Source organism: Chitinophagales bacterium, assembly GCA_020635995.1.
Classification (GTDB): Bacteria; Bacteroidota; Bacteroidia; order Chitinophagales; family UBA8649; genus JAFMKE01.
Window position 1 is genome coordinate 230,686 of the sequence record JACJYS010000002.1, and the last position, 115,343, is coordinate 346,028.

At 33.9% G+C, this 115,343-nt stretch carries 83 protein-coding genes and 1 pseudogene (2 of these 84 only partly in view); 46 read left to right on the forward strand and 38 right to left on the reverse strand.

Annotated features, from left to right (window positions below):
* On the reverse strand, positions 1–1,138 hold the 5' portion of the coding sequence (gene htpG, locus H6578_05090) for a molecular chaperone HtpG (GenBank protein ID MCB9226525.1). 746 nt of this gene lie to the left of the window's left edge; only the first 1,138 of its 1,884 coding nucleotides appear in the window; the start codon lies at positions 1,136–1,138; its stop codon lies off the left edge, out of view.
* 188 nt (positions 1,139–1,326) lie between these two features.
* Here htpG and H6578_05095 point away from each other — a divergent pair, with 188 nt between their 5' ends.
* From H6578_05095 to H6578_05120, 6 genes are all read left to right on the forward strand, one after another.
* A complete protein-coding gene (locus H6578_05095; protein MCB9226526.1) occupies positions 1,327–3,072 on the forward strand; it encodes a T9SS type A sorting domain-containing protein in 1,746 nt (581 codons plus the stop codon).
* Between the two features lie 72 nt (positions 3,073–3,144).
* The gene (locus H6578_05100) at positions 3,145–4,791 is read left to right on the forward strand and encodes a hypothetical protein (protein ID MCB9226527.1); all 1,647 of its coding nucleotides are present in this window, start codon (positions 3,145–3,147) and stop codon (positions 4,789–4,791) included.
* Positions 4,792–4,807: 16 nt separating this feature from the next.
* A complete protein-coding gene (locus H6578_05105) occupies positions 4,808–6,307 on the forward strand; it encodes a hypothetical protein (protein MCB9226528.1) in 1,500 nt (499 codons plus the stop codon).
* 30 nt (positions 6,308–6,337) lie between these two features.
* Positions 6,338–7,957 carry a hypothetical protein gene (locus H6578_05110; GenBank protein ID MCB9226529.1) on the forward strand — a complete coding sequence of 540 codons (1,620 nt, stop codon included), beginning with the start codon at positions 6,338–6,340 and terminating at the stop codon, positions 7,955–7,957.
* 5 nt (positions 7,958–7,962) lie between these two features.
* Positions 7,963–9,354, forward strand: coding sequence for a hypothetical protein (locus tag H6578_05115; GenBank protein ID MCB9226530.1), 1,392 nt, complete (start codon positions 7,963–7,965; stop codon positions 9,352–9,354).
* A gap of 74 nt (positions 9,355–9,428) precedes the next feature.
* The gene (locus H6578_05120; GenBank protein MCB9226531.1) at positions 9,429–11,561 is read left to right on the forward strand and encodes a hypothetical protein; all 2,133 of its coding nucleotides are present in this window, start codon (positions 9,429–9,431) and stop codon (positions 11,559–11,561) included.
* A 10-nt stretch (positions 11,562–11,571) separates the two neighbouring features.
* Here the strand turns inward: H6578_05120 and H6578_05125 are convergent, their stop codons facing one another.
* Positions 11,572–12,372: a DUF2797 domain-containing protein gene (locus H6578_05125; GenBank protein MCB9226532.1), complete on the reverse strand. Its 801-nt coding sequence runs from the start codon at positions 12,370–12,372 to the stop codon at positions 11,572–11,574.
* A gap of 193 nt (positions 12,373–12,565) precedes the next feature.
* Between H6578_05125 and H6578_05130 the strand changes: the two genes are divergently transcribed.
* Genes H6578_05130 through H6578_05140 form a run of 3 tightly spaced genes read left to right on the forward strand, consistent with a single transcriptional unit; the run spans position 12,566 to position 14,031 of the window.
* Positions 12,566–12,781: a helix-turn-helix transcriptional regulator gene (locus tag H6578_05130; GenBank protein MCB9226533.1), complete on the forward strand. Its 216-nt coding sequence runs from the start codon at positions 12,566–12,568 to the stop codon at positions 12,779–12,781.
* Positions 12,762–13,097, forward strand: a complete 336-nt coding sequence (locus H6578_05135) for a HipA N-terminal domain-containing protein (protein ID MCB9226534.1) — start codon at positions 12,762–12,764, stop codon at positions 13,095–13,097. The genes H6578_05130 and H6578_05135 overlap by 20 nt, the downstream gene beginning before the upstream one ends.
* Entirely contained in the window at positions 13,090–14,031 is a 942-nt protein-coding gene (locus H6578_05140) for a HipA domain-containing protein (protein MCB9226535.1), read from the forward strand. Before H6578_05135 ends, H6578_05140 begins: the two co-directional genes overlap by 8 nt.
* On the opposite strand, the gene H6578_05145 is transcribed toward H6578_05140, so the two are convergent.
* The 3 genes from H6578_05145 to H6578_05155 are packed head-to-tail and all read right to left on the reverse strand — an operon-like array spanning position 14,028 to position 16,909.
* Positions 14,028–14,861: a GntR family transcriptional regulator gene (locus H6578_05145; GenBank protein MCB9226536.1), complete on the reverse strand. Its 834-nt coding sequence runs from the start codon at positions 14,859–14,861 to the stop codon at positions 14,028–14,030. The two genes, H6578_05140 and H6578_05145, sit on opposite strands and share 4 nt — an antisense overlap.
* A 39-nt stretch (positions 14,862–14,900) precedes the next feature.
* Positions 14,901–15,896, reverse strand: coding sequence for a 3-deoxy-7-phosphoheptulonate synthase (gene aroF / locus H6578_05150; GenBank protein ID MCB9226537.1), 996 nt, complete (start codon positions 15,894–15,896; stop codon positions 14,901–14,903).
* 2 nt (positions 15,897–15,898) lie between these two features.
* Positions 15,899–16,909: a CBS domain-containing protein gene (locus H6578_05155; GenBank protein MCB9226538.1), complete on the reverse strand. Its 1,011-nt coding sequence runs from the start codon at positions 16,907–16,909 to the stop codon at positions 15,899–15,901.
* Positions 16,910–17,052: 143 nt separating this feature from the next.
* Between H6578_05155 and H6578_05160 the strand changes: the two genes are divergently transcribed.
* A complete protein-coding gene (locus tag H6578_05160; GenBank protein ID MCB9226539.1) occupies positions 17,053–17,709 on the forward strand; it encodes a hypothetical protein in 657 nt (218 codons plus the stop codon).
* 6 nt (positions 17,710–17,715) lie between these two features.
* Here the strand turns inward: H6578_05160 and H6578_05165 are convergent, their stop codons facing one another.
* From H6578_05165 to H6578_05235, 15 genes are read right to left on the reverse strand one after another with little or no spacing between them, the layout of a single operon-like run.
* Positions 17,716–17,937: a hypothetical protein gene (locus H6578_05165; protein ID MCB9226540.1), complete on the reverse strand. Its 222-nt coding sequence runs from the start codon at positions 17,935–17,937 to the stop codon at positions 17,716–17,718.
* Positions 17,938–17,957: 20 nt separating this feature from the next.
* Positions 17,958–18,497, reverse strand: a complete 540-nt coding sequence (locus H6578_05170) for a DUF420 domain-containing protein (GenBank protein MCB9226541.1) — start codon at positions 18,495–18,497, stop codon at positions 17,958–17,960.
* Between the two features lie 5 nt (positions 18,498–18,502).
* A complete protein-coding gene (locus H6578_05175; protein MCB9226542.1) occupies positions 18,503–19,207 on the reverse strand; it encodes an SCO family protein in 705 nt (234 codons plus the stop codon).
* Positions 19,207–19,563 carry a cytochrome C oxidase subunit IV family protein gene (locus tag H6578_05180; protein ID MCB9226543.1) on the reverse strand — a complete coding sequence of 119 codons (357 nt, stop codon included), beginning with the start codon at positions 19,561–19,563 and terminating at the stop codon, positions 19,207–19,209. The genes H6578_05175 and H6578_05180 overlap by 1 nt, the downstream gene beginning before the upstream one ends.
* Positions 19,564–19,591: 28 nt before the next feature.
* Positions 19,592–20,281 carry a cytochrome c oxidase subunit 3 gene (locus H6578_05185; GenBank protein ID MCB9226544.1) on the reverse strand — a complete coding sequence of 230 codons (690 nt, stop codon included), beginning with the start codon at positions 20,279–20,281 and terminating at the stop codon, positions 19,592–19,594.
* A gap of 9 nt (positions 20,282–20,290) precedes the next feature.
* Entirely contained in the window at positions 20,291–20,917 is a 627-nt protein-coding gene (locus H6578_05190) for a cytochrome c oxidase subunit 3 (protein ID MCB9226545.1), read from the reverse strand.
* A 3-nt stretch (positions 20,918–20,920) separates the two neighbouring features.
* Positions 20,921–21,820 (reverse strand): protoheme IX farnesyltransferase, encoded by a 900-nt coding sequence (gene cyoE / locus H6578_05195; protein ID MCB9226546.1) that lies wholly within the window; start codon positions 21,818–21,820, stop codon positions 20,921–20,923.
* A 7-nt stretch (positions 21,821–21,827) separates the two neighbouring features.
* Positions 21,828–23,630 carry a cbb3-type cytochrome c oxidase subunit I gene (locus tag H6578_05200; GenBank protein MCB9226547.1) on the reverse strand — a complete coding sequence of 601 codons (1,803 nt, stop codon included), beginning with the start codon at positions 23,628–23,630 and terminating at the stop codon, positions 21,828–21,830.
* Between the two features lie 43 nt (positions 23,631–23,673).
* Entirely contained in the window at positions 23,674–24,723 is a 1,050-nt protein-coding gene (locus H6578_05205) for a cytochrome c oxidase subunit II (protein ID MCB9226548.1), read from the reverse strand.
* 12 nt (positions 24,724–24,735) lie between these two features.
* Complete coding sequence (locus tag H6578_05210) at positions 24,736–26,145, reverse strand: quinol:cytochrome C oxidoreductase (protein ID MCB9226549.1); 1,410 nt, start codon at positions 26,143–26,145, stop codon at positions 24,736–24,738.
* Between the two features lie 20 nt (positions 26,146–26,165).
* Positions 26,166–27,233 carry an OmpA family protein gene (locus H6578_05215; GenBank protein MCB9226550.1) on the reverse strand — a complete coding sequence of 356 codons (1,068 nt, stop codon included), beginning with the start codon at positions 27,231–27,233 and terminating at the stop codon, positions 26,166–26,168.
* A 43-nt stretch (positions 27,234–27,276) separates the two neighbouring features.
* On the reverse strand, positions 27,277–28,179 hold the full coding sequence (locus H6578_05220) for a DUF3341 domain-containing protein (GenBank protein MCB9226551.1): 903 nt from the start codon (positions 28,177–28,179) through the stop codon (positions 27,277–27,279).
* A 21-nt stretch (positions 28,180–28,200) separates the two neighbouring features.
* Positions 28,201–29,664 carry a polysulfide reductase NrfD gene (nrfD, locus tag H6578_05225; protein ID MCB9226552.1) on the reverse strand — a complete coding sequence of 488 codons (1,464 nt, stop codon included), beginning with the start codon at positions 29,662–29,664 and terminating at the stop codon, positions 28,201–28,203.
* A gap of 31 nt (positions 29,665–29,695) precedes the next feature.
* On the reverse strand, positions 29,696–32,869 hold the full coding sequence (locus H6578_05230; protein MCB9226553.1) for a 4Fe-4S dicluster domain-containing protein: 3,174 nt from the start codon (positions 32,867–32,869) through the stop codon (positions 29,696–29,698).
* A gap of 27 nt (positions 32,870–32,896) precedes the next feature.
* The gene (locus H6578_05235; GenBank protein MCB9226554.1) at positions 32,897–34,303 is read right to left on the reverse strand and encodes a cytochrome c class I; all 1,407 of its coding nucleotides are present in this window, start codon (positions 34,301–34,303) and stop codon (positions 32,897–32,899) included.
* Positions 34,304–34,425: 122 nt separating this feature from the next.
* Between H6578_05235 and H6578_05240 the strand changes: the two genes are divergently transcribed.
* Positions 34,426–35,019, forward strand: coding sequence for a hypothetical protein (locus tag H6578_05240; protein ID MCB9226555.1), 594 nt, complete (start codon positions 34,426–34,428; stop codon positions 35,017–35,019).
* A 381-nt stretch (positions 35,020–35,400) separates the two neighbouring features.
* On the opposite strand, the gene H6578_05245 is transcribed toward H6578_05240, so the two are convergent.
* The 3 genes from H6578_05245 to H6578_05255 form a co-directional block, all read right to left on the reverse strand.
* Positions 35,401–37,689: a PKD domain-containing protein gene (locus H6578_05245; protein MCB9226556.1), complete on the reverse strand. Its 2,289-nt coding sequence runs from the start codon at positions 37,687–37,689 to the stop codon at positions 35,401–35,403.
* Positions 37,690–38,110: 421 nt separating this feature from the next.
* Positions 38,111–39,196, reverse strand: coding sequence for a PKD domain-containing protein (locus tag H6578_05250; protein MCB9226557.1), 1,086 nt, complete (start codon positions 39,194–39,196; stop codon positions 38,111–38,113).
* A gap of 286 nt (positions 39,197–39,482) precedes the next feature.
* Positions 39,483–39,785 carry a GIY-YIG nuclease family protein gene (locus H6578_05255; GenBank protein ID MCB9226558.1) on the reverse strand — a complete coding sequence of 101 codons (303 nt, stop codon included), beginning with the start codon at positions 39,783–39,785 and terminating at the stop codon, positions 39,483–39,485.
* Positions 39,786–40,074: 289 nt separating this feature from the next.
* On the opposite strand from H6578_05255, the gene H6578_05260 reads away from it, so the two are divergent.
* The 5 genes from H6578_05260 (at position 40,075) to H6578_05280 (ending at position 50,268) form a co-directional block, all read left to right on the forward strand.
* On the forward strand, positions 40,075–43,734 hold the full coding sequence (locus tag H6578_05260) for a HAMP domain-containing histidine kinase (protein ID MCB9226559.1): 3,660 nt from the start codon (positions 40,075–40,077) through the stop codon (positions 43,732–43,734).
* Between the two features lie 4 nt (positions 43,735–43,738).
* Positions 43,739–44,731: a HAMP domain-containing histidine kinase gene (locus H6578_05265; protein MCB9226560.1), complete on the forward strand. Its 993-nt coding sequence runs from the start codon at positions 43,739–43,741 to the stop codon at positions 44,729–44,731.
* 82 nt (positions 44,732–44,813) lie between these two features.
* Entirely contained in the window at positions 44,814–45,512 is a 699-nt protein-coding gene (locus H6578_05270; protein MCB9226561.1) for a response regulator transcription factor, read from the forward strand.
* A gap of 103 nt (positions 45,513–45,615) precedes the next feature.
* Positions 45,616–47,799, forward strand: a complete 2,184-nt coding sequence (locus tag H6578_05275) for a metallophosphoesterase (protein ID MCB9226562.1) — start codon at positions 45,616–45,618, stop codon at positions 47,797–47,799.
* Between the two features lie 105 nt (positions 47,800–47,904).
* Positions 47,905–50,268: a hypothetical protein gene (locus H6578_05280; GenBank protein MCB9226563.1), complete on the forward strand. Its 2,364-nt coding sequence runs from the start codon at positions 47,905–47,907 to the stop codon at positions 50,266–50,268.
* 203 nt (positions 50,269–50,471) lie between these two features.
* Here the strand turns inward: H6578_05280 and meaB are convergent, their stop codons facing one another.
* The 3 genes from meaB to H6578_05295 form a co-directional block, all read right to left on the reverse strand.
* Positions 50,472–51,467, reverse strand: a complete 996-nt coding sequence (gene meaB, locus H6578_05285) for a methylmalonyl Co-A mutase-associated GTPase MeaB (protein ID MCB9226564.1) — start codon at positions 51,465–51,467, stop codon at positions 50,472–50,474.
* A gap of 122 nt (positions 51,468–51,589) precedes the next feature.
* Positions 51,590–54,382: a T9SS type A sorting domain-containing protein gene (locus H6578_05290; GenBank protein MCB9226565.1), complete on the reverse strand. Its 2,793-nt coding sequence runs from the start codon at positions 54,380–54,382 to the stop codon at positions 51,590–51,592.
* 72 nt (positions 54,383–54,454) lie between these two features.
* Positions 54,455–55,888, reverse strand: coding sequence for an endonuclease (locus H6578_05295; protein MCB9226566.1), 1,434 nt, complete (start codon positions 55,886–55,888; stop codon positions 54,455–54,457).
* 412 nt (positions 55,889–56,300) lie between these two features.
* Here H6578_05295 and H6578_05300 point away from each other — a divergent pair, with 412 nt between their 5' ends.
* From H6578_05300 to H6578_05335, 8 genes are all read left to right on the forward strand, one after another.
* Positions 56,301–57,362, forward strand: a complete 1,062-nt coding sequence (locus tag H6578_05300) for a class I fructose-bisphosphate aldolase (protein ID MCB9226567.1) — start codon at positions 56,301–56,303, stop codon at positions 57,360–57,362.
* 30 nt (positions 57,363–57,392) lie between these two features.
* Positions 57,393–58,247: an acetyl-CoA carboxylase, carboxyltransferase subunit beta gene (accD, locus tag H6578_05305; GenBank protein MCB9226568.1), complete on the forward strand. Its 855-nt coding sequence runs from the start codon at positions 57,393–57,395 to the stop codon at positions 58,245–58,247.
* A gap of 120 nt (positions 58,248–58,367) precedes the next feature.
* Positions 58,368–59,600, forward strand: coding sequence for a thermonuclease family protein (locus H6578_05310; GenBank protein MCB9226569.1), 1,233 nt, complete (start codon positions 58,368–58,370; stop codon positions 59,598–59,600).
* On the forward strand, positions 59,600–60,232 hold the full coding sequence (locus tag H6578_05315; GenBank protein MCB9226570.1) for an MjaI family restriction endonuclease: 633 nt from the start codon (positions 59,600–59,602) through the stop codon (positions 60,230–60,232). Before H6578_05310 ends, H6578_05315 begins: the two co-directional genes overlap by 1 nt.
* 120 nt (positions 60,233–60,352) lie before the next feature.
* Entirely contained in the window at positions 60,353–60,625 is a 273-nt protein-coding gene (gene rpsO, locus H6578_05320) for a 30S ribosomal protein S15 (protein MCB9226571.1), read from the forward strand.
* A gap of 69 nt (positions 60,626–60,694) precedes the next feature.
* Positions 60,695–62,809, forward strand: coding sequence for a polyribonucleotide nucleotidyltransferase (locus tag H6578_05325; GenBank protein ID MCB9226572.1), 2,115 nt, complete (start codon positions 60,695–60,697; stop codon positions 62,807–62,809).
* A 519-nt stretch (positions 62,810–63,328) separates the two neighbouring features.
* Positions 63,329–63,991, forward strand: coding sequence for a ribulose-phosphate 3-epimerase (gene rpe, locus H6578_05330; GenBank protein MCB9226573.1), 663 nt, complete (start codon positions 63,329–63,331; stop codon positions 63,989–63,991).
* Between the two features lie 28 nt (positions 63,992–64,019).
* Positions 64,020–66,551: a TonB-dependent receptor gene (locus tag H6578_05335; protein MCB9226574.1), complete on the forward strand. Its 2,532-nt coding sequence runs from the start codon at positions 64,020–64,022 to the stop codon at positions 66,549–66,551.
* Positions 66,552–66,886: 335 nt separating this feature from the next.
* Here H6578_05335 and H6578_05340 read toward each other — a convergent pair whose 3' ends face one another.
* The gene (locus H6578_05340; GenBank protein ID MCB9226575.1) at positions 66,887–67,495 is read right to left on the reverse strand and encodes a polysaccharide deacetylase family protein; all 609 of its coding nucleotides are present in this window, start codon (positions 67,493–67,495) and stop codon (positions 66,887–66,889) included.
* A gap of 69 nt (positions 67,496–67,564) precedes the next feature.
* On the opposite strand from H6578_05340, the gene H6578_05345 reads away from it, so the two are divergent.
* The 3 genes from H6578_05345 to H6578_05355 all read left to right on the forward strand — a co-directional run bounded on the left by H6578_05345 (position 67,565) and on the right by H6578_05355 (position 70,139).
* Entirely contained in the window at positions 67,565–69,100 is a 1,536-nt protein-coding gene (locus tag H6578_05345) for a glutamate--tRNA ligase (protein MCB9226576.1), read from the forward strand.
* Entirely contained in the window at positions 69,101–69,286 is a 186-nt protein-coding gene (locus H6578_05350; protein ID MCB9226577.1) for a hypothetical protein, read from the forward strand.
* 157 nt (positions 69,287–69,443) lie between these two features.
* Positions 69,444–70,139 carry a hypothetical protein gene (locus H6578_05355; protein MCB9226578.1) on the forward strand — a complete coding sequence of 232 codons (696 nt, stop codon included), beginning with the start codon at positions 69,444–69,446 and terminating at the stop codon, positions 70,137–70,139.
* Between the two features lie 57 nt (positions 70,140–70,196).
* Here the strand turns inward: H6578_05355 and H6578_05360 are convergent, their stop codons facing one another.
* Together H6578_05360 and H6578_05365 are read right to left on the reverse strand one after the other, a co-directional pair.
* Positions 70,197–70,619, reverse strand: a complete 423-nt coding sequence (locus H6578_05360; GenBank protein ID MCB9226579.1) for a hypothetical protein — start codon at positions 70,617–70,619, stop codon at positions 70,197–70,199.
* Between the two features lie 59 nt (positions 70,620–70,678).
* Positions 70,679–71,803, reverse strand: a complete 1,125-nt coding sequence (locus H6578_05365; protein MCB9226580.1) for a T9SS type A sorting domain-containing protein — start codon at positions 71,801–71,803, stop codon at positions 70,679–70,681.
* Positions 71,804–71,950: 147 nt separating this feature from the next.
* Here H6578_05365 and H6578_05370 point away from each other — a divergent pair, with 147 nt between their 5' ends.
* From H6578_05370 to H6578_05385, 4 genes and pseudogenes are all read left to right on the forward strand, one after another.
* Positions 71,951–73,456, forward strand: coding sequence for a F0F1 ATP synthase subunit beta (locus H6578_05370; GenBank protein MCB9226581.1), 1,506 nt, complete (start codon positions 71,951–71,953; stop codon positions 73,454–73,456).
* Between the two features lie 74 nt (positions 73,457–73,530).
* A complete protein-coding gene (atpC, locus tag H6578_05375; GenBank protein ID MCB9226582.1) occupies positions 73,531–73,782 on the forward strand; it encodes an ATP synthase F1 subunit epsilon in 252 nt (83 codons plus the stop codon).
* 142 nt (positions 73,783–73,924) lie between these two features.
* Positions 73,925–79,507: a gliding motility-associated C-terminal domain-containing protein gene (locus tag H6578_05380; GenBank protein MCB9226583.1), complete on the forward strand. Its 5,583-nt coding sequence runs from the start codon at positions 73,925–73,927 to the stop codon at positions 79,505–79,507.
* A gap of 115 nt (positions 79,508–79,622) precedes the next feature.
* Positions 79,623–79,739: pseudogene (locus H6578_05385) on the forward strand (bifunctional oligoribonuclease/PAP phosphatase NrnA).
* A gap of 40 nt (positions 79,740–79,779) precedes the next feature.
* Here H6578_05385 and H6578_05390 read toward each other — a convergent pair.
* The 3 genes from H6578_05390 to H6578_05400 all read right to left on the reverse strand — a co-directional run bounded on the left by H6578_05390 (position 79,780) and on the right by H6578_05400 (position 83,112).
* A complete protein-coding gene (locus H6578_05390) occupies positions 79,780–80,502 on the reverse strand; it encodes a hypothetical protein (GenBank protein ID MCB9226584.1) in 723 nt (240 codons plus the stop codon).
* A gap of 61 nt (positions 80,503–80,563) precedes the next feature.
* Positions 80,564–82,285, reverse strand: coding sequence for a hypothetical protein (locus H6578_05395; protein ID MCB9226585.1), 1,722 nt, complete (start codon positions 82,283–82,285; stop codon positions 80,564–80,566).
* 86 nt (positions 82,286–82,371) lie between these two features.
* A complete protein-coding gene (locus H6578_05400; protein MCB9226586.1) occupies positions 82,372–83,112 on the reverse strand; it encodes a PAS domain-containing protein in 741 nt (246 codons plus the stop codon).
* A 390-nt stretch (positions 83,113–83,502) separates the two neighbouring features.
* On the opposite strand from H6578_05400, the gene H6578_05405 reads away from it, so the two are divergent.
* The 3 genes from H6578_05405 (at position 83,503) to H6578_05415 (ending at position 86,391) form a co-directional block, all read left to right on the forward strand.
* A complete protein-coding gene (locus tag H6578_05405) occupies positions 83,503–84,486 on the forward strand; it encodes a bifunctional oligoribonuclease/PAP phosphatase NrnA (GenBank protein MCB9226587.1) in 984 nt (327 codons plus the stop codon).
* 81 nt (positions 84,487–84,567) lie between these two features.
* Entirely contained in the window at positions 84,568–85,269 is a 702-nt protein-coding gene (locus tag H6578_05410; protein ID MCB9226588.1) for an FKBP-type peptidyl-prolyl cis-trans isomerase, read from the forward strand.
* Positions 85,270–85,356: 87 nt separating this feature from the next.
* Positions 85,357–86,391: a peptidylprolyl isomerase gene (locus H6578_05415; GenBank protein MCB9226589.1), complete on the forward strand. Its 1,035-nt coding sequence runs from the start codon at positions 85,357–85,359 to the stop codon at positions 86,389–86,391.
* 92 nt (positions 86,392–86,483) lie between these two features.
* Here the strand turns inward: H6578_05415 and H6578_05420 are convergent, their stop codons facing one another.
* Positions 86,484–87,437, reverse strand: coding sequence for an NAD-dependent epimerase/dehydratase family protein (locus H6578_05420; GenBank protein ID MCB9226590.1), 954 nt, complete (start codon positions 87,435–87,437; stop codon positions 86,484–86,486).
* 195 nt (positions 87,438–87,632) lie between these two features.
* On the opposite strand from H6578_05420, the gene H6578_05425 reads away from it, so the two are divergent.
* Both H6578_05425 and H6578_05430 read left to right on the forward strand, forming a co-directional pair.
* The gene (locus H6578_05425) at positions 87,633–88,052 is read left to right on the forward strand and encodes a hypothetical protein (protein MCB9226591.1); all 420 of its coding nucleotides are present in this window, start codon (positions 87,633–87,635) and stop codon (positions 88,050–88,052) included.
* A gap of 72 nt (positions 88,053–88,124) precedes the next feature.
* Positions 88,125–88,844, forward strand: a complete 720-nt coding sequence (locus tag H6578_05430) for a DUF4919 domain-containing protein (GenBank protein ID MCB9226592.1) — start codon at positions 88,125–88,127, stop codon at positions 88,842–88,844.
* 25 nt (positions 88,845–88,869) lie between these two features.
* On the opposite strand, the gene H6578_05435 is transcribed toward H6578_05430, so the two are convergent.
* A complete protein-coding gene (locus H6578_05435; GenBank protein MCB9226593.1) occupies positions 88,870–89,628 on the reverse strand; it encodes a sulfite exporter TauE/SafE family protein in 759 nt (252 codons plus the stop codon).
* 543 nt (positions 89,629–90,171) lie between these two features.
* Between H6578_05435 and H6578_05440 the strand changes: the two genes are divergently transcribed.
* The 8 genes from H6578_05440 to H6578_05475 all read left to right on the forward strand — a co-directional run bounded on the left by H6578_05440 (position 90,172) and on the right by H6578_05475 (position 99,470).
* Positions 90,172–90,834: an oxidoreductase gene (locus H6578_05440; GenBank protein ID MCB9226594.1), complete on the forward strand. Its 663-nt coding sequence runs from the start codon at positions 90,172–90,174 to the stop codon at positions 90,832–90,834.
* On the forward strand, positions 90,794–92,320 hold the full coding sequence (locus H6578_05445) for a CapA family protein (GenBank protein MCB9226595.1): 1,527 nt from the start codon (positions 90,794–90,796) through the stop codon (positions 92,318–92,320). The genes H6578_05440 and H6578_05445 overlap by 41 nt, the downstream gene beginning before the upstream one ends.
* Positions 92,321–92,341: 21 nt before the next feature.
* Complete coding sequence (locus tag H6578_05450) at positions 92,342–93,061, forward strand: type III pantothenate kinase (GenBank protein MCB9226596.1); 720 nt, start codon at positions 92,342–92,344, stop codon at positions 93,059–93,061.
* A complete protein-coding gene (locus H6578_05455; GenBank protein ID MCB9226597.1) occupies positions 93,051–94,364 on the forward strand; it encodes a hypothetical protein in 1,314 nt (437 codons plus the stop codon). Before H6578_05450 ends, H6578_05455 begins: the two co-directional genes overlap by 11 nt.
* Positions 94,365–94,374: 10 nt before the next feature.
* Positions 94,375–95,796 carry a tetratricopeptide repeat protein gene (locus H6578_05460; protein ID MCB9226598.1) on the forward strand — a complete coding sequence of 474 codons (1,422 nt, stop codon included), beginning with the start codon at positions 94,375–94,377 and terminating at the stop codon, positions 95,794–95,796.
* A 13-nt stretch (positions 95,797–95,809) separates the two neighbouring features.
* Positions 95,810–96,394, forward strand: coding sequence for an LPS export ABC transporter periplasmic protein LptC (gene lptC / locus H6578_05465; GenBank protein ID MCB9226599.1), 585 nt, complete (start codon positions 95,810–95,812; stop codon positions 96,392–96,394).
* Positions 96,395–96,675: 281 nt separating this feature from the next.
* Positions 96,676–98,067: a dihydrolipoyl dehydrogenase gene (lpdA, locus tag H6578_05470; GenBank protein ID MCB9226600.1), complete on the forward strand. Its 1,392-nt coding sequence runs from the start codon at positions 96,676–96,678 to the stop codon at positions 98,065–98,067.
* A 203-nt stretch (positions 98,068–98,270) separates the two neighbouring features.
* On the forward strand, positions 98,271–99,470 hold the full coding sequence (locus tag H6578_05475) for an RsmB/NOP family class I SAM-dependent RNA methyltransferase (protein ID MCB9226601.1): 1,200 nt from the start codon (positions 98,271–98,273) through the stop codon (positions 99,468–99,470).
* 147 nt (positions 99,471–99,617) lie between these two features.
* On the opposite strand, the gene H6578_05480 is transcribed toward H6578_05475, so the two are convergent.
* A complete protein-coding gene (locus tag H6578_05480) occupies positions 99,618–100,049 on the reverse strand; it encodes a TlpA family protein disulfide reductase (GenBank protein MCB9226602.1) in 432 nt (143 codons plus the stop codon).
* Positions 100,050–100,225: 176 nt separating this feature from the next.
* On the opposite strand from H6578_05480, the gene H6578_05485 reads away from it, so the two are divergent.
* A complete protein-coding gene (locus H6578_05485; protein MCB9226603.1) occupies positions 100,226–101,458 on the forward strand; it encodes an aspartate aminotransferase family protein in 1,233 nt (410 codons plus the stop codon).
* Here the strand turns inward: H6578_05485 and H6578_05490 are convergent, their stop codons facing one another.
* The 3 genes from H6578_05490 to H6578_05500 form a co-directional block, all read right to left on the reverse strand.
* On the reverse strand, positions 101,459–103,960 hold the full coding sequence (locus H6578_05490; GenBank protein ID MCB9226604.1) for a bifunctional UDP-N-acetylmuramoyl-tripeptide:D-alanyl-D-alanine ligase/alanine racemase: 2,502 nt from the start codon (positions 103,958–103,960) through the stop codon (positions 101,459–101,461).
* Positions 103,961–104,118: 158 nt separating this feature from the next.
* Entirely contained in the window at positions 104,119–106,680 is a 2,562-nt protein-coding gene (locus H6578_05495) for a lamin tail domain-containing protein (GenBank protein MCB9226605.1), read from the reverse strand.
* A 346-nt stretch (positions 106,681–107,026) separates the two neighbouring features.
* The gene (locus H6578_05500; GenBank protein MCB9226606.1) at positions 107,027–112,669 is read right to left on the reverse strand and encodes a gliding motility-associated C-terminal domain-containing protein; all 5,643 of its coding nucleotides are present in this window, start codon (positions 112,667–112,669) and stop codon (positions 107,027–107,029) included.
* 151 nt (positions 112,670–112,820) lie between these two features.
* Here H6578_05500 and H6578_05505 point away from each other — a divergent pair, with 151 nt between their 5' ends.
* A protein-coding gene (locus tag H6578_05505; protein ID MCB9226607.1) for a DUF559 domain-containing protein crosses the window boundary here: on the forward strand, positions 112,821–115,343 show its 5' portion. 1,341 nt of this gene lie beyond the right edge of the window; the window shows 2,523 of its 3,864 coding nt (coding positions 1–2,523); it begins with the start codon at positions 112,821–112,823; its stop codon lies off the right edge, out of view.

The window sequence follows — 115,343 nt, forward strand, 5'->3', positions numbered from 1 at the left end:
TTTCCCATTTTTCTTCGTAAGATTTTCGGTCGGTTTTAAATAATTCTACTAATTTATCACTTACTTTTTTACTAATGTGCCCTGTTATTTTTTTCACATTTTTATCGCTCTGCAAATAACTACGTGATACGTTTAAAGGAATATCGGGAGAATCAATAACTCCATGTAAAAGTGTCAAAAATTCAGGAACAATATTTTCTACATTATCTGTTACAAAAACTTGATTGCTATATAAACTGATTTTGTTTTTTTGTACTTCATACGTTTTTTTCAACTTAGGGAAATATAAAATTCCTGTAAGTTTAAAAGGGAAATCTACATTTAAGTGAATCCAAAACATAGGGTCTTCACTCATTGGATACAGCTCTCTGTAAAACTTTAAATAGTCTTCATCGGTAAGTTCGCTAGGCTGTTTTGTCCATGCCGGGTGGGTATTGTTTATAATAGAATCTTTGGTTTTAGTTTCCATTATTTCGTTGCCGTCTTTATCTTTTTTACCTGTGGCTACTTCGTAGTCTTCTGTTCCAAATTTAATAGGAACAGGTAAAAACTTACAGTATTTAGTAAGTAACTCTCTTATTTTAAACGTTTCTAAAAACTCTGTAGATTCTTCGTTTATGTGCAGTATTATGTCCGTACCTCTTTCTGCCTTTTCGGTTTCTTCAATAGTATATTCCGGGCTGCCATCGCAACTCCACTTACTGGCAGGCTCATCTTTGTATGATTTTGTGATAATATCTACTCTATCGGCTACCATAAAAGCGGAGTAAAAACCTAAGCCAAAATGACCAATAATTTGTGCTTTATCGTCAGTTCCCTTAAATTTTTCTAAAAATTCTTCGGCACTTGAAAATGCAATTTGATTGATGTATTTATCTATTTCTTCGGCAGTCATACCTATACCATTATCGCTAACAGTTAAAGTTTTTGCTTCTTTATCAATTTTTACTTCTATTTGAAGATTTGAAACATCTCCTTGCACCTCTCCTTTTTTAGCTAATACTTCCACTTTTTTAGTGGCATCTACTGCATTAGAAACCAACTCACGCAGAAAAATATCGTGGTCGGAGTATAAAAACTTTTTAATGATAGGAAAGATATTTTCGGTTTGTACGTTTATATTTCCTTTTTGCATAATTATATTGATTTTAAATGTTAAAGTAATATGCCTTTGTTTCAATCAAAGTTTATGCCCTTAATATTAAAGTGACAACTTGGCATAAATATTGAGAAAAGAAAGAATTAAATAAACCATTTTTTAACAAAAATCAAATTAGTTTTATTATATTTGGTGTACATATCTTGCTAATTTAAAACGCTAACAATATGAAAAAAAATATACTTACAATTTCTATTTTTCTGTTTATCAATATCTTATCTGCTCAAAATGAGTTTTATATAAACGGAGATAATACGGCTTCTGCCACCAATCCTGAGGTATATATAAATGGAAAAGATGGAACAAATCCTACGTTATTTGTTGCCGGAGAAATAAATAACAACCAAGGAGAAATGTTAAATGTTGCTGGAGAAATAGAATTAACAGGCAATTTTACTAATACTGCTAACGGCACTTCTGCTAAATACCAAAGTACAGGAATAGAACGATTTAGTGGAGATGCTAATTCTACTGTTTATGGCACTATGGATGATACAACATTAGTGAACAATTTTTATGATTTAAAACTAAAGAAAGATGCCGCTTCAGATTATTTGAATTTATCTGTAAACAGCAATGTAAGAAATACGCTTGAATTTGAAAGCAATGGAATTATAAGAACAGATGTTAGTTCTCATAGTGATGACGGTGGGGCTTACGCTAATGAGTTATACATTTTAAACTGTGAAGGTACTGGTACAACTATTACGGGAGGAGCTACCGCTGCAAATGTAGGAAACAACTATGTTGAGGGTAAGTTACGCCATAAAATTCAGGGAGCAAACACCTATTTGTTTCCAATAGGCATAACTCCGGGTGTTGTGGATGCAGGAACACAACCTGTAAGTTTAGCTTTTACTGCTGCAGATACTGCGGATATTCTTGCTTTTTTTCAACCTGCTGACCAAGCATTAAATAATGGTGGACGGGTTTATTATGATGTAGGGGAAGACCCAATGGCTAACCAAGTGGATAATTTAGATGACTGTGCCGGTACTGCCGATGGTATTTTAGATCAATTAATATTGAATGTTGATCAAGATTATCAATGGCAAGTAAACAAAGGAATTAAAGGATCTTCTTTTAATTATGCCATAACAGTTATGCCGAGTAATACAGCAGATATTACAGCTACTAATGGCTCTACTTATGGTTGCAATAATATAGATTTAAGATATTTGGCAAAAAATGGAGATGTGGGAGGTGATGGCGTTACAATTTCTAATGCACCACCTAGTTTTTATGATAATGGTTATGTAATAGCACCTACGGGATATACTATTTCCGGGCAGTCAAGTTTTTCAAAATTTAGATTACACTCTGTTACTCCTGCAAATGTTACTTTACCGGTAGAGCTTTTAAGTTTAGTTGCTTACGGAGTAGAAAATAAATATATCAACGTAGATTGGGCAACTGCAACAGAGATTAATAATGAAGGATTTGATATAGAAAGAAGTACCAATGGTGTTGATTTCTATAAAGTAGGTTATATGCAGGGAAATGGAAATTCAAGCTCAACTATTGATTACAGATTTGAAGACTATGAAGTACAAAAAGATATAGTGTATTATTATAGACTTAAGCAAGTTGATTATAATGGAGAATATGAATACTCTCCTATTGTTAATGCAAGTTTAAAAGGAAATAATGACGGTGTTTATGTTTCAATATACCCTAACCCAAGCAATGTAAGAGAAGAAGTAATTGTAGAAATAAATAGTAATATGGATACTGACGCAGAAATTGTAGTTAGCGATATAATAGGCAAGCTTATATTAAGTGATGGCGTTTCATTAAACAAAGGAATAAATAAATATACTATAAATAATGGATTTTTAGCTGTGGGACAATATTTTGTAACTGTAAAAATGCCTCAGCAGCAACTTACAAAAAACGTTATTGTAACTGAGTAGATTTTTCTCTTAGTTCCTTTTCTTTCTTTACAGATTTTATCATTTTTTTTAAATTCAACTAATTACTAAGTCATGGGCAAATTTAACATATTATTATTTTTTATATTGATTTCATTCGGGCTAAATGCCCAAAACGTAGGAATAGGTACTGCCTCTCCCGATGCAAGTGCAAAATTAGATATAGTATCTACCAGCGGTGGAATATTAATACCAAGAGTAAATATACAAAGTGCTACAGATGCCACAACTATTCCTTCTCCTGCTACAGGATTAATGGTGTGGAATACAGGAGCAACGTTTGGCACAGCAGGCTTTTATTTCAATTCCGGTACTACGGTTTCCCCTACATGGGTAAGAGTATTAGATTCTTCAAGTTCATTAAATGATGCTGATGCCGACCCAAGTAATGAACTACAAGACTTAGGAAACTCAGTAAGTGGAACGGATAGAACCATAACCATAACAGGAGGAAGTAGTACTACTATATCTGTAGCAGATAATGATAACGATAGTTCAAATGAAATACAAACATTGTCATATACGAAACCAAACCTTACGCTCTCACTTGGTGGTGGCAGTATAAATTTAGCAGATTTAGATAATGGTGATGTAACAGAAATTGTAGCTGGAGATGGAATGACAGGGGGCGGAACGAATGGAAGTATAACTGTAAATGCAATTGGAGATAATGGACTAACTACTAACGCAAACGACATTGATTTAGGAGGTGCATTAAATCAAAATACTACAATAACACAGGGTAGTTATGGTATGATTTATAATCTTGACGGAGCAGGTGATTTTGTTGTGCAAGATGCGGGAGTTAATCATTTTGAGGTAAGGGATAATGGAATTACTTATTTTGGAGATGATACAAGATGGCATGATGGAAGTACTTCGGGAACTATTATTGCTCAAATGATAGATGACGGAGATGACGGACGTTTGATAATTTATGAAAATGGTGCCACTCAAATTAGTTTAGATGCCAACGGAACATCTGTTTTTAATGAACAGGGTTTAGATAGAGATTTTCGTGTAGAAAGCAATGACAATGCAAATATGATAAGAGTAGATGCTCTATCTAATGAAGTTGGAATAGGTACAGGTTCTCCCGATGCAATGCTTGATGTAGAGGGCAATTTTAAAGTAACAGGTGTTAACTCAAAAGTTCAATTTAATACTAAAGAAGTAAATAATGGCTGGACACTAATATATAGAGATGATTTTCAAGCCGGATTAGATGGGTGGAATATGTATGAAAATATTACTTCAGGTACAGTTAGTACTGAAAGAACACGGACCAATGTTAGTGCAGTTGGTGTAAGTACAATATTACATAATTATAATACAGGTAGCGATAATGATAATGTTTTAAAGAAAATGTATGACATGAGTGGCGTTACTTGGACAGAAGCAAGAATTCATTTTACTTATTATTTTATTGATTCTTGGGATAATGAAGAAGGCTGGGTTGGAGTATCCACTAGCTTAACCGGAAATCCAGCAATTTTATGGCAAATGGAATATGAAGAAGGAGATGGTCCTCAATACACATTTATAGGATCAGGCAGCTATTCTGATAAAGCATACTCGGGACACATAAGTGTTAATAATGACATGGGAGGAAACATCTATTTATATATTGGCTCTACATTAGGTTCAAATACAAATGATGAATCTTATGGAATAGATAATATAGAAGTTTGGGTTAGATAAATTTAAAAATAACAACATGAAAAAAATATACTTAACATTAATAGCATTAATAGGATTATTATCTGCCCAAAACGTAGGGATAGGTACTGCCTCTCCCGATGCAAGTGCTAAACTGGATATAGTATCTACCAGTGGTGGAATATTAATACCACGAGTAAATATACAAAGTGCTACAGATGCTACAACAATTCCTACACCAGCCACAGGCTTAATGGTGTGGAATACAGGAGCAACGTTTGGCACAGCAGGCTTTTATTTCAATTCCGGTACTACGGTTTCCCCTACATGGGTAAGAGTATTAGATTCTTCAAGTTCATTAAATGATGCCGATGCCGACCCTAATAATGAAATACAAGATTTATCATTGAGTGGAAATACTTTGAGTTTAAGTGGAGATGCTACCACCGTTAATTTAGCACCATACTTAGATAATACAGACGACCAAAAAATTGATATTTTTAGTTTAAGTGGCAATACACTTCAACTTTCATTAGAAAGTGATGGAGAAGCTACCAAAACAGTGGATTTAAGTGGATTTAAAGACCATAATTTCTATGAAATAGGACAAACAAGAGGTGCTGATAATATTGCAGATAATATTTTTACCAATGGAAGAGTGCAGTTAAATGGAACTGCTGATGCTTCCGGCACAGCAGGGACAGGCGTTTTAGAAATAGCAAATAGTTTAAGACTAGATGGAAATGAAATTATTACGAATAGCAATACAATATTATATCTTCAAAATGATAATAATGGAGATTTAAGAGTGGACGGTTCAACACTTGTGGTGGATGCAAGTACCAATAGAGTGGGCATAGGCACAACAGCACCTGCCCAAAAACTATCTGTATTTCCCGACCAAAATGAAAGTGCAGAAATAGGCAGAGCACATATTGGATATATGGGGCATAATGATTGGGCTGGTTTTTCACATATTGATATGAATGGAACAGGAACTTATGCCTTGTTGCAAAATAGTACTGGTAATACTTTATTAAATTCGGCATCAGGACAAACAATTGGATTTAGAAATAATAATTCAACACAATTTGAAATGCAGACAGACGGAGATTTATCTATGTTGGGAGATAATACTATACACATGAAAAATAATGTAGTATATGTAAAAAACACAGGTACTTACAGCCCTAACAGCACTAGCAATTCGTACTTTGATGTAACTGGATACACAGGGTATTTACAAGTAGAAACCGGAGATATTATTAAAGTAGAAGCCAATTGGAATGCAAGGTTAGAGGGTGGTAGTGGAAATGATGATTTTTACATTAGAGTATTTGGAGATGGAGTAACCTGTGCAGATAGAAATTTTATAACAAGTGGATGGATAAGACCTGATGAAAGCGGTGGTAATCACGATAATATGAAGAGTATGTCATATATGGATTATTGGGTAGCTAATTGTACAGGGACTATGCGTTTTAGGCTACAAATTTCAAATACAGGAGACGATGATTGGGAGGCTCAAGATATTGTTTTATTCGTAACAAAATATTAACTTTAATATTTTATTCTAACTATTTAACCTATGAAAAAATTTTTATTCTCTCTATTCATTTTAACCCTCTGTTTCAAGGCATCCGCCCAAAACGTAGGTATAGGCACAGCTACTCCCGATGCAAGTGCAAAACTTGACGTAACTGCTACTGACAAAGGTTTTTTACCTCCAAGGGTAAATTTAACAGCCACTAATGTAGCTACGCCAATAACATCTCCTGCTACAGGATTATTGGTTTATAATCAAGCTACGGCAGGTACTGCTCCTAATAATGTAACTCCCGGGTATTATTACTGGGATGGTAGCAAATGGACAAGATTAAATTTAAACAGCAAAGTTGCTCCACTATATATAAGAGGTACGGGGCTTAATAATAACTCTGCTAGAGTTTTAAGAATAGGCGATACCCAGATTTATAGTACTGCTAGTGGTCGTGGGTTGCGATTAACTATTATCAGTAAATCTACTCACGCTGTATTAACGGATGCTACTTATGACAGCTATGGCAATGTTATAGATGCAAATAATTTAGCAACAGCATTAAACGGAATTAATAATGGACAAATAGGTATATTAACAAGTTACGATGCTTGGGAAGGTGCAGTTACATCTACTCTTGAAGCTGCTTTTAAACGCTTAGGGTTATACAAAGCATTATTAACACCAACAGGGTCAAGAAGACCTTATGCCGCCATATTTGAAGGTTCATCAAATAGTAGTGTCCCTTCAGCATCTGCTGTAGAGGTAGAACATAGTGGAGATGCAAACCAACCCTATGCAGAAATAAGAGGGTGGCTAATAGACGGTAGCTTTGTAGCTACCACTCAAGTACCTTCCGGTTTGGCTACACCTGTAGGCGAATATGCTGTGGGAGTAGATGAAGCAGGTAATGTGGGGATAGGGACAGATTCCCCTAATGCTAGTGCAATACTTGATATAAGTTCTACAGATAAAGGAGTTTTATTGCCTAAAGTGAGCCTAAGCAATACTAATACTTTTGGATTATCCGGTACATCAAATACGGAAGGAATTATGTTATATAATACAAACACCACAACAACAAATGGTTTGGGGAAAGGATACTATTATTGGAATGGCACAGCATGGTCAAAAATGGATGTTGCTGGTATTGTTGGAGATATAAAGCTAGGAGTTCAGCCAGCAGACCATAATGGTTGGATAAAATTAGATGGACGTTTAATAAGTTCATTATCTACAACTCAACAAGCTGCTTGGTCTTCACTTGGTATTTCCGGTTCTAATTTACCAAACGCAACTGATAAAGTGTTAAAACAAAAATCTGGATCATTATTCTCATCAGGAGGAAATAATTCAGTTACTATAGCACAGACTAATTTACCAAATGTAAATTTTTCTGGTTCAACTTCCACAGCAGGAAATCACAACCATAGTTTTTATACTGCAAATCATGATACTAATTCTTCTTCTTCTCAAGGATATCCTGCGGGCAACAATCATGATGCATTCAGAACAACAGATAGAAGACAGAGAACAGAAAATAATGGCACTATTCAAAATGCAGGCAATCACTCTCATACTGTTACTGTAAATAGTGGTGGATCAGGTTCAGCATTAAATATTGAGAATAACTACTTAAACGTAAATACATTTATATACTTAGGAAACTAATCACTATGAAAAAACTACTACTTACTATAACAATATTTACCTTAATCTATGGTTTACAAGCCCAAAACGTAGGTATAGGCACTAACACACCTAACGCCAGTGCCAAACTTGACGTAACCGCTACTGATAAGGGTTTTTTACCGCCAAGGGTAAATTTAACAGCCACTAATGCTACTACTCCTATAACATCTCCTGCTACAGGATTATTAGTTTATAATCAAGCTACGGCAGGTACTGTTCCTAATAATGTAACCCCGGGATATTACTATTGGGATGGTAGTAAATGGACAAGATTAAATTTAAACAGCAAAGTCGCTCCACTATATATAAGAGGTACGGGGCTTAATAATAACTCTGCTAGAGTTTTAAGAATAGGCGATACCCAAATTTATAGTACTGCTAGTGGTCGTGGGTTGCGATTAACTATTATCAGTAAATCTACTCACGCTGTATTAACGGATGCTACTTATGACAGCTATGGCAATGTTATAGATGCAAATAATTTAGCAACAGCATTAAACGGAATTAATAATGGACAAATAGGTATATTAACAAGTTACGATGCTTGGGAAGGTGCAGTTACATCTACTCTTGAAGCTGCTTTTAAACGCTTAGGATTATACAAAGCATTATTAACACCAACAGGGTCAAGAAGACCTTATGCCGCCATATTTGAAGGTTCATCAAATAGTAGTGTCCCTTCAGCATCTGCTGTAGAGGTAGAACATAGTGGAGATGCAAACCAACCCTATGCAGAAATAAGAGGGTGGCTAATAGACGGTAGCTTTGTAGCTACCACTCAAATACCTTCCGGTTTGGCTACACCTGTAGGCGAATATGCTGTGGGAGTAGATGAAGCAGGTAATGTTGGAATAGGAACAACCAATCCTACGGAAAAACTTCAAGTAGAAGGCAATGTACTAACACAAACTATAAGGTCTGTATGGAACGCAAGTAATACTGAAACCGTTTCAATTAATACAGATCTTACCACCAAACGCTACCACGTTTCTACTCAATATCAAGGTAGTAGCCGTACCAGCGTACCTTTAGATATGACTATTATGAACGAGCTTTGTGGCGATGAGGATGGTTGCGAAATCCGTTTTTTAATGAAAAAATGGGATAGTGATTTAAAAACAACTGCAGCCGCACGTTCCGGACTTTTCTTTTATGACACCAGCAGTGGAAGATGGCGTTTAAGTACTGATAGTGAAGGAATTGATGGAGATAACAATGAAACACATATCTATAATTATTGGGGTTGCTATTTTACCGATCACCAACATATTAACAGTGTGGCACAAAATGACGGTACGAAACAACTTTATCTCCTTACTTGGGATCAAAGTGGTACAAATGCTAACAAAACTTGTGAAATGGTAATTGACGACTAATTTTTTTTCTTAGTTACTAATAAAAAACTAATATTAAAGGATATCATTTATATCTTTACATAAAACTAATTATTATGAAAAAATTACTACTTACTATAACAATATTTACCTTAGTTTATGGTTTACAAGCCCAAAACGTAGGTATAGGCACTAACACACCTAACGCCAGTGCCAAACTTGACGTAACCGCTACTGATAAGGGGTTTTTGCCACCAAGGGTTAATTTAACAGCCACTAATGCTACTACTCCTATAAGTTCTCCTGCCACAGGATTATTGGTTTATAACCAAGCTACGGCAGGTATAGTTCCTAATAATGTAACTCCCGGGTATTATTACTGGGATGGCAGTAAATGGGTAAGAGTAGATAATCAACCCGACCATGATTGGCATAAAACAAATGGCACTGCCGACCAAGGACAATCAACAACTATTGGAGATAATATATATACCAATGGAAATGTGGGAATTGGTACAGTTAATCCAACTACCGACTTAGACATAAATGGCTCAATAAAAATTAGTGGTGGTAGTCCGGAAAATGGCAAAGTTTTAACCGCTATAGATACTGACGGAAATGCTGTTTGGGAAAAACCGGATAAAGGATTATTTAATTCGGGAAGCGTTACAATGGGTAATTGGTACAGAATAGCTCAAAATGATGGCTCAGGAAAAAGAGCAAATGCTGAATTTACTTTAAGAGATTATATTTCGGGCGGAGGTCATTCCACATTACGTTTTATTGCAGGAATTTCTTATAATAATGCATCGGATGCATCTTTTACACTGTTAAACCATTCCATATATTCTACTGCTACTTTTACTAAAGTTAGAATTTTAGAAGGGAGTACTTACGATATTCAATATTTAGAAGTCTATGTTGAAAGAACCGGAAATGTAGATTATTCAATAAAAGATAATTTACAAAGTAATGATTGGCAACCTGTAGATTGGGTATTATCAACAGGAATACCCGGTGGATATAATGCTATTGAATATGAAGTAAATAAACTAATGACTGTAGGAGATAGTGATGATAGATTTACCATAAATAGAGGGGGCAATGTGGGTATAGGCACTTCCTCCCCAACAACTAATTTAGATGTAAATGGTACAGTAAGAATAAGAGGTGGTTCTCCAGCCTCAGGAAATGTACTTACCGCTACAGATGCTAATGGTAATGCTCAATGGATGAAAGCAGGACAAACTATTTATCAATTACCAAATACAGCAGGAACTGCTCAATGGGTTAAATTGGGTACGCTAACTATTGGTCAAGGCGGTCAAAGTGCTTATTTTAAAATTATAAGCAATTCAGGATATAATGCCGCCACCTCGCAAAACAATGAAGTATTTATACGGTTTAAAACAAGTAATGCAATTAGTGTAGATGCCAATGGTTTTGCCGGTGATGCCACATACTGGTACACAGGAGCACAGGATCGTTTTTATAATTCAGATGGAATTAAATTTGTAGCAAATACGGGAGGCACAGGTGCTACAAGCTACGATTTATATATGAATTTTAAAACATACACAGGTGCCGGTTCTTTTTATACGGTAGAAACTACCTCTGGAACGTGGACTCACATAGGGGCTTTAGGACAAACAGACCCGGGAGCAGGAAGTTCCTCTGTTTTAGTTGTTCCACATGTTTATAATTCTGATGACATATATACAAGTGGGAAAGTAGGTATAGGTACTAATAATCCTGTAGATAAATTAGAAGTAGTGGGCGGAAACATTAAAATCAATGGCACTACAAATACCAATAATATAACTGGAGGAAAACTAATTTATAATAATACAAGTGGTCTTGGAGGCGGTGTAGCTCAAAAAGTTGAAAGAAATACAAAAGTACAGCTTACCAATAATACTACAAACTATGAAGTATATAGCGACCCTTATGTTTCTATTGCCGTGTATAGAAGTAGTAGTAATTATTACTTAACAATGAGTCCCAAAACCGGACATACCGGTTGGTGGGATTACACTTATGATAGCGGAGGTAGTGATGTAAATTGTGCTACCGCAGGTACTTATTATATAATGGGACCCAACATAGGTGTTTCATATACAGGAGGCGTTGAAGTGGTAATAAACAAAGAGGGCAGTTTAACCTATCCAACTTATAGAGTATGGCCACACCTTCACAGTAGTACGGGTACAGCAATAATGACAGTTATAGTAGAAGCTTGGTATCCATAATATTATTATTCTACCACCTCAAACTAACCAAATAACCACTGTGGTTGCGTACATTAAAAACTTGTCCGCTACCAAAATATAGGTATTGCCCTTTTATACCTCTTAAAGTACTTTCTATTATTGGTACAGTATCTAAACGTACACTTTTAATTTTAGCAGGATAATTTTCTACAGGATAATTTAAACTGATTATTGTGTCGTTATCTGAGATAAATTCATGATAAGCTGCATCTAAATAATAGTTTAAAACTTCCTCTTTTACTTGTAGCAAATCATCTGTAGCAACAATATTTTTAAGCATCTGCTGCCAGTTGGTTTTATCCGTAAAATGATTTTTTAATTGCACTTCTATTTCTCCTGCCAATCTTCTATAAGGCACTTCTGCTAAAATAATGGCTTCACTTGCCCCTTGGTCTATCCAGCGTGTAGGTACTTGAGTAGCTCTTGTTACCCCCACTTTTATAGCACTTGATTTTGCTAAATAAACTACATGAGGTTGGTTGTGGTGTTTTTGTTCCCATTCTATATCTCTACCTTTGCCTAAATGTGCTTCACACAGCTCCGGATTAATAATACATGGCGAAGATTCCGGTGCACTCATAAAACAAGAATAGCATGCCCCATTACCAAAAGATTTTTTGGTTTTTTTACCACAAATAATGCAGTTTATTTGCCCTTCAAACTCTAATATTATAGGTTTGCCTATTAATTCATTCATGGGCAACCACTCATTATCTACAGCTAAAAAATATTGAATTTCATTTTCTAACTTAGTTGCCATTTTACTTAAATTGGTAGTAATATTAGACATTTTCTATTTTTTGTAAAAGTAAGAGGATTGACTTTAAATGCAAAATCTGATTTTTGAAGAAACCTACGTGCAAGTATTACTATCACTTATAATTATATGCTTTTACATATAATTTTACTAAAATAAATTTATTTATACGCAAATGCATATAATTTTTATTTTTTTATTATTTTTGTATGTAAATACATATAAAATGACTGAAATTTCAGACTTTGTAAAAAGAAGAAGAAAGCAATTGAACCTAACACAAGAAGAATTTGCAGAGAAATCGGGTGTAGCACTGACTGTTATTAGAAAGATAGAGCAAGGGAAAGATAACCTTAGTTTGTCAAAGGTTAATCGGGTTTTACACATGTTTGGTCATATTTTGGGTCCTATAAAAATACATGATGAGGCAAGGAATTATTAAATATAACAATATAAAAGCAGGAATATTAACAGAACAAGATAATGGAGAATATTGCTTTGAATATGATAAGGATTACATTAAAAACTATCCAAATCAATTTATTACCTTTAATATGCCCATTAGAATAAGCCCTTACTTTAGTAAAAGACTTTTCCCTTTTTTTGATGGATTAATTCCCGAAGGTTGGCTGTTAAATATCGCTTCGGAAAGTTGGAAAATTAACAAAAATGACCGTATGGGACTTTTGCTCGCTTGCTGTCAAAACGCTATTGGGGCAGTAAGTGTGCACACTGTAAATTCTAATAAAGATGTCTAAATGCTTGTATTGTTATAAAAAACTTGAAGAAAATCAAGTAGATTTTCATCCAAAATGTTCTAAATCTTTTTTTGGCACAAGTAAAGCTCCAGTTTTGCCTTATCATTTAAGGGAAATGGAAAAACTAGCTAAGGAGGCTGTAGAACAATCGGTAACTGTTCCCGGTGTTCAGCCCAAACTGTCTTTGGGTTGGATAAAGGATGAATTAGATAAAGGTCAATCTGGTAGATTAACTATAATGAATGCTTTAGATGGGAGGTACATTTTAAAACCTCAAAATGCTAACTTCCCTCAAATGCCCGAAAATGAGCATCTTTCTATGAAATTAGCAGCCTTGTTTAATATTGATATTGTACCCATTAGTTTGATTCGCTTAAAATCGGGAGAACTTTGCTTTATTACTAAACGAATAGATAGAAATTTGAATGGCACAAAAAATCACATGATTGATTTTCTGCAAATTCTTGAATTGGAAGATAAGTATAAGGGAACAATGGAAATGTTGGGGAAAGAAATTGGAGAGCTATCGGTAAACACTTTATACGATAAGTTGCGATTTTTTGAATCTACTGTTTTTAATTTCATTATTGGCAACAATGACATGCATTTAAAAAATTATTCTATGTTTTTATCTGAAATGGGGTGGGTTCTTTCTCCTTCCTATGATTTACTAAATGTTAAAATGATACTACCTAAAGATAAGGAAGACATAGCTCTACTGCTTGGAGGTAAAAAGAGTAACTTTAAAAGGGGATATTTTGATAGGCTTGGGTTCGCTTTAGCATTAAACGAAAAACAAATTGACGGAGTTTATAAGCGACTTAAAAAATGGTTACCAAAGGCAATTGAGCTTATTGACAACTCTTTTTTAAATGAAAAAAGAAAAATGGCATACAAAATACTAATAACAGAAAGAGTTAAGATTTTTAGTTAATCTACCAATTTCACTCCATTTTTCTCTATGGTAATGAATTTGTTTTTATATAAATTCCCTATTGCTTTTTTGTAGGCTTTTTTACTCATTTGCAGATTTTGCCTTACCTCTTCCGCATCACTTTTATCGTGATAAGGCAAAAAACCACCATTTTTTCTTAATATTTTAAGTATAGTTTCGGCATGTTTTTCTAAAGAAGCTACTCCTGGCGGTTCAAAAAGTAAGTCTATTTTTCCATCTTCACGCACTTGCTTTATGTAAGCTTTTGTTTGCATTCCGGTGCTTACTTCTTTAAAATTTTCATTAAAATAAGCTAAGCCTTTGTAGGCATTGTTTACTATACAATTATATCCCAAAGGAGATTCGCCCAACACCAAAACACTCACTTCTTCTTGTTCTTTTAAAGTTTCTTTAGCATCTTTTTTAATAAACTTATCCCATTTTGAGCTGGCTGTCAATCTTTTAGTTTTTTCATCTAAATACATATAAACCAAATGGTATTCGCCTTCCTGCATTTTAGATTTTTGTTCTTGAAAAGGTACAAACAATTGCTTGTCTATGCCCCAATTTAAAAATGCACCAACTTTGTTTACGCTTCCCACCTCTAAAAAAGCAAAACTATCTATAATTATTTCGGGAGTTTGAGTAGTGGCAGTTATACGCTCATCGCTGTCTAAATAGATAAATACAGTTATTTCATCATCAATTTTTAGATCATTTGGTACAAATTTATTGGGCAGCAAAACATCTTCTCCTACTTCATTACCTAAAAAATAGCCTACGCTTGTTTCTCTAAGTACTTTTAATGTGTGGTATTTACCTATTTCCATTTTTTAATTTTGTACAGTTATATCTCATCAACTAACCAGCTAAACCAATGTTCTTCCCACGGCATTTGCCACTGGTTTTAAGCTGGCTTGAAGCTGTGCAAATTCATCAAAATTTAGTTGTTGTGCTGCATCACTCCATGCTTCTTTAGGTGTAGGGTGCGTTTCTATAAGTAAGCCCTCTATACCCATAGCCACACACGCACGAGATAAATCCGGCACGCCATAAGCATATCCCATAGCATGACTTGGGTCTAAAATTATAGGTAAATTAGTTTTCTCTTTTAAAAAAGCTACGCCACATAAATCTAAAGTAAAACGCGTATTGGTTTCAAAAGTTCTAATTCCTCTTTCGCATAAAATAACATCATCATTGCCACCGCTTAAAATAAACTCGGCTGCCTGCACAAACTCTTGTAGTGTAGAGCCAAATCCTCTTTTTAACAAAATAGGTTTTCGGGCTTGTCCACATCTTCGCAAAATACCGTGGTCGTACATGGCTTTAGCACCTATTTGTACAATATCGGCATACTCAATAACGTCATCTACATGGCTGGCATCGCGTACTTCTGTTATAATTTTTAAGCCGTATTTATCTCGCATTTTTGCCAGCAGTTTTAAACCCTCTAAGCCTAAACCTTGAAAACTATATGGCGATGTGCGGGGTTTATAACAGCCCGCTCGCAACACTTTCACTCCCTGTTCTACACAAAATTTAGCCGATTTTTCTATTTGTTCTTCGTTTTCTACACTGCATGGCCCAGTTATCATTAAAGTATGGTTATACTCCCCTCCTATTTTTATGTTTCCAATGCTTATTTCTCGCGTTCCCGAAATATATTTCTTGCTCGCCAACTGAATATCGTTTGGAACAGCCACATATTTAGATACTTTTTCTTCTAAATATTTGGGTAACTCTTGCAATTTAGAAGGCGTAACTAAAACTATTTCTTCCTTTTCTATTAAAATAGCTTTTAATTTATCTGCTATTTGCTGTGCCTCTTTGCCGTCTATATTTTTATTTAAGTGTATTATCATATTTAGCCTTCGCCTTTTATTAGTTCATTAAAAGTTATCATTCCTTTTAGTTTATTATTGTTATCCACTACGGGCAAAAACAACAAAGGAATATTTGATTTTTTTATAAAAGAAAGCATTTCATAAGTAGTATTACTCTCTTTTATGGTTTTTGGAAATGGATTTATAATGTCTGCTAACTTTATATTGTTCAAGTTTTGCATATTTTTTAGCAAACCTTTTCGCAAATCTGCATTACTGCTTATTCCTTCTAAAGCTCCATTTTTTGTAAATAAAACTACACCCATTTTATATTGCTCTATAGCTTCTACGGCTTGCTTAAAATTTGCATTTTCCATTTCTAAAATAGGCAATTTATCTAAATTTAGCATAAAATCTTTTATTAAATAATACGACCCTTTTTGATGAAAACGCAAATCGGAAAGAGCCACTGCCGTATTGTTATTATTAACTAAAAAAGAACCCGAAACTGCCATACTAACACCCAATAATCGCAAAATAAACGATACTTCGGCATTAATGCCACCATCTACATATATAGGCGTATTAGGAAAAAGTGCTCTGCATTTTCTTATGCGTTCAAAACTACTTTTTTCAAAAGTGCCACCGCTTTTGCCCGGTGTAGTGGTCATTAATAATATATAATCTAAGTTATTTTTGTAAGGCTCTATAACCTCTAAATCTGTAGTGTTTGTTAGTGCTAATCCTAATTTGTAATTGTTATTTGCAGGCAATTTAAAGCCTTTCTCTAAGTTTTCATACTGAAAACAAAGCTGAGAAACGCCCCACTCATTTGCAAAAGACACAAATTTTGAAATATCACTACTAATAACATGCAAATCTATGGGTGTATTAGAAATGCTTTTAATGGCTGTTATATCTTTAGCTACTTTTTCGGCATCTTTATCAAAACAATCAATATGGAAATAATCCAGTTTAAGCTCATCAAGTTCATGAACCAAAGAAGGCAAGTCTTGCTGCTTAGCAGAATACAATGAAGCCGAAATTTTCACGGTGTAAAGGTACAATTTATACCAGTTGTTAACTCAAAATAGTTTGGACTATTTTGAATTTCTAATCGGTATTAACAAAAGATTGATTAAGTTTTGGAATAAATAAAGCTTATTTTTGCAAAAAATTAGAATAATATATGTGGATGAAATTGTACAAACAGTATTTAATTTACAGGCTTTATATTGGTATTGCTTTTTTAGCACTTTCCATAGTTTTAGCTGTTATTGGCAATAATTGGGGTTGGTTTTCTTTAACTTTAACCATTGCTTTAATCTCTATTATTTCTCATTTTTTATTTGGTCCATTGCGTTTAGTGCAAGATGCTGTAGAACAACAAGATATGGAGTTGGCACAGAAGTATTTAGATATGGTTCAGTTTCCAAAGCTGTTAATTAAGCCTGTGCGTCAAGGTTATTATATGATTAAATCTAATTTAGCTTTAACTAATAAAGATTTTTCTAAAGCTGAAGATTATATTAAACAAAGTATTAAAAGTAAAAACAGCATAGCCGGGCAGGAATATGAAGGGATGTCGTACATGCAGTTAGGTATGCTAAATATGCAAAAAGGCAATACTAAAGAAGCTAAGAAAAATTTAAGATTGGCATTAAAACACGGCTTGCCTGATAATGATTCTACGGCTACCACTTTACTCCAACTTTCAAGTATAGAAATTTCTGCTCGCCAATTTCAAATAGGGAAAAAGTATTTTAGAGAAGCTAAAGCTTTAAAGCCTAAAAACCCGGAGATAGTAGCTCAACTTAAAGAAATGGAAAAATATATTTCAAGAGTTAGATAAGAGAAACTACTCAAAATATTTTTTGCCTTTAAGTGCTATAAAAACAAAAAAAGAGAAAAATACAAACACAAAAAACAAGATATACAATACTCCGGTATTAATGCCTGCCGCTTGGGTATTCCCTGCTTCTACGCTTGTTTCTGCTCCTGCCTTACACATAGCACATTGTGCCCATGCCATTTGTGCATAAAATAAAACTATTGCTAATAAAGCTATTAACTTTTTCATACTGTAAAGTTAAGTAAGTTTTAAAAATTATAAAAAGGAGAAATCATAATATAAACTAAAACACCCGAAACTGCCACATAAAACCAAAATGGCCAAACTTTCCTTGCTAATTTTTTATGTTTTTCATATTTATTGCTCCAAGCGTAGTAAAAAGTCATTAAAATAAAAGGCATAATAAATGCCGCCAAAATAATATGCGTAGCTAAAAGCAATAAGTAAACTATTTTTAAAAATCCTTCATCGGTATATCTTGTGGGTTCTGCCAATGTATGATATATAACATACGACACTAAAAATACTGCCGAAACCACAAAGGATAAGAACATTGTTTTTTTATGCAGTTCTGTTTTTTTTGTTTTAATAAAATATAAACCGACTACCAAAAGCAAAGCTACAATGCTGTTTAAAATAGCATGAAACTTTGGAAAAAAAGACAAATCTAAGCCCGTAACGGTTCTTTTATCTATTCCCCAGTTTAAAACTCCTACTAATAATGCCACAACCACCGATAGTGCCACAATAATCAGTTTTGCTCGTTTTTCGCTTAATTGAATTGCCATAATTATTATCTTTTAAATTCTTTTTGCAAAAGTAATATATCTCCCATAAGTATATTCACTTTATTTTCTGATGAGCCGTCATAATAGCCTCTGATATTCCAATTAGGGTCTAATAAAATAAGTTGTTTAGCATTAATAATATCTTCACTACTTTCAAGGCTTTTTTTCATCTGCTTTGCCAATTTTAATTCGTCATTGGCTAAATTAACAATTTGCTCTTCGCTACCGTTTAAAAAATGCCATTTTCCGGGTATTGCTCCATACTGCTGTGCATATTGTTTTAACACGGATATTGAATCCGTTAATGGTTCTGTAGTAAAAGACAATAGCACTACCCTATCATCTCTTATCATTTCAGATTGTATGCGTGCAAGTTGTTGGCTAATTTTTGGACTAACAGTTGTATTATTTACACTAAAAAAGTTAGCTACAATAATTTTATCGTGCAAAACCTCTTTAGTTATTTCTTGATTATACTGATTTACAAAATTAAAATTGTTAATGGCGTAATATACACTATCTACCCTATATTTTCCAGCACCTAAGTTTACAGTATCTATACCCACAGGATACATCTTTCGGGGGTATTTCATTGTGCTTAAATCTTCCCGTGCCTCTTTGGTATAGAAATAAAAAACAGTTAAAATTAAAAAGGGAATTAAGGCTACAATTATGAGCCAGTATTTTTTTACGTATTTGCCTTTATCCATTAAAAGAATATGGTATAAACAAACTCTCTTAGTTGATAGTAAGCAAATCCGTCATAAGCAAATGATAAAATATACCATACTAAGAACACAAACGGAAATAAAAGCGTAAACACAAAGCCTTTTTTCTCGTGCCCTACGTGCATAAATACTTTCATAATCCAGTATGCTTTTACCAAACTCATTATGGTTACAAAAACCATTAATGGCCATCGCGGCAAAGACATGGCTTCCATTAATTTATATTCGTATAACAAAGCTAAAGAAACCTCCAAAATTGTAACAACAGATAGTATAAGCGTTGTTTTGTAAACGTCTTTAACGTTTTGTTTATATTCTTCTTGAGTCATATGTGCCATTGCTCTATATTTTTATCTTTTTCTAATATTATAATAAGTAGTATCCTAAGAATACGTAAACCCAAACTAAATCAACAAAGTGCCAAAATAGTCCTATTTTTTCTACCATTCCATAGTTGCCTATTTTATCAAAACGACCTTTAAGCGTTTCTACAAGCAACCAAATATTTAAACCTACACCTGTTAAAACATGCAATCCGTGGAAGCCTGTTATGGTAAAAAAGAACATTCCAAATTGTACTGGACCTTCTCCTTCGCCAGAAGCACTAAATGGTGTATGCCACATAGTCATTCCTTCATGTATTAAGTGTGTCCACTCTAAATACTGACACCCTAAGAAAGTTAATCCCATTAAAATAGTAGGTATTAAAAATTTAACTACGCCCATTCTATTCATCATAAACCCTTCTTGTACGGCACGCACCATAGTTACTGAGCTTATAATTAATATAAAGGTCATTATTGATACAAATATTAATGGGTAATTATTGCCCTCAATACCCGGCAATGTATTAAAAACATTACTTGACAAAGGCCATGTATCTAAATGTGCCGTTCTTGCAGCCGCATAAGCTACTAAAAATGAGGCAAAAATAAAGGTATCTGATATTAAGAAATACCACATCATTACCTTTCCATAGGAAGCATTAAAAACTCCTTTTAATTTTTCCCACTCATGAACTACGTATTCTCCGTTTGATGATGAATCTGCTGACATAAAAATTTTTTATTGATAATTAAAATAAAAAAATACATATAAATATACCCACAAAGCATTTACAAAATGCCAGTAAGTAGTTAATAACTCTAAAGCTAAAACCCTATTGGGATTCACTATTCCACTTCCTTCAAATTCTTTGTCTTTTTTACTCAAATATGATTTTATCCATACTATTAGTAAAACAACTAAGCCGGTTATAATATGCAAACCATGCACTATAGCTAAGAAATAAATAAAAGACCCCGAAACATTTCCACTTAAAGGAAAATCCATATTAGTAAGTGCATTAAAGCCTATTAATTGACTTATTAAAAATGCTAAACCGGAAATGCCACTTACTAATAACAAAATCAAATATTGGTTAAACTTTGCTTTTTTATATGTTTTATAAGTAAAGTAAAATAAGGCACTACTTATTATAGCTATTATTGTACTAATGGTAAATACATTAGGCAATGGGAACTGAGCCCAATTTAAAGTGTCTGCTTTTTTTACTATTAATGAACTGGTGGTAACAGCAAAAAACATAGTAATAGATGCCATTCCTATATATAACATTAACCTAAGTGCAAAAGCACGTGTTTTTTGCTCTTCGTTAAAATTAGGTTGATATGTATTATTTGCTATTTCCAATTTTTAAAAAAATAAATTATCTAACAAAATTGCTACCAAAGCCAAAGGTAAATAAAGAAAAGATGCAAACATTACTTTTCTTGCATTTTCATCAGTTGTATTTTTAAGCAATTTTACAGAAGGTATAATAAATAAAACGGCAGCTATTAAAAGCACTATAAACCCAAACAAATGAACATACCCCAATGAATATATTAAAACTGTAAGTGGAAATAATGCCAAAGTATATACAAACATATTAATGGCACTTCCTAAAGTTTTACCCTTACTTGAAGGCAAAAGCATAATATTAGCTTTTTTATAATCATCATATTGTACCCATGCTATACCCCAAAAATGAGGAAACTGCCAAATAAACTGAATTAAAAATAAATACAAGGCTGTATTGCTCAAATATCCACTGGCTGCCACGGCTCCTATCATAGGAGGCAATGCTCCCGGTATAGCTCCCACAAAAACAGCTATAGGATGTACCGTTTTTAATGGTGTATATATAAACGAATATGTTATTAACGATATAGCCGACAATAAACCTACAACTGTATTAAAGTACAATGACAAGATAAGCAATCCTGCTACAGCAGCTAAACCACCCCAAAGAATGGCTTCTTTAATAGTCATTTTTTCAGCAGGTAAAGGTCTGCTTTTGGTTCTGTTCATTAAAGCGTCAGAATCTTTCTCTATAATTTGATTGAAAGCATTGGCTGCTCCCGAAACCAAAAATCCACCTAAGCCCAATAAAAAGAACGAAATAAAATTATACGAATCTGCCAATAATGCATACCCAACCAACGATGAAAATACTACAAAAGTATTTAACCGTAGCTTGTACAACACTGCCAACTGAGAAAGTTTTGCTTTCACAGCACTTTGAGTTAATGATATGCTTTGAGTTTGACTCATTTATATATTAATGTTCGTGTTCTCCTTCTTCTAAAGGTTTTGTTTGAGGGTTAAATTCATGTCCATTTACACTATAATCATAAGGCCAACGATATACTGTTGGTAATTCTCCCGGCCAGTTTCCATGCCCAGGTACTACAGGTGTTGTCCATTCTAAAGTATTGGCATCCCAAACATTTTTATTTTCTTCAGTTAATTTTTCTCCTTTAAACATACTGTAGAAGAAATTCATTAAAAATGCAAATTGAGAAATAAACACTATAAATGCCGCTACAGTTATTAATACATTCACGTCATGGAAATTATTAAAAGTTTGGAACTGGTCAAAAGCATAATATCTTCTTGGAACGCCAGCCATAAAGTGCATTGGAAAAAACACCAAATATCCACCTATTAAAGTACCCCAAAAGTGCATATAACCTAAAGTGTCATTCATTTTTCTGCCAAACATTTTTGGAAACCACTGATAAACACCTGCCCACATACCAAAAAATGCAGATACACCCATTACTATATGAAAGTGTCCTACCACAAAATAAGTATCGTGCAATTGAATATCTATAGTTGAATTTCCTAAGTGTAATCCTGTGATACCACCTGTAACAAAGAAAGACATAAAGCCTAAAGCAAATATTAATGGAACGGTAATCCTAATATTACCACGCCATAAAGTTGTTATCCAGTTAAAAGATTTAATGGCAGAAGGAATGGCAATAAGTAATGTAAAAATAGCAAATACTCTTCCTATAGCCGGACTCATACCCGTAACAAACATGTGGTGTGCCCAAACAAAGAAACCAATTACCACAATAGCTCCCATAGACATTATCATGGCTTTATAACCAAATACCGGTTTTTTAGCGTGTACAGATAGCACTTCTGAAACTATACCCATAGTAGGTAGTATAATAATATATACCTCTGGGTGTCCTAAAAACCAAAACAAGTGCTGGAATACAATTGGACTACCACCTTTGTATGCTAATAAATCTCCGTTTATAACTATGTTATTTAAGAAGAAACTAGTATCTAATAAACGGTCAAATTCTAATAAACCTGCTGCAGCAACAAGTGCCGGGAATGCTAACACACCAATAACAGCTGTAAACATTAACGCCCATATTATAAGTGGCATTTTTGTTAAAGACAAACCTTTTGTACGCATAGTAAGTATAGTAGAAATATAATTTAAACTACCTAAAGTACTGCCTATTACAAATAATGTAATAGCTGAAAGCCACATATCAAATCCTAAACCGGAGCCTTTGTTTAAAGCCACATCTCTAATACCATTTAAAGGAGGGTAAGCTGTCCATCCACCAGAAGCGGGTCCTGTTTGAATAAAAAATGAAACGAACAACACAACACTGGCAGCAAAGAAAAACCAATATGACAACATATTCATAAACGGAGATGCCATATCTCTTGCTCCTATTTGTAAAGGAATTAAGAAATTACTAAAAGTACCACTTAAGCCTGCTGTTAATACAAAAAACACTAAGATAGTACCGTGCATAGTAACCAATGCGTAGTAAAAATCATTACTTATTTTTCCGCCTTCAGCCCAACTACCTAATACATTTTCTAAAAAAGGAAATGTTTCATTAGGCCATGCTAACTGAATTCTAAAAAATAAAGATAATAATGCACCTACAACTGCCCAAAATATACCTGTAACCAAAAATTGCTTGGCTATCATTTTATGGTCTTGGCTAAATACATATTTGGTCAGCCAACTTTCTTCATGGTGGTGATCATCATGTGCATGACTGCCATGCCCTTCTATTTGATGTCCTATTGCTTCGCTCATGAAATTTTATTTTGTGTTACTTATTTTAATAATTACTGTTTTCTTAATTTGTTGCTATAACTGTTTCGTAATATGATTTTTGGTCTTTAACCCATGCATCATACTCTTCTTGAGTTACTACTTTCACTTCTCTTCTCATAGCAAAATGTGATTTACCACATAATTCTGCACAAGCTAACTCAAATGTGAAATCTTGCCATCTTGGGTTGCCGGTTTCCGGATTAATTTGTTGCCAATATTTACTTTTCTTAAGCACTTCTTCTTTGTACTGTTCTGTAGTGTATTTTGGCGTAAACATAAAACGAGTAGGCATACCCGGCACACAGTCCATTTTAACTCTAAAATGAGGCAAGAAAAAACTGTGAATAACATCTTGAGCACCAAGAATCATATATGTAGGTTTACCTTGTACTAATACTAATTCATCTGCCATAAAATCATCTCTACTATGCTCATCTTCCCAATTAATACCTAATTCATTAATAGTAGATATGTGTTCTTTATCTATTATTCTTTCCCCAAATTTTCCGTCTGTACCAGGGTATCTCATTATCCAACCAAATTGTTTTCCTGTAACTTCAATTTCATGAATAGCTCCCGGCTCTTGTGGCAATGATTTAAAATCAAATATTTTATCCCAAGCACTTAAACCTTTAAAAGATAAAAACACTAAAACTATAGCAGGACCTACTGTCCATATTATTTCTAATTTATTGCTGTGTGTAAAGAAATAAGCTTGCCTATCTCTTCTATATCTATATTTATATACAAAACTAATAAGCACAATATGCACACCTACAAATACCAATATAGCTATTAAACTTGTTATATTAAACATGCTATCTACCCAGTCGCCATGAATACTTGCCGACTCGGGCAACATACGTGGATAAAGAGCATAAAAACTGTATGCCGTAGCCGAAAGACCTATTATAAGAAAAGCCATTAACAATTTAGCTTGTGTATTGCTTTTTCTTTCTAAAGCATCTGTTTTATCTTCTCCAGAAGCAGATAATTCTGTTGCTTTTGCTACCAAAAACATGATAGCAAAAAATAGGACTATCGCCAAAAATATTAATAAACCTGTACTCATTTTTATATACTTTTATATATGGTGATTTAAACTTTCTTTTAAGAACGGATCTTCTTCAATTTCTAATTCTTGACCATCCAATCCTGTAAAAGTTAATAACAAAAAGATTCCTAAAAATCCTGCAAAAAACATCAATTCTATTAAACCCAATCTTGCATAAGATTTAGATTCTTTTTCATGCCCGTGTACTTCTCCGTGTTCTACCGTAGTTTGGTTAGCTTCTGCACCATGTGCATCTGCATGCACGGTATTTTCTTCATTAGCTACAACAGCATGTGTTTCTACTACATTTTGTTCTACTGTTTCAGTAGCCGTATTTTGAGCATATAATACTGTTTCAGCATTTAATAAAGCATGTTCTTCGCCATGTGCTTCAGCATGTTCTACTTTAGCCATTGGTTCATACATAACCATATAGAAAAAATCTAAATAATGACCAAATATTACCATCACAGAAACAAATGCCATAGTTAACATTTTACGCTTAGCATCTCTTGACATTAATGCTAATAAAGGCAACAAGAAATTTATTACTAAAGTAGCATAAAACAAGAATTTAAACAGTCCTACATCAAATCTCTTATTGAACCAAACTGTAGCTTCCGGTACGTTAGCATACCATATCAGCATAAATTGAGAGAACCATAAGTATGTCCAGAATATACTAAAGCCAAACATTAATTTTCCTAAATCGTGAATGTGATCTATATGCACTTTTGGCATATATCCAGCTTGTTTTAATCCTATGATAATTAAAATCATCATAGCTAAACCTGCACATATATAGCTGGCTAAATTATACCAACCAAATAAGGTACTATACCAGTGTGGATCTAAAGACATGATAACCCACCAGCTTAAAATAGAACTACTAACTCCAAATATTAACAAGAAAGCTGCCGATAATTTTTTTGCTTTTGAATATTCTTTCCAATTTTTAATACTTACGAAGTTTTTAGGCAATAAATAAGCAAACAATGCCCACAAACCAAAGAAACCTAAAACTCCTACGGTGTACCAAAATCTTGTTAAAAAAGGAGATTTTCCCGAAACTATAGAATCTACGTGGTGTGGGTCTGCCCAGTGGCTATATAAGCTTGATGGAGCTATCCACATACCTGCTACTATAACTACAAAAAGGATAAAAGCTACAAATAAGAACCTTGACATAGCAATAGGTATTTTTTTAAATACGGTATGCCATCCTCCATATCCTAATTGATGAGCTGTTATAAAAAATACACCTGTTACCGCTATACCTGCAAAGTAGTATGTATTTAATAATAAATTAGCCCAAAAACGGTTATGATGTGCTGTTTTATCAAAAAAGAATGACAATATCATACCTACAACGCCTACGGCTGTAAGTGCATACGCCCATTTCTTTAAATTATTTCCGAATGTAAATGTTTTGTTTGACATATCTTTCTATCTTTTTCGGATTAGTTTACGTTTAAAATTTTAAATGTTGTTCTTCTGTTTTTTTGATGATCTGCACCTGTGCAGTTTTCTCCACAATCAACAGCAGGCTCAGTTACTCCATATCCTTTAGCCATAAGTTGATTGGCTTGTACTCCATGGTCAGTTAAATAAGTAACTACTGAATTTGCTCTATCATTTGAAAGAACCATGTTTTTATCAAAATCACCTCTTGAATCGGCATGAGAGCCTATTTCTACAACTACATTAGGGTTTTTATCAAAAAAGCTAACTAATTGATCTAAAATATATTCAGATTCCGGTCTTAATTGAGCCGAGCCTACATTATAATATATATTAGGTACATCAAATTGAGAACCCGCAGAAACATCTATAGAATCCACTTCTATTTTTGTTAGTGTATTTGTTTCTTTAATTCCTGCTAAACTTTTAATGTAGTGTAGCACTTTCCATCTATCTTCAGGGCTTAACTGAGAATAATATCCTCCCATCATGTTTTTTCCATAAGAAATAGAATAAAATAACTCTCCGTCACTCATGCCCACTATTCTGTTTTCAAATAATGGTGGAATAGAAGTAAAAGGGCCATCACTACCATCAGGTAAAGTAATTACTGTACCGTCAGCTTGTCCTTTTTTGCCATGGCAAACAGCACAATAGATATCATATTTTACTTTCCCTTCAGCTAACACTTTATCGGAACCCATTATAGGATTTTGAAGCATTACAGCTGCTAATTTTCTTTGCTCATTATCCAATTCAGGATGTTCAATAGGATTTTTAAAATAATTTTTAAATAAGTATGCCATTAATTTAGCATCATTATTTACTACTTCTTCGCTATTTGGCAAATATCTTCTTGGTATAGTGCCTGCTATAGGCTCAATGGCACTAATTGAATCATTTGCTGACTGATACTGATATTTTGTACTGGCATAAGCTTCATAAGCATTAGAGTAGTTCATATCGGGCATAAATATTCTTCCCGGAAAATCGCCTTTGCTTTTGCAAGACGAAAAGAAAGATGCCGTAACTACTACCAGTACTAAAAACATGAATTGTTTCTTCATTGTTTTGATTTATTCTTTTATATAATTATAGCTATTGCTATGTTTATTTAATTAATTTTTTCGCTTGACCTATCCAGTCCTCTCTATCTACTCTACCCGGAAAACCAGTTAAGTCTTCTACTGCTTCTTTAGCTTCATGGTCTAAATTAGCAATTTGCTCAAATCTGTATATTCCCAATTCATTTAATCTTCCCTCATATACAGGACCTATTCCTTTAATTATTTTCAAATCATCTTTTTGCCCTGCATCTACCACTCCTACTTTAGATAGCAATAAATTCTTTTTATGTGTTATTTCTTCTTCAGTAAGTTGTTTTTTCTCTACTACCACTTCTTCTACTTTTTTAGTAGCTTTAGGTTTAGGTGCACTACCCAAATAACTATCTATAGATTTTGTTTCTACATCAAAATCAGCAGTATCATCATAAAATTCCTTTGCAGAAACTTCAACAGCTCCACTATTTTTTAATATTGAAACTATTTCACTAACATTTCCTTTGTGTTCGTCATAATCAAAAACCAAAGCAAATCTATCATCAGTTATTCTTTCATCATAAATTCTTGGTTTTGAAAAAGGATTTAAGCCATTTCTTATGCAATAAACACAAACCATTCCTACTGCTGCACAAAGTACGGTAAGCTCAAACGTAATAGGAATAAAAGAAGGTAGTGGCCAATATGGCTTACCACCTATGTTTAATGGATAGTTTGATACAGAAATCCACGTCATTACAGCCAAAGCTATAAAAGTACCTGTAATACCAAACATAAAACCCGTAACATGTAGTCGGGTATCTCTATAACCCAATTCATGTTCTAAACCATGCACAGGAAACGGGGTAAGCGTATCGGTAATTTCAATATGTTTTTTTCTAAAATTACGAACAGCATCAACCAATTTGTCTTCATGGTCAAAAAGTCCTACTATATATTTATCGTTAGCCATTTTTAATGGTTTATTTATTTTTTAATAATTTGTATCAAAAACTCCTTGTTCTGCATATTTAGCTCCATAAGAACCTTGAAATTCTTTCTCCATTTCCGGGTCTTTTGCCAATTCTCTTTTTCTTGCTAAAGCTGAAGAACTACTAAATACTGCTTTTACCTCAGCAATAGCTATTACAGGGAATGCTCTTGCAAACAATAAGAATAATGTCATAAATATGCCTAAAGTACCTACATAAATGGCTACATCTACCCAAGATGGTAAGAAATATAACCAAGATGAAGGCAAGAAATCGTTATGCAATGATGTAACAATAATTACAAAACGCTCAAACCACATACCTATATTTACAAATATTGACAGTATGAAAGTGATAAAAATGTTTCTTCTTATTTTCTTAAACCAATATAACTGAGGAGTAACTACGTTACAAGTCATCATAATGGCATAAGCCCACCAGTATTCTCCTGTTGCTCTATTAAAGAAAGCATATTGCTCATATAAATAACCGGAATACCATGCTATTACTAACTCTGTAATATAAGCCACACCTACTATTGAACCCGTCAATACAATAATTTTATTCATTGACTCTATATGTCCTACGGTAATATAGTCTTCTAATTTTAATACTTTTCGGGTAATAATCATTAGGGTTTCTACCATAGCAAAACCGGAGAATATAGCTCCTGCCACAAAGTATGGAGGGAAAATAGTAGTATGCCATCCCGGTATTACAGATGTAGCAAAGTCAAAAGATACTATGGTATGTACTGAAAGTACTAATGGAGTAGCTAAGCCTGCTAATATTAATGATAAAGACTCAAAACGTTGCCATTGTTTAGCTGTTCCTGTCCATCCAAAACTTAAAGCGTTATATATTGCTTTACGCAATTTTCCTTTTGCTCTATCTCTAATAGTAGCAAAATCGGGCATTAAACCAGAATACCAGAATAATAAAGAAACGGTTAAATACGTAGAGATAGCAAAAACGTCCCATAATAATGGTGAGTTAAAGTTTACCCACAATGGACCTCTGGTGTTTGGATAAGGGAAAATAAAGAATCCCATCCATAAACGCCCCATGTGTATTAAAGGGAATAAACCAGCACATATTACGGCAAAAATAGTCATAGCCTCTGCTGCACGGTTAATACCTGTTCTCCATTTTTGACGGAAAAGTAATAACACCGCAGAAATTAAGGTACCTGCGTGTCCTATACCTACCCACCAAACGAAGTTGGTAATATCCCAAGCCCAGTTAACGGTTTTATTAAGTCCCCAAGTTCCTATTCCTTGCCAAATGGTCCAAGCGATAGCAAAAACACCAATCAAAGCAAAGGTAGCAGAAATAATAAAGCCTATCCACCACGATAAAGGTGGAGCTTTTTCTGTTGTACCTACAATATCATCCGTTATCTTAGTGTAGGTTATATTTTCGCCTTGTATAAGAGGTTCCCTAATGGGTGATTCGTAATGGCTCATATATTTCTTTGTTTCTTAAATTAATTTTTAATTATACTAAATCTTCAGTTTTTTGATTTCTAACCTTAGTTAAATATCTAACTGAAGGTAAGGTATGTATTTCTTCTATCACACCAAATGCTCTTGGGTCTGCCCACACTCCCGATACTATTGATTTTTGATTGTTAGTATCTCCAAATGTTATGGCGTCTGTTCCACAAGCCGCTTGGCATGCTGTTACAATATCATTATCTCTCAATGGTCTATTAGCTTTTTTAGCTTCTAATTTACCTAATTGTATTCTTTGTACACAGAAACTACATTTTTCTATAACTCCTCTACTTCTTACTGTTACATCCGGATTTAATACCATTTTAGCTAATGGAGAATGTAATCCTAATCCTGTTCCATTGTAGCTTACTGCTCCATCATTTCCATCAAAATCGTTGTTCCAAATTCCACCTTCATTGCTGGTAAAACTATCTGCACCTTGGTAATCGTACCAGTTAAATCTTCTTACTTTGTAAGGACAGTTGTTTGCACAATAACGAGTACCTATACATCTATTGTACGTCATTTGATTTAAACCTTCTGTACTGTGGTTTGTAGCCGCCACCGGACAAACGTTTTCGCATGGTGCGTTATCGCAGTGCTGACACAGCATTGGTTGGAAAATAACCTGTGGATTTTCTTCATCTCCGGTATGGTATTTATCTATACGAAGCCAGTTCATGTCGTGAGCTCTTCTCACTTCATTACGCCCTACTATTGGAACGTTATTTTCTACATTACAAGCTACTACACAAGCTCCACAGCCTATACATAGGTTAAGGTCTATACCCATTCCCCAGTGGTGTCCGTTTCTTTGCTCTTCGTAGTGTGCTCCTCCGTAGTCTTTACTACCTTCTATTTCATTAGATTCTACTCCTCCTCCGTATAATGAGTTAGAATATTTCTCCATCCACTCTTTTCTGCCCATCCACTCGCTACCAAAATTAATATCGTTTCCAGCAGCCGGATTTTCTTGCCATTCTGTTAAGGTAGTTTCTTTAACTACTTTTCTTGTTTTTACACCACCTAATCCTTTGTGTGTAATTCCAAATTCTTGCTGAACTATAGCCATTTTATGACCGCCTACGGCTGTAATATCTCCTACTGAGAATACTTCTGCATTAGCGTCTTTTGTTCTATCTAATAAAGCAAAAGCATTTTCACCTCTTTCGTATTCCGGATGTGTAGTTTTTGTTCTACCATATCCATAAGCAAAACCTAAAGCTCCATAAGGCACACCTGCCATTGCCACTACCGGCAATGTTAATTCTTTTCCGCCTACAGTTACTTTAGCTACTTTATATTCTCTATTTTTAGTATTGTGCCATAAGCCTTTTTCCTCAACCCATTTAGGATTAGCCATTAAATAGTTATCCCAAGTCATTCTTGTAATTGGGTCTGCTAATTCTTGCATCCATGGGTTATCTGAAACCGTACCATCTCCTATTTGCGATTTTTCGTAAAGTTTTAACTCTACATCTGATGATTTAGCATTTTTTACTACCGCAGAAGCTGCACTACTTAAGTTTGATGCCGTATATACGGCACTTCCGTTTGAGGTAAATGTTACTTCTCCATCATGTACGGCATTATCCCACAATGCATCAAAGCTTGAGTACATTCTTTGAGCCGGCAATACGTCTGTTTTCCAATTAGCTTGAATAAAATCATAGTAAGAAGTATTATCTCCCGACCATTTTAATAATGATTCTTGAGCTTGTCTTGTTTTAAATAGTGGATGTATTGTTGGCTGAATAGTTGCATAAACACCATCTTTTGGCATTACATCGTCCCAGCTTTCTAAGAAATGATTATCTGGACATACCACATTTGCTACCGCTGTAGTTTCTGTTTGGCGTGTAGAAAAATCTACAAGAGTAGCTTTACTAATATTTGCAGTAAATGCCTCTCCCAAATTATATGCAGGATTTGCATCTAACACTAATACTACGCCTACTTTGCCACCTTTTAAATCTGCTAAAAAAGAATTTAGCTTAGTATCATCTCCTTGTTTGTAGTAAGAAGCTCTATCCCAAGTAATTGTCTTGCCATAGTTGCCCAACATTTCATTGATAGCATTGGTTAACAACTGTACTTCTTTTGAGTTACTTCCAGAAACTACTATAGATTTTCCTCTTGCTGCAACTAAATCTTTAGCTACTTCTTTAAGTTTTGCATTTTCAAATTTACTGGAATCACTTAAAGTTGTATTTCCTGTAGCTGAAGCAACAAGGTTATATAATTTTAATAATGCCAAAGCTTCTTGAGATGGCATTACCGGTATTCTTAAATCTGCGTTTGAGCCTGTAAGAGTAGGAATACTTTCTACTTGAACGTGTCTGCTCATTTTTTTGTTAGTAGCACTTAATTTTCTACCTTTTGCATAATCGGCAGAAAATTCAGTTGGAGAAATCCAAGTGCCTAAAAAATCGGCACCTACGCTTACTATTAAATCGGCATTATCAAAATGATATTCAGGTATTGCTCTTTTACCAAAATTTTCATTATTGGCATCTAATAAACCACTTTCCGAAATAGCATCATACTGTACCCACTCTGCATTAGGGTATGTTGATTGAAATTTAGCTATTACTTTTTTAGTAGAAGGGCTTAAAATTGTACTTGATAATAGTACTATTTCTTGTCCTTTAGATACTGCTTCGCTTAGTTTTTTAGCTACATGGCTATCGGCAGTTTTCCAATCTGTAGATTTGCCGTCTATTAAAGGTTGCTTTATTCTTGCTTTTTCATCATAAAGATTTAACAAAGAAGCATAAGACTTAGCATCTACTCCACCATTAGAAATTTTAGATGATTTATTTCCTTCTAATAAAATTGGTCTTCCTTCTCTTGTTTTTACAAGTACGCTATTATAGTTTCCTCCTTTTGTATAGGTAGAAGCATAATAATTAGGAACACCCGGAGTAATTTCTTCTGGCTTTATAACATAAGGTATAGATTTTCTAACGGGCATTTCGCAAGCCGCTGCAACAGCTGCCGCAGAAACACTAAATCCCAACATCTTTAAAAAGTCTCTTCTTCCTGACTTTTTGGTTGAAATTGTTTCAGCTATACTATTTAAAACGGGTAAATCGGAAACACTATCTTCTGATTTTGTTTCTAAATTATCTCGTTTTTCGTCCAATGATGACCAATATTCTTTATTATTTGACATTTATATCGGAATTAAATTTTATAATTATTAATAGTGACACTTTTGACACTCTGTACCACCTATATCTTCCACAGTAACCTTATCCATTTTTCCGGATTTAAGGTCTTCATGAAATTTTTCATAAACTTGGTAATAGTTATTACCCATATCTACTTCTGTTTCTCTGTGGCAATTGATACACCACCCCATTGATAAAGGTGCGTGCTGTGCTACCACTTCCATTTCTTGAATATTCCCGTGGCATGTTTGGCACTCTACTTTGCCCGCTACTACGTGCTGAGCATGGTTAAAATAAACGTGGTCTGGTAAGTTATGAACTCTAACCCACTCTACCGGTTTATCAAACATATCCATTGCAGCATTTAAGCTGGCATCTAATTCATCTTGATTAACTTCTGCACCGTCATAATCTTGTTTTAGGTATGCCAATAAATCTTCTTTTGCTTTTTTAGCATCTTTATTGTCTCCATAAAAAACGCCATCATTAGGATTAAAACCTATAGCTGCATATATTTTAGCTATCTCTTTTCTTCCGTAAGTAGGGCCTTGTTTTATATTTTTGTGGCAGTTCATACATACATTTACAGACGGTATATTTGAATGTTTGCCTTCTGCTGCTCCTGTATGACAATATTGGCAATCTATTTGAAATTTGCCGGCATGCAAAGCATGTGAATATTTAATAGGCTGTGTAGGCTGGTAGTTTTGCTGGCGACCAAAAGAAATAGCTCCCGATGCCGTAACATACGATAACCACACTACTCCTGCTAAAACTAATACTGTAGCCAATTTTTTACTTCTCCAAAATGGCACTTCTGCTTCAAGTACTTTACCTTCTTTTTGAGCTTTAAGTCTTTTTAAAGTTTCAAATAAACGCCATAAAATAAGGGCTATTAATGCTAATCCTAAAACTAATAAGAAAATAAAGTTTTTAAGTGGAAAAACATAACCCGTACCTTGTGCTCCGTCTGCACCCACAACAGCAGTAGCCGTGGCTGGAGCGTTTTTATCAAAATTATCGGCATAATAAAAGATATTGTCTATATCTTCTGTAGATAATTGAGGGAATAAGCTCATTACAGATTTTCCGTACTCATTATAGATGCTGTTAGCATAAGGATGCCCGGCTTCTAATACAGCAGAATTGTTTTTTACCCATTCGTGAACCCATTCTTCACCGCTTTTACCATTATAATCTCCATTTTCTATCCATCTACCTAAAGCACCTTGCAAGGCAGGTCCCGTCATTTTTTTATCGGGCAAGTGACAACTTTGGCATTGAGATTTAAACAGTTTTTTTCCTGCATCCCACTTTGCTTGGTCTATATCTTGCCCTAAAACGTTCCCGTTAAAGGTTAAAATAATTGAAAATATAAATAGTGTTAAAACACTTAAAATTGAATGTTTATGGGCTTTTAGCCTAATAAATGTCATAGAATTGTCATTTAAAATCTCGGCAAAGTTACTATATGTTTAATAATTATTCCAAGAATGCGTGTCATAAATTGCAAGAAAATTGTTATTTAGAATGAGTATAAATTAACAAGATTTTAACAATGAAATTTTATGAGGCAATTATGCGTTTATTCAATATGAACAAAGCGTTTTTTTATACATTTATCACTTTTTCTTTATTTGTTTCGTCAAAAAGTTTACTTTGCCAAAACACATACACCCAAAATGATGTAATAAATATATACAATATTGATATAGAACTGCTTGAAAAATGTATGCTTGAAGAAACCAACAGAATAAGACACGCCAATGGCTTAAATTATCTGCATGAAGACTCTTTACTTCAAAAAGCTGCTTTATTGCATTCAAGTCAAATGAATAAATACGCATTTTTTAATCATGTAAATCCCAAAATAAAGGAAATAGCCACTGTAGATAAACGGCTACAATATTACAACTATCCTTATAAATCTTATGCTGAGAATATTTTATACACTTATATAGATAAAAATAATCCACCTACCTACAAACAGCTTGCTATCTATGCTATAAAACTGCTTTATAAAAGTAAGGAACATAGAAAAAATATAGTCAATCGTATTTACACTGATATTGGCGTAGGCATAGTTTTAGCTAAAAAATATGATGCTAATTATGTCTATTTTTATCTTACTCAAGATTTTGGGGCAAAATAGCCAAAGTTTTTCCAATGGAGTCAAAGCTTATACCCTGACAGGGTAAGTTTCTATTATTATAAAGATTGCTTCGCTCGTGCCTCGCTCGCAAAGACGTAATCGTGGAGGTTCGTGCTACGAGTTGCAAAGACGTGCTCATGTCCGTTCGTCTTTGCGAACGGAGTGAAGCAATCTATTTGGTGAAAGGACGTGCTTCACCCTGTCAGGTTATTTTTTGGTTTTTGTAGAGATTGCCACAAAAATTACTCCTGCGTCATAATTTTCTCGCAAAGACGTGCTTATATTGGCTTGAGTAAGGTAGATTTCTCCCTACGGTCGAAATGACAAGTAATAAAGAAGCCCACCCTGTATGGTTTTTTGTCCTTTACAGGGTAAAGTGATCTACTCCTTCAATATTTTTATACTATATTCTCCTTGTTTGTCTTTTAGCTGTATGAAATAAATGCCGCTGCTTAGATTACTTAAATCCAGTTGTTCTTTGCTTGGTTTTATCTTGGTTTTCATATATATTTTTCCTTGCAGGTCTATTATTCTTACTTGTAGGCTCTCTACCGTGTTTTGCAGTTCTATGTTTATATAGCTTTGTGCAGGGTTAGGATATACTTTTACTGTGCCTCCATCGCTTAACTGTACTATACCGGTGCCCACTACACTCACTTCTTGGCAGTAGGTGGTATCCCCACAGGTGTTGTAGGCGGTTAGGCATACATTGTAGGTGCCTGTTTGGGCATAGGTGTGTACCGGATTGGTTTGGGTGCTGTTTTGCCCGTCTCCAAATGTCCAATATACGCTGTCTTGGTTTTGTAGGCTTACGCCTGTGCCCGCTATGCTTAGGGTATCTATGTGCAGACCGGCACTTTGTATTTGTGGCGGTGGACATGTTATATTGATGCTTTGGCAAAAACTATCTGTGCCACAGGTGTTTTGTACGGCTATACATACATTGTATATACCGCTTGCCGTATAGTTATGCTGTGGCAGGCTGTCTGTACTGCTTTCCCCATCGCCAAAATACCATATATAACTATCGTATTGCTGTATGTTTACGCTTTGTATTGCTATGCTGTTAGTGCCGGTGGTGTAGGTGTAGCCACTTGCCAGCGGTGGTGGGCAGCCTATGTGTATTTGTTGGCAGTAGGTTTGTGTATCGCAGTAGTTTTGGGCGGTTAGGCATACGGTGTAGGTGCCGGTATCGGGGTACACAATACTTAGGGTAGGCAGGCTATCTGTACTGGTTTGTCCATTGCCAAAGTCCCATAGGTACGTTTCTGCATTTATAGTTGTATTGCTGCTTACTTGGGCGGTATAGCCTATATTTTGGGCTACGGTAAAGGCAGGCTGTACACTATCGCATCTAAAGCATTGGTTTACGCCATATTTGGCTATAAATATATCTCTATTGCTACCACTACCGTGGAGGGGGTTGAGGGTGCTGTCGGGGAAAATTATACTTTGCTGTTGTGTTCCTGTTATATAAATGTTATTATTTGAGCTAAGTTGTAGGCTAAAAGGAGAAACATCTGCTATTACAGTTGCACTATGAGGAATAAAATCAATATCTAATATATTCCCATCTAAATCAAATTTGGCAATAAATAAAGAATGAGCTGACAAAGTTGTTAAAATTGTATCAAATTTAAAAGGACCAGATGGAACTAACCCATATATAATAATTGTATCTTTTGAGCTGTTTAAAGCAAATTTTGCTTCTTCATTACTATAATTACCACTTATGTTTTTATGCCAAAGTATTGTCCCTGAACTATTATATTTAAGTAAAGTGTATTTATTAGTTGCACCTACACCTGCTATTTCGTTAAAAATAGTATCTCCTTGAAATATAGCCCCTTTATTTAATGTTGAACTATAAATACGAGCGTCAAAACAAGAATAAATATTTTGGTCGTTATCAAAATCCATGTCAATTCCTACTGAAGTACTTGGGCTTGTACCAATTACATGTGCCTGTTCAAACCAAATCAAATTAAAATCATTATCAAATTTGGCAAGAATACCGATGGTTCTATCCTGTCCATAGTCGGGAGTAACACCACAAAATGTATGTATAGCACTATCTATTCCTCCTGTTAAATAAACATTATTTTGATTATCTATCTTTAAACTTAGTATTGAAATTAAACCAGTTTGTGGCGATAAGTGCTTACTATCCAAATAATTGCCATTACTATCTAATTTTAATAAATGAAAACCTTGTTCCAGATAATGTCCATCTATATAGGCACTATCGCTACCTGCCAAGCCAATTAAATTACCATCGGCATCTTCTTGCAGTAGTCCTCCGGGTTGGGCTATTGTTAGTCTTTTATCATACAATTTATAGCTTAACAGATTACCGTCTAAATCATATCTTGCCAAGGCTCTCCCCACAAATCCCCATTGCAGATTAGCTATTACAGAATCACTCATATAGCAGGGGTAATTTTGCTGGGTATTTGTTACACCATTTACATATACATACTTATCCGTAGGTAAAATATTCCATATAGCTCCGCCATCGGCACTACCCCATTTATTTGCCCACTCTTCATTGCCATCGCAATCAAATTTAGCTATAAATCCGTTTGTGGTATTGCGTGTATTGTTAGCCAAAAGAGGTACATCCATATGTACGTTTTGTATATCTATACTGTTATAAAATCTTCCTACCATATAGCTGTTACCCCATTTATCTACTCTAAAATCTACTATATTGTCTTTGTCTTGGGTATTAGGGCCTTGCTGCCCCCCCTCCTATGCTGTGCATCCACTGCCAGTGGGCGGTGTTGGTTTGGGCGTGGGTGCATAGGGTGCTTAATATTAGTAGTGCGGTTATATGTAGTATGTTTTTCATGGTTTCTGTTTTTTATTGTTGGTTGTTAGCCTTTGGCTTTGGGCTTTTAGCTTTTAGTCTTTGGCTGTTGGCTTTTAGCTGTTGGCTGTTTTAATTATATTTTTTTATTCTCTCGCAAAGACGCTAAGTCGCAATGTTTTGGTTGGTGGTCAGTAGTCATTGGTCATTGGTCAAAAGTTATTGGTTATGTGTTTTTAATTATATTTTTTTATTCTCTCTCAAAGACGCTAAGTCGCAATGTCATTGGCTTAGGGCTTTGGTAGTTTTCATTTTTATCTTATTCTTTTTTAATTTTAGTTTTACTTCGGAACTACTAACACAGCAACTTGGCATCCCTTCTTTTTCTCTACATATTTCACAATATACGCATATTTTATTTATTTTTTTTCCTTTTCCTAAATTTAATCTGTTGCTTTTTTCTTCTAATTGCTCATATTCCCCTTTTTCTTTTTTATACCAACTGTACTTTACCCCTGCTGTATATGGTACTTCCAGTTTTGTTCTCCCACTGTCTATTTCTTTTATTAGTTGTATATCTGCTTTAGATTTTTCCATTAATTTTATAACGGCACTTAGCTCCCTTTTACAATTATATGTATCGCTTATTGACACGCTATATTCCCCATCTTCTCTTATACTTACTGTTGGAGTTGTATCGCCTGTACTCCACAAGTAATGAACAGGAGTGCTAACATGTGCAGCATCTGCACCTATGTCTTTTGCTATTCTTAGAATTACTTCTGCTCCCATGCAGGCATTGGAATCGCTTACTATTTTCTGGTGTAAATTATCTCCATTTATTTCTAAGATGTCTTCTACAAAACCAGTACACCCATATTTATCTGTAACCATTAATGATATTATAATATTGCGTGGCATACCTACCGCCCCATTAAAGGGGTAATCTCTTATGGGGTTTTGCAATAAACTACTACTACCATCTCCATAATCCCAATACCAACTTATTATATCGCCTGTGCTTTGGCTGGTAAAGTGTACGGGCGTTCCCTCGCATACGGGGTTGGGACTATAGGTATATTGTGCCGTAGCTTTTTGAGGAACACTTATTTTCTTTGTACTGTCTGCCACTTTTACTTCATAGTTTCCTTGTGCTAATATTATGCCTGCATTTGGATATATACCTTCATATACTTTTTTCTGTGAACTATCATATATCTTGCAAGGTATTTTATCTTGATTTAAGTATGTAATGTGGGTCGTTAGCGTATTTGCCTCTGTACATTTATAGTTTACTTCAAATTGTTCTTGAGCCGGTAATCGGCTTGCTATTAGTAATATTAATATTAGTAAGATAGGTTTGGTCATTGTTGTTTATTTGTGGACTACACAAGCATAAAGATATATTGTTTTTTAATTAATTCAAAATAGTTTAGGTAGTTTGTGTTAATAATTGGTTTTACATTTTGTCAATGGTTTATACTAAACATAATCTTTAGTTTGCTTCGCTCGTACCTCACTCGCAAGGACGTGCATTGGTTTTATTCGTGCTACGACTTGGAAGAACGAACTTGGAGTCGTGGCACGAATACGGTATTTGCAAAGACGTGCTCATATCGGTTCGTCTTTGCGAACGGAGTGAAGCAATCTGTTTTCAGTTATAATCTTCTATTTTACTTGATAAATCTTCCCATTGGGGATTCAATGAAACGATTAATGCTATTTTCTTTTTTCTTGATCCTGCCTTAATTTGTTTTTCTCTATAAATAGCTTCTTCAATGGATGTAAAAGACTCAAAATAAACTAACTTAAATAACTTATAGCGAGCGGTAAAACTACTGGGAAACAATATTAACTTATGTTCATTTATCCTATTCCATAAATTAGACGTTACTCCAACATACAATGTAGTATTATTCTTATTTGTCATTATATAAATATATCCACCTCTTTCCATTTATCATTTTTTCACTAAGATAACAATAAAGATTGCTTCGCTCGTGCCTCACTCGCAAAGACGTGCATTGGTTTTATTCGTCTGCCTTATTGGTAAACAAGTCCGCAGGATAACGTTCTGATGGTTTTACATTACATTTCAAAGTAAGGTAGATTTCTCCCTTTGGTTGAAATAACAGCAGGGGAAGTAAACTCGGAGTCGTGGTACGAATACGGTAACGTGCTTGTGTGTGGTTCTAAATAGTTTTTTAGTGGTAAAACACCAAATTGTTATATCTTTAATTTTCTAAATGAAAAATAAAGGTCTATACATATTATCTTTTTTGTTTTTTTGCATCTTTATAGCCGGCACTTTTTATAATGCTTTCTATTCTAAAGAAAAATTTTTTAGCAAGGAGCTTACTTATTCCGAAAATGTTTTAAGCGATTTTCAAGATGATTTTGAACAGGTATTGCAAGATTCTGCTCTCTTAAACCAACTTATAGAAAATGATATAAGCAAAAGCAATTTAAACTTCCTTTATGATAAACCCTACGAAATATATGTTTACAACTCTAATAACTTAACATTTTGGTCTAGCAACGCCTATGCCCTTTCTTTTAATAAAGAACTGCTAAATACAGAAGGCTTATTTGTTGAAGGGAAAAATGGATATTTTGTAGGCATAAAACAAAGTTATAAAGAGCATGATATTATAGCTTTACAACTTATAAAATCTAAGTTTGAAATAGTAAATGCTTATTTAACTAACGATTTTTCTCCTTACTATAAATTAAGCGATAAAGCTCAAATAATGGCTCCATTTGCCAAAACAGGAACGCCTGTAAAAAACAAAAATGGCGATACCATATTTAAACTAAGTGATGACACTAACGCCACTCATTATCTTAATAAAATTGACATTGTAGGATATTTAAGTTTACTGTTTTTAATGCTTTTTACACTCACTATAGTTAGAGCTGTTTCTAAAAATTATGGTTTCTCCCCTTCTTTAACCTTACACTTTATTTTATCTATACTATTTGTGCTTTTAGTACACTTTGTGCCTTATACCTTTAAAAATACTTTGCTGTTTAGTCCAGAAATTTATGCTTCGCAATACTTAGGTCATTCCTTAGGTATTTTGTTAATGATTATAATTGCCTTATGTACTTTCTTTCTCTATTTTTCGGTTTATTATTTTTTAAAGAAAATATCACTTAATAAAATACAGTTTGTTTGTTTTAGCATCATACTTATTACACTTATTTTATGCTATGGTTTTCTAATTAAGAGTTTAGTTATTAATTCTATTATTTCTTTTAATGTAATAAGCCTTACACTTACCAATATTTACTCTGCTATCTGTATATTTATTCTTGTACTTGGAGGTATTAGCTTGTTTTTAACTATTTCGGTATGGGTTAATCAGTTATACAACTATTTCCACAAAAAATCTATTTTCTATATTATCCCTACCCTACTTTTGTGCTTCTTAATATTTATTTTATTTAAACAAGATTTTAAAACAACACTTGTATATAGTGCTACTTTATTGGCGTTAATGTTGTTAAATTTTGCTCTTATACATTACGATAAGTACAGAAAACCTCTAAACTATATGATGCTATACATCATAACGCTTTCCCTTTTGCTTTCGTCATTAATAAATATATATAATCAGCAAGACGAAAATGACAAGCAGGCTGCATTAGCTATTAAATATAGCGAAAAAAGAGATTTACTTACTGAATATAAATTTGGAGTAGTCAAAAGTGAAATTGTTGAAGATCCTTATGTAATTAAATTCTTCACTTCGCCTTTTGTATCCAAAAAGGAATTGTACCAGCGTTTAGATTTCTTGTATTTTGGCGGATATTTAAGCAAGTATAATATAGAAACTTACGAGTTTAATAATGAAGGCAAAGGAATTAAAACTTCTGACACACTTAATATTGACTTTTATAAAAATAAACTTTCAGATGCCGAACAAACCGGTACGGAAAACATGTATCTACTTCCCAAAAAAAATGGGAAAAATGTTTACATTTCTTTACTGCCAATATACGTAGAAGGCAACAAAAAAGGAACTTTAATTATTGAGTTTACACCCAAAACCTACACTAAAGAAAATCTGTATCCCGAACTTTTAATAGAAGAAAATATTAACCTTGAAGCCCGATATGAAATTAAAGAAAACTATGAATACGCTGTTTATAATAACAATTATCTAATTTCTCAATCGGGAGAGTTTCCTTTTCCATACTTTTTAGGTACGCTACTTAAAGACAATGAAAACCCCAAAGAAAATGTAATAGTAAAAGATAATTACTGGCTTAATATTTTTCAAATAGACGACAACACAAAAGTAGTTATCAGCTCGCAAAAAAATAGCTTTTTAAAACAGTTTTCTTATTTCAGCTACTTTTTTATAATTATAATTTTGATGGCACTTTTAGCCGTTTTGGGACTAATAGCACTCAACTTTATTTTTAATTTTTTGCCTAAAAAACCACTGCGTTTTAGTCTTAAAAACAGAATTATAATTACCATTTTTTTAATAACCATTTCATCGTTTTTCTTAATTGGAATTGTAACGGTAAGTTATTTTAATGAGTCCTACAAAAATGATTACACCGAAGATTTAATTAGGAAACAAAAATCGGTACTGTCTTCTATAGCCTACTTAAACGACCAATTTAATATTACTTCGTACAATAATATTCCCTCCGGATTTAGTAACGATATTGCTTCATTAGCCAAAAACCAAGGTATAGATGTTAATATTTTTAGCAGTCAAGGCAAAGTGCTTATCAGTTCGCAACCGGGAATATTTAGCAACGGAATTATTTCTAAATATATAAACCCAATAGCTTATTTCAATTTATCTACTTTAAATTCAGAAAGATTTATACAAGAAGAAAGTATAGGAAAGTTGAAATTTCAGTCAATATATGTACCTATTAGAGATAAAGAAGGAAACTTGTTGGCATTTTTAAACATCCCTTATTTTGCTCAAGTTAAAGCCTTAAAAAAAGATATAACAGACTTAACTATTGCCCTAATTAATCTATATATTTTCCTTTTAATTATTTCTATAATTATTACTTATTTAATAGCCAATTCTGTTACCAGCCCTTTAGCTAAAATAAGCGAAGACCTACGCCAAGTGAGTTTAAGCAAAAAAAATAAAGCCATAGTTTGGAACAATCCTAATGACGAAATAGGTGCTTTAGTGGCAGAGTATAACAAAATGATAAAGGAAATAGAACGCAGTGCTAAAGCTTTGGCAAAATCGGAAAGAGAAACAGCGTGGAGAGAAATGGCTAAACAGATAGCCCACGAAATAAAAAACCCGCTTACACCTATGAAATTGAGCATACAGCACTTGCAGAGAGCCATAGACTCTAATGACGAACGTGTGCCAGAGCTAACCAAAAAAGTAAGTAATACCATTATATCGCAAATAGACACTTTAAGCGATATAGCTACGGCTTTTTCTAACTTTGCCAAAATGCCTACGGCACACAAAAACAAAATAAACTTAACGCTTAAAATACAAAATGTGGTTAATTTATTTAATGAAGAAGATAAGCAAACCATTATATTTAACCCCACTATTAAAGAAGCATTTATTTTGGCAGATAAAAACCAAATAATAGGTGTTTTTAATAACTTAGTTAAAAATGCTATGCAAGCCACTGAAGATATAGACAAGCCCACAATAGAAATAACACTAAGCGAAGAAGATGAGGATTATCTTGTACAAGTTAAAGACAATGGTTGTGGTATTGCCAATGACAAAAAGAATAAAGTATTTGTTCCTAATTTTACTACTAAATCAAGCGGTACGGGACTGGGCTTAGCCATAAGCAAACAGATTATAGAAAACAACAATGGCAAAATTTGGTTTGAAAGTACCGAAAATGTTGGAACTTCGTTTTACGTTAGCATACCTAAACTAAGCTAAAAATATGTTTAAAGACAAAGACAATACTAAATATCTACTATTTTACCTTATCATTATCTATGTATTTGCCTTTGTTTTTTGGTGGAGCTATTTATTATATACCAAAACAGCCCAGCATTACTCCGATTTAGTAAATCTTAAAAGCATACAGTACGAGCAAAACACCAATAAAGAAATAAAAGATTATTTTCTTACAGAAGATTTTAAAAACCTTGATGCACATTTTAAACGCCAAAAAACAATGATTATAACCGAAGGTTCTGTCTTTATTATTGTTTTACTTTTTGGCATAGTTAAAATATATAAATCATTTCAGCAAGAAATAAAATTAGCTCTTCAACAAAAAAACTTCCTGCTTTCTATTACGCACGAGCTGAAATCGCCACTGGCAAGTATAAAACTAATGAATGAAACCGTAAAAAATAGGGACTTGCCTAAACCCAAACAAAACGAACTTTTAGAGGCTTCTTTGCAAGAAGTAAACCGGCTGAGCAATTTAGTAGAAAACATACTTTTAGCCGCAAAAATTGAAAACAACACCCTTGGTTTTAATAAAAACAAGCTAAATCTAAGTCATATAATTAAAGACATAACCACCACTTACAAACATAGAGAAGACGTAGAAATAAATGAAGATGTACAAGAAGAAGTTTTTATAAATGGAGATATGCTTAGCTTAAATTCTATAATTATAAATTTAATAGACAATGCCATAAAATATAGCAACAAGCCAATAGTAGATATAACGCTACAAAAGAACACTAAACAGAAAATAGAGCTAAAAATAGCCGATAACGGCAAAGGCATATCGGACAGCGAAAAACATAAAATTTTTGATAAATTTTATAGAGTAGGAAATGAAGATACCCGAAGTACAAAAGGTACGGGTTTAGGTTTATATTTAGTGAGCCAATTGGTTAAATTTCATAATGGAAAAATAAGCGTAAAAGACAATAAACCGACAGGTAGTATCTTTATTGTTGAATTTTATGACTAATTCATGACAATGAATGTGAAATTTTTAACATTTCTTTACGTAAATAATATATACTATTCAATAACAAATAAAAATTGCAGCCATGTTAACTCCCAGAATATTATTAGCAGAAGATGAAAAAACACTACGTGACGGCATAAAACTTAACCTTGAAATAGAAGGCTACGAAGTAGAAGAAGCCATTAATGGCAAAATAGCCTTAGATAAATTTGGAAGCCAGCGTTTTAATTTAGTTATATTAGACGTAATGATGCCGGAAGTAAATGGCTTTGACGTATGCGAAAAAATAAGATTAACAGACCAAGAAACGCCCATTTTGTTTTTAACCGCAAAAGATACCGGCAAAGATAAAATAGAAGGGTTAAAACTGGGTGCAGACGACTATTTAACCAAACCTTTTAATCTTGAAGAACTACTTTTAAGAACCAAAGTTTTAATAAAACACAGTTTTAAAGGGACCGAAAATGAGCTAACTATAAACAGCTACACTTTTGGGGGAAATAAAATAAACTTTAGCACTTTTGAAGCTAAAACACACCAAGGAGAAACTATTAATTTAACAAAAAAGGAAAGTGCCCTTTTAAAACTCCTAATTGACAGGCAAAATCAAGTAGTTTCAAGAGAGCAAATACTACAATATGTTTGGGGTTATGATGTATATCCTTCTACAAGAACAATAGATAATTTTATTCTTTCTTTTAGAAAATACTTTGAAAAAGATGCCAAAAATCCACAGCATTTTCATAGTGTAAGAGGCGTAGGATATAAATTTATTGCTTAAAACTTTAACATCAAAAGTTAAAAATAAGGTAATTATATGTTAGAATAAGATAAAATAGTAACAATTACTTAACTTTGGCTTTCACTTTTTTTAATGTAAGTCAATGCGGTTTATTATTTCTATCTTTTTGGTATTTATTTGCTCACATCTTTTTTCACAACTAAACAGGTATCCATACATACAAAGCACCACGCAAACCAGTACCATTATAGCGTGGAAAACTGATAACACCGTAATTGGCAGAGTAAAATATGGTTTAAATCCTAACAATTTAGACAATAGTATTTTAGAAAGTGGAGCATCAAAACATCATGCTATTACGCTAACAGGCTTACAAAAAGACACTAAATATTACTACCAAATTCTTACAGGAAATACGGTTTTAGCAGAAGAATATTTCAATACGGCAAAAGACAGCACTGACCAAAATTTTTCTTTTATACAATATGGCGATTGTGGTTTTAACTCTACTGCACAGCACGAAATAGGTGCATTAATGGAAGCAGATAGTGCAGAGTTTGCCGTAGTGTGTGGAGATGTTGACCAAGGCGGTGTACCACACGTTACGCCCGGCAGTGGTGGCGATAATTATGACGATATATTTTTTGATGTTTATAACAATGGTACTACCACAAAAATGTTATCAAGAGAATGCCACTACACCGCCATAGGAAACCACGATACTTATGCCGATAACGGAGCAACTTATGTGGCAGAGTTTCATTTACCACATAATAATGCAGAAAACTCAGAAAGATATTATTCATTTACGTGGGGCGATGCAAAATTTATAGCCTTAGATGTAATAACCCCTTACGACCCGACTACCGTTCCTATTAATCAACTACCTATAGACCAAAGATATTGGACAGATTTTAGACCCGGCTCGCCTCAATATCAGTTTTTAGAAGATGAGCTAAAATGCAATGACAAAAAGTGGGTTTTTGTCTATTTTCACGAAGGACCGTGGACTAATTATTGGGGAGCAGATTACTATTTACCCAATTCTTTAGGTGGCGATTATTATCAATTTGAAGGCAATTTAATGGTTCGCCAATATTTAGTGCCTTTATTTGAGCAATACGGTGTGGATTTTGTTTTAGTAGGTCATTCTCATTTGTACGAACAAGCCTATAAAAATGGTGTGTGGTATATAACTTCCGGTGGAGCCGGAGACGTAGCGGGAAACTCGCAAAATGCAAGTAACCCCGAAATACTAAAATCTATAATAGATAATATGTACGTAAAATATTATGTAGATAGCAATACCGTTAGATATGATGTAATAAATGATGAGAATAATATTATTGACACTTTTAGCTTAACAAAAACTTATGTAGATTACAAAGTTACTCCGGTAGCTACTAACCCAACATGTGCCGGTGGCAATGACGGTACTGCTACACTAAACATACAAGGACCAAAACCACCTTACACCGTTGAGTGGTTTGATGGCACAACAGGAAACACAAAAAACAACCTAAGTGCAGGCACTTATTATGCTTATGTAAAAAATGCTTACGGATGCGAAAAAGTTACTTCTGTTACTATAAACCCTACCGCACCTTATAACGCTTCTATTTTAAGCTATCCTAATAATTATGCTTACTGCGAAAACGATAGCGTATTACTTTATGCCGATGGGAATTATACTAATTTCATTTGGAGTAATGGACAAACTACAGATTCTATTTATGTGAGTACTTCCGGTGCTATTAGTTTAACCGCCACCGACACAAACAACTGTGTAGTAACTTCATTGCCTATACAAATAAGTGAAGCTACTTTGCCTGTGGCAAATATTGTTTTTGCGAATAATGATTCTGTTTACAACTTTTTATGCCCGGATGTAAATGCTACTACTTATTATTGGGATTTTAATGACGGAAATTATGACACTACTTCTACTAATTTAGCCACCCACACTTTTGAAGCCAATGGTATTTACAATGTAACTTTAACAGCCGAAAATGACTGTGGCACGTCAACTTTCACTAAAGAAGTAGAAATAAATTATTACATCTCTTCCGTTAGAGATTTATACGTTAATAATGCTTTAAACATTGCACCAAACCCTATGAAAGATTATGCCGATGTTAGTGTAACGGGCTTAGGCAATAATTTAAAAGTAGAAATTTACAACATTATAGGCGAATTGGTTTACCATAAAGAATTTGATAACAATCAATTTAAAATATACAAAAATGAATTAGGCATTGGTACTTATTTTATAAAAGTAATGAATGATAAAAAACAGTTTGCCTACACTAAAATAATGGTAAACTAAGTTCTTGACACTAATGTAATAAATCCATTATTCGGACTTTATTACGCAAAATCTGGACTTTCACATATTTGATAAATTCTATTTTTGTAGCTTAAAAACAATCTTATGATAAAAAAATACCTTTATTTCATTATCCCTTTTTTAATTATAGCTAATATTAGCTTTGCTCAAACCCAAATTGTTAACTTAGGTTTTGAGCAGTGGGATAATGCCGGATCATCAGACCAAGAACCCGTAGGCTGGAGTTCTTTTAGAACAGCAGGAGGCTCTTATGCCGGTTTTGTAAATAATCAAAAAATAGAAAGATCTACCGATAAAAGACCCGGTTCTTCAGGTACGTATTCTACAAGAATATGGGCTACAAGTGCTTTTGGTGGCGTTATAGCTAATGGAACTATGACCACAGGGCAAATTCAGGCAGGTGGCACTTCCGCTTCCTCTTCAGCAAATCATAACAAAACTATTAGAAGCAATGCTTCTTTTAATCAACCTTTTACCGGGTATCCGGACAGTTTGGTAATATGGGCAAAATCTAATCTTTCTAACTCTTCTGAGCAAGCAAGAATAGCGGCTACTATTCATGACAATTATGATTATAGAGATCCGGAAACATCTGATGCTAATGCTCCTGCCCACGTAGTAGGTAAAGCAAATTATAATTTTAATACCGGTGGAAGCTGGCAAAGAATTTCTATCCCTTTTGATTACAACTATCCGGCTACAAATGCTCTGTATATTTTAATAACTATCACTACCAACAAAACACCTGGTGGAGGTGCTGCAAATGATGAAGTTTTTGTAGATGATTTGCAATTTATTTATAATCCTGTAGTAACGGTTTCGCCTTCAGCAAATCAAACTATTGTAGAAAACCAAGCAGGAACAACACTAAACGTTTCAGAAAATTTTACACCTACAGCAAGAGAATGGAAATATTCTACTACTTCGGGAAGTGGATATACTTCTTTCTCTACGCCTCAAACAGGAGCGTCATATACGCCTTTATTTGCCAATGCGGGTATTTATTATGTAGTTTGCGAATCTAATAATGGAAGTACGATAACTCGTTCTAATCAAGTTAAAATTACGGTAAATCCATTTACAAATAATATTGCACCTACTGCTACGCAAACAGTATTTCAAAATCAAGCAGGCATAGCTTTAACCGTAAGCGAATCTCCATCAGCAACATCAAGAGAATGGAAATACAGCACTACACAGGGTGGTCCGTATCAATCTTTTGCCACTGCCGAAACAGGCATGAGCTATACGCCACTATTTTTTGCTATTGATACTTATTATATTGTCTGCGAATCTAAAATAGGAACAGCGACAACCGTCTCTAATGAAGTGCAAATAAACGTATTGCAAAGTTCTACACCTTCTATTTCAATAACTCCTTCGGGAAGCCAAACAATAGAAGTAAATAATGACGGAGCTATGCTAACCGCCAATGAAACCATAACGCCCACAGCAAGAGAATGGAAATATAGTACTACACAAGGTGGAGCATACCAATCTTTTTCGCCAACTGAAAACGGAAGTAACTATACACCAAATTTTAGTACTGCCGGCACATACTATATTATTTGCGAAAGCACTATGAGTGGCACAGTTTATACTTCTAACGAAGTAGAAATTACGGTAATGGATATTGGGGTAACAATTACACCAGATTCTACTCAGCATTTAATTGAATACATACCCGGTGATACACTTTTTGCTATAGAAAGTCAGCCTGCCGACTCAAGAGAATGGAAATTTAACAGACAATTAGGTGCTCCTTTCCAGAGTTTTGCCACACCACAAACAGACACTTATTTGGTGCCTACTTTTGAAGATGCAGGATGGTACTATGTTATATGCGAATCTACATTTAACGGCATAACCAAAACCAGTAATATGGTTATTTTCATTGTAGAAAATGGTCCGGAATTAAAAATAACACCTTTTGCTGCTCAAACAATAGAACAAGAAGAAAACGGCAATACATTAACTGCAAATGCGGGAACTTTTACTATAGAAAGCCTTGAGTGGAAATACAACACTACTGCCACAGGAACATTTAACAGTTTTAGCACTCCGGAAACAAATAATACCTACACACCTCTTTTTGCTGATACGGGCGTATATTATATTCAATGCGAAGCTATAATAATGGGCACAACTTTTACAAGCAACCAAGTGAAAGTAACCGTAACGGAAAAAAATTCTGTAGGAATAATAGATATGCGAAATACCGATTTTAAAGTTTATGCTACTGATAATAATATTATTGTAGATTTAAGCCGTAAAGATTTTAGCAATTCAACATTTGAGTTATACAATCTTCAAGGTCAAAAAATAATAACACAACAACTTGCAGGAAACAGTATAAATAGTATAAAAACTAATAACAATTTAGGCTATTATTTTTATAGTATTACCCACAAACAAGATTTTTACAGAGGAAAACTGTTTTTGAAATAAAAGACAATAATACCGATTAGGAATATATAATAGTCCAATTTCGGCTTCGCCTTATTGTACTAAATATATTGCTCTATCGGCATTTACCATTGTAAAACACAAAATAGATTAGACTATTTTGTGTTAACAATTGGTATAACACACATTATACAAACCAAACCAAAAAGAGAGATACCGATTGTATCTCTCTTTTTTTTATTCTTTTATCCTTTAGATTTCAGATTTAAAATAATTTTTTCAGCAGCTTGGTAAGATGTTGTTTTTCCTGCTACTATTTCTTGTTTCCATTTAGTTAATTCTTGTTTTACCATATCGTTTTCATAAAAATTTTGCAATATAGTTTGGTTGATAGTTTCTTCTAATCGGGAAACATCTTGATAGTTTCTCCTCTTTTTTAAATACCTTTTTTGGTTTTGGTGGCTAAAGAAATTGTCTATGGTTTCTTGTAATTTATCTATATTGTAGTTTTTTAAAGCATCTACATTAAGCACTTTTGTAATCCACGAAAATTCTTTTGAAGGAAAATAATGAAGTGCTGTATTTATTTCTTTTCGTGCTTTAGTGGCTTGTGGGCTTACTTTTTCGTTTTCAATAGATTTATTTACCGCTATAATGTCTGCCATTTCCATAATTCCTCTTTTAATACCTTGTAGCTCATCTCCTGCCCCCGGCAATAATAAAAGCAAAAAACAATCTACCATAGCATTTACAGCGGTTTCGCTTTGCCCCACACCTACGGTTTCTATTATAATATGGTTAAATCCTGCCGCTTCGCAAAGCAATAAGGTTTCGTGGGTTTTTCGGCTTACGCCACCCAGTTTATTGCCGGCAGAAGTTGGTCTTATATAAGCATTAGAGTTTGCACTAAGAAGTTCCATTCTTGTTTTATCACCCAGTATGCTCCCTTTACTAAGTTGACTACTGGGGTCAATAGCCAATACGGCTATTTTATTAGTTTTATCTTCTAATATTTTTAAACCTAAAGCTTCTATAATAGTGCTTTTACCTACGCCCGGCACTCCTGTTATCCCTATTCTTTTTGCATTTCCTGTTTTTGGTAATATTTGCTGTAATATTTCTTGGGCTAAAGTATAATGTTCTTCTTTAGTGCTTTCTAATAAAGTAATGGCACGGCTAAGCACAATAGTATTGCCGTCTAATATTCCTTTTATGTAGTCTTGCTTTGTTAGTTTTGACATAACATCTTCTTGCATTTTCTCCACAAGTGGAGCACTAAATGATTTTTGTAAAAATAAGAAAAGGCTACCAATTGGTAGCCTTTTCTCTAAATATTTATATTACAATTTATACCGCTTAGGTATTATTTAATGGTAATATTGCTTGTAGATACACCTTTAGCTGTTTGAATTTTAACTACATAAAATCCGGTAGTAAGGCTGGCTACATTTAAAGTATTTGTATTTAAGCCATTAGCTAACGCTACACCATGTGTTAAAGCTGTACGACCCATTACATCTACTATGCTTATGGTAGCTGTTTCATTAGCATCATAATCAAAAGCAATGGTTAATTTATCTTTAGCCGGCACAGGGCTTATGGTTAGGTTGTTTAAAGTAATGTCTTTAATAGCAGATACTATTTCTATATCACTAGCAAAACGAGGCATTATTTGATAACCGTCTGTTCTTGGAGCAGAAGGATCGTATTGTGCACCCACGCCTGTTAGGTTAAATTTATTTGAAGATGTTAAAGGAACACTATATAACTCTGATCTGTCAACGTCCACTCTAATATCGTAAGTAATACCTCCATCGCTTGTAGCACTAACATTATAAGAAGTGCCACTTGACTGCCATGTTCCGTTTAATGTTAAGTTTTCTATTTTTATTAACTCTGCTTCATGAATTTCATCTAAAGCTACGGTAACAACAACTGGTGTAAAAGGAGTAGCAGCACCTAAAGAAGCTACAGAATCTATATAAATTCTATTTGCTCCGCTTGAAGTACCTACATTACCATAAACCACTACAGAATCTCCTACTACAGGAGTATAGCCTAAGGCTGTTAATGAATCGGTTGTGTAAGCCCAAATACCACCTGTATTATCGGCAAAAGTAAATTCAACACCATTTTGATTAGCTCTAAAATCTGGTGAAGTAACAATTCCCTTTAAAACCATATCTACACCGTTTAGTACAGCATCGCCATTAGTATCTACTTCTGTAGCTTGTGCTATGGTGTAAACTACTTCTGGACAAGGATCTGCAATAATATCACTTAAAAATCTTGGTAAAATTTGATAACCATCGGTAAATGCAGAATCTTCATCAATTTGAATAGCGACACCCACTATGTCAAAAGTTCCACATGGGGCATCTGAATTAAATAAATCTACATAATCTCTATCAATTCGTATAAGAACAATATTGCTATTTACATCTTGTGCTTCTACAGTAAATCCATTAGGGTCATTACCACTATTAAAAACCCATTGAGATGCATCTACTAAAGTTAAATTATTTATTCTAATCAATTCCGATTCATTATCTTCTGTTACTTCTGTAACCACTAAAGTATCTAAAGCATTATTACTACTTAGAATGTTCAAAGATTGAATATCTACCATTTGAGTAATACCTTTATAAGCCCCAACATTTCCTACTACTTCTATTTCATCTCCTACAGCAACAGACATAGTACTAAATGGTGCTACACTTGAATAAAAACTCATACCCCCGGTAGCATCTTGAAATGAAAACTCCAAAGCATTATAGCCTCTGTCAGGGCTATTAACAATACCTGTAACTAAAAATTGTTGACCAAGATTTACAGCATTTCCATTTCCGTCATCAGCTCCAACTGTTGCCAAATCTCCTGTAGGTACGTCATCATCCATTACTACTAATGTATCAAATTCGTTTGCACCTAATGTTAAACCTGTGCTTAAGTTTGTTAATTGAAAAACATAAGTTCTATCGCCATCTACTACAGCATTGTCTGTTATAGAAACCGTTACATTTTGAGTAGTAGCACCTGTTGGAGTAAAAGAAACTGTTTGAGCAGTATAGTTTCCTAAGTCAGTAGCGTTACCACTTACAAGAGCCACATCGGCAGTAAAAGTTGTACCAGTAGCACTTAATTGGCTAATATCAAAACTTAAATCTACTGTTCCGTCACTCTCATTTGCTGATACAAAATTAGGATTTGCAGAAACTGTTGTGTCTGGTGGCAATTCATTATCTGTAATGGTTAATGTAAATACTGAATCCGGACCTAAAGTTAAACCTGTTCCCGGATTACGCAATGTGAATTGTAATGTTTCTGTTCCTTCATATACTGCATCATCATTAGGTGTAACAGGCACAAATAAAGTGTCGCTACCAGCGGTAATTGGTACAGTAACAGGGAAACTGCCACCCCAAGCTGTTAAATCTAAATCGCTTGCATCTCCTGTTCCTCCTGTTAAGTGTATTTCTACAGAAGTAGCTGAAGCACTAACAGGGTTAATTATTAAATTAGTAACAGGCGTTGTTCCTGCTCCTTCTCCAATTGTGAAACTTGAAGTTTGAAGGTTGATTTGAGGACCACAAAAATTTTGGTTGGTATTAAGGTCTCCATTCGTATGAACACCTAAGCTGTCCCAACTAAAATCGGCATAAGTTGACCCTGAACCGGTTAATTGTAAAGAACCACCAACAGGAGCTGAAGTACTTTCAAAAACGCCTATATCTTCAGATGTTAAACCTATCATCGGACCATCTCCTGCTGTTATTACACCTTCATAACTTAAAAATTGTACAACAGTATTTGTACAGTGATTCCATAGACCAATACCATCAGGAGAGCCATTTTGAAGCCCATTTGATGGCAAGCCAAACCAAACAGCACCAAAACCACATCCTTCATCGTCAATAGTGCCACTTAAAACAATAGAATCGTTTGTTCCATATAGTTCGTTATCACTACCATTGTATAACATCAAAGCATAACATGATAAATCTGTACCTGCCATCCCTGCTATTTCTATACCTTCATCTACATCGGCACCTGCGTTATCATAATGAATCTCATTAATCCATACCGTTTGTGCATTAATTAAGTTTACTGACAGCAGAGAGACTACTATCAATAACAAAGAATAAATTTTTTTCATAGTAATAAGTTTATTTTCTACAAATATAATAACAAATTTGCAGAGCTATGTAAGCAAATTATTAATTAAATTTTACTTTAACAAGAATTTAGAAATAAACTGCTTGTTTTTACTTTCTATACTTATCATATACGCACCTTTAGACAAGTTGCTAACATTTACACTATCTTCATTAAAACTAAAATTATATACTTCTGCACCCAGCATATTATATATATGTATAGTTTTTACGTCTTTTGCTTTTAATTCTTTAAAATATAGTGTGCCTTCGCTTGGGTTTGGATAAACGTAAGCACCCATTTCTGCTTTTACGCTCGGTTTTATACCACTTATTACTACATTGCAGGTAGCTCTTTTAGTCATATCGCTAAAATCTATACAGTTAACCAACTCCGGAAAATCTATTAAAGGATTTCTATTGCCTTGCTTTTCGTAAACATAGCTATGGCGTGTTTTTTCAAAATCGTCCGGCAAATCGGCAAAATGCCAGTCTATTAAAGTTTGCAAATCTTGGGTAGATGCTTCCGACAATAAATTATCCATACCCCAGTTTTGGCTGTACTTGCCATTGTAGGTTAGCATTATATAAAAAACAGCTCGGGCTATATCGCCTTTTCTATCGGGGCGTGGCTCTGCCACTATAATATTGTTAGCATCTCGCCCTTTAGTGTACATTAAGTAGGAATCGCTCCACGGGTTGCCTGCTACATCTCCAAAAGCATAATTACTCCTTGAAGAGTTTACATCTCCATTAGTTAATTCTAAAGCGTGCAAATCGCAACCTTCATCAAATTGTTCAAAATCACTTCTGCTTACCCCTTGAAAGTTCATCCACGTAAAAGGTACTCTATGCTCTCTATTATAGGCAGGAGAAGGAGAAACAAAAGCAAATGTGCCTGTATAAATTCTTTTTTCGCCACTGTACTGACATTCTACATAGTGTTGGGTACTGCCACTTATTACCGTGTCGTATTCAAAAAAGTCAGCTACTATGGTTTCGTCAAACTGGCTGTACGGCACTTGAGTGTGGGGTTGTATTAAATTGGTAAATTGATTAATTACATTGCTGGCATCTACATCTATACCACTATAATAGCCTCCATAAAAATCGCTGGCGGTAGTAAAAGTACCTACCAAAGGATTGTCTGTTTTATAAGTAATATTGCTACCACTTTGGTTGTATGCAAAAATTGAAACTTGGTAAGTATTGTTTTGCATTAAGTTTTTTACAAAGAAAAAAGTGCTGGCACTACTTTTTACAATTCTGTTTCCATTTATTATTTCGCCAGTTTGGTAGCTGGTATTATTTGTAGGGGTAAAATTTACTTGATTTTTATTAATTACCACCAAATAGCCATCTGCATCACTGGGCGAAAAACTCATAGATGCTTTATAGGTTTTTATATTGCTAAAATTTAAGTTGGTAGCTTGGTTGGTAGGTTCGGTTTGAGCATTAGCAAAATAAAACGACAACAATACAAACACAAAAACAATTTTAATCTTCATTCTTTTAATACTTATTTCAATTACCAAAGGTAAACTTATTTAATTAAAAGTTTAAAAAATTACTCGTGCCACCAACTGAAATGGTGGCACGAATGTTTACGGCTTCCTTTTTAAAAAATGTTTTGTTAAATGCCTCTACGGCAGTTAAGTGAAGCAAAACAGAAGACTCATGAGAGATTCTTCGCTACGTTGCACTCCACCCAAAAAGACGAATAGAAACCAACACCATACGTCTTTCTGTTCTATCTAACAAGAACCTTTTTAATAACGCACGAATGTTTCCTATGTTTTGACAGAAACCGATATTGGACGATTATATATATTGCTAAACGATATTAAATACACTCTTTCATCTTTAATACTTTTCATTTCCCATTATTTCTTTAATTTTGTGCCAACTTAAAACAAAAGCATGAACACCCAAGAAATTGTAAAATTATTAGGAGAAAGTAGAGCTTCTAATTTGTTGGAATTTAAAACTCCTGCCATTAGTAAAGATAGATTGCATAAGCCTTCGCCTAATTTTATAGATGATATTTGGAGAGATAGCAATAGAAGTAATCAAGTATTAAACAGCTTAGCAGCCATACACAATCATGGTAGATTGGGCGGAACAGGTTATGTGTCTATTTTGCCTGTTGACCAAGGTATAGAGCATACTGCCGGAGCTTCATTTGCTCCCAATCCCGATTATTTTGACCCTGAAAATATAGTAAAATTAGCCATAGAAGGAGGGTGCAATGCCGTAGCTTCTACTTATGGCGTTTTAGCATCGGTAAGCAGAAAATATGCTCATAAAATTCCTTTTGTAGTAAAAATAAACCATAATGAATTATTAACTTATCCTAATTCTTATAACCAAGTATTGTTTGGCAGCATTAAAAATGCGTGGGAAATGGGAGCTGTGGGTGTTGGAGCTACTATATATTTTGGTAGCGAAGAAAGCAGACGACAAATAGTAGAAATAGCAGAGGCATTTGATTATGCTCACGAGCTGGGTATGGCTACAATTTTATGGTGTTATGTAAGAAACGATGCCTTTAAAAAAGACGGAAAAGATTATCATGTTGCTGCCGATTTAACATCGCAGGCTAATCATTTGGGTGTTACCATACAAGCCGATATTATTAAACAAAAATTGCCGGAAAACAATGGTGGTTTTAAGGCTATAGGTTTTGGCAAAACACATCCTAAAATGTATGATGAATTGTGTACCGACCACCCAATAGATTTATGTCGCTACCAAGTGGCAAACTGCTATATGGGGCGTGTGGGTTTAATAAACTCCGGTGGAGCATCGGGTGGAGCAACAGACTTAGGCGATGCCGTAGAAACTGCCATTATAAATAAAAGAGCCGGAGGAATGGGTTTGATTTCGGGAAGAAAAGCTTTTCAAAAAGATTTAAAAACAGGGATTAAATTATTAAACGCCATTCAAGATGTTTATTTGAATGATGAAATAACCATAGCTTAATTAACATTAAGTTTGTTTTAACTTTAAGGTATGTCAAATTGGTTTAAAAGGATAACACAAGGTATTCGCACCTCTTCAAAAGATAAGAAAGAGATGCCGGAAGGTGTCTTATACCAATGTCCTAAATGCAAAACCACTGTTCCTCAGGTAGAGTTTAAAGAGCAACTAAGTGTGTGTGCTTCTTGTGGGCATCACGAAAGACTGCTTCCTAAAGAATATTTTGACTTGTTTTTTGATGATAATTCAAGACCAAAATTGCTATTCCAAAATTTATATCCCAAGGATACTTTAAATTTTGTAGATGTAAAAACCTATCCTCAGCGTATAAAAGAAGCCAATGAAAAATCCGGAGCTACAGAAGCTATGGAGGTTTGCACTGGCAAAATGGGTGGCGAAAAAGTAGTAATAGCCGCCATGAATTTTGCCTATATAGGTGGTTCTATGGGAGCAGTAGTAGGCGAAAAAATAGCAAGAGCCATAGATTATTGTATAGAAAATAACTGCCCACTAATAATTATAAGCAAAAGTGGAGGAGCAAGAATGATGGAATCGGGCATATCATTAATGCAAATGATAAAAACAAGTGCTAAACTAACGCAATTAGCCAATGCTAAAATACCCTATATTTCTTTGCTAACCGACCCCACTACAGGAGGTGTTTCGGCATCTTTTTCAATGCTGGGCGATATAAATATAGCAGAGCCGGGAGCATTAATAGGTTTTGCCGGTCCCAGAGTAATAAAAGAAACATTAAAAGTAGATACTTTGCCGGAAGGCTTTCAAAGTTCAGAATTTTTATTAGAGCATGGCTTTTTAGATTTTATAGTAGAACGCAAAAACCTAAAAAAAGAAGTAGTAGATGCCTTGCGAATGTTGAAAGTGTAAGTTTAGCAAAAAAGAAATAAGCCAAATAGGTAAAAGTAAAAATTGTAACTTTGTAGTTATACAATTCGTTTAATGGCATCAAATTTTAAACACGATATAATTATTGGAGATAGTAGGCAAATGGATTTTCTTGCAGATTCCTCTGTTCAGCTTGCGGTTACATCTCCTCCTTATTGGCAGCTGAAAGATTATGGAACCGAAAATCAAATTGGATACCACGAAGACTATGAAACTTATATCAACAACTTAAATCTTGTTTGGAAAGAGTGCTATCGCGTTCTTGAAAACGGCTGTAGGCTTTGTGTAAATATAGGCGACCAATTTGCAAGAGCAGTTTATTACGGGAGATATAAAGTTATTCCCATTCGTACAGAAATAATTAAGTTTTGCGAAAGTATAGGATTTGATTATATGGGTGCTATTATTTGGCAAAAACAAACCACCACAAATACCACAGGTGGTGCGTCTTTAATGGGGAGCTACCCAAACCCTAGAAATGGTATTTTATCTATTGATTATGAATTTATTTTAATTTTTAAAAAGCTTGGCACACCTAAAAAAGTGAGTAAAGAAATTAAAAATCAGTCTAGTATGACCAAAGAAGAGTGGAAACAATATTTTCAAGGGCATTGGAATTTTGGTGGAGCAAGACAAGATGGGCACATTGCAATGTTTCCAGAAGAATTGCCGCATAGATTAATAAAAATGTTTTCTTTTGTAGGAGATACAGTTTTAGACCCATTTTTAGGAAGTGGTACAACTTCTCTTGCTGCTAAAAAACTGAACAGAAATTCTGTAGGATTTGAAATAAATAATGAGTTTAAACCTCTTATTGAGAAAAAATTGGGTATAAAAACACCCGAGTTAAGACAACACACTTTTAATTTCCATACGCAGAAATTACATACTGATTTTGAAAAAGAAATTAAAAAATTACCGTATGTTTTTAAAGATTTTCACAATTTTGATAAAAAAATTGACCCTAAAAAATTACAATTTGGCTCAAAGCTAGATAAAAACAGTAAAGACCGCGAGAACTTTTATCGGGTTAAGGAAATCATTAGCCCTGAATTAATAAAATTAAATAACGATTTAATTGTCCGTCTTCTTGGCGTTAAAGAGTATCCCGAAGTAAATGGAAAAGCCACAGAATTTTTAAGAGAGAAAACAAATAATCAACAAATATTTTTAAAGTTTGATAAACAAAAACACGATAAATCTAACAACCTTTTAGCTTATGTATATTTAAAAAACAAGACTTTTTTAAATGCTCATTTAATTAAAAATGGTCTTGCCTTAGTAGATGAAAGTCAAAATTTTAAATTCAAAGAAAAATTCTTAAAATATAATTGATGGCAAAAGAGTGGATATTAAATAGTGCTATGAATAGGTTTCAACTTAATTTTAAACGAAATGTTGGAGCAACATCTGAAAATATAAGAGAATGTGAACCGAAAAGCCTAAAAGAATGGCAAGTTTATTACTTTGAAAATGTAAGAAGCAAAGAACACATTATAGAACTCGGCAAAAAACTATACGTTAAAATAACAGAAGTTATTGCTGCTGAAGTAGAGGAAATTACGGAAGAAGATTGCATTGATTATATGCTAAATCTTGTAATAAACCGCACGTTTGACGGATACATTACAGAAATAAAAACAATTTACGGACAGTTAGAAAAAGCCGTAAATCAAAAGATAGAACCAGCACCAGATAAGTGGGATAGATTATATAATGTAGATTTTTTTATTCAAATAAAGGGAAAATATATTGGCATTCAAATAAAGCCGGTCAATCAAGGAATTCAATTGCCACAAATATTTAAAGAACAAGAGATTCAAAAAGAAACACATCAAAATTTTGAAAAAGAATTTGGAGGGAAAGTCTTTTATGTTTATTCTGCAAAAAATAATGGTAAAAAAGTGATCATGAATATGAATGTAATAGAAGATATTAAGGAAGAAATAAACAGGCTGAATAAATAGTGTAATTATTAGAATAAGTAGTTATGGGTAAAACATACAAATATATTCTGTAGAAAATGTAATTAATACCAAAAAAGTACTATCTTTGCCGTCTGAAAAAAGAAGACGTTAAAAATTATCATGGAAAAAGTAACAGCAGAAAGAAAAAAAGAATTGTTTAAAGAGTTTGGCGGTGCTGAAACCAACACAGGTTCTGTAGATGCTCAAGTAGCATTATTAACAGAAAGAATTTTACACCTTACTGAGCATGTAAAAAAGAACAAAAAAGATTTCTCTAATACCAAAGCATTAACTAAAATGGTTGGTAAAAGAAGAAAACTATTAGCTTACATAGCTAAAAAAGACATTGTAAGATACAGAGAGTTGATAGAAAAACTCGGATTAAGAAGATAATCCAATACAAATTTTTAAAAAGATGCCACTTTTTTTACAGTGGCATCTTTCATTTTAAGATATAACAATATGAATTTAGGAATAAAAAAAACCGTTACACTTGGTAATGGACAAACGATAGAAATAGAAACAGGAAAATTAGCAAAGCAAGCAGACGGTGCTGTGGTGCTAAAACAAGGAGATACCATGATACTGGCTACAGTAGTATCGGAAAAAACCGCTGGCGATGATGTAGATTTTATGCCACTAATGGTAGATTATAAAGAAAATTTTTCGGCTACAGGAAGTATTCCCGGAGGCTTTTTAAGAAGAGAAGGTCGCCCTTCAGATTATGAAGTACTTATTTGCAGATTAATAGACAGAGCATTGCGACCAATGTTTCCGGAAGATTATCATGCTAATACCGTAGTAACTGTACGTTTAATATCAAGTGATGGACAAGTAATGCCGGATGCTTTAGCTTGTTTAGCCGCATCGGCAGCCATTCAAGTATCTGATATACCTTTCCCTGAACCAATTTCTGAAGTGCGTGTAGCTAAAGTAAATGACAATTACGTTATTAACCCAACTAAAGATGAGTTGGAGCAGGCAACGATAGATATGATTGTAGCCGCTACTGAAAAAAATATAGTAATGGTAGAGGGCGAATTAGACGAAGCCAGCGAAGCCGAAATGACAGAAGCTATTAAACTGGCTCATGATGAAATTAAAAAACAATGTAAGCTACAGCTTGAATTAGCAGCAGCGGTGGGCAGAACACCAAGAGAATATAGCCACGAAAAACACGATGAAGAGTTAAGAGATGCTATACATAAATTCTCTTTTGAAAGATATAAAGAAATAGCAGGAAAAGGATTGGCTAATAAACAAGAAAGAAGTGAGCTGTTTAATGCGGTAAAAGAAGAATTTAAAGAAACCCTTAGCGAAGAAGAAGTAGCTGAAAAAGCATTTTTAATAGGTCAATATTTTAAAGCTTCGCAAAAAGCAGCCGTGCGTGAAGTAATGCTTGAAACGCAAAGCAGACTTGACGGAAGAAAAATGACCGAAATAAGACCTATTTGGAGTGAAGTAGATTATTTGCCAAAAACACACGGTTCGGCAGTTTTTACAAGAGGAGAAACCCAATCTTTAACTTCTGTTACTTTAGGTGCTAAAACAGATGAGCAACTTATAGACGGTGCTTTCTTTAGTGGCACTGAAAATTTTATGTTGCACTACAATTTCCCTTCGTTTTCTACAGGCGAAGCTCGTATGCCAAGAGGTGTAAGCCGAAGAGAAGTAGGACATGGAAATTTAGCTCATAGAGCTTTAAAAAGAATGTTGCCAAAAGAAAACCCATACACAATAAGAGTAGTATCTGATATTTTAGAGTCCAATGGTTCATCTTCTATGGCTACAGTTTGTGCGGGAAGTTTAGCACTTATGGACGCAGGTGTTCAATTAAAAAGACCCGTTTCAGGTATTGCTATGGGCTTAGTAACTGACGGTTCTCGCTATGCAGTGCTTTCCGATATTTTGGGAGATGAAGACCACCTTGGCGATATGGACTTTAAAGTAACAGGTACTGAAAAAGGAATTACAGCCGTTCAAATGGATTTAAAAATTGACGGACTTCCTTACGAAGTATTAGAAAAAGCATTAAACCAAGCTAAAGAAGGCAGACTTCATATACTAAATGAAATGAAGAAAACCCTTGCCGAACCTAATAAAGAGCTTAAACCGCATACACCTACCATAGTACAAATTAGAATACCGGGCGATACCATAGGTGCTGTGATAGGAACAGGAGGAAAAGTAATACAAGAAATACAAGCTACTACAGAAACCACTATTTCTATAACAGAAGATGGCAAAGAAGGTGTAGTACAAATATATGGACCGGGAAAAGTGGCTATAGATGCTGCTTTAAAATGGATAAAAGGCTTAACTGCAAAACCGGAAATAGGAGAGATTTACGAAGGTAAAGTAAAGAGTATTAAAGATTTTGGAGTATTTGTTGAGTTTTTGCCAGGGCAAGAAGCTTTAGTGCATATTTCTGAGCTTTCTCATTCAAGAATTAATAATGTAGAAGAAGCCGGTATAAATGTAGGCGATGAAATGAGAGTTAAATTGGTAAAATTTGACGATAAAAAGAAAAAGTACGTTTTATCAAGAAAAGCACTTTTGCCAAAGAACAACGATTAATTATTGTTAAATAAATCTTAAAAAGTAGATTTAAGTAATATCGCTGAAACTAATTGCGTTTTCTTTGTGTATAAAATATATACAGTTGCATAAACTGTTCAAAATATAGTAGGTTTTATACCTATTGTTTTAGTTTTAGTTAGTTAGTTTAGAAAATGGTAAAGATTCTCAGTCTTTACCATTTTCGTTTTATAGCAATAGTCTTTTTGTGTTCACAATTGGTATAAAATCTAAAAAATGGCATCTATAGGTATAAGATTTTACCATGAAATAATAGACGCAAAAAAATAATTTCATTTTTTTTACTCAAAGTGAAACTTTATTTATTCCTTTGCGTACATAACGACACAAACCTTTTCATAGGTGTAAATTTGCGATAAGCAAATTTCAATTGTTAGTTTTAGTTAGTTAGTTTAAAAGCGAGGTGGACTCTCAATCCACCTCGCTTTTAGTTTTTATGCCTTAAATTAGTCAAAATCTTTTTTCATGCCGTATTTTTGTTTTCAAACAATTTGAAAAATGACCTCAGCCATTATAGCACCATCTATATTAGCGGCAGATTTTGCCAACTTAAAACAAGATATTGAATTAATTCAAAACTCTGAAGCAGAGTGGGTACATGTAGATGTTATGGATGGAGTTTTTGTGCCTAATATCTCTTTTGGATTTCCTATTTTGAAAGCTGTTAAAGAAAATACTACAAAATTTATTGATGTTCATTTAATGATTGTAAAGCCTGAAAGGTATATTGAGCAATTTGTAAAAGACGGAGCCAATGGTATTTCTGTACATTATGAAGGCAATTTGCACATACATAGTTTGCTTAGCCAAATAAGAAATGCAGGAGCTAAAGCCGGCTTAGTACTTAATCCTCATACACCCGTGCATGTTATAAAAGATGTACTACATTTAATAGACACTTTACTTATTATGTCGGTAAATCCTGGTTTTGGCGGTCAAAAATTTATACCCGAAACTATAGCCAGAGTTAAAGAAGCCACACAAATAATAAAAGAAAAAGGAACAAATACCATTATACAAGTAGATGGAGGCGTTAATGCAGAAAATGCCACTTCGCTCTTTAATGCAGGGGCTAATTGTTTAGTGGCAGGTAGTGCCGTTTTTAAATCAAATAATCCATTAGAATATATTGCTCAATTAAAAGCCTGCAAAAAATACTAAGCTTTGCTTAATCTCGTTAATATTGCACATGTTTAAACAGCTCATTTTATTTACTCTTTTTTTGTTGATGGCTCAAAGTGTATTGGCACAAACAGCTACGCTCAAAGGGCAAATATTAGATGAGTTTAACGAAAAAGCCGCTTATGTAAATGTAACTGCCAATAAACTAAAATTAGGTACAGTTACCGATGAAAACGGCAATTATGAACTACAACTGCCAGCCAATAAAGAAATAGAAATAAGTATTCAAGGGCTTAATTACTATAAACAGCAGTTTATAATAACACTTAGTCCCAACGAAATAAAAATATTAGATGCGAAGTTGGTAGTTAAAAAACAAGATGATATTGACGTTATATTTGAAAAACAAGAAGAGCGTAAAATAATAAGCACCGATAAAATAGATGTAAAAAAAGCGGAAACTTTGCCCAATATAAGTGGCGGAGTAGAAACTTACTTGCAAACATTTATGGGTGTTCAAAAAAACAATGAACTAAGCTCTGCATACTCGGTTCGTGGTGGAAATTTTGATGAAAATTTAGTTTATGTAAATGATTTTGAAATATACCGACCTTTTCTTATCCGTTCGGGGCAGCAAGAGGGACTAAGTTTTGTAAACCCCGATATGGTAGATAATCTTACTTTTTCATCGGGAGGTTTTCAAGCTAAATATGGCGATAAAATGGCTTCGGTATTAGATGTTACTTACAGAAAACCTAAGAAATTTGGCGGAAGTGTAATGGGAAGTCTGCTGGGAGCAAACATACATTTAGAAGGCACTAACAAAAAAACGAGGCAATTTACTTACACTTTAGGTTTTAGGTACAAAACCAATAAGTTGGTGCTAAGCGGACAAGACACCAAAGGTCAGTATGTGCCGTCTTTTATAGATTTACAAGGGCTTTTTTCTTATGCAATAAATGAAAAACTAAGTATAGAATATTTGGTAAATTTTGCCCGAAATAGATTTTTATTTACGCCTTCCACTCGTTCTACAGAATTTGGTTTAATTAATTTTCAAAGTAGGTTTACCGTTTATTATGAAGGACAAGAAGATGACAGATACCAATCTTTAATGAATGGTTTAAGCTTAAATCAAAAAATAGGAGATAACTTAACGCTTAAATACTTAGCAGGAGTTTATAATATGCAAGAAAATGAACATTTTGATATTATAGGCGATTATTATTTGCAAGAAATAGAAACCGATCCGGCAAAAGAAAACGTAGGAGAAGTAAAAAATGATTTAGGTTCCGGCACTTTTCATGATTGGGCAAGAAACCAGCTAAACACCACTGTTATACAAAGTGCTATAAAAGGCACTTATGAGAAAAAAAGACATGAGCTAAAATTTGGCTTAACCTACAAAAGAGAACTCATAGAAGATAAACTTAGCGAATGGGAACGCAGAGATTCTGCCGGCTACTCTATGCCTACCACCGATACTGCCGTTTTGTTGTTTAACGTGCTAAAACCTGAGCCATTTAATTTAAAAAGCAATCGATTTAGTGGCTACATACAAGACACTTGGAGAATAGACAAACAAGGCATTGTAACTTGGAATTATGGCGTGCGTTTTCAGTATTGGGATGTAAATAAAGAATGGGTAATTTCGCCACGAACGCAGTTTGCTTTTAAACCAAAAACCAAAGCAGATGTGGTATTTACCACCGCAGCCGGAATGTATGCTCAGCCACCTTTTTACAGAGAAATGAGAAACTTGCAAGGGCAAGTTAATACCAATTTAAAATCGCAGAAATCTGCACATTTTGTAGCAGGAATTGACTATGCTTTTAAAGCATGGAACAGACCCTTTAAGTTTACTACAGAGGGTTATTACAAATACATTTGGGATGCCGTACCTTATGAATTTGACAATGTATTAATCAGATATTTTGGTAAAAACAACTCAAAAGGCTACGTGGCAGGTGTAGATTTTAGACTACATGGCGAACTGGCAAAAGGTGCTGAAAGCTGGATTAGTATGTCTATAATGAAAGGAGAAGAAGACGTAAGAGATGATTATTATACAGCTTACGATATTAGAAAAACAAAAGTAGATGCTAATGGACAAACTACTGCCGAAACAAAAGATACACTTTCTGTTAGCAATGTTTTTCCCGGCTATATCCCCCGCCCTACCGACCAGCGTTTAAGCTTTGCTCTATTTTTTCAAGATTACATTCCTAAGTTTCCTTATTTAAAAGTTCACATGAATTTAATAGTGGCAACAGGCTTGCCTTTTGGCCCACCCGACAATAATAGATATAAAGATACTTACAGAATACCTCCGTATAGAAGATTTGACATAGGTTTTTCTGCTTTATTGTTTGATATAGAAAAGAAAGAAGCTAAAGGAAAAGTACCTAAGAGTTTCTTTAAGCATATAAATAAAATTTGGTTATCATTTGAAGTGTATAATATTTTAGGTATTGAAAACACCATTTCTTATATATGGATAGATGGCTTAGACCCACGCACGGGCTCATTTAGTAAATATGCCGTACCCAACTATTTAACAGACAGAAGATTTAACCTTAAATTTAAGGTTGATTTTTAGAACTCCAAGGGGTTTCAACCCCTTGAAAGAATAAAGGAAAAAAAGATAAAACTCCCCCTATAAATTGAGACAATTGAATTGAAACAAGGGGTTAAAACCCCTTGGATAAACTCGTTTAACGCCAATTGTCAACACAAAATAGTCTAATCTATTTTGTGTTTTACAATGGTAAATGCCGATAGAGCAATATATTTAGTACAATAAGGTGCAACCGAAATTGGACTATTATATATTCCTAATCGGTATAACACCATAGCGGAACTCCATGGCATTACGTCTGCTATGTTCTGTAACCGAAAAACCTCAACACCCCAAACCTAAGCGGTGTAACAGAGCTATAGAGCATTCATTTTATAGCCATTATCACTTAAATATTTCAAAACTTTTGGCAAAACAGCTCTTAAATTTTTAATGGCTTTTTCGCTATCGTGAAAAACAATAATAGAACCATTTTCTACATTGTTAATCACATTATTGTAGCACTGCTCAGCAGAAACATCCGCATCAAAATCATAAGAAATAATATCCCAAAGTACTATGTCAAATTTTTTAATAAGCCTTTTAATTAATTTAGGAGTAAATTTTCCGTAAGGAGGTCTAAATAAATGGGTATCAATAATTTTACTACAATGTTCCACATCTTTTAAATATGTAGCTAATTCCGTTTTCCAAGCGTTGCAGTGGCTAAAAGTATGGTTGCCTATACGATGACCATTTTCAATTGTTTTCATTAAAATATTGGGATATAATTCGGCATTTTTACCTGAGCAAAAAAATGTTGCTTTAGCATTATATTTATCTAATTCGTTTAAAACCCAGCTTGTTATTCCTATTGTGGGGCCGTCATCAAAAGTTAAATAAACAGTTTTTTCTGTTCTACTTTTGTTCCAAATCAAATTAGGAAATAGCTTTTTTAACAATAAAGGCGTTTTAACTAATCTCATAGTTTGAAAGCGAGCGGTAATTCGCTAATTTTGTGTTTTAAAAAAATTATAAAGTATAAAGATATTGAAATGTCTAAAAAAATAAGAACAAGATTTGCTCCAAGTCCTACAGGTCCTTTACACATGGGGGGCGTACGTACGGCATTGTACTGTTATTTGTTTGCCAAGCAAAATAATGGCGATTTTATTTTAAGAATAGAAGATACAGACCAAAACAGATATGTAGAAGGAGCAGAACAATATATTATAGATGCCCTAAAATGGTGTGGCATAGAAGCCAATGAAGGAGTAAGTTATGGGGGGGAATTTGGTCCATATCGCCAAAGCGAAAGAAAAGATATGTATAGAGCTTATGCTGAAGAACTGATAGAAAAAGGAGATGCATATTACGCTTTTGATACAGAAGAAGAATTGGAAGAATGGAGAGAAAATATGAAAAAACAAGGCAATCCATCTCCAAAATATGACCCTATAACCCGACAATATTTAAAAAACTCACTTAGTTTAAGCGAAGACGAAGTGAAAAAGAGATTAAATGCTGGCGATGATTATGTTATTCGCTATAAAATGCCCCGAAATGAAGAAGTAAAATTTGAAGATAAAATTAGAGGAATTGTTAGTTTTCAAAGCAATCAATTAGACGATAAAGTGCTACTAAAAGGAGATGGCATGCCTACCTACCATTTAGCCAATGTAGTGGACGACCATACTATGGAAATAACAGACGTGATACGTGGAGAAGAATGGTTGCCTTCTACCCCTTTGCATGTAATGCTATACAAAAGTTTTGGCTGGGAAATGCCGTCATTTGCACATCTGCCTTTAATTTTAAAACCCGATGGCAAAGGAAAATTGAGTAAAAGAGATGGCGACAGGCTGGGTTTTCCTGTTTTCCCATTAAACTGGCAAGATCCGGAATCGGGAGAGCAAAGTATAGGTTATAAAGAAAGAGGATTTTTGCCCGAAGCATTTATCAATATGTTGGCATTTTTAGGTTGGAATCCGGGAACTGAACAAGAAATATTTAGCAGAGAAGAATTAATTAAAGATTTTAGTATAGAAAGAGTTAATAAATCTGGAGCTCGCTTTGACTATGAAAAAACAAAATGGTTTAATCAGCAGTATTTGAAAAATAAAAGTGATAAAGAGTTAGCCGATTTAACTAAAGTTTTATTTAAAGAAAAAGGCTACAAAACAGACGATGAAACTTTGCAAAAAATTTGCGGTTTAATAAAAGAACGTGCTACTTTTTTGCATGAATTTCCGGAGTTGGCTTATTATTTTTTTACAGACGTAAAGGAATATGATGATAAGAATTTAAGAAAACGTTGGAATACAGAAAATAATGAAGCGTTTAAAAATTTAACTAAACAATTAAATAATTTAAGTTCATTTACGTCTGAAAGTATTGAAAATGAAGTAAAAGCATTTATGGAAGCTCATAATTTGGGTTTTGGACAAGTTTTACCTATTTTGCGTATTGCTATTACAGGCACTATGCAAGGACCTCCAATTTTTTCTGTAATGGAAATAGTAGGCAAAGAAACTTGTTTAAAAAGGTTGGAAAAAGGAATTGCATTGGCTAACCAATTAAACCAACAGTAAATGCCAAAGAAAAAACCGATAAAAGGGAAACCCGAAGTTCATAAAGATTTAAAAGGCTTAGATTTTAAAATAAACACTTTTGGAGAAATCAAATCGTCTATGGATTTAGATAAGCTTAACAACTTTCTTAACGAAAATGTAGATGATAAAAAGCTAAACGAAGAACAGATAAAGAATAAAAAGTAGTAAGCATACACTATAAAATGTTATATCACAACTCAGTATTTTGAGCAACAGATACTTTTTTGATAAAAGAAGTACTGAACAAAAAGAATAGTGCATTTAGCGTATTGTTTAGTCTATGTTGTAGTATTATATTTGTACTAACAAAAAAAAGAATACTATGAAAAAAATACTGACATTAAGTTTAATATTAACCATTTTTGCTTTTACAAAAGCACAAGACTTTTTAAGTCCTTTTGATGCTATAGCTCCTAAAAAATTATCTTATGTAACGGATGCCAGTGGCAATGAAACAGCAGGATACATTAAAAGTGTAGTGAGAGTAAAAGGTTTAATAACCGATTTAAACATGAAACTTGAAGATGGCTCTAAGAAAACAGTAAGTTCTGCAAGTGTAGAATATGCTTTCTTGCCTCAAAATAAGTTAGAAAAATTTGGTAGTAATATGAGTTTTGCAAAAGATGCTACACGCTGGGGACAAAAACAAGTAGATAGAGTTAAAGATGGCTATGCTTACTTTGAAAAAACACAAATTGAGCTAAAAAAAGGAACGGAAACTACTTTAATGCAGCTGCTAAACCCAGGGGCAACAGTACTTAAAGCTTATCACGACCCTTTTGCTAAAGAAACAGTTGGTTTTGCTCCGGGCGGTATAAAAGTAGCTGGTGGAGAAGATAAATCTTACTACATGAGAAAAAATGATGGCGTAGGATACAAAGTATCAAAAGCTAATTTTAAAGATAACTTTGACAAACTTTTTGGCGATTGCCCAGCATTTAAAGAAAAATATGCTAAAGCTGACTGGGGCGAATTTGAAAAAATGGTTTTCTTTTATAATGATAACTGCGGAAAATAATAACAATATAAAATAAGTGTGTGAAAAGAACCGAGCTATAATGGCTCGGTTCTTTTTTTATATCTTTTTCATTAGCCTTAAAACTATCCAATACAATAAGCCTAAAATACAAGGAATTAGCAAAATAAATTTAGTAGAAGCACAATAATAGGCTAACTGTGCATGAAAATCTGTACCAGTTTTAAACTGCAATTTTAATAATCCGTAATTTTCTACTGCATCTAATAATGGAGCTAATAAGGCAAAATACATTAATACTTTAAAAATAATTTGTGGTTTGTAATTATACCATGCTTTATAAAACAAAAATAAACTGCCTCCGTAGCAGAGCATAAAAATATAATCAAAAAAATTACCTGCTATTTTTCTGTTTTCTGCTCCAGCATCTGCCCAAATAGCTATCATATTATTGGCATTATCTAAGGTTTTTGCAAATTCAAATTCCACTATTCCAGGATTTGGTTTGTCTATAAATCTCATAGTAACAATACATAATATTGTACCAACCAAAAAGTACTTAAAATATTTAGAAAACTTCATCATCTTACAATAGTTTTGCTATAAACACCTTGCTGAGTATATATTATTAAAAAATATACACCATTATTTATTCCTTCTAAACTAATTTGTTTGGTATTGCTCCCCACTATTTTTTGACCAATACCATTATAAATTTCTAATTTTTCAACTTTATTTTTATCAGATTCTACTACCAATTTATTTCCTAAGTGCCTAATTTTCATATCATCACTTAGTGAGATATTATTAATGCCACTCACTAATTTTTCTCCTTTAAAAAATTGCCAAATAGTTTCTGAAGCATCAAAATCTCTATTGGTATTTCCTGCCGGAATATCTATAATGGCATTAGGCCACGTGTGTCCTCCACCTATTACTTTAAAAAATATAACACTATTACTGTCTGTTGCATTATGATAGGTATATCTTTCTACCGTGCTGCTATCGTTTGTATTTATATCGGGATAGTTATAAACTAAAGGCGTGGTATTACAATTATTATTTTGCACCCAAAAATCAATTACATCTTCTATTGCCTGCATACCGCTTCCACCATTATAAGGTACTATTGGGTCGGTTGTTCCGTGTATTTCTAATACGGGTATTATCCTGCCGGGATTGCAAGAGCCATATAAATAAGAAGTCATAGAGCCAGTAACGGAAGCAATTTTTTTAATTCTATCGCCCAATTCACAAGCTAAAGTGTAACTCATAAATCCGCCATTGCTCATTCCCGTAGAGTATATTTTAGAGGTATCAATATTGTAGCGAGCAATCATAGTATCTAACAAAGCATTTAAAAACCCTACATCATCTACATATCCTGCTCCTCCCGGGGGTATTACACTTGAGTTCCACAGTTTAGTGCCATTTATTACCGTACTATTAGGGTGAACAATTAAAAAATTATCGGCATCAGCTTGGGGGTGCAAATTTCCGTATAAGTTTTGCTCATCGGCATTAGAACCTCTGCCGTGTATGTTTAATACTAAAGGAACAGCCGTAGAGCCATCATAAATTTGAGGGATATACAAAATATAATCTCTTTGCAAGCCATCAAACATAAAAGTATCTTTTACTAAAGTTTGGCTAAAAAGTAATACCGAGCAAGAAAAAGTTAAAAGAGAAAGTATAATTTTTTTCATAATTAATAAGTTTGTCCATAAAAATACGATAAAACTTATAAAATAGTTAGTCTATTAAAAATATGATTAAATATTTAAGGAATTGAGCGTAATATTAATTACCTTTGCACCGTAATTTGAAAATTAACAAAAATCTAAATAAAACCGATGTCAAACGTAGGAAAAATAAAGCAGATAATTGGTCCGGTAGTGGACGTATCATTTGAAGGAGCTCAATTGCCTAAAATTTTAAATGCTTTAAAAATAACAAAAGCAAATGGAGATAAAGTAATTTTAGAATGTCAGCAACATTTAGGCGAAGATAGCGTAAGATGTATAGCCATGGAAGCTACTGACGGTCTTCAAAGAGGAATGGCTGTTGAAGATTTAGGCTCGCCTATTCAAATGCCTACGGGAGATTCTATAAAAGGTCGTTTATTTAACGTGGTAGGAGAATCTATTGACGGAATTAATGTTCCTTTAGATAATACAAATGGTTATTCAATACACAGAAAACCACCTCGTTATGAAGATTTATCTACAGATAGCGAAGTTTTATTTACAGGAATTAAAGTAATTGACTTATTAGAGCCTTATGCTAAAGGTGGTAAAATTGGATTATTTGGTGGTGCAGGAGTAGGAAAAACCGTATTAATCATGGAGTTGATTAATAATATTGCTAAAGCTCACTCAGGTTTATCGGTATTTGCAGGAGTAGGAGAAAGAACAAGAGAAGGAAACGATTTATTGCGTGAGATGATAGAGTCTGGTGTAATTAAATACGGAAAGGAATTTCAAGAAGACATGGAAAAAGGTGGCTGGGATTTAAGCAAAGTAGATAAAGAAGAATTATCTAAATCTCAAGCTACATTAGTGTTTGGACAAATGAACGAACCTCCGGGTGCAAGAGCAAGAGTGGCTTTATCCGGTTTAACAATAGCTGAATATTTCCGTGATGGAGATGATGGCGATGCAACAGGTAGAGATGTATTGTTTTTCGTAGATAATATTTTCCGTTTTACTCAAGCGGGTTCAGAGGTGTCGGCTTTATTAGGTCGTATGCCATCTGCGGTGGGTTATCAACCTACTTTAGCTACAGAAATGGGATTAATGCAAGAGCGTATTACATCAACTAAAAAAGGATCTATTACATCGGTACAAGCAGTATATGTGCCTGCCGATGACTTAACAGACCCGGCTCCGGCTACAACTTTTGCCCACTTAGATGCCACTACGGTATTATCTCGTAAAATTGCCGAGTTAGGTATTTATCCGGCAGTAGATCCATTAGATTCTACATCAAGAATTTTAACGGAGGATATAGTAGGGAAAGAACACTATAAATGTGCTCAAGATGTAAAAGAAATTTTACAACGTTATAAAGAATTGCAAGATATTATTGCCATTTTAGGTATGGATGAGTTGAGCGAAGAAGATAGAAACGTAGTTTATCGTGCTCGTAAAGTGCAACGTTTCTTATCTCAGCCTTTCCATGTGGCAGAGCAGTTTACTGGTATGCCGGGTGTTTTAGTAAGTATTGACGATACTATAAAAGGCTTTAATATGATATTAAAAGGAGATTTAGATAACTTGCCTGAAGCCGCTTTCAACTTAAAAGGAAGTATAGAAGAAGTGATTGCAAAAGGCGAAGAAATGTTGGCAGAAGCAAAATAGATGATAAGAAGTTAAGATGTTAGACTATTAGACGGTCTTAAATCTTAAATCTTAAGTCTTAAATCTAAGAAAATATGGACGTAACAATATTAACACCGGAAAAAGAATTATTTTCAGAAGTAGCTTCAAGTATAAAATTACCGGGAGTGGTGGGAGGTTTTGAAATACTTGAAAACCATGCTCCTTTAATTGCAGCCCTTCAAAAAGGGATAATAGAAATAACACAAAACGGACAAAAGAAAACCATAGCTATAGAAGATGGCTTTGTAGAAGTTTTGAATAATAAAGTAAGCGTTTTAATAGCCGGAGGAGAAGTAAACGGCTAAAAAATAAATATATAAAGGAATGGGATGCTATAAGTATCCCATTTTTTTTTGTGTTAAAAGTTCAATTTTATATCTTAATGTTTAGATAACAAACAATAAGAAATATAAAGGTTATCTTTACATTTTAAAATAAAAAAACACCATGAAGTTAAAACTACTCTTTGCTTCAATCCTAACCGCTCTTACTATTAGTATAAATGCCCAATGTCTTGAAGTAACAAGCATATTTGTAAATTCTTGTGGCAATCCTGAGGGTGCAAATGAAATGGTTACATTTGACGTGGGAGCTTCAGATTTATATGTAAATGATATTGTTGTAGATTGGCCAAGTAATAATTTTTTAGGTTGGTGCCAAGATGCAGGAACGGCTTCTTCAACAGCTGCATTAAATGCAACCATTACAACTTCGTGTGGTTGGTTACTTGAACCTTTAAACGACACTTTGCCCGCAGGAGCAAATGTAATTGTAATAACTTCTACAGATTTTGATTTAACATTTAATAGTTTTGAAGGCTTGGCAGATACTATGTATATTATTTATCAATGTGCGGGAAATACACAAGGACATTTTAGTAATAATCCTAATTGCAATACACCTTCTGGGCAACCTCCGTGTGTACCTACAGTGTCTGATACAACAAGAACACTTACTTTTAATATTTCAGGCTCTTGTATTCAAAGCGAGTCTGTTTCATATACAACTTCTATACCAAATGTAGATGGAGCAACAGCTCTCTTTGATTATGCAGGCAATGTTTCGTATATTAATAATGGCTGTAATGCACCGGTTATTACCTTAAGTACCGGTTGGTCTTTTACCGATAAAATATGCAATACCCATGCTCCCGTAAACTTAAACACTTTATTGGCTTCTAATGCTACTTTGGGCGGTACTTGGTCGGGGCTAAATGTCAATACAGCAGATTCATCTTATACTCCTAATACCTTAGGCATAGATTCCATTACTTATACAGTTACCGGAACGGGGGCGTGTGGCGAGACCTTGGATTCTACCATTGTTTTTGAAGTAGTAGAACAGCAACAAGGCACATTAAATTTACAATCTTGTGATTCTTTAGAATATAATTCTATTTGGTATTATGCTGACTCAACATTTACGGATACTATTTTTACATCTAATCCTTATTATTGCGATTCAACATTTTTAGTTACTATAGAAATATCTTCACAAGTCAGAGATTCTTCATATTATAATGCCTGTAATTCTTTTACTTTCAATAGTATAATATATACTTCAGATACTATTTTATATGATACATTACACGCAGGTGGGGGTAGTACAGGTGCTTTTTGTTCAGAAATATTTATATCTGAATATGGAGAAGGAAGTTCTTTTAATAAATATATAGAAATATATAATGGAACAGGGGTGTCTGTTGATTTATCAAATTATTCTGTAGTTCTATACACTAATGGGTCAGCTACTGCTTCTTCTACGCAAGTATTAAGTGGCATACTTGCTTCGGGAGATGTTTTTGTAATAGCAAGTAATAATTCTAGTGTAAATACTACTATTTTAGCTCAAACAGATATGACCTCAGCCACAATTAATTTTAGTGGAGATGATGCTATTGCACTTTTTAATGGTGGTAATATGGTTGACTTAATTGGAAATATTGGTTGTCAAAATGTATGGACAAATGGTACTTTGAGTACTCAGAATGCTACTATAATTAGAAATGCTTCTTATACAGCAGGCGTTACTACCGACCCGGCAAATACTCCTTGTGATTTTCCAACTCTTACACCAGCTAATTGGACTAACTTGGGAAATGATACATGGACAAATTTAGGTACACATACATCTAATTGTGGGGGAGCAACAACTAGTTCTTGCGATACTTTAGTGATAACTAATATTAAAATTAACCATAAAGACACCACCTACTCAACTGACACCACTTGCAATCCTGCTTTAGTAGGTGTTTATGATACCACTTATACTAATGCAAATGGTTGCGACTCTATACATTATACCAATAGAGAGTTTCACACAGATACCGTGTTAATTGAAGCAATTATTTGTTCGGGAGATACTTTTCATCCACCATATACCAATTCTTACTATACCGCTCCGGGCAGTAATTATTGGGATACCGTTTACGCTTCGCCCGGCTGTGTAGATTATCTGTTAAATTCTACCGTTTATGTAAATGCACGCCCACCAGATGAAGTAAGTTTTCCCGAAGATACCGTTATGTGTGCTGGACAAACATTAACATTAGGTCCTATTATGTATATTCCTCTTGCACAATCTTTAGTGTGGGATGATGGCTCTACAGGAAATACCCGCACCATTACAACAGATGGCGTATATTGGTCAAATTATTGGGCAGGAGTTGTTGCATGTCCGCATGAATACGATACCATACAAGTAACTTATGTAAATCCGGATACTACTTATAGTAGCACTACTTCTTGTAACCCTGCCGATGTGGGAGTTTTTGTTTACAACGGTTTTAATAGATATAATTGCGATTCTACACATTATGACACCGTAGCTTTGGCTTCTTATTCATCTGCCATAGTAAATATTACAGCATGTGATTCGGCATTGGCAAATGGGAATTGGTATTTTGCCAGCACTTCATTTAATGATACAATTACCGGTGGCTCAAGCAATGGTTGTGATTCCATTACAACATTTAATGTTACAGTTAATTACGCTGTTGTTACTACATCAAGCTCTACTTCGTGCAATCCTGCTGACGTAGGCACAAACATGACAGGCCCTTTTACCATGACAAACGGCTGTGATTCTACACACTTTGATACCGTAACTTTACTTATAGACACAGCAACTGTTGTTAGCAATTTGTCAAATTGCGATAGCGTTTTCTACAATGGTACTTGGTACATCGCAAATACAACTGTTTTAGATACTACTTTTAGTAGCCAAGGATGCGATAGCATATATAACAGAACAAATATTACCATATTGCCTGCATCATCCTGTTCTAACACTTATACCTGCCAGTTTGATACTGCCTTGTTTGACTCTTACGAATATACTAACAATATTCCCGGGCTTATAGCTGGGGCTACTATACATAGTTCACCAAGAGATGGTACTTCTGGTACTTTCTTTAACAGGCAACATTCTGGAGATTATTTGTTTTATATGAATTTTTCTACCGGATATTCCGGTCCTGTTTATGAAAGAATAATGGATGTTTGTCCTAATTCAGATTTTAGATATTCTTTTTGGATTCGCCAGTATGACAACAATCCGGGAAGTGATATAACCATAAATATTTATGATGGAAATACCACTTCCGGAACACTACTATATTCTGAAAACGTAGTAAATAGTGGTACAATTTATAATCAAATTGTTTCTCCACAACTAACGGCTCTTAGCAACAATATAGTATTCCAATTAGTAACAAATACCGCAGGTTCAGCAGGCGGAAATGACTTATGTTTTGATGATTTATTATTAGAAATTTGCCAAATAGATACTATTCATTATAGCGATACTATTGGCGATATGGTTTTATGTCCCGCAGCAAACACTATTAATTTATTTGACAGTTTGCCCAATCTTAATACAACAGGCACATGGAGTGGTCCTTCTGCTTTAACAAATGGTCATTTAGGAACATTTAATCCAGCGGTAAATACAGCAGGCCTATATACTTATGCTATTCCGGGAGCATCAACTTGTGTAGATACCGTTTATACTTTAAACACTATTATTCTTCAAGATAGTGTACAAACTGTAATAGATAGTTTTTGTGAGGGAACAAATTATTTATTGAATGGTGGAACAATAGTTACCGCTGCCGGAAATTATACCGATACCGTTGGAAATGCAGTTTGCAATACTATTTATTCTTACCAACTTACTACATATTCTTGCTTAAATTGTACTGTTGACTTGGGTAATGATACTTCTTTTTGTCAAGGCGAATCTGTAAGCTTAGATGCCGGAGCTAACTATGACGAATATTTATGGAGCGATAACTCTACAGGACAGACACTAACAGTTAACTCTTCCGGCACATACTGGGTGCAAACCACCATTTTTGATACAGCCAATAATTTAGTAGCAAATGGAGATTTTGAGCAAGGAAATGCAGGTTTTAGTTCAGACTATTCTTATTCAACCAGTGGTGCTGTAGTAACCTGCCCTAACGGCAATCAATCATGGGGAATAGTGGGGTGCGAGGGCACTTATACCGTAATTACTAACCCTAATGCGGGGCACAGCAATTTTGCTAATTGTGGCGACCATACTTCCGGAAGTGGAAATATGATTGTAGTAAACGGTTCTAATACACCAAATATGAGTGTTTGGTGTCAAAACGTAACCGTTTCTCCTAATACAGACTATGTTTTCTCTGCGTGGGCAATGAGTGTAATGAATGTAGGCTTAGGAGATGTAGCTACACTTCACTTCTTAATTAATGGTGTACAAATAGGTACAGATTTTTCTCCAAGTTTAACAGCCTGCGATTGGCAACAATTTAACGCAACTTGGAACTCTGGTAGCAATACAAACATAACTATTTGTATAGAAAGCGATGTAATAAGTGGTAATAATGATTATGCTATTGACGATATTTTCTTTACACCATATTGCGTAAGCTCAGACACTGTTGAAGTTACCGCTAATCCTTATCCTGTAGTTAATTTAGGTGTAGATATTACTACTTGCAATACAAGTGTAACTTTAGATGCCACCACAACCAACGCCACTTATGTTTGGCAAGATAATTCAAATAGTGCAACTTACAATGTAACAAGCAGTGGAGATTATTATGTAGGTGTTACCGTAAATAATTGCACCTCAAGTGATACTATTAAAGTTACTTTAAATCCTACTACAACTGGGCAGGCAACAGCAACAATTTGCCAAGGCGATAGTGCATTTTTAGCTAATGAGTGGCAAACCGTAGGAAATGTGTACTACGATACGCTTACAAACGCAAACACTTGCGATAGCATATTGGCTACAACACTAATTGTAGAAAATCCACAAATATCCGTTACAGATGATACATATATTTGTAACGGATTTGACATAACATTGCAAGCTACTGCGTCAGATTCTGTATTTTGGAGTACGGGAGATGAAACGGCTAACATAACAGTAATGCCAAGCACTACCACCACTTATGTAGCCACGGTAGTAAGTAATAATGGCTGTACTACACAGGATAGTGTTATTATAACCGTTATTAATCCAATAAACAATGTAGGTATTTCTGCTTCAGATACTCTAATAGATGCAGGGGAAACTGTAACTATTGAGGCTACTGCCGATAATGTGCAAAGTTATTTTTGGGAGCCTGTAAATAGCTCTTCAAATTCTATAATAGAAAATCCACAAACTACTACAACTTATATAGTAACGCTGAGCAACGACCCTTGTCCAAATGTAATAGACAGTATAACTATTCAAGTAAATCCTATTTTAGTAATAGAGCCACTAATGCCAACAGCATTTAGTCCTAATGGCGATAGTAAGAATGATTTATTCCGTCCGGCTAATTATGATATGTTCTCTTCATATCTGCTTAGAATTTATAACAGATGGGGCGAGTTAATTTATCAAGATGAAGGATACGGAGTAGCGTGGGATGGACTTTACAAAGCTAAACCACAGAATTTAGATGTATATTCATACTATATAGAAGCTACGCCATTAAACACTACTGAAGTGAAAATAGCCTCCGGAAATTTGACTTTAATTAGGTAATACCATTGGATTAATAAGCAAAGCCGAGATTGGACTATTATATATTTATTGAACCAATTATAACTCCTTTCTTTCAAATCATTAGCTTATTAAAACTTAAGTTTATCTTTGCACCATGTCAATAAATAATATAAAAGATAAATTATCTAAATCAAAATCTATAGTTATAACCACCCACGTGAGCCCCGATGGTGATGCCATAGGAAGTTCTTTGGGTTTATATCATTTTTTGAAATTAAAAGGACTGATATAAAGAACTCTTAAAAACAAAATCATTGCAAAACAAAATTAAAGCTAAAAGTAGATGTTTCAAGTTGACCTAAGTTATTGTAGAATGTTTCTGTTTGGGCATTGAAAATGTTGTTACCATTTCGTTGGGCAGTAATTTCATTTTCTTGACCGTTGTCTATAAATGTAAATTTGACAATATTTGTCCCAATAAATTGAACACCACCTCTGTAGTAATAAGTATTTCCACCATTTTTTTCAATAATCTGAAAATTGTTGTCGCCTTGTATGGATAAGTTGTAGGTGGCATTATAATTAGAATTAGATAATATATTTCCACTACTATCCGAAACAGTATAACTTGAGCTGCTTGTGCCTAAATAGTTGTTAACAGGCAAATTTATCTCTACTTGAAATACTGTATATTCTACAGTGTGGTTTGGTATGTTAAAATAAAAACTTGGTTGAGAAGAATTTGGAGGCAAAGTAACTGTTAAAGTAACATTATTGCTATCAGAAAGAACTAAATCATAAATGCCCGCATTAAAATCAAGCACTTCAGTATTAGTTAAAGTGTATAAAACTGAATCAAAATATATGGTGGCGGAAGAATTGCCCGATTCTAAAATTAGGCTATAATAACCCGTAGAACCAACTAAAACTCCAGAAAATTCTGTTTTGGTTTTTGTTGGGTCAACATTGTTATTCTCTTTACCACATGCTGTGATAAAAAGTAACAAAATTAAGATGTAAAATATGTTTTTCATAGTTTTAGTTTTAAAGTGTTGAATTAAAATTACTTGTTTATCTCTAACTAATCGTGTTAATTTATAATTCAGAACCTCTTTTAATGAATAAATAACAATTATTATTATTACTTGAATTATCATAAGTTGTTCCGCTACAATCAACCTCAGTCATAGTATAGGTAATACTGTCACTAAAAAACTCTGTATCATATATATTATCAACGTAATATTGAGTAATTATATTTATCTGTCCTTCTTGGGTAGCTACAATATTATTCCCACAGTTGTTGTAACTTCTACTATAAGGTATATGCATTTCTAATACTTCATCTTGCAAATTATAGCTTATATTTCCAAAAGTATATTCGGCATATTGATTATCATGATAATGACTATTTAAGATAACTGTATTATCATTGTTAAATATAAAACTAAAACTACCAAAGCCACATAATCCATCTATAGACCAATAATGGCTTAATAAATCAATACTAGTTGGGCTGATATTATCTTTTAACACCATAATTGGAAAACTCCCTTGTATTTGGTTTAAATCATCATTGTAAGTATAATTCAATTCGGTTTCTACATAATCTATAATTCCACTTGTGTTATTAATACTAAGAATTAAGTTTAAATTTCCATTACCTAAAGTGGCTTGGTCAATAGAAACGTTGCTATTGCCTACTGAAAAACTTAAGTTGTTAAATATGGTGCTATTAACAGCATCTATACTTTCATTAGCATTATTTAAAGCTACATTATCTAATAAGCCCATATTTGAAAAAAATAAGGCATCATTTACAAATTCAATGGCATTATTAATTTTGTTAATTATAGTATTAAGTGAATTAAAACTTCCAAAGAAAAGATTAATAAAACTATTGGAACTGTTGTTATCTTGATTATCAATAGCCCTGTTACTATACTCAAAAGGTAAAGTAGATAGAGTGCCATCTGTTAGAATAATTTCTCCACTCGCTTTTTTTCCAAGTACAGAAATTATACCATCAATAATCATATTGTTTGTTTTCATATTTCTTTCTAAAATGGCACTTAGTACATTGTAGGTTTTATAGTATAAACCTGCTGCAGCTATCGCGGCAATCCACTTTGTAGTTGGCTCTGGGTCTAAAACAGCAATGGCGGTTGCAATACCTGCTAATAAAACTGCCTTTTCAAAATTAAGAATTAATTGTTTATCACTTAAATTGCTGTAATCTCCAGTAGTTTTACCTATTAATTCGGTAAAGTCTATTTCAAAAATTTCTGTAAATAGTTCTTGGTTTGCAATATAAAACTCGGCCAATTTAGTTTTTTCTTCTTCGGTAAAATCTGTATAATGTGTATTAAAATTTTGCAATGCATCATTAATGTAGGCAATTTGTGTAGGGTTTTCTAATTGGGTAGTTATTTGACTAAAACCATTAAAAAATGGAACTAAAGTTTCATTTGCACTTGTAACTAGTGCGGTTTTATTTATTTGATAATCAACAGCAAAATTATCTAAAGCTGGGATGATTAGGCGATTGGCACCTAATTTTATATCTTGAGGAACTAAGAAAGCAATTTCTTTTTCATTAGCTTTAACTACTTCTATTTCTTTATCACCTAGTGTGGCAATATAACTTTCCTGGTTTATATTATCTACTTCTATATGAACCAACTGGTAGGTATAAATTGTACCACCATTTATAATTTCATTACTTTGCTTATCTTTTTTGCATCCGGCAATAAGGATTAGTATGGTTAGTGTGTATAGTAATTTTTTCATAATAATACCCGTTGTGCATTTAGTCATAAATCTAAATTTTATACCCTCAAATCTAACCCTACAAATTGAAATATTTAATACCTACAATTAGGTAATTTATTTATACTATAATTTTATATAATTCCATTAATATTGCAAAAATCCAGTAATTCTAATACTGTTTTGCAATTGCTTTTTTTAAGAATATTTTTGCGATGCGTATTTACAGTATGCTTTGATATAAATAAATTTTGTGCAATGAACTCAGAGGTTTTATTTTGAAAAACTAATCGTATAATCTCAAGTTCTCTGGAAGTAAAAAAATCAATAAATTCTGTGTAGATTGTTTTTTTAAAATCCTCTAAATAAATAGCAGGTGTATTTAAATCCCATTTCACATAATTTGTTTTAATCAAATCAGTTACATCACTTACTATGGATAGGTTGCTAATAATATTCCCTTGTTCGCTAAACTCAAATATGGTTGATTGTCTTAATATTTTAATATAATCACCATTTTTTTTTCTAAAACGATATATAATACTATGCGAAGTGTTGTCTTGATTAAAATTATTGTTTTCTATAGCATGTTTTATAACACCATTTGAAACTCTTAAAACAATTTCTCTATCTTCAGGATGACCACCATCTAATATAGTTTGTAATTCAAATTCTTCTTTTTCATACCCAAAAATTTCTTTAATCCTTTTTTGATAAGCCACCCTCCCTTCTTGCCAATTTATTATATATAAGCATTGGTTTAGGTTTAAAGGAATTTTATCAAGAAAATTTACATCATGTTTAATGTATTTTAATTCACTTAGTTGTGTTTTACTAAAATGAATAATTTTATCAACCAATTTAGTGCTTTTCATGCTAAACTATTGAAATTTATTTTAAAAAGAATTAGTGAATTTAACAATTTTAATATCTATTGACTCTTTATTTTCTATTTTTTAAAAAATATACCTAATGATAGGTACTTTAATCTTGGGTTAGAAATGAAAATGAATCATCTTTCTTTCTATACAGTCGGATTAAATATTGATTTGTCAGTAACTTCACAATTGGGAACTCAGAACAGAGGCTAACATACCAAATATCTTATAACGAAAATAACTCTTACGCCCCCCAATTTTCTCTATCCAAACTTCTGTACTGAATGGCTTCTATTATACGTTCATTCATAAAACTTGATTTTGGTAGCGAATAACAAGATTCTTCACTCCGCTAATAATGACAAGCAGAAACATTATCTTTGCACCATGTCAATAAATAATATAAAAGATAAATTATCTAAGGCAAAATCTATAGTTATAACCACCCACGTTAGCCCAGATGGTGATGCCATAGGAAGTTCTTTGGGTTTATATCATTTTTTGAAATTAAAAGGAATAAAATCTACCGTTGTTGTTCCTAATGCTTTCCCTAATTTTTTAAAATGGCTACCCGATTCTGATAAAATTGTAATTTTTGAGGAAGATGAAAATGGCAAAACACTTATACAAAATGCCGACATTCTTTTCTGTTTAGATTATAACGAACCGCACAGAACAGCTAAAATGGAAGAAGCTATAAATAAAAGTACTACCTACAAAATTTTAATAGACCACCACATTGGAAAACCTACGTGGCAAAACATAAATTTAAGCGTGGTAGGTGCCAGTTCTACTTGCGAGTTGGTTTTTGATTTTATTCAAAATTATGATAAATCAAACTTTTTAAACGAAGATATTGCGTACTGTTTATATACTGGTATATTAACCGATACCGGAAATTTTCAATTTTCATCAACTACGCCTAAAGTGCATAATCAAGCGGCACAGCTTATGCAAGCAGGTGTGCAACCCGATATAGTACACAACCACATAAATAACAGCTTTAATTTAAGCCGACTTCAATTTTTTGGCTATGCTATTTCTGAAAAAATGAAAATTGTAGCCGATAAAAAATTGGCGTACATAATATTAAGTCAAGAAGATATTTATCGTTTTAATATACAAACCGGTGGTACTGAGGGCTTAGTTAACGAACCCATGAAAATAAATGACATAGAAGTATCGGTATTATTTAAAGAAGATGCAGATAAGGTTAAACTTTCATTTAGGTCAAAAGGCGATATAGATGTAAGCACTTTTGCCCGAACTTATTTTAGTGGCGGAGGACACAAAAATGCAGCAGGAGGAGTTTCTTTTCTTAATTTAGAAGAAACTGAGGATAAATTTTTAAAAGATTTAATTCATTTTTAACAATACTTAAAAACTATCTGCTCTTTTTGATTAGCATATACTTATATTTGCAACTCTTATTAAAATAAATTAAAACTAAAAATGAAAAAACAATCAATTTTATTAGTGTTAGTTGTATTAATTAACGCTATATTTTTTACTTCTTGCAAAGAAAGTAATAGCAAAAGTAACTCTGGCGAAGTAACTTTAAGCAACGAAACAGACAGCTTAAGCTACGCATTAGGTGTAAACATAGGCGAAAACGCAAAACGTGGTGGATTTGAAACCATTAACTATGAAGCTTTTGCTAAAGGTATGGAAGGTGTATATAGCGACAATGCTATAATGACAGCAGAAGTGGCCGGCACGTATATAAACGAAGTGATGATGGCAAAAGAAAGTGCTAAAGCACAAGTAGCTAAAGGTGAAGGAGAAAAATTCTTAGCTGAAAATGCTAAAAAAGCAGGTGTTGTTACTACTCCAAGTGGTTTGCAATACGAAGTAATTAAAGAAGGTACAGGAGCTACCCCAACAGCCGAAGACGTAGTAACCGTACACTACCACGGTACTTTAACAGACGGAACTGTATTTGACAGCTCTGTAGAAAGAGGCGAACCGGCTACATTCCCATTAAACCAAGTAATAGCAGGCTGGACAGAAGGCTTACAATTAATGAAAGAAGGTGCTAAATATCGTTTTTATATTCCTTCAAACTTAGCTTATGGCGATAGAGCTATGGGAGATGTAATTAAACCGGGTTCTACTTTAATTTTTGATGTAGAATTATTGAAAGTAGGAGAATAGATATTAGAATTGAGTATTGAGATTCTCACAGATTTATAACTGGCACAGTTTTCTCTTTACATCTAAAATCTAAATAAAATTAAACTTATGAATTATTTTAAAACCTTAAGCTTGCTAATAGTGCTTACTATAAGTAGCGTAGCTATGGCTAGCGGCAATAAAAAAGATGCAAATATGTATGCAGAAATAACCACCAATAGAGGTGTAATTAAAGTAAAATTATTTTTTAAAGAAACGCCAATGACAGTTGCTAATTTTGTGGCACTGGCAGAAGGAAAAATGAAAAATGAAGCTAAAGAATTAGGTGTTCCTTATTATGACGGCACTAAATTTCATAGAGTGATAAGCAAGGCTCAAGGTAGCCCACAAGATTTTATGATACAAGGTGGCGACCCACAGGGAACCGGAATGGGTGGCCCGGGCTATCAATTCCCTGATGAAATAGTAGATAGCTTAAAACATGATAAACCGGGAATTTTATCTATGGCAAACGCAGGAGCTGGAACAAATGGAAGTCAGTTTTTTATAACTATAGTACCTACACCTTGGCTTGACGGCAAACACACTGTTTTTGGCGAAGTGGTAGAAGGGCAAGATATAGTTAATACAACTTTGCAAGGCGATGAAATTAAAAGCATTAAAATAATACGCGAAGGAAAAGAAGCTGAGAAATTTGATGCTCCTACAGTTTTTGAAGAAGCTAAAGTAGCTTTAGTAAAAGCACAGGAAGAAAAAGCCAAAAAAGAAGCAGAAGCCTACATTAACTTTGTTAAGCAAAATTATCCTAACGCTAAGCAAACAGCAAGCGGTTTGTACTACGTAATAACAGAAGAAGGCGAAGGTGCTAAACCTTTTGCAACAAGTAAAGTGAAAGTACATTATGAAGGCAAACTTATGGACGGAACTATTTTTGACAGTTCTATACAGAGAGGCGAGCCGATAACTTTTGGTTTAAACCAAGTAATACCAGGCTGGACAGAAGGACTGCAACTAATGAAAGAAGGTGGCAAAGCTACTTTAATTATACCTTACAAATTAGCTTATGGCGAAATGGGAAGACCACCGGTTATTCCTGCTAAAGCTAACTTAATTTTTGATGTTGAACTTTTAGAAGTTCAGTAAGAAAAAAATTAGCAACAAAAAAATCCGAGCAAAAGCTCGGATTTTTTGTTTTATTCAATGCCTGTTCGTATAAATATTAATAGAACTCAGGTTTAAAGATTATACTTTTTCCAAAACTCAAAAACTTCTTTAGTAGTTTTTTCAGGAGTGTAAGCAAATTCGGTTTTTAACTTTTCATTACTTAAAACAGGACGGTATTGTATAAATTTTAAACTCTCAGGGCCATAAGGAATTAAACGCAAAGGACGTAAAACTGCAAAAGCCAATTTTAATAACCAAACAGGAAGCACTTGTGCCGGCTTGCCTAAAAAAGTTGCCAATTCTTGCGTAGGAATACTTCCTGTACCTGCCACGTTATAAATACCCGATTTACCGTCTTGCGTAGCTTTAAACAATATATTTACTAAGTCTTTATCCCATATAGCTACAAAGGCACTTGGATAACCTTTTATACAAAGCAATTTAGGCTTCTTTAAATAATCCGTTATCGGATTTTTAGTGTTTTCTCCTAAAATAGTACCCACTCTAAAAACAAACTGCTCCATTTCGGGATGCGATTTTCGTACTGCTTTTAATCTTTCTTCTACTAAATATTTATGATAACTATAGGGAATGTCTTTATTGCCCAGCATCTTCATATCTTCTGTTAAAACCAAATCAACATTACTGGGCCAGTACCCATAAGCGGCTCCACTGCTGGAATAAATAAAGCGTTTTACTTTATTCTTAATAGCGGCATTAATTATGTTATGGCTACCATTCACATCTACATCATATTCAAAACTGGCACTATTATGTCCCGTTATAGAAATAATGGCAGCCAAATGCACAATGGTTGTTATTTTGTATTCCGCAACAATCTCGTGTATTTTTTCCGACCTTATATCTGCTTCTACATAAATAACCTCCGCTATTTTATCTTCCTCTTTAGGCGTTCTAATATCTAAAGCTACAATTTTGTTAAACTGCTGTTTATTTTCTATACATTTTAATAAAAATTGGCTTCCAATGTATCCTCCGCTTCCTGTAATTAATATATTTTGCATGGTTTTGTAAAATTAATAAAAAACAGCTGCTACAATCTTAAACTTACAAGTAATTTTCTTTTTTAACTGCTTCACTAAATTTATGTTTTTTACGTATTTTCTCTTTATCAGTAGTTTATATCGTTTGTTTGTTAAAAATAGGTATCTTTAAAAAGTTCTGAACACTATTTTTATACCAATTCTTAAAAAAACCTTATGAATATACTTAGAAATATTTTAGCCGTATTAGTTGGCTTAGTAGTTGGCAGCTATGTAAATATGTTTATCATTAAATTTGGAAGTCCTTATTTTCCCTTGCCGGAAGGCGTAAACCCCAATGATATGGAAAGCATAAAAGCTAATATTCACTTATATAGTTTTAAGCATTTTATTACACCGTGGCTGGCACATGCTGTAGGTGTTTTAGTGGGAGCTATTTTAACGGCTATTATTGCAGCAACATACAAAGCAAGATTAGCCTTAATAATAGGTGCTTTTTTCTTATTAGGTGGTATTGCTATGGTTTACATGCTTCCTCAAACCCCTATTTGGTTTATTTTAGCCGATTTAGTTTTAGCGTACATTCCTATGGCATGGCTGGGAGGAAAGTTGGGAATGATGATTAATAAAAAGTAGAACGCTACTTATAATTTACGATTCACAATAATCTAACAACTATTTTAGTTATACATATAGTAATTGATAGTTATGAAAAGGTTATTTAACATTTTACTTTTATTCTTTTCTATTGCATTCGCTAATGCTCAAGTCTATATTTATGGCATCTCTTTAGAAGAATTAAAGGGAGAAGTATTAAACAATAAGCATGTTATTGTAGAAACCAATCAAAGATGTATAAATTTAGATACTACAGTTAATATACGAGATTTATTTTTATTATACTTTGGAAGTGCATTTTATGACAATTACAATCCCTACGCAGAATCATTAGCCTATAGTATTATTGAAAGTTTGTATGAAGAAAAAAAATTTAAAGAAGTAATTGAAGAATGCAATAATATTATAAAGGATAATCCAGGCATAATTAAACCATTTAGTTATATCGGAGAAGCTTATTATCAATTAGGAGATTCTGCCAAAGCAAGATTAGCATATACAGTTTATTACAATTTACTATCACTACCGTTTTATTCTGGCAATGGAACCTGCTATGATAGTGCTTTTGTTGTTAGAAGTATATCAGATGAATACACTATAATGCATGAACTGGGTTTAAACTCTATCGGACAAAGTTTAAACTACAACAATAATATTCCTTTTGATATTTTATATACCCAAAATGCAGAGGACAATGAAGAAGAAACAGGATATTATTTCAATATATACCTGCCTTTTTCAATTGGATTAAAAGAAATACTTAAAAGTGATAGCAAGGAGAAAAAGAAAAGAAAGAACAAAAAACTATAACCCAAAGACCAATGCCCACATAAAACTACTTAAACCACAACACTACTGCCATTACCACAACTGAGCATATCATAAACCATTTTATGTACTTTTGCCCACTGCCTGCCGACCACCTACTTGCCCACCAGCTCCCCAACGACATACTTACGGCTAAACTCAACCCATAAACCATGTTTATTTTTCCTTCTAAAAAGAAAATAGCTAATGAACTTATGGTATAAATTAGCATAATGGTTGCCTTAGCCACATTAGCTTGTAGCAAGTTGTATTTATTAATAAAACTCAATGCTGCCATTATAAACAAACCCGTTCCTGCTTGTATAAATCCACCATAAATTCCCGTAAAAAACAAAGCAATACATGCCAAAATTTGATGCTTAACACCCAAACGAAGTGCTACTTCTTCTCCTGATTTTAGCTTTAAAGCCGGGTTTAAAATAGTCATAATTACCACTACCACCATAACCACTGCCAGTATTTTGTTAAACAAAGCATCATTAAGCTCTACAGCTATTTTAGAACCAATAATAGCACCACCCAAAGCAAATAATCCCAGTATTATCCCAAACTTACCTGCACTTAAACCTTTGCTTTTATATCCGGCTATTGAAGTGGCATTTTGAAATAAAATAGCAATACGATTAGTGCCGTTAGCCATAGCACTATCTAAACCCATAAATATAAGCATAGGCATGGTTAGCAACGAACCACCACCTGCCATGGTATTTATAATTCCAGCCAAAAGACCTACTATGGCTATTAATCCAATTTGCCAAAATTCCATGCCGACAAAGGTAGCTTTATTGCTGAATGATTAATTCCTAATTTTTAAATAAATTTTTTATGCCTATTCGTAATATTACCCATGAAGTATTTTACATTAACTTTTCTTTAATAAAAAAGTTACAAAATCTGCTATACGGCAGTATGAGAATCGTACTAAGTTTTCAGCGACCCATTATGACCTTAATCAAAAATACGTTAAGAAATGATGTAAAACAGACATCCAAAATGAATGAAATTATAAAACAGTAAACAGACAAATTAGTATGCTCCTACAAATAAAAATACTTTAGGAAAACTAAAATTGAGCATACATTAATTTGTCATCGTCTGTTTTATAGCATTTTAGTGTTTTTGATTACAGTCTTGACCCCTGTCTGCCGGCAGGCAAGTTTGGTTACCTTTGTGTCAAGACAAAGGTAAAAAAATACAAACTGAAATTACTTAGATGTCCCAAACTGTTATATTAAAGCATAAATTATTGGTATAAAAACGAATAGCCATAAAATTTTTCTATCCAACTAAATTGCTATCTTTGAAATCCATGAAAAAAACACTTTTAATTGCAGGCTCAAGTGGCTTAGTAGGAAATCAACTGCTACAACTAATGCTTGAAAATAATTCCGTAGCAAAAGTTTATACTTTGGTACGAAAAACTCAGCAGATAAATCATCCTAAATTAGAAGAAATAATTTTTGATTTTAACGATAATAACGCCTACCAAAATCTTCCTAAAATAGATGCTACCTTTTGTTGCTTAGGTACAACTATTAAAAAAGCAGGTTCGCAGCAAAAATTTGAACAAGTAGATTTTCAGTATCCTTTGCAATTAGCCAAAAACACTAAATCTTCAGCTTTTAGTATCATTAGTGCCATGGGAGCAGACAGCCATTCCAGTATTTTTTATAATAAAATAAAAGGTAAATTGGAAGACGAATTAAAAAAACTTAATTTTGACACCTTAAATATTTTTCAGCCTTCATTATTAGTAGGAAATAGAGCAGAACATAGATTAGGCGAAAGTATAGCCATAGCTATAATGCCTAAATTAGATTTTCTATTAGTAGGCGGGCTAAAAAAATATAGAAGTATAAAAGCAGAAAATGTGGCTAAAGCCATGTTAAAAGCTACAATTGATAATTTAAAATCTAAAACATACACCTCAGATGAAATTCAAGCTTTGGCTGATAACTATATTAATAGTTAGTTGTATTACCGCAAAAGGACAGTTGAAATATGTAGATAACGATTCTGCCAGCTTTTTAAAATTAATGATAGTTGGAGATGTTACTTTAACCAAAGAAATTTTAAATTCTTCTTATTCTGAAAAATCTAAAACCTACGATTTTCAACACGTTTTTCATTACATACGCCCTATTTTAAACTTAGGCGATATAGTGATAGGAAATGCAGGCAACTCTTTTGGCATAGACAGCAATTTTTTAGACGGCAAAACCAATAATGCTCCCAGCGAATACGGTATAGCTTTAAAATATGCCGGATTTAATTTTTTAATGAATGCCAATAGTGCCGCTGTTAATCAAGATATAGAGCCTTGGCTGGCAAATAAAAAATATTTAGATAGCCTTCATATCAATCAAATAGGCTCTTTTGAACACGACAAAGATAGAAGACAAAGAAACCCTACGCTTATAAAAAAAGACGATATAACTGTAGCCTTTTTAAACTATATGGATCCACTTCCCTATTACACAGGAGTATCACCCGTAGTTAACGGTGTGCAAGAGGATATTATAAAAAAAGACATACTGCGAGCTATAAACAATGGTGCTGAGTTTATAATAGTTTATTTAAACTGGGGTAATGAATATCAGAGTAGAGAAAACGTAAATCAAAAAAATCTGGCAGATATTTGTTTAAATGCAGGAGCAGATATGGTAGTGGGTTCTGGACCAAATACCGTACAAAACGTAAGCGTTAGTGGCGAAATATTGGCAAACAGAGTAAAGAAAAACATAGTGTTATATTCATTAGGCGATTTTGTAAGCACCTCTACAGAACCTTTATTTAACAGCTCATGCATAATAGAAATAGTACTTAAAAAAGATAAAAAAACAAATACGGTAGAAATAGAAGACGATGGATTTATAAGCACATACACCGCCATGTACGAAGACGGAAACAAAACAAGATATGCCATAATGCCCGTTTCGCAGGTAGAAAAAAGCAATATAAACGTGCCTATAAGTGCTACAGAAATACACTGGATGAGAAGTGCAGCCGAAAAAGTAAGAAGAAAATTTAGTGGAGCTATTGATGAAATAGAATACGAAATAAATGATGAAATTATAGACGATGTAGCCGAAGTGCTAACCGTAACCAGAAGACCGCTAAACGAAAGCAAAAATTTCAGATTAGAAATTAACAATCACCTACTTTCAGCTTCAAATGTAGAAGACAATGAAGAAGATATAGCCAGCGAGCCTATATATAATGAAGGGATTATTTACAAAGTTCAGTTTTTAAGTTTAAGAAGAGAAATTCCTATAGATACAGAGTATTACAAACATCTTAGAGGATACGAAACCTACAAAGAAGGCGATTATTACCACTATGTAATAGGCAATTTTAAAAACTTAAAACGTGCTAATGACTTTTGTTTAGATGTAAAAAGAAACGGGCATAAATATGCTTATGTAGTAGCTTTTGAAAATGGTGTTAAGGTAAAATAACACACAAATAACTAACCAACAATGAATGGCATAATAGACAGAGGAAATACCAAAACTAAAATTTTTGCATTCAACAAAGATGTTCTTATAAAAAGACACAGTTTTTTTAATGAGGAAGAACAATACATAATTCAAACCATAAAATCTTTTAGTTTTGATAGAGGAATAATATCAAGTTCAGCAAATATTTCTGATACTTTACAAATGGCTACGCATTATTTTGTTAAAATGAGTCATGAAATAAAATTGCCTATAAAAATTAACTATAAAACTCCCGAAACTTTAGGTACAGATAGAATAGCTTTAGCTGTGGGAGCAAACACACTTTACCCCAATAAAAACTGCCTGATAATTAGTGCCGGAACTTGCATAACTATTGACTTAATAGACCAAAACAATACCTACCAAGGAGGCATAATATCTCCGGGTTTGACAATAAGATTACAATCTTTACATACCTTTACCGACAAATTGCCGTTATTAAACCTAAAAAAAGAAGGTAGTTTCCCCATTATTGGAAAAACTACTAAAGAAAGTATGGAAAGTGGAATTTACAATGGAGCTTTTGCAGAAATTAATGCTACAATTGATAATTTTAGGCTTAATTTTGAAGATTTAACAGTATTATTAACTGGTGGAGATATGAAAATGTTTGAATTAAATACTAAAAATAAGATATTTGCCGAACAAAATTTACAAGCCATAGGCCTAAATAGAATATTAAACTATAATGCAGAGTAATTTTAAAACCCTTGTCTATACAATTATATTGGTTGTTTTAGGCAGTACATCATTTGCCCAAACCTTTTCGCCACACAGCCGTTTTGGCATAGGCAATATGTTCAATCCTGTGTTTTCAGCCAATAAAGCAATGGGTGGAATTTCTGCCGGATATACCAACAGCCGAGAAATTAATTATTTAAACCCTGCCTCTTATGCAGCAATGCAATACACTAATTTCAATATAGGCTTACAAATGTATGGCAATACTATTTCATCAGATTCTGCTCAAATAGCAGGAAGCGTAAATGGAGGAATAAATAATGTAGCCTTAGGTTTTCCGGTTATTATGAACCATTGGGGAATGGCATTTGGCTTAACACCTTTTAGCTATAAAAAATACAATTATAGCAATACTTTAACAGACGATGGGACAAGCTATACCTACAATAATTTAGGAAAAGGCTCTACATACAAAGTATTTTGGGGAAATGGATTTGAATACAAAAATTTCAGATTTGGAGTTAATGCAGGTTTCGTTTTTGGTGGTTTAGACGAAAGTCAAGAGATTTTATTAAAAGACACCACTAGCAATATTAACACCTCTGTACACAATGAGCTAAATTTAAAAGATTTTACAGCAGATTTTGGAGTGCAATACACTTTTAAAATAAGCAAATTAGAAAATCAAGATAAAGATAAAATTCCTGTTTATATGACCGTGGGAGCTTACGGTGCTCCACCTATAAACATAAAAAGTGCACATTCAAAATATAATATTTCCAGCAAAACAGACCCTTATACTCAAGAGCAATATCCTATAGATTCCGCTTCGGGAGGATTTTATAATCAAAAAGTGCAAACAAAATTACCGGCATATTTTGGTTTAGGGTTTACCATAGGCAATGAATTGTGGTGGACAGCAGGAGCAGATTTCCATTTTGAAAATTGGAAAAGCTACAATAGCAAAATTAATAATACGCCACTAAATAATTTATGGCAATTAAAAATAGGTGGCGAAATAAAACCCGATTTTAGAAGTAATAATTATGCAAAACAAGTCAATTATAGGCTGGGAGCACAGTTCGGAAAATCGTATGTAACCCACGCTGGCAAAGGCGTTCCCGAGTTTGGCATGACATTTGGATTTGGATTACCGTTAGGTAAAGTTACCGGCAGTGGCTCAAGAAACAAAATAAACTTAGCCATGGAGATAGGCAGAAGAGGAATAGCCGATATCAATACTTACAAAGAAAATTATTATAAATTAACCCTTACCTACGCTTTAAGCGATAGATGGTTTATAAAACGAAAATTTGATTAAGATGAAAACAATGAAAAAAATATCAATAGTAGCCTTTATACTTGGATTTGCATTTAACACGCAAGCCCAAGATGCAAAAGCAAGAGTTCAATCAATAATAGATGCCGTAAGTAAAAACTGTGGAGGACCAACTTATGGAGCAGACAGCGTGAGAACAATTACCAATATCTCATTATACCGTGAGTTTAAAAAGCAAGGCGATGACCAAAAAGACCTTGCTACAAAACTAAAGTATTATAAAGATGCCTATCCGGGCTGGAAATATGCTTATTATCATGCTCCTGGTGCTAAAGTATATTTGCACTACGATGCAAAAGATATATACGAAGCACTTTTAGAAGCAGAAACAAACGAAGACAGAAAAAGAGCTTATGAAGATACGCTACTTTCTATCTACGATATAAGAATGAACTGTTTTGGAAAATCTGCCGACCTTACCATGCGTAAAGCTTTTGACTGGTATAAATATAGAAATGACGGAAATGAAGCATTAGTATATGAAATGTTTAAAAACACCGTAAAAGCTTTTGATGAGGAAGAAGGAACAAGCAAATTAGACATCAGTTCAGCATTTTTAGTACCTTATATGTATATGGCTATAAAAGTAAATAAAGGTGCAAAAACCATAGATGAAGAAGAAGTGTTTGATGTATTTGACCAAATAAACGATATAGCAGACTACAATATGCAAAAAGGCAATGATGTAGGAAAATACAAAGGAGCTTCAGATAAAGTGTTTGACTTTATGGAAAAATATGGCTACTTAGATCCTACAACTATTGGCAATTTAGCTACTAAAAAATACAATGCAGACCCTAACAGTTTATCTACTCAAATAAAAGTATATAAAATGCTTAAAGCTGCAAAACTGTATGACCACGAGTTATTTTTCCCTGTAGCAGAAAAAGTGTATGAGCAACAACCAAGTTCTGCTTTAGCTACTTTCTTAGCTAAAAAAGCAAGTGAAAATGGCAATTACTCAAAAGCTATAAAATATATACAAGAAGCTAATGAAAGTGAAACCGATGCTAACACAAAAGCACAAAACTTGCTTACTATAGCTCAGTTTTATCAAGCAAAAGGCGATTTTAGCTCAGCAAGAACCTACGCCAATAAAGCAGCAGATATGCGTGGCGGCTGGGGCGACCCTTACATTTTAATAGGAAGATTGTATGCTGCAAGTGGCTCTAAATGTGGCCCCGGCACAGGCTGGGATAGCCAAGTAGTAGTATGGGCAGCTATAGACCAATGGAACAAAGCTAAAAATATAGACCCAAGTGTAGCTACAGAAGCTCAAAACCTAATAAATAAATACTGGCAGTATATGCCTTCAAAATCTGACATATTCTTACGTCCAGATGTAACAGAAGGCGGTTCTTATTCAATAGGTTGCTGGATGGGCGTAACTACAACAGTAAGATCAAGTGATTAATAAAGTATTAAAAATGCTAAATAAATTTAACTTACCGATAGCACTCAAAAGCTATCGGTTTGTTGTTTTTATACTTTTGCTCTTCTTATGGGCTTGCACCAATGATTTAGAAGAAGTAAAAGAAGTAACCAGCGAAAAATTTGTAAGCATAGAAAAAGGCGAAGATGTAAGCATACTATTTACCGAAGATGCCGTGCCTACCATAAAAATAGAAGGCCCTACGGCTATAAGGTACGCTTATTTGCCACCCGATACACCTTACACCGAATTTCCAGATGGACTTAAACTTTATGTTTACGACCAAGAGGGAAAAATAGAAAGTACTTTAAGTGCCAATAAAGGTACAATGGGAGATAATAGCGATAACTTAGAAGTAACCGGAGATGTGCAAATAGTTAATAGCAAAGGAGAAAAATTAAATGCCGAAAAATTATTTTGGAATAAAACTGATAAAAAAATACGCTCCGATGAGTTTGTAAAAATATATACAAATGATGAAGTTATATACGGTACTGGTTTTGAGGCAGATGAGAACTTTACAAACTACGTGATATATAATATAAAAGGCGTAGTAAAAGTACGAGATGGCTCATTTTAAGATTACTTAACAACAAAAAATTAAGTTATGTGCCATTTATCACACAGAAATAAAAAAATGGTTGTACCTTTGACTTATTAAGTAGATAGTGAGTTAGGTTTTATACTTAACGAAATACTTTTTCATAATTGGTTAGTTACAATAAGCCTTAGACGCAATGTCTAAGGCTTATTGGTTTTTAGTAGGCACGTATAATTCTATATTCCCTTAAAAATTAATAATTATTAGCCTACAATTATTTAATAACCTTTACCTTTGCAGTAAATAAAAAAAGGAAAAAAATGTCAAAATACGATGTTGCAATAATTGGTTCAGGCCCTGGTGGATATGTTGCCGCTATTAGATGTGCTCAATTAGGATTTAAAACCGCTATAATTGAAAAATATAACACTTTAGGAGGCACTTGTTTAAATGTAGGGTGCATTCCAAGCAAAGCTTTGTTAGATAGTTCAGAGCATTATCATAAAATGCAACACGAATTTGCAGAACACGGCATAGAAGTAAAAGGTAGTAGCATTGATTTTAAAAAAATGATAGATAGAAAAAGTGCTGTGGTAAAACAAACTTGCGATGGCGTTGCTTTTTTAATGAACAAAAATAAAATTGATGTAATAACAGGCATAGGTTCGTTTAAAGATAAAAACACCATAACTATAAATGGCAAAGACGAAATTAAAGCAGATAAAATTATCATAGCCACAGGTTCAAAACCCGTAGAATTACCCTTTGCTAAATTTGACAAAAAACGCATTATTTCTTCTACAGAAGCTTTAGCTTTATCAGAAATTCCAAAGAAATTTGTCATTATCGGAGGTGGAATTATTGGTTTAGAATTAGGCTCAGTGTATCATCGCTTGGGTAGCGAAGTAACGGTAATAGAATATGCCGACAGATTAACACCTACCATGGATAGCGACATTAGCAAAGAGCTGAAAAGATTTTTAAGCAAACAAGGAATGAAGTTTGAATTAAGCACAAAAGTTACTGATGTGAGTGCTAAAGGAAAAACTGTAACTGTAAAAGCTGAAAATAAAAAAGGCGAAGCAGTTGAGTACACAGGCGATTATTGCTTAGTAGCAGTGGGCAGAAAACCTTATACCGAAGGTTTGGGGCTTGAAAATGTAGGCTTAAAAACAGATGAAAGAGGAAGAATTTCTACTAATGAAAAACTACAAACAGCTGTAGAAAATATATACGCAATAGGCGATGTAGTAAAAGGAGCTATGTTGGCTCACAAAGCCGAAGAAGAAGGCGTTTATGTAGCAGAAATAATGGCGGGACAAAAACCACATATTCATTACAATTTAATTCCCGGTGTATGCTATACGTGGCCGGAAGCGGCAAGTGTAGGAGCTACAGAAGAGGAGCTGAAAGAGCAAAAAATTGACTACAAAACAGGCAAATTTCCATATAGAGCCTTAGGGCGTGCCAGAGCAAGTATGGATTTAGACGGTTTTGTTAAAATATTAGCCAATAAAGAAACAGATGAAATTTTGGGCGTTCATATAGTAGGAGCCCGTGCTGCCGATTTAATAATGGAAGGCGTAGTAGCTATGGAATACCGTGCCAGTGCAGAAGATGTTTGCCGTATGAGCCACCCTCACCCTACATACAGCGAAGCATTTAAAGAAGCCTGTTTTGCGGCTACGGCAGATAGAGCTATGCATATTTAATAGACGTAAGATTTAAGACATAAGATATAAGACGTAAGATATAAGACGTAAGATTTAAGACTTATATATATTCCAAAAAATAATTTCACATTCCATAATACCCCACCTGAAAAGGAGGGGAAGAAGGGGTGGTTTTTATAAATGTATGTGAAATTATTTTTGGGTGCAGTATAAATAAAATATAAAAACAATTTCTGTCTAAAATGAAAATTTACCCTATCCTTTTACTTGGTTTACATCAGGCATTGCAAGAAGCTTTATTTACGGATGCTTATGCAGACAAAGTATTGGAAAAAACATTTAAAGCCAATAAAAAATGGGGAAGTAAAGACCGAGCTTTTATTGCGGAATCTTTCTATGATATTATACGCTGGAAAACCAAACTTGAGTTTTATATGAATGAGGAAATAAACCCTCAAAATGTATATAAACTAATGGCAACGTATCTTTTGCTTACTTATAACAGTCTGCCTCCTTTCGGTGAATTTAAAAATATAGATACAGAATTTTTAAAAAATAGATTTAGTTTACCTATTGAAAATCCTGCTATTAAACACGCTGTTCCACAATGGCTATACACCAAAGTAGCAGAAGCCTACCCTAATCAAGTAGATGAAATTTTTGAAGCCTTAAACGAACAAGCTGAAGTATATTTAAGAATAAATACACTAAAAACCTCAAAAGAAAACACTATAAATGCTCTTTTAAAAGAAGATATTGAAGCTAAAAGCGTAGCAAATTACCCTAATGCTATAATGCTTACTCACAGGAAAAACGTATTTAGAACTCAGGCTTTTCAAAATGGTTGGTTTGAAGTTCAAGATTTGTCATCTCAGTTGGTAGCTTCTGCATTAGCCGTAAAAGAAGGCATGCGGGTAATAGATACTTGTGCCGGTGCAGGTGGAAAAACACTTCATTTGGCTTCATTAATGAAAAACAAAGGTCAAATTATAGCATTAGATATTCATGAATGGAAATTAAAAGAACTTAAACGCAGAGCTAAAAGAGCGGGTGCTCATAATATAGAAACCCGAGTAATTGAATCATCAAAAACTATAAAACGCCTATATAACGGTGCTGATGCCATATTAATAGATGCCCCGTGCAGTGGTTTAGGTGTACTAAAACGCAACCCCGATGCCAAGTGGAAACTGAACACCGATTTTATAGAAAGAGTAAAAAAAGAGCAAGCTGAAATTTTAAATAAATACAGTAAAATTGTAAAAGAAAATGGCACTTTAGTTTATGCCACATGCTCCATACTACCAGAAGAAAATGAACTTCAAGTTCAAGATTTTTTAGCTAAAAACAACAATTTTAAGCTTGAAAATGAACAAATAATTTTACCCAATAAAACAGGCAATGACGGTTTTTATATTGCTAAGTTGAATAGAATTAGCTAATCAAACAACAAATTCACTAACTCCCTATTTAGCTATCCCAAACTCTTTGCAACTTTACACTAAAATAAAACGGAAGCTGTCATAGCGGAAATTTGGAACAAAGTGGAAAATTGTCCGCTATCTTATTATTTATCTAATCGTCTCGTCCTAAAAGGGTGTCAGTTCTGCCAATGCATATAACAGTCTGTTTTGAGCACCTTCTTGCGAGCCAAATATGGAGTGTGTTATCTTGCCATTTTTATCAAATAATAACCAATGAGGTGTTCCTTCTGCACTAAAGTGATGATAATTTATGGCGTCTTCATCTAAATAAATGGGAAATGGAGCTTTGCTTTCGGTAAATATATCCATTATTTCTTGCTGCGTAAAAGGCATAGAAGCAAACTGAACATGCACTACTACTAATTTAACATTAGGGTTTTCTTGGCTCAACTTATAGGCTAAAGGTAAAGCTCGCCCTGTGCACCCCAAGCAGGATGTGCTGTAAAACAATACCAATATGGGCTCACCTTTGTAGGCTTCTAATGGATTAAATGAATCTCCCGAAAATGTTTTTAAATCTTGTTTAAACTTTGGCATAAAAATATTATTTCATGTATAATACTGATTAGAAAGATATAATAGTCCAATAAGGCATAAGCCAATATTGTACTAAATGCATTAATTTAACAATATAAAACCCAAAACAGTTTAGATTATTTTGCATTAACAATTAGTATTATAAATATTACCTTTGCATAAACATATACCCCATTATGCAATATTGGAAAAAACTTACCCAAGAGCAGCGTAAGTCAAGAATAGAAAAGGCACTTCAAAAAAATGTAAATTTTTCTAACGATGCTTCTTTAGGTTATCCTGCTTCAAAGTTAGATAACAAAGTATTTTATGACGATGCCCCGTTTTTAAAGGATGCTCCCACACTTAAAACCTATGTAGCCAACCCCAATAATATAGGCTGTCATACCTATGGTACATCAGAAAAAGCATTTAGTGGCACGCAAGAAATAGAAAAAGAGGTGCTTAATGTGCTGGCGGTAGATATTTTTAAAATAAAAGAAAATGAATTTGATGGTTATATTGCTCCCGGTGGCACTGAAGCCAATATACAAGCCCTATGGATTTTTAGAAATTTGTTTTTTAAAAAGTATAAAGCCAATTCTAATGAAATAGCTATTTTAGCCTCAGAAGATACGCATTATTCTATTCCTAAAGGTTCAAATTTGCTACAAATAGAATGGTTAAAAATACCTGTAGATTTTAGCACCAGAGAAATACAGAAAAATAAATTAGATGAAATAGTAAAAGAAGCTATTAAAGCAGGTAAAAAATATTTTATGGTGGTTGCCAATATGGGAACTACCATGTTTGGTTCTATTGACAATCCTGATATTTATACCGAAATATTAGAAAAACACAAAGCTGTATATAAACTCCATATTGACGGTGCTTATGGTGGTTTTATTTATCCATTTAGCAATAGAAACTCAAAAATAAACTTTAGCAATCCTAAAATTAGCTCTATAACTATAGATGCACATAAAATGCTACAAGCACCTTATGGTACAGGTGTTTTTATTTGCCGAAAAGGCTTAATAGAAAATGTATTAACCAAAGAAGCGGAGTATGTAGAGGGTATGGATTTAACCTTGTGTGGTAGCCGTTCGGGGGCTAATGCCGTAGCCGTTTGGATGATATTATTTACTTATGGACCTTATGGGTGGAGAGAAAAAATAAGTATTTTGCAAATGCGTACACAGTTTTTATGCGAAGAATTAGACCGTTTGAACATAAAATATTTTAGAGAACCCAATATGAATATTGTTACTATTAGCTCAAAAGGAATACCTATAGCAGTTGCAGAAAAATATGATTTAGTGCCACAGCAACACAACGATAAAAACCAATGGTATAAAATAGTGCTTATGGATCATGTAGAAATAGACCACCTAACTACTTTTGTAGAAGATTTGAAGAAAAATATGTGATTACCCTTCGCCTACAAAAAATACACGTTTTACTCTTTCAGAAACATTACAGAGCACTTCGTAAGGAATAGTGTTTATTTGTTGAGCTATTTCTGATGCACTTATATTTTCTCCAAAAATTTCTGCCACATCCCCTTCTTTAGCTTCGGGTATGTCGGTTACATCTACCATGGTCATATCCATGCAAATATTACCGATAATAGGAGCTTTTTTGCCTTGTATAAAAACATTGCCCACACCATTGCTTAATAATCTATTTAGTCCGTCAGCATAACCTATAGCTATGGTGGCTATAGTAGAATCTTTTTGAGCAATACCTTTTCTGCCATAGCCTACGGTTTCGCCTTTTTTTAAATGCTTAACCTGCGAAATTTTTGTTTTAAGTTTAGTAACGGTTAGTAGTTGTTCTTGCATTTCGGCATTAAAACCATACATGCCTATGCCTAATCTAACCATGTCAAACTGTGCTTCTTTAAAACGGCTAATGCCACTGCTGTTTAAAATATGTAATAGCGGTTTATAGCCAAGTCCCTTAATAAGTTGTTGGCTTATTTTTTCAAAAGTGTTAATTTGCTGTTGGGTAAAATCATCTTTTTCAGCTTCGTCAGATGCCACTAAATGAGAGTATATAGACTGAACTTTTATATGTTTATTAGATTTTAAATCGTTTATTAATTGTTCAATATTTTGCTCTTCAAAACCCAAGCGTTTCATGCCTGTATCTATATTAAGGTGTACAGGATAAGATGTTTCTAACTTAAAATTTTTAATAGCATTAGTAAAAGCTTTTAACAAAGAGAAACTATAAATTTCGGGTTCTAATTTATATCTAACTATAGCATTAAAACTTCTTTCCTCAGGATTAAGCACCATAATGGGCGTTTTTATTCCTGCTTTGCGTAGCATTATACCTTCATCGGCATAGGCTACACCAAAATAACCCACTCTGTTAAATTCTAATAATTTGGCTATTTCTACCGAGCTGGCACCATAAGAAAAAGCTTTAACCATAGCCATTATTTTAACATTAGGTTTTAGCGTAGCCGCAAAAACTTTATAGTTGTGTAAAATAGCATTTAAGTCAATTTCTAATATGGTGGCATGTGCTTTTTCTTCTAAATAAGCACTTATTTTTTCAAACTCAAATTTTCTTGCTCCTTTAAGTAGCACATTTTCCGTATTAAAATCTGCATCGCTTACTTTGGTTAAAAAACTATCGGTGTCTTCATAAAAGTGTAAGCCGTTTTTAAAATCTTCTTGTTTAAATAAAAACTTATGCTGCATTAAATTTTTGCCAATGCCTATAAAGCGGTCTATTTTATTTTGAACAAGTAAATCATTTATTGCGGTGTATAAATCTACTCCCGACATGCCACTTTGCAAAATATCGGATAAAATAACCGTGTGGTTTTGGTTGTTCTTTTGCTGATTTAAAAAATCTATAGCAATTTTTAGCGAGTCAATATCAGAATTATAGCTATCATTAATTATAATACAGTTGTTAATCCCATTTTTTTGTTCTAAACGCATTTCTATACGTTGTAGCAATTTTAAACGCTTGTTTATAGTTTTTTGATTATAACCCAAATGCAACATAAGCACCACTCCGTGCATGGCATTTTGAATGGATGAAGTATCGGAAAAAGGAAGTTTTATTTTATAATCTTCTTTTTTGTAGGTTAAATAATAAATAGTTCTCTTTCCTCTTTCCTCACTTAATTTTATTTTTATTTGAGCTTCGTCATTAAAACCCCAGTCTAATAAATCGGGCGTATTTTCTAAGGCGGTATCGTTTCCAAAAGCTTCAGTTATGGCACTGTGCACGGGTTTTATATCGCTGTTGTAAATTAAAGTTTTGGCTCGCACAAAAAGCTTTAGTTTCTCTTTTATTTTATGAAATTGGTTAATAAAATTTTCGCTGTGTGCAGAACTAATAGTAGTAAAAATGCCAATGGTAGGCTGTATTATTTTTTCAAGTTGTTGCATCTCGTCCGGTTCAGAAATGCCCGCTTCAAAAATGCCAAAATTATGTTCTTTTTTCAATCCCCAAACAGAAAGCGGCACACCCAACTGGGAATTGTAAGACTTTGGACTTCGGCAAATATTATAGTCTTCTTGAAGCAACTGGTGGCACCATTCTTTTACTATAGTTTTTCCATTAGAACCCGTTATAGCCAGCACAGGAATTTTAAAATGACTGCGATGAAAAGCCGCTAATTTTTGAAGGGCAACTAAGCTGTTTTTTACTTCTACAAAATTTACATCTTTAAGTTTTTCAAGCTCTTCGGTATGTTCTACCACAAAGTTTCTAACGCCTTTTTCATATAAATCAGCTATAAAGTGATGCCCGTCTGAAAGTTTTCCTTTTATAGCAAAAAAAAGGGTATTAGCTCCGTTTCTCACTTTTCTACTATCATAAAGTAAATGCGAAATATGTGCATCGGCATTTTCAAAATGCCACTTGCCGGCAATGGCTTGTTCTATTTGTTTAATGTTATACATATAAGTTTTTCACAACTATCTGAAACTTGAATAAAAAAGTGCCTAAGAATACTTTATATTTTGAAAAATGCCGACACATTTTCAAATTTGGTATTATTCAAACGTTCCAAAAATACAAATAATATCAATTGTTAATACAAAATAATCTAAACTATTTTTTATTTCAACGAAGTACCCAAAACCACATTTTTCTTTATAACTTTTTTCTTGCCCGATTCATTAAATAATTCAAACACAATAATATAAATACCAACATCCGCTTTTTCAAAGTTGTTGTTTGTACCGTTCCATTGCCATGTGTTATTTGTGCCTAAAAGTTGGTTTTGTGCCAGCAGTTTTACCTTTCGCCCTAAAGCATCATATACCGTTATGTCTGCCACTTCGCCTACAGTGGCATTATTATAACTTATAAGGCAAAAATCATTATATCCATCTTCATTTGGAGTAAAAACCTCTGGTTCTACGCTTATATTGTCTGCTTGATTTACATTAAAAGCTTGAGAATTTTGAGCAGTAGGTGTTGCATAGTTATAAGTGCGTGCCGCACTATGCCAGTTATTTTTATCGTTTGTAGGTTCAGTTGCCTGTATGCGTTCTAAACTTACTCCATCTTGCACATCAAGCAATTCAAAATGCCAAGATTTATCGTAGTATAAAGAATCAAACCAGACGCCATTTTTTTGTTTTAAAACAGCTATACTTTTATCGTCATTAAAATTAGGTAAACGGCACTCATAAAGCCAACCGGGATTAGCTACATAATGCAATTCTTGTAGCAAAGCAGTATCTAAAGTAAGAACGGTATAGCTACCGGGCATCAATCTTATTTTGTCAATAAATAATGAATCTGTTAATAGCTGAGGATTATTGCCATCGTATTCTAAAACCTCTAAGCCTAATACTTCAAAAGCTGTGTTTTGAGTATTATAAATTTCTAAAAAATCAATACCTCCACTTACGGGATTAAATAGAATTTCATTAATAATTAAATCTCCTTTTTGAGGTGTTTGGTATAAAAAGAAACTGTCGGTAGTATTGGGCAAAACATTGTTAAAACAATCTTGTAAGTTGGATAATTGAAGTACATACGGCTGTCCTGTTTGAAGTGGCTGAGCTAAGTGCACGGTAAGTGTATTTGTACTGCTAATGTAAGCTTGTTCTACTCCATTGTTAAGCACATTAACATTTTGAGTGCCAATATTTTGTGCTTCAGTATTTAAACTAACTAATAATGTAGTATCATTGTCTATAATTATATCTTGTATAGTTATTGGTGTAGATGAAAAACTATAGTTTACTACACTATTTTCCGTGCCGGGAGTTGCCCCTGATGTATTAAAAGAGGGAAACCAATTATAAAAAGGTGTACATATTTCATCGGTAAAAATTCTTTCTAAACTATAGCCACCATTTTTCTTTTGGTTGCCCACGCTATCCGTTTCGTTTCTATACCAATCTACTTTATAAGAAACGCTATCTATCAATACATCATAGGTGTTGAATATTTTTAAATTATCGCCACTATTATTTAAAGAAGGAAAGTTGGGAACGCCTACCGTTTTTCCAAATAAACTATAATCGGATTCGGCAGTAGTTTTGCATAATAATAAAAAGTTGTGGGGCAAAATAGTATCGTAGGGAATAAGTACTGTATCTGAGGCATCGGCAAATTTCCAATTATTGAGAAAAATGGTGTCAGAAGATACATTTTTTAACTCTACAAATTCAAAAGCAGGCATACCAAAACTTGGAGTTTCATCTGCATAAATTTCGTTGATTATTACATTGTGAAATGGCGTATTTATAACTTGAAAATTAAATGTTGTATCTAAGGGATTATTGCTTTCATCTTCTGTATGAATAGTTATTTGATTATTTGTGCTAAAAAATTGATTAAAATTTAAAAGCAATTCGTTTCCATAATACAAAATGGATAAAGGGTTTAAAGTGCTGTTGAGCAAATAATTAGCATTATTTATGGCGGTTATGCTATCTAAAACTTCGTCAAAATAAAAAGAAACGCTTTGTAGAGAATTAATGGAGTGAGCAATTAATTTAGGCGGAGAATTATCAACATAAATCTGCGAAGTAACATTAAAATCATCAAACCAAAATTTATCTGAGCGAGTAGCGGTATAATCACAAAACACACCAAAATATGAAGAACTCATATAGGTGTTATCAAATGCTGTTCCTTGGCTAAAATAGCTATTCAAAGCAGAAGATGTGTCAACAAATAATTCAAAATTGCCTAAGTTATCTCTGTCTATTTTTACTTTCATTTCATTTACAGAAGCGTTGGTTAAGCCATCTGTCCCATCAATAATGTTAGTGGTATTTGTTCCGTCTTGTCGGTATAAGCTAATTTCATCGGCAGTATTGCCTATCATTATAAAATAGCCATTTAAAGCTTGTTTTAAATTGTCATTATTGCTCATTAAATACACTAAAGCTTTGTTGCTACTTGAAGGATTAAAATCTAATTTCACATAAAATTCCCAAAAACCATTTATTGCCCCTTGAGATGCTGTGCTTAAAAAACTTTCGGCAGTATTAGCAGGAGCATTTAAGTGTAATTTTTCATTGGTATCTATTTCAAAACTGTCGGTGTTGCCTATCCATGGCGGATTTGAGTTAAAATTTCCATCAGAAAAATTGTCTTGAAATTGACAAAATAAACTTATAGGAAGCAAAAAAAGAAGAACACTCAAGAATTTCATATAATAAATTTATAGAAAGTTTTTGAGTAAAGCAAATTATATAGTGTTTAATTAATATTAAAATGCGTTATGAGCTTAAAAAGACTTCATTTTTTTTGACAAATGTGCATTTGAAATGCAGATTTGCACACTTTTTATTATTTTGCTATATAATTGTCAAAAAATAAAGTGATAAAATATTCGCAAAAGTTCACTAAAAAAACAATTCAATTGTACTATAAGACTATTTATAGTACAATCTCTGCTTCTGCCTTATTGGACTATTATATATTCCTAATCGGTATAAAAAAACGGGAGCAATTTTAATTGCTCCCGTTTTTATTATATTCTTTTATTGTTTCAAATCTTATCTAAATAACGATACCGTTCCTGAAACAATAAATTCTTGGTCGTCTAAAGTTTTAACTCTTACAATATAGCTATAAGCATCTACTGGCTGGTCTTCTCCTTTAAACTTACCGTCCCATCCATGGTTTGTTTGTCCTACTTCGCTATGAACCATTTCTCCCCATCTGTTATAAACTCTCATTTCTATTTCCGGGAAATATTGGCTCGTTACCACTCTAAATATATCGTTTATATTATCATTGTTAGGTGAAAACGCATCCGGTATCATTAATTGGTCTTGGGTTAATCCTAAAACATAAACGGTAATAGTTGTTTCATTAACACAGCCGTTAGCATCTGTTATTTGTACAGAATAAGTTGTTTCATCTAATGGAGAAACGGTGTAAGTACTTCCATTTTGAACACCATCCCATACAAATGAACCACTACCAATAGCTTCTAATATAGATTGGTCGCCAGGATAAATAGAGTCTGGTGTAGCCGTAGCATCTATACTTGGCGTAGGATTAATTAATACAGATACTGAAACGGTATCTTCACATCCTTGAGTATTACCAATTACGGTATAAGTAGTAAATCCTACATTTTGTATAAAGGCTACTCCATTTTCTACATTATTATTGTCCCAAATATAAGTTGTAGCTCCAGAAGCTGTTAATGTTACTGCTGTGCCTTCGCAAAGTGTATCGTTAGGTGTAATATTTACATCTACTTGCGGTTGAGATAAAACAGTAATACTTATTGTATCGGCACTTTGGCAGTTTGTAGCGGTATTAGTACCTGTAACAATATAATCTTGTGTTCCCACATTTTGACTAAATGGATTACCGTCTAATACTCCGTTAGTCCATAAGTAATTATCTGCATTCCCTGAACCAAATAATGTAACATCATTTATTTCGCAAATGGTGTCATTTGGAGCGGCATTAGCTACAACCGTTGGCAATGGATTTACCACTATAGTTAATGATGCTGAGTCTTGACAACCGTTTACGTCTGTACCTGTTACCGTATAAACAGTACTTCCTACAGACGGTGTAAATGCTGTTCCATTTTGTACAGTAGGATTCCAACTATAAGTGTCAGCACCTCCACCAGTCAATATTATTTGAGTACCAAAACAAACATTATTATCAGATGTGTTAGCTGTTACGTTTGGTGTTGGATTTACGGTTACCGTTACGGTATCTCTATTTGTACATCCAGTAGAAGTGTCTGTTCCTGTAACATAATAATCGTGAGTTCCTACCGCTGGTGCAAAATAAACACTGTCTTGATACCCATTATCCCACGTATATATATCTGTTCCTGTTCCAAATAAATAAATAGAATCTCCATCACAAATTTCAATATCAGAGGCATTCGCCACTACTGAAGGTAATGGATTTACTACTATGGTAATTGAATCGCTATTTTGGCAAGTAGTATTTACATCTGTAGTAGATACTATGTATTGTGTAGCTCCCACTGCTGGAGTAAATGCTACTCCATTCTGAATGGTTGGAGTCCAAGTGTATCCTGTAGCTAACGAGCCTGAAGCTGTTAATGTTACCGATGAACCTTCACAAACTGTATCATTAGGAGAAACATTAATTGAAATAGTAGGTAAAGGATTTACTACTAAATTAGTTGTAACTATACTATCACAGCCCGTTATTGAAGAAGCTATAGTGTCCACTGAAACCGTATCAGCAGATGGAGAAACTATTGTGCCATCAGGTAATGTATAATTATCATTATAACAAATAGTATCATTAACAGTGCTTTGCAGTTGTGGGGCGGTTAAAGTGAAGCATGCCGAGTCAATACATCCATTAGCATCAGTTGTGGTAACACAATAAGTTCCAACACCTAAATTAAATACTTCATTAGTTGTTGAAGCACTTGGGTCATCCCACAAAATACTATGAGGTGCAGCTCCTCCATCAATAAACACTCTTAGATATCCGTCTGTTGCTCCTAAACAAGTTGGATTCATAACAGAATCTATTGCTGACATAAGCGAGTCAGGTTCCGGTACTAATGCAGAAACTGTATATGTACAACCATTATTGTCTGTTACGGTTACTTCATAAGTTCCCCCTACCAAATTTACTATGGAATCACTAGTTGAAGATGTATTTAAAGTAGAACTTCCATTATCCCACACATAATCAAAAGGTGCTGTTCCACCATTAACAGAAACCGTTAAACGTCCATCAGCACTTCCATAACAGCTTACACCTCGGGTATTGCTAACATAGGCAACTAGAGATGCTGGTGTAGGATTTACTGTTGCAACAGCAGAGTCTTGACAACCCGTAGCTACGTCTGTTACCACTACAGTGTAGTTTCCTACTGCCAAACCTGTCGCTGTGGCTGTTGTTTGGTTAGCATCATCATTCCATTGATATGAATAAGTTCCGCTTCCACCTGTAGTCGTTACACTTGCTGAACCATTTGGTCCACAACTCGCATCTGTAGATGAAGTTGCTAAATCTAAATTAACAATAGACACCGTTACATAACCGGCATTAGAACATAAGCCCGAAGAGTCAACCATAGTAACATTATAGGTCGTTGTATCTGAAGGTAATGACACGACAGTAGGACTATCATTAACATCTAATCCACTACTTGGTGCCCAATTTATGGTTCCATTAGGGAGCATCCCTCCCACTGTTAAAGTAACCCCTGTTGTTGCTCCAGCACATAGTGTTGCATCAGCTGGCATTGCAATAATAGGTCTATCTTCTACATGTAGTTCTAACGTTGTTGGTATTGATAATCCACAACAACTTGTCTCAAATCTTAACTCTATTGTGTATATCCCCGGTGTCATGAAATCTATATCTTGTAAGGTTTCATAAGCTACTCCGTCATAATTGTTTGGTGTTGCTCCTCCTCCTAAATCCCAATGATATATGTAGCCTGTTCCTCCGTTTGTAGCACTAAAGTTTACATCTTCTCCTGCACATATTCTGTATGCTCCATTTACTATAGGTGCCGATGTAGTAAATGCCGGCAATACTTGTGAATCTAATAGTATGTTTGCAAAACCAGAATAATTATTGCCTGCATAACCTATATTCTTTCTACCTAATGTGCTGTATGCTGTTGTTACTGTTGAACCGGTGGCTGAACTTGGACTACTATTTGCCCCAAATGTCCAACTTCCACTTGTCGTTTGTCTAAAATCCATATTTGTAGCTGTACAAGCTATATCGTCCATAGATATGGTTGGTTGTCCAGCAAGGTTAAATGAATTTTGATTGGTTACAAATGCTGTTCCCGTTCTTTGTATTGCTTGGGTAGTTCCCGGGCTTCCTGCTAATGGTGTTGGACTTCCATTTGTATTTGAATTTCCTCCTGCTCCTGCTGCTCCTGCCGTTATATTACTTTGTATCAAATTTGTCCCTGCTCCATTTGAAAGTGCTACTAATCCTCTTGCATCTCCTCCATCTTCTGCCGGTATTGACCAATCTTGATTACCGCCCTTACCCGCTTGACTTGTATTTATTTGCGTTCTTACTAAATTATATTGGTCGCAACTGTTTAATCTTACGCCTATTACATCTACGCCCGGCTCTCCTTGAAATTCTATATTCGGATTTGTAAGTTGACTTCTCACGGTTATGTCTTGAAATCTAAATCCTGTTTGGTTACTTACTTCTATAGCCACTACTTCCGGATTTGGTCCAAACTCATTTGGTATTCCTGAACCTTGTACTATTGATGTTGTTGTTGTTGATGTAGAACGGGTTGCCGTTCTTAATATTCTCGTAGCTCCTGCTGTACTTATTTTATCCCAATTTGGTGTAGCATCATTAAAGCCTCCTTCTAAGGTTAAATAACTGGTTACTCTGTTTATTGTTGAGTCTGTTACATAATCTCCCACTGCCATTTTTATGGTCGTTCCATTACATGCTCCTATTTCCATTGCTGTTACTAAATCTAACGGGCTTGCTTTTGTGCCGTCATTTGAAGCTATGCCTGAAGGGGTTACATACAGTACATTACAGGCATTGCTTGTTGGTGCTGCCACTACTACTGTAGCTGTTGCCGTTGATGTACAGCCAAAATTTGATTCCGTTACTTCTACGGTATAGGTTGTTGTACTCGTAGCATTTACGGTTATATCTGCACTATTAGGAAATGCTCCTGGCGACCAATTGTAGGAATAACTTGAAGAATAGGTGGCACTTAAATCGGTAGGCTGTCCACTACAATTAAACGAATTAGCTGGGGTAACACTTACGTTTGGATTGGGGGCTACTCCTACGGTTACTACATCCGTTAAATCACAACCATCTGGGAAAGATGCTGTAACTTGATAATTTGTTGACGTAACTGGTGATGCCACAACAGAAGCACCCGATGTGCTTGATAAACCTGTAGCTGGCGACCAAGTATAACTTGTTGCTGTTGGTGTTGAAGTAGCTGTTAAAGTAGTAGATTCTCCAAAACATATAGTGTCATTAGGACTAACCGAAAGTGTATTAGGACTTGGTAGCACCTCAATAGTATATGTATAAGTTCCTGCCCCTACTACCGGACAAGCGTCATCTTGTACGTTTACTGTAAAAAAGTGCGTCCCTATATCTCCATTACTTGGAGTCCAACAAAACTGACCAACAGGATTAGCTGTATTATTGTTTGTAACTGTAAAATTACCTGTTGGAATTTCATTATTCCATGTCATATTAATATTATCACTTGTATTAGGGTCAGAACCATTTACATTAAAACATAACGTTCCATTGGCACATATTGATGTTTCAAAATTTAAAGGGTCTGTGTTTGGCGAACCGTCAATACCAGATAATGACGGAGGTTGATTTGAACAATTTATTACCGTAAACTGCATATCTCTATTAATTTCTCCAATTAATACTCCATTTCTATATTCTTTAACATTTATACATAAAACACCTACTTGCTGTTGATTGGGTGTAAAAGATATTGCTCCTGTATTAGGATTAACAGTAATTCCAGAAGATGTAGATAGTGGATTTGTGCCACTATAACTACCAGAATAATTAACAGAATTGCCATTGCCTTCATAACAGTTGCCTAAAGAAAAGTACAAAGAATCTCCATCTGCATCGCTTACCCCGTGATTATACACTACAGGTTGATTTACACAAACAATTGAACCCGGGGGGTTATTAAACACAGGAGAAGAATTACACGGTGTAGCCGTATTATCTAAATGTGCACCTACATACATGTTTTGGCTTGAAGAGCTACTTAAGGTATTTACCGCACCATTTCTACAGCATTGACTCCATCCTAATACCCAGTCATTACCACAACCCGCTGGTAAGTTTAATATCCCTTGGTAAATATACCTTTGCACGCCCCACTGTCCATTTCCATTACATGCTGTAGGCTCTCCCGGGCATATTGGAGTTATGTCAACAGGACTACCTACTTGGCTAAGTGTTATAGACCCACTAGCTCCACATGATGAAGAACTATAATTTAAAACTTGAGAACTAGCGGCAGTAATACCATTACAATCTCTATATAATGCCATGGTAACACGATATTGCCCTGGACCTAAGCATTCATAAACTATATCTGCACCCATTAAATGCGAAGCATAAGAATTGCTAATAAGTCCAATAAATAAAATAAATAAGAATATAAGCTTTTTCATAAAAAATACGATTAGTGATAATTAGGGCATGAAAATAATATTTTTTTTGTAATTCAAAGGGTTTTTGCTACTATTTTATCCCTCTATTACCTATTCTACCACTATTTTTAAAACAAAAACCTAAATTTGTACTATAATTTAAACAGTTTTTATGCAAGAAGCCAAACCATACAAACCAAAAAACAAAGTAAGAATTGTAACTGCCGCCTCTCTTTTTGACGGACATGATGCCTCTATTAATATTATGAGGAGAATCATACAAGCTACAGGTTGCGAAGTAATACACTTAGGGCACGATAGAAGTGTACAGGAAGTAGTAAATACCGCCATTCAAGAAGATGCACAAGCTATAGCCATGACTTCTTACCAAGGTGGACACAACGAGTACTTTAAATATATGTATGATTTGCTTAAAGAACGCCATGCTACTCAAATTAAAATATTTGGTGGTGGCGGTGGTGTTATTTTGCCCGAAGAAATTAAAGTGCTAGAAGATTATGGCATAAGTCGTATTTATTCTCCAGATGACGGAAGAGAATTGGGTTTGCAAGGAATGATTAATGACTTAGTAGAACATAGTGATTTTGCTCCTTACAAATTAGGTATAGATAAAAACTACGCTAAAAAATTAAAAGATAAAGATGTCAATACCATTGCTCGCTTAATAAGCATAGCTGAAAGTGATAATGCACTATTTGACAAAGAATATGCTCCTAAAATTACTCCAAACAATGAAATTCCGGTATTGGGAATAACGGGTACGGGCGGTGCCGGGAAATCAAGTTTAGTAGATGAATTGGTAAGACGATTTTTAATAGATTTTCCCGAAAAACAAATAGCCATTATATCTGTTGATCCCAGCAAAAGAAAAACAGGTGGAGCTCTTTTGGGCGATAGAATTAGAATGAATGCTATAAATAACGATAGAGTTTACATGCGTTCGTTGGCTACTCGCCAAGCTAATTTAGCTTTATCTAAACATGTAGATGATGCCATAAAAATACTTAGAGCAGCTCATTATGATTTAATCATACTTGAAACTTCGGGCATAGGGCAAAGTGATACGGAAATAACCGAACACAGCGATGTGGCTCTTTATGTAATGACTCCCGAATACGGTGCGGCTACCCAATTGGAAAAAATTGACATGCTTGATTTTGCCGATATTATTGCCTTAAATAAATTTGACAAACGGGGAGCGTTAGATGCTTTACGAGATGTAAAAAAACAGTACAAACGCAATCATGGTTTGTGGGAAACAAAAGATGAAGACATTCCCGTTTTTGGCAGTATTGCTTCTCAGTTTAACGACCCGGGCACTAATGCTTTGTATTTGGCGGTAATGAAAGCTATATCTAAAAAAACAAAATCTGCGTTTCACTCCAATTTTAAAGGAGAAATTGATTTATCTGAAAAAATATACATTATTCCGCCTAAACGCACCCGCTATTTAAGTGAAATAGCCGAAAACAACCGTAGTTATGATGAATGGGTAAACCAACAAAGTGAAACTGCTGGGAAATTATTTGCTATTCAAAAAACAATGGAAAGTTTACCCCCCTCTAACTCCCCCCTTGAAAAGGGTGGAGAACCGCCAGCCCAAGAAAAAGACGGCAATAGAATAATGAATCTTAAACACTTAAAAGAAAAACGACAAGAGTTAAGAAATAATCAAACATCAGCTGAAAATGTTTTATGGAATGCTTTAAGAAACAAACAATTTGAAGGAATTAAATTTAGAAGACAACATAGCGTCAATAATTATATTTTAGATTTTTATGCTCCCTCAGAAAATTTGGCTATAGAATTAGATGGAAGTGTACATAATAATGCAGGACAAGCTAATGCCGATTTTGAAAGAGATAAATATTTAAAAAGTATAGGAATTAAAGTACTTCGCTTTGAAAACCATTTTGTTTTTGAACAATTAGAAAATGTACTTGAAGAAATAAAAGAACATCTTTCTAAAAACGAAAATACAGGGGGCATTTCCCCCCTTGACAAGGGGGGAACAAAAGGGGGGTATTCGTCCCAAACTCTGAAGGAGGAGTTAGAAGGAGCAACTTCTTTACACCAACAACTCCAAACCCTTTTTGATAAAGAAAAACTAAACTTAGACCCTAAAAACTGGCTGATTATACAAGAGTGGGAAAACAAAAAAGCAAAATATGCAGCCGATGTGTATTCTTTTCAAGTAAGAGGAAAAGAAATAAAAATTGAAACCAAAACTGAATCGCTTTCTCATTTAAAAATACCTAAAATAGCCCTGCCCAAATACGAGAGTTGGAAAGACATATTAAAGTGGAATTTGCAAGAAAACGTACCGGGCGAATTTCCTTTTGCAGCAGGACTTTATCCTTTTAAACGCCAAGGCGAAGACCCAACGCGTATGTTTGCCGGAGAAGGCGGCCCCGAACGCACCAACAGACGTTTTCATTATGTGAGTTTAGGAATGCCTGCCAAGCGTTTATCTACAGCTTTTGATTCCGTTACGCTTTATGGAAACGACCCCGATTATCGCCCCGATATTTATGGAAAAATAGGTAATGCGGGCGTAAGCATTTGCTGCCTTGATGATGCCAAAAAACTTTATAGCGGTTTTGATTTGTGCAATCCAAGCACATCCGTTTCTATGACTATCAATGGCCCAGCACCTATGTTGCTCGGTTTTTTT

Excerpts from the sequence above, each read along its gene's own strand:
- H6578_05095 (MCB9226526.1), top strand. The coding sequence starts at position 1,327 with ATGAAAAAAAATATACTTACAATTTCTATTTTTCTGTTTATCAATATC.
- H6578_05100 (MCB9226527.1), top strand. The coding sequence starts at position 3,145 with ATGGGCAAATTTAACATATTATTATTTTTTATATTGATTTCATTCGGG.
- H6578_05105 (MCB9226528.1), top strand. The coding sequence starts at position 4,808 with ATGAAAAAAATATACTTAACATTAATAGCATTAATAGGATTATTATCT.
- H6578_05110 (MCB9226529.1), top strand. The coding sequence starts at position 6,338 with ATGAAAAAATTTTTATTCTCTCTATTCATTTTAACCCTCTGTTTCAAG.
- H6578_05115 (MCB9226530.1), top strand. The coding sequence starts at position 7,963 with ATGAAAAAACTACTACTTACTATAACAATATTTACCTTAATCTATGGT.
- H6578_05120 (MCB9226531.1), top strand. The coding sequence starts at position 9,429 with ATGAAAAAATTACTACTTACTATAACAATATTTACCTTAGTTTATGGT.
- H6578_05125 (MCB9226532.1), bottom strand. The coding sequence starts at position 12,372 with ATGTCTAATATTACTACCAATTTAAGTAAAATGGCAACTAAGTTAGAA.
- H6578_05130 (MCB9226533.1), top strand. The coding sequence starts at position 12,566 with ATGACTGAAATTTCAGACTTTGTAAAAAGAAGAAGAAAGCAATTGAAC.
- H6578_05135 (MCB9226534.1), top strand. The coding sequence starts at position 12,762 with ATGAGGCAAGGAATTATTAAATATAACAATATAAAAGCAGGAATATTA.
- H6578_05140 (MCB9226535.1), top strand. The coding sequence starts at position 13,090 with ATGTCTAAATGCTTGTATTGTTATAAAAAACTTGAAGAAAATCAAGTA.
- H6578_05145 (MCB9226536.1), bottom strand. The coding sequence starts at position 14,861 with ATGGAAATAGGTAAATACCACACATTAAAAGTACTTAGAGAAACAAGC.
- aroF (MCB9226537.1), bottom strand. The coding sequence starts at position 15,896 with ATGATAATACACTTAAATAAAAATATAGACGGCAAAGAGGCACAGCAA.
- H6578_05160 (MCB9226539.1), top strand. The coding sequence starts at position 17,053 with ATGAAATTGTACAAACAGTATTTAATTTACAGGCTTTATATTGGTATT.
- H6578_05165 (MCB9226540.1), bottom strand. The coding sequence starts at position 17,937 with ATGAAAAAGTTAATAGCTTTATTAGCAATAGTTTTATTTTATGCACAA.
- H6578_05170 (MCB9226541.1), bottom strand. The coding sequence starts at position 18,497 with ATGGCAATTCAATTAAGCGAAAAACGAGCAAAACTGATTATTGTGGCA.
- H6578_05175 (MCB9226542.1), bottom strand. The coding sequence starts at position 19,207 with ATGGATAAAGGCAAATACGTAAAAAAATACTGGCTCATAATTGTAGCC.
- H6578_05180 (MCB9226543.1), bottom strand. The coding sequence starts at position 19,563 with ATGGCACATATGACTCAAGAAGAATATAAACAAAACGTTAAAGACGTT.
- H6578_05185 (MCB9226544.1), bottom strand. The coding sequence starts at position 20,281 with ATGTCAGCAGATTCATCATCAAACGGAGAATACGTAGTTCATGAGTGG.
- cyoE (MCB9226546.1), bottom strand. The coding sequence starts at position 21,820 with ATGAGTCAAACTCAAAGCATATCATTAACTCAAAGTGCTGTGAAAGCA.
- H6578_05200 (MCB9226547.1), bottom strand. The coding sequence starts at position 23,630 with ATGAGCGAAGCAATAGGACATCAAATAGAAGGGCATGGCAGTCATGCA.
- H6578_05205 (MCB9226548.1), bottom strand. The coding sequence starts at position 24,723 with ATGAGTACAGGTTTATTAATATTTTTGGCGATAGTCCTATTTTTTGCT.
- H6578_05210 (MCB9226549.1), bottom strand. The coding sequence starts at position 26,145 with ATGTCAAACAAAACATTTACATTCGGAAATAATTTAAAGAAATGGGCG.
- H6578_05215 (MCB9226550.1), bottom strand. The coding sequence starts at position 27,233 with ATGAAGAAACAATTCATGTTTTTAGTACTGGTAGTAGTTACGGCATCT.
- H6578_05220 (MCB9226551.1), bottom strand. The coding sequence starts at position 28,179 with ATGGCTAACGATAAATATATAGTAGGACTTTTTGACCATGAAGACAAA.
- nrfD (MCB9226552.1), bottom strand. The coding sequence starts at position 29,664 with ATGAGCCATTACGAATCACCCATTAGGGAACCTCTTATACAAGGCGAA.
- H6578_05230 (MCB9226553.1), bottom strand. The coding sequence starts at position 32,869 with ATGTCAAATAATAAAGAATATTGGTCATCATTGGACGAAAAACGAGAT.
- H6578_05235 (MCB9226554.1), bottom strand. The coding sequence starts at position 34,303 with ATGACATTTATTAGGCTAAAAGCCCATAAACATTCAATTTTAAGTGTT.
- H6578_05240 (MCB9226555.1), top strand. The coding sequence starts at position 34,426 with ATGAAATTTTATGAGGCAATTATGCGTTTATTCAATATGAACAAAGCG.
- H6578_05245 (MCB9226556.1), bottom strand. The coding sequence starts at position 37,689 with ATGGTAGGAAGATTTTATAACAGTATAGATATACAAAACGTACATATG.
- H6578_05250 (MCB9226557.1), bottom strand. The coding sequence starts at position 39,196 with ATGACCAAACCTATCTTACTAATATTAATATTACTAATAGCAAGCCGA.
- H6578_05255 (MCB9226558.1), bottom strand. The coding sequence starts at position 39,785 with ATGGAAAGAGGTGGATATATTTATATAATGACAAATAAGAATAATACT.
- H6578_05260 (MCB9226559.1), top strand. The coding sequence starts at position 40,075 with ATGAAAAATAAAGGTCTATACATATTATCTTTTTTGTTTTTTTGCATC.
- H6578_05265 (MCB9226560.1), top strand. The coding sequence starts at position 43,739 with ATGTTTAAAGACAAAGACAATACTAAATATCTACTATTTTACCTTATC.
- H6578_05270 (MCB9226561.1), top strand. The coding sequence starts at position 44,814 with ATGTTAACTCCCAGAATATTATTAGCAGAAGATGAAAAAACACTACGT.
- H6578_05275 (MCB9226562.1), top strand. The coding sequence starts at position 45,616 with ATGCGGTTTATTATTTCTATCTTTTTGGTATTTATTTGCTCACATCTT.
- H6578_05280 (MCB9226563.1), top strand. The coding sequence starts at position 47,905 with ATGATAAAAAAATACCTTTATTTCATTATCCCTTTTTTAATTATAGCT.
- meaB (MCB9226564.1), bottom strand. The coding sequence starts at position 51,467 with ATGTCAAAACTAACAAAGCAAGACTACATAAAAGGAATATTAGACGGC.
- H6578_05290 (MCB9226565.1), bottom strand. The coding sequence starts at position 54,382 with ATGAAAAAAATTTATTCTTTGTTATTGATAGTAGTCTCTCTGCTGTCA.
- H6578_05295 (MCB9226566.1), bottom strand. The coding sequence starts at position 55,888 with ATGAAGATTAAAATTGTTTTTGTGTTTGTATTGTTGTCGTTTTATTTT.
- H6578_05300 (MCB9226567.1), top strand. The coding sequence starts at position 56,301 with ATGAACACCCAAGAAATTGTAAAATTATTAGGAGAAAGTAGAGCTTCT.
- accD (MCB9226568.1), top strand. The coding sequence starts at position 57,393 with ATGTCAAATTGGTTTAAAAGGATAACACAAGGTATTCGCACCTCTTCA.
- H6578_05310 (MCB9226569.1), top strand. The coding sequence starts at position 58,368 with ATGGATTTTCTTGCAGATTCCTCTGTTCAGCTTGCGGTTACATCTCCT.
- H6578_05315 (MCB9226570.1), top strand. The coding sequence starts at position 59,600 with ATGGCAAAAGAGTGGATATTAAATAGTGCTATGAATAGGTTTCAACTT.
- rpsO (MCB9226571.1), top strand. The coding sequence starts at position 60,353 with ATGGAAAAAGTAACAGCAGAAAGAAAAAAAGAATTGTTTAAAGAGTTT.
- H6578_05325 (MCB9226572.1), top strand. The coding sequence starts at position 60,695 with ATGAATTTAGGAATAAAAAAAACCGTTACACTTGGTAATGGACAAACG.
- rpe (MCB9226573.1), top strand. The coding sequence starts at position 63,329 with ATGACCTCAGCCATTATAGCACCATCTATATTAGCGGCAGATTTTGCC.
- H6578_05335 (MCB9226574.1), top strand. The coding sequence starts at position 64,020 with ATGTTTAAACAGCTCATTTTATTTACTCTTTTTTTGTTGATGGCTCAA.
- H6578_05340 (MCB9226575.1), bottom strand. The coding sequence starts at position 67,495 with ATGAGATTAGTTAAAACGCCTTTATTGTTAAAAAAGCTATTTCCTAAT.
- H6578_05345 (MCB9226576.1), top strand. The coding sequence starts at position 67,565 with ATGTCTAAAAAAATAAGAACAAGATTTGCTCCAAGTCCTACAGGTCCT.
- H6578_05350 (MCB9226577.1), top strand. The coding sequence starts at position 69,101 with ATGCCAAAGAAAAAACCGATAAAAGGGAAACCCGAAGTTCATAAAGAT.
- H6578_05355 (MCB9226578.1), top strand. The coding sequence starts at position 69,444 with ATGAAAAAAATACTGACATTAAGTTTAATATTAACCATTTTTGCTTTT.
- H6578_05360 (MCB9226579.1), bottom strand. The coding sequence starts at position 70,619 with ATGAGATTTATAGACAAACCAAATCCTGGAATAGTGGAATTTGAATTT.
- H6578_05365 (MCB9226580.1), bottom strand. The coding sequence starts at position 71,803 with ATGAAAAAAATTATACTTTCTCTTTTAACTTTTTCTTGCTCGGTATTA.
- H6578_05370 (MCB9226581.1), top strand. The coding sequence starts at position 71,951 with ATGTCAAACGTAGGAAAAATAAAGCAGATAATTGGTCCGGTAGTGGAC.
- atpC (MCB9226582.1), top strand. The coding sequence starts at position 73,531 with ATGGACGTAACAATATTAACACCGGAAAAAGAATTATTTTCAGAAGTA.
- H6578_05380 (MCB9226583.1), top strand. The coding sequence starts at position 73,925 with ATGAAGTTAAAACTACTCTTTGCTTCAATCCTAACCGCTCTTACTATT.
- H6578_05390 (MCB9226584.1), bottom strand. The coding sequence starts at position 80,502 with ATGAAAAACATATTTTACATCTTAATTTTGTTACTTTTTATCACAGCA.
- H6578_05395 (MCB9226585.1), bottom strand. The coding sequence starts at position 82,285 with ATGACTAAATGCACAACGGGTATTATTATGAAAAAATTACTATACACA.
- H6578_05400 (MCB9226586.1), bottom strand. The coding sequence starts at position 83,112 with ATGAAAAGCACTAAATTGGTTGATAAAATTATTCATTTTAGTAAAACA.
- H6578_05405 (MCB9226587.1), top strand. The coding sequence starts at position 83,503 with ATGTCAATAAATAATATAAAAGATAAATTATCTAAGGCAAAATCTATA.
- H6578_05410 (MCB9226588.1), top strand. The coding sequence starts at position 84,568 with ATGAAAAAACAATCAATTTTATTAGTGTTAGTTGTATTAATTAACGCT.
- H6578_05415 (MCB9226589.1), top strand. The coding sequence starts at position 85,357 with ATGAATTATTTTAAAACCTTAAGCTTGCTAATAGTGCTTACTATAAGT.
- H6578_05420 (MCB9226590.1), bottom strand. The coding sequence starts at position 87,437 with ATGCAAAATATATTAATTACAGGAAGCGGAGGATACATTGGAAGCCAA.
- H6578_05425 (MCB9226591.1), top strand. The coding sequence starts at position 87,633 with ATGAATATACTTAGAAATATTTTAGCCGTATTAGTTGGCTTAGTAGTT.
- H6578_05430 (MCB9226592.1), top strand. The coding sequence starts at position 88,125 with ATGAAAAGGTTATTTAACATTTTACTTTTATTCTTTTCTATTGCATTC.
- H6578_05435 (MCB9226593.1), bottom strand. The coding sequence starts at position 89,628 with ATGGAATTTTGGCAAATTGGATTAATAGCCATAGTAGGTCTTTTGGCT.
- H6578_05440 (MCB9226594.1), top strand. The coding sequence starts at position 90,172 with ATGAAAAAAACACTTTTAATTGCAGGCTCAAGTGGCTTAGTAGGAAAT.
- H6578_05445 (MCB9226595.1), top strand. The coding sequence starts at position 90,794 with ATGAAATTCAAGCTTTGGCTGATAACTATATTAATAGTTAGTTGTATT.
- H6578_05450 (MCB9226596.1), top strand. The coding sequence starts at position 92,342 with ATGAATGGCATAATAGACAGAGGAAATACCAAAACTAAAATTTTTGCA.
- H6578_05455 (MCB9226597.1), top strand. The coding sequence starts at position 93,051 with ATGCAGAGTAATTTTAAAACCCTTGTCTATACAATTATATTGGTTGTT.
- H6578_05460 (MCB9226598.1), top strand. The coding sequence starts at position 94,375 with ATGAAAAAAATATCAATAGTAGCCTTTATACTTGGATTTGCATTTAAC.
- lptC (MCB9226599.1), top strand. The coding sequence starts at position 95,810 with ATGCTAAATAAATTTAACTTACCGATAGCACTCAAAAGCTATCGGTTT.
- lpdA (MCB9226600.1), top strand. The coding sequence starts at position 96,676 with ATGTCAAAATACGATGTTGCAATAATTGGTTCAGGCCCTGGTGGATAT.
- H6578_05475 (MCB9226601.1), top strand. The coding sequence starts at position 98,271 with ATGAAAATTTACCCTATCCTTTTACTTGGTTTACATCAGGCATTGCAA.
- H6578_05480 (MCB9226602.1), bottom strand. The coding sequence starts at position 100,049 with ATGCCAAAGTTTAAACAAGATTTAAAAACATTTTCGGGAGATTCATTT.
- H6578_05485 (MCB9226603.1), top strand. The coding sequence starts at position 100,226 with ATGCAATATTGGAAAAAACTTACCCAAGAGCAGCGTAAGTCAAGAATA.
- H6578_05490 (MCB9226604.1), bottom strand. The coding sequence starts at position 103,960 with ATGTATAACATTAAACAAATAGAACAAGCCATTGCCGGCAAGTGGCAT.
- H6578_05495 (MCB9226605.1), bottom strand. The coding sequence starts at position 106,680 with ATGAAATTCTTGAGTGTTCTTCTTTTTTTGCTTCCTATAAGTTTATTT.
- H6578_05500 (MCB9226606.1), bottom strand. The coding sequence starts at position 112,669 with ATGAAAAAGCTTATATTCTTATTTATTTTATTTATTGGACTTATTAGC.